Origin of the sequence: Pseudomonas sp. GM79 (genome assembly GCF_000282495.1) — a bacterium.
Taxonomy (GTDB): Bacteria; Pseudomonadota; Gammaproteobacteria; order Pseudomonadales; family Pseudomonadaceae; genus Aquipseudomonas.
The window spans coordinates 1-90,335 of sequence record NZ_AKJE01000066.1; the positions used below are offsets into that span (position 1 = coordinate 1).

Below are 90,335 nucleotides of genomic sequence, written 5' to 3' on the forward strand. Positions count from 1 at the left end.
AGGCTCGGCAGCTGCTACAGCAGGCAATAAAAAGCCCGACATCATCATCGGGCTGAGGTTGGCCAGGCAGGCCGGTAATTCTGTGTGGCTGATCTTACGCTGGGCATTCGTCAAAGCGTTCAAATTTTTTCTTCAGGGTCCCGCCAGCGTAGCTTGTTAAACACAGGCTGCCGGTAATTAGGGCGACTTTTCTAACGATTGATTCTATGAATGGCCTCACATGCATGAGCGTGTTGCAGGGCTTCGTGGTACGGAAGTGACCGGAAAGTCGCGTTTCAACCAGTATTTTGGGCGATTGACAATTGCCGGAAATTCCGTGAAGGTGACATACCCAAATCAAACGGGCGTATGAATTGAGCGTTTGTATTACAGATCGCTCCTACAGAATCCCGACTATCGCGTCGGCGGGTGTGCCGGGTGAATTGGCGTAGCATCGACGATAAACGTCCTTGCCGAGCCAGTCGCCTGCGTCCGACGTGTACTGTTCAGCTTCCATATCGTGGAGATCAGTTGATGATTTACGAAGGTAAAGCCATCACGGTTAAGGCTCTTGAAAGTGGCATCGTCGAATTGAAATTCGACCTCAAGGGTGAGTCCGTCAACAAGTTCAACCGTCTTACCCTGAACGAACTGCGTCAGGCCGTAGACACCATCAAGGCAGATGCTTCGATCAAGGGTGTGATCGTCAGCAGTGGCAAGGACGTATTCATCGTCGGCGCCGACATCACCGAATTCGTCGACAACTTCAAGCTGCCGGATGCAGAGCTTGTCGCTGGTAACCTCGAAGCCAACAAGATTTTCAGCGATTTCGAAGACCTCAACGTCCCGACTGTCGCCGCTATCAATGGCATCGCACTGGGTGGCGGTCTGGAGATGTGCCTGGCGGCAGATTTCCGCGTCATGGCCAATACCGCCAAAATCGGTCTGCCGGAAGTCAAGCTGGGCATCTACCCAGGCTTCGGCGGTACTGTGCGTTTGCCGCGCATCATCGGTGCCGACAACGCTATCGAGTGGATTGCCGCCGGTAAGGAAAACCGCGCTGAAGACGCGTTGAAAGTCGGTGCTGTCGACGCCGTGGTCGCTCCGGAGAAATTGCAGGAAGCGGCTCTGAACCTGCTCAAGGGCGCCATCTCTGGCGAATTTGACTACAAGGCCAAGCGTCAGCCGAAGCTCGAAAAGCTCAAGCTCAACGCCATCGAACAAATGATGTCGTTCGAAACCGCCAAAGGTTTCGTGGCCGGTCAAGCAGGCCCGAACTATCCGGCACCGGTCGAAGCGATCAAGACCATCCAGAAAGCCGCGAACTTCGGTCGCGACAAGGCACTGGAAGTCGAAGCCGCCGGTTTCGTCAAACTGGCCAAGACCTCTGCCGCGCAGAGCTTGATCGGTCTGTTCCTGAACGATCAGGAGCTAAAGAAAAAGGCCAAGGCCTACGACGAAATCGCCAAAGACGTGAAGCAGGCCGCCGTATTGGGCGCCGGCATCATGGGTGGCGGTATCGCTTATCAGTCGGCCTCCAAAGGTACGCCGATCCTGATGAAAGACATCAACGAGCACGGCATCGAGCAAGGTCTGGCCGAAGCCGCCAAGCTGCTGGTGGGCCGCGTTGATAAAGGTCGCATGACGCCGGCGAAAATGGCCGAAGTGCTCAATGGCATTCGTCCGACCCTGTCCTACGGCGATTTCGGTCACGTCGACCTGGTCGTCGAAGCCGTTGTCGAGAACCCGAAGGTCAAGCAAGCCGTTCTGGCCGAAGTTGAAGACAAGGTCAAAGAGGACACTATCCTCGCGTCCAACACTTCGACCATTTCCATCACCTTGCTGGCCAAAGCCCTCAAGCGTCCGGAAAACTTCGTCGGCATGCATTTCTTCAACCCGGTACACATGATGCCGCTGGTTGAAGTGATCCGTGGCGAGAAGTCCAGCGAAGTGGCCGTTGCCACCACCGTTGCCTACGCCAAGAAAATGGGCAAGAACCCGATCGTCGTCAATGACTGCCCGGGCTTCCTGGTCAACCGCGTACTGTTCCCGTACTTCGGCGGTTTCGCCAAACTGGTCAGCGCCGGCGTGGACTTCGTCCGCATCGACAAGGTCATGGAAAAATTCGGCTGGCCGATGGGCCCGGCCTACCTGATGGACGTGGTCGGCATCGACACCGGTCACCACGGTCGTGACGTTATGGCTGAAGGCTTCCCGGATCGCATGAAAGACGATCGCCGTTCGGCCGTCGACGTGCTCTATGAAGCCAAGCGCCTGGGCCAGAAGAATGGCAAAGGCTTCTACGCCTATGAGACCGACAAGCGCGGCAAGCAGAAGAAAGTCGCCGATCCTTCGGTACTGGAAGTGCTCAAGCCAATCGTGTTCGAACAGCGCGAAGTCACTGACGAAGACATCATCAACTGGATGATGATCCCGCTGTGCCTGGAAACCGTGCGTTGCCTGGAAGACGGCATCGTCGAAACCGCCGCCGAAGCCGACATGGGCCTGGTCTACGGTATTGGTTTCCCTCCATTCCGTGGCGGTGCGCTGCGCTACATCGATTCGATCGGTGTTGCAGAGTTCGTTGCCCTGGCTGACCAGTACGCTGATTTGGGCGCGCTGTACCACCCGACCGCGAAGCTGCGTGCAATGGCCAAAAACGGCCAGAGCTTCTTCGGTTAAGCGCCCACACTAGAGCGAGAGTGAAAGTATATGAGCTTGAATCCTAGAGACGTCGTGATTGTCGACTTCGGTCGTACGCCGATGGGCCGCTCCAAGGGCGGCATGCACCGCAACACCCGTGCCGAAGACATGTCGGCGCACCTGATCAGCAAATTGCTGGAACGCAACGTCAAGGTCGACCCGAGCGAAGTCGAAGACGTGATCTGGGGCTGTGTGAACCAGACCCTGGAACAGGGCTGGAACATCGCCCGCATGGCGTCCCTGATGACGCAGATCCCGCACACCGCGGCCGGCCAGACCGTCAGCCGTCTGTGTGGCTCGTCGATGAGTGCTCTGCACACCGCTGCGCAAGCGATCATGACCGGTAACGGTGACGTGTTCGTGGTTGGTGGCGTCGAGCATATGGGTCACGTGAGCATGATGCACGGTGTCGATCCTAACCCGCACATGTCCCTGTATGCGGCGAAAGCCTCGGGCATGATGGGCCTGACCGCGGAAATGCTCGGCAAAATGCACGGCATTACTCGCGAACAACAGGACGCCTTTGGCGTGCGCTCCCACCAGCTCGCCCACAAGGCGACTCTGGAAGGCAAGTTCAAAGACGAAATCATCCCGATGCAGGGCTACGACGAGAACGGTTTCCTGAAACTGTTCGACTACGACGAAACCATTCGTCCGGAAACCACCCTGGAAAGCCTGGCGGCTCTGAAGCCAGCGTTTAACCCGAAGGGCGGCACCGTGACAGCCGGTACTTCGTCGCAGATCACCGACGGTGCTTCGTGCATGATCGTGATGTCGGCGCAGCGTGCCCAAGACCTGGGCATCCAGCCAATGGCGGTGATTCGTTCGATGGCAGTGGCAGGTGTGGACCCGGCGATCATGGGCTATGGTCCAGTACCGGCAACGCAGAAAGCACTGAAGCGCGCGGGTCTTGGTATCAACGATATCGACTTCTTCGAGCTCAACGAAGCTTTCGCCGCACAGGCGTTGCCAGTGCTGAAAGATTTGAAAGTGCTCGACAAGATGAACGAGAAGGTTAACCTGCACGGCGGCGCGATCGCCCTGGGTCACCCGTTCGGTTGCTCCGGTGCCCGTATCTCCGGCACTTTGCTGAACGTGATGAAGCAGAATGGCGGTACCTTCGGGGTAGCCACCATGTGCATTGGTCTTGGCCAAGGCATCTCCACCGTCTTCGAACGCGTTTAAGCGTTTCGCTGATGGAAGCCGGGGCCAAGTGCCCCGGTTTTTGTTTTTCCGGATTTATTTTGTTTTTATTTTGAAAAAATTTCAGTGAGGGCCAAACCATGCCGATACAACCTGGGCTCTACGAACATTACAAAGGTCCGCAGTATCGTGTATTCGCTGTTGCGCGGCATTCGGAAACCGAAGAGGAAGTGGTCTTCTACCAAGCCCTGTATGGCGATTACGGCTTTTGGGTGCGTCCCTTGAGCATGTTCCTGGAGTCGGTCGAGGTTGACGGCGAACAGGTGCCACGCTTTGCTTTGGTGCAAGCCGAACCGAGCGTTTTTCCGCAGCCATAAGGGGAGTGCGCGCAGAACCCTGCGCTTGACCTCACCTTGTAGCCACTATATATAGCGGTGCCGCGTCAGGCGCCAACCGCCTTTCACTTCTAGAATTCAGGAATTTTCTGATCCATGGGCAAATCGCTGGTCATTGTGGAATCCCCGGCTAAGGCCAAGACCATCAACAAGTATCTGGGTAACCAATACGTGGTGAAGTCGAGTATCGGCCATATCCGAGACCTGCCCACCAGCGGTTCGGCTAGCGCCAGCAAAGAGCCTGCCGCCAAGCGCGGCAAGGCCGCCGCAGGTGAAGGTCCGGTGCTCACGCCGAAAGAGAAAGCGCGCAAGCAGCTGGTCTCGCGCATGGGGGTCGATCCCGATCATGGCTGGAAAGCCAAGTACGAGATTCTCCCGGGCAAGGAAAAAGTCATCGAAGAGCTGCGCCGGCTCGCCAAAGATGCTGACACCATCTATCTCGCAACCGACTTGGATCGCGAGGGGGAAGCCATTGCCTGGCACCTGCGCGAAGCCATCGGTGGGGACGACAGCCGCTACAAGCGCGTGGTGTTCAACGAAATCACCAAGAAGGCCATCCAGGAAGCCTTCTCTAAGCCGGGCGAGCTGGACATCGATCGAGTAAACGCCCAGCAAGCGCGTCGCTTCCTCGACCGCGTGGTGGGTTACATGGTTTCGCCGCTGCTGTGGGCCAAGGTCGCCCGTGGCCTGTCCGCCGGTCGCGTGCAATCGGTTGCCGTGAAGCTGGTGGTCGAGCGTGAGCGTGAAATTCGCGCGTTCAACCCGGAAGAGTACTGGGAAGTCCACGCTGACCTCGGCACCGCCAAGGGCGCGACCGTGCGTTTCGACGTAGCCCGCGAGAAAGGCGAAGCCTTCAAGCCGCTCAACGAAGCCCAGGCCATGGCCGCGCTGGAAAAGCTCAAGGCTTCCAGCTACAGCATCGTCAAGCGCGAAGACAAACCGACCAGCAGCAAGCCGTCGGCACCGTTCATCACTTCCACCCTGCAGCAGGCCGCGAGTAACCGCCTGGGCTTTGGTGTGAAGAAAACCATGATGATGGCCCAGCGCTTGTACGAAGCCGGCTACATCACGTATATGCGTACCGACTCCACCAACCTCTCGGCCGATGCCGTGACGATGGCGCGTACTTATATTGAAGGCGAGTTCGGCAAGAAGTACCTGCCGGAAAACCCGAACGTCTACAGCAGCAAGGAAGGCGCACAAGAGGCTCACGAAGCGATTCGTCCGTCTGACGCCAATACCGAGCCAAGCAAGCTATCGGGCATGGAACGTGATGCAGAACGGCTCTACGAGCTGATCTGGCGCCAGTTCCTCGCTTGCCAGATGCTGCCGGCGCAATACCTGTCGACCACGGTCACCGTCGGTGCCGGCGACTTCGAGTTGCGTGCCAAGGGCCGCATCCTGAAGTTTGACGGTTACACCCGCGTCATGCCGCAAATTGCCAAGCCTGGCGATGATGATGTGCTGCCGGACATGGCCCAGGGCGACGCGATGAAGCTGATCAAGCTTGATCCGACCCAGCACTTCACCAAGCCACCAGCGCGTTACTCGGAAGCGAGCCTGGTTAAAGAAATGGAAAAGCGCGGCATCGGTCGTCCTTCGACCTATGCCGCGATCATTTCGACCATCCAGGATCGCGGCTACGTGGCGCTGCACAACCGTCGTTTCTATTCGGAAAAGATGGGCGACATCGTCACCGAGCGTCTGGCCGAGAGCTTCTCCAATCTCATGGACTACGGCTTCACCGCCGGCATGGAAGAGAACCTCGATGACGTGGCCCAGGGCGAACGCGACTGGAAAAACGTGCTCGACGAGTTCTATGGCGACTTCAAGAAGAAACTCGAAGTAGCCGAAAGTCCCGAAGGCGGCATGCGCGCCAACCAGCCGGTGATGACTGATATTCCGTGCGTGTTGTGCGGTCGTCCGATGCAGATCCGTACTGCTTCGACGGGCGTGTTCCTCGGTTGTTCGGGCTACAGCCTGCCACCGAAAGAGCGCTGCAAAGCCACCGTCAACCTGGTACCGGGCGATGAAATCGCCGCGGACGACGAGGGTGAGTCCGAATCGCTGGTCCTGCGTGGCAAGCATCGCTGCCCGATCTGCAGCACGGCCATGGACGCTTACCTGCTCGACGAGAAGCGCAAGCTGCACATCTGCGGTAACAACCCTGATTGCTCTGGCTACGAAATCGAAGAGGGCACCTATCGCATCAAAGGCTATGAAGGTCCGAGCCTGGAGTGCGACAAGTGCGGCAGCGAGATGCAGCTCAAGACCGGTCGTTTCGGTAAGTTCTTCGGTTGCACCAACGCCACCTGCAAGAACACTCGCAAGCTGCTGAAGAGCGGTGACGCGGCGCCGCCGAAGATGGACCCGGTGAAGATGCCTGAGCTCAAATGCGAAAAGGTCAACGACACCTACATCCTTCGCGACGGTGCTTCCGGCCTGTTCCTGGCGGCCAGCCAGTTCCCGAAAAACCGCGAGACCCGTGCTCCATTGGTCATGGAGATCGTGCCGCACAAGGATGAGATCGATCCGAAGTACCATTTCCTCTGCGAAGCGCCGAAGAAAGATCCGGACGGCCTTCCTTCGGTAATTCGTTACAGCCGCAAGACCAAAGAGCAATACGTGCAGACTGAGGTTGACGGTAAACCGACTGGCTGGAAGGCGTATTACGACGGCGGCAAGTGGACGGTTGAAGACAAGCGTCCATCAGCCAAGGCTTAAAAGGCTGTACGCAAAAGGCCGCATGACAACCCACGGGTTTTCATGCGGCCTTTTGTTTTGGGCTTGCGGGAAGCTCAGGTGATCCACGACACTGTCTGACCTGCGTGAAGCAATTATTTCGTTGTGGAGGCTGCCGTCATGGCCCACGAACTCTATACCCGTACCAACCAGAAGATTTATTTCGCCGGCCTGTCGCTGGAAGCGCTTGCCAAAGCCGAAGAGGGGCGGGCGATGAACTCCCTCGCGCTGATTCAGGCCGGGCGTGAATCGGCGTTGTTTCACCTGTACGGTGCGCTGTTGGGACTGTGCCATGAAATCGCCGGTTTCTATCGCCTGCCTCAGGCCAATGCGCCGCGGGCAGAGATGCTGCTGACCCGCGAAGTGCTCGAAACCATCGCTATTCCGGAAATGGCCGAGATGGTCGAGCTGGCCCAAAACCCTGAAACCTGGCTGGCCAAATTGCTGTCGGCTCATGCCGCACTGTTCCAGCCGCCTCGCGCTCCGCACAAGCCCAAGGGTGATGTGACGCAGCCGCTAATCCAGGCTGTTAATCTGGATGAAGAAGAGGCGCCGGAAGAGCTGAGTCGGGAAGAGCTGGAGAGCTGGCGTCAGAACCTTAAAGGTCTGGCGATTCGGTTTCGCGAAGGGTTGAACGAGTGCTGAAAGATTGAGTGTTTAGGGACGGGTCCGCTCAAGGAAGAGTGATGTCAGAAATTTCTCTTCGTGATGGCATTTGGTCAAGATCCCGAGCGAAGCTTGGCTGATGCCTATATAATCCCCGCCTTTCGTGGAGAACAGACCTTTATGCCAACGTCCTTTCTAGAAATTGTCGAGTTACCAGACGGCCGAATCGAGCTGCGCAGGGCTGAGGACGAGGGTTCTCTGGTTACTTTGGATTTCTCCGAGGATGCCAAGGTTTTCCTGCAAGGCCAGCATGTGGAAGTCGCCAAGGCGATGTTGAGTGTCGGTGTTCAGATGGCAGGACGCCTGGTGGAAGGCGAATTTGATAAGGAAGAGGGGCCACGGGTTCTTCATTGATCCCGCCTGTCGGATTCTTCGAATACCTCTACAGATCGGCTTCTCTATCCTTGGAGAAGCCCCGCGCTGTTCAGCGCGCACAGTGTGTGTCAGTTAACCCAGTCGAATATTCAGACTTTGCGCATCCCCGATACGGGCAGCGCTGATCAACTGTTGCCGCGACGTTGTGCTCAGCGGGTTAAGCCAGCTGACGACCGTATGGCTGCGGCCAAGTCGCAAGGCTTCGCAGGTCAACTGCTGAGCGCTCTGCGTACCGCGCGGTTGCAGGAGCAGAATGCGTTCACGGTTCAGGCCGGCGTCCCGTAACCAGGCTTGTGTCAGGCTGGCGGGTGGGGCGATGAGTGTCAGCCAGCGTGCATCCTGATCCTGACTCAGTTCCCTGAGGATCGGTGCCAAAAGGTTCAGGCAGTTCCCGGCCGCGCCGCGCAGTGACAGCTCGCTGAAGACTTCGGGCTCGGCGCTCCAGGGCGATTCGACTACGTCCTTCAGGATCGGCGCCAATGGCTGCGCCATGAACGCCTCGAACAACGGCAATTGGGCTTGCTGTGAAGTATGTGGGAACTGCATAAAGCCTCCTTTAGCGGCGAATCACGCCAACACTCAAGCCTTCGATGACCAGTTCCTGATCTTTCAGGTTGACTTCGATAGGGGCGAATTCAGGGTTTTCGGCAATCAACCAGACCTTGCTGCCGTCGCGCTTGAAGCGCTTGACGGTCACTTCGTCACCGATTCGCGCCACAACGATCTGGCCGTTGCGGGCTTCGCGGGTGGTATGGACGGCCAGCAGGTCACCGTCAAAAATGCCGACGTCCTTCATGCTCATGCCATGGACCCGCAGCAGATAGTCAGCGCGGGGATGGAAGAACGAGGGGTTGATGTTGCAGGATTCCTCGATGTGCTGCTGGGCGAGGATCGGCGCACCGGCAGCCACCCGGCCAATGATCGGCAAGCTGGACTCGTCGGCCTTGGCTTCGAAGCCTGGGATGCGGATGCCGCGGGAGGCGCCCGGGGTCATCTCGATCGCCCCCTTGCGAGCCAGCGCCTTGAGGTGTTCTTCCGCCGCATTGGGCGACTTGAAACCCAGTTCCTGAGCGATTTCCGCGCGGGTCGGCGGGTAGCCGTTGTCTTCAAGGCAACGTTTGATGAAGGCCAGAATCTCTGCTTGGCGTGGCGTCAGCTTTAGCATATTGATCGCTCTGTCTTTTTATACAGTGACTGGGATTATATACAGTGAACCGGTCTTGGCAATGCCCCTTTTTTCGCCGGGCGCTGGACGGTCATTTTGCTCGCTGATTGATGCGCTGCTGTTGTATGGTTAAATAGCTGACCGACCATTCCCAAAACGAACCACCAGGCTTGACAAGGCCAGGGCTGAAACGTATGTTTCAAACAAGTGTTTGTCAGGCGGAGTAGTCATGGCCCAGTCGGAAACCGTTGAACGCATTCTCGATGCTGCCGAGCAGTTGTTCGCGGAAAAAGGTTTTGCTGAAACCTCATTGCGTCTGATCACCAGCAAGGCCGGTGTCAATCTGGCGGCGGTGAATTATCACTTCGGCTCGAAGAAGGCGCTGATCCAGGCGGTCTTCTCGCGTTTTCTCGGGCCATTCTGCCTCAGTCTCGATAAAGAGCTGGAGCGCCGTCAGGCCAAGCCCGAGAACAAGCCGACCCTTGAAGAGTTGCTGGAGATTCTGGTCGAGCAAGCTCTGGTGGTGCAGCCACGCAGCGGCAACGACCTGTCCATCTTCATGCGTTTGCTTGGGCTGGCGTTCAGTCAGAGCCAAGGGCACTTGCGTCGTTATCTGGAAGATATGTACGGCAAGGTGTTCCGCCGCTACATGATGCTGGTCAACGAGGCCGCGCCGCGCATTCCCCCGATCGAACTGTTCTGGCGTGTGCACTTCATGCTGGGTGCCGCGGCGTTCAGCATGTCGGGGATCAAGGCCTTGCGTGCGATTGCCGAGACCGACTTCGGCGTCAACACTTCCATCGAACAAGTGATGCGTCTGATGGTGCCGTTCCTGGCTGCTGGCATGCGGGCCGAAACCGGCGTCACCGACACAGCCATGGCCACCGCGCAGTTGCGTCCGCGCAGCAAATCGGCCCCGGTCGCCGCCAAGGTTTAACCGCACACGGGTGGGCGCGGCAGCTGACATCCGCTAAGCTAGCCGCCCATGCCGACTCTCGTTCTGAACCCGCTCCTCATTGAAATCGCCGACCCGCCGGGCACAGCCCATGGCGGCGAATTCGTGCGAGCCGGGTTTATCGTAATCAAGGAATCTCTATGACTGCTGGCCTGCAAGGCTCGTTGATGGTGGACGTCGCCGGTACCTGGCTGACGGCCGAAGATCGCCAATTGTTGCGCCAGCCCGAAGTGGGCGGCCTGATCATTTTTGCCCGCAACATCGAACATCCGCGTCAGGTGCGCGAATTGAGCGCTTCGATCCGCGCCATTCGTCCCGATCTGCTGCTGGCGGTGGATCAAGAGGGCGGTCGGGTTCAACGGCTTCGTCAGGGCTTCGTGCGGTTGCCAGCCATGCGCGCCATCGCCGATAACCCGAATGCCGAAGACCTGGCCGAGCAGTGTGGCTGGATCATGGCGACCGAAGTGCTCGCGGTCGGTCTCGACCTGAGCTTCGCCCCCGTGCTGGACCTGGATTACCAGCGCAGTGCGGTGGTTGGCACTCGTTCGTTCGAAGGTGATCCCGAGCGTGCAGCCTTGCTCGCCGGTGCATTTATTCGTGGCATGAATAGCGCGGGAATGGCCGCCACCGGCAAGCATTTCCCGGGTCATGGCTGGGCCGAAGCCGATTCCCACGTCGCGATTCCCAACGATGAGCGCAGCCTCGACGAAATCCGCGCCAACGATCTTGTGCCGTTTGCGCGATTGAGCAAACAACTGGCTGCCGTCATGCCAGCCCACGTTATTTATCCACAAGTCGATTCCCAGCCTGCAGGTTTCTCCCGTCGCTGGTTGCAGGACATCCTGCGCGGCGAGCTGCAGTTCGATGGGGTGATCTTCAGTGATGACCTGTCGATGGCCGGTGCTCACGTGGTTGGCGATGCTGCCAGTCGCATCGAAGCGGCATTGACCGCCGGTTGTGACATGGGCCTGGTGTGCAACGATCGCGCAGCTGCCGAGCTGGCCTTGAGCGCCGCCCAGCGTTTGAAGGTCAAACCTTCGGCGCGTATTGCGCGGATGCGCGGGCAGGCGTACGCCAGCACCGAATACCGTCAAGACCCGCGCTGGCTAGCGGCCATCGGCGCGCTCAGAGAAGCTCAGTTGATTGATTAAGGACTTCTCGTCATGACGGTTTACGCGATTATCGGTGGCACCGGCCTGACTCAACTCGAAGGCTTGAGCATTCGTCAGTCATTGGCGGTGGACACGCCTTACGGTACGCCTTCGGCCGAAGTGCAGATCGGTGAGTACGCTGGCAAGGAAGTGCTGTTTCTCGCGCGTCATGGGCACCCACACCGTTTCCCGCCGCATCAGGTGAACTACCGCGCCAACCTTTGGGCCTTGAAGCAGGCCGGCGCCGAAGCGATTCTTGCGGTCAACGCCGTGGGCGGGATTCATGCCGAGATGGGCACCGGACATTTCTGCGTGCCACATCAATTGATCGACTACACCAGCGGCCGCGAACACACCTATTTCGCCGATGATCTGGAGCAGGTTACACACATCGATTTCAGCTATCCCTACAGCGAGCCCCTGCGTCAGCAATTGATCGCGGCGTTGGCGGCTGAAGGCGTTGGCTTCAGCAGCCAAGGCGTGTACGCCTGCACCCAGGGCCCACGTCTGGAAACAGTGGCTGAAGTCGCGAAGCTGGAGCGTGACGGTTGCGACATTGTCGGCATGACCGGAATGCCGGAAGCGGCGTTGGCCCGCGAGTTGGAACTGGATTACGCCTGTCTGGCGCTGGTGGTGAATCCGGCGGCAGGCAAGTCGACAGCGGTGATTACCATGGCCGAGATCGAGCAGGCATTGCGTGACGGGATGGGCAAGGTGAGGTCGACGTTGGCGCGGGTGCTCAAGGGCTGATCGATCGTTAAACCGAACGGACCCCTTCGCGGGCAAGCCTCGCTCCTACGGATTTGGGTCGTTCGCCGACAATGCGAACGACTCAAGTCTGTAGGAGCGAGGCTTGCCCGCGAAAGCGATCTACAGATCGACGCTACTTATCAATTTTCTCCGGCAACGGCGCAAACAACGCCTCGATATCATCGCTCTGCAACTTCCAGTCTCCGGTTTTGCGCCCATCCAGCACGCCTGCGGCAAGATCGGATTTTTCCTTCTGCAGATGCTGAATTTTCTCTTCCACCGTGCCCCTGGCAATCATCTTGTAGACGAATACCGGCTTCTCCTGACCAATGCGATACGCACGATCAGTCGCCTGATTTTCCGTCGCCGGGTTCCACCAGGGATCGTAGTGAATCACCGTATCGGCTTCGGTCAGGTTCAGCCCCACACCGCCGGCCTTCAAGCTGATCAGAAAGATCTGACGTTTGCCGCTCTGGAATTCCTTCACTGGCGTGCGTCGGTCGCGGGTCTGGCCGGTCAGGATCGCATACGCCACGTCACGTTTTTTCAGCTCATCCTCGATCAACGACAGCATTGAAGTGAACTGCGAAAACAGCAGAATCCGCCGACCTTCTTCGAACAACTCTTCAAGCATTTCCATCAGGCTATCAAGCTTGCCGGAGGTACTGCCGCGCGCGGGCAGGGCGGCATCGTTGACCAGGCGTAAATCGCAGCACACCTGACGCAGCTTCAGCAGGGCCTCAAGAATGATGATCTGGCTGCGCGCCACGCCTTTGCGAGTGATCTCGTCGCGGACTTTCTTGTCCATGGCCAGGCGCATGGTTTCGTATACGTCGCGCTGGGCTTCGTTGAGTTCGACCCAATGGATGATCTCGGTTTTCGGCGGCAGTTCGGTGGCCACCTGTTCCTTGGTTCTGCGCAGCAGGAACGGTTTTATCCGACCGTTGAGGTGCTGGAGTCTTACGTCGCTGGCACGCTTTTCTATCGGTACGCGGTAATCGCGGTTGAAGCTTTTCACGTCACCGAGCCAGCCGGGCAGCAGGAAGTGGAACAGCGACCACAGCTCACCGAGGTGATTTTCCAGTGGCGTGCCACTCAGGCACAGGCGCTGGCGAGCATTCAGCTCGCGGGCGGCGTGGGCGGCCTTGCTGTTGGGGTTCTTGATGTACTGTGCTTCATCCAGCACCAATACGTGCAACGGCTGCGCGGCGAGGCGTTCGACGTCCTTGGGCAGCAGCGCATAAGTGGTCAGAATCAGGTCGTAGTCGGCCAGATCGCCGAAGTGCTTCTTGCGACTGGCGCCGTACAGCGCCAGCACTTTGAGCTGAGGCGTGAAATGCGCGGCTTCGTCGAGCCAGTTGGGGATCAGGCTGGTGGGCATGACTACCATGCACGGCCGATCGAGGCGCCCGGCATTCTTCTCGCTGAGAATGTGCGCCAGGGTCTGTAGGGTTTTGCCCAGGCCCATGTCGTCCGCGAGAATCCCGCCGACTTCCAGTTGCCGCAACGACTGCATCCAGCTCAGGCCTTCCAGCTGATACGGGCGCAAGGTGGCATTCAACCCTTCGGGTGCCACCGCGGTGTGGTCTTTGATGTCACGCAGGCGCTGGGCAAAGGTGCGGATCTGCTCGCCACCTTCCCAGAGCAGCGGCAGGCCTTCCAGCGGATTCAGGCGCGTGGCGTCGGCCTTGCTCAGGCGCAGCGTGGTTTCACCGGGCTCTTGCAGGTAAAACTCGCCGAGAGTGGCCAGCACCGGTTTCAAGCGGCCGAAGGGCAGGGCGACCTGCAGCGGGCCTTGGTCGGTGCTGCGGCGCTGCGGGATGTTCACCAGAATCAATTCGTCGTCGCGGCGTCGGGCGAGGCGTTCCGGGTTGAGAAGCTCGGTATGGGAGCGCATCAGGTTTAACAGGATCGGCAACAGGCTCAGCCGTTCGCCGTTGACGATGATCCCCAATTCCAGGTCGAACCAGTCGCGCTCCGGTGCCTGCTCGACGGTGGCGTACCAGTCTTCAACTGCGGTCAGGTCGAAGCCGAAGTCCTCGTCGATCTGCAACTCCCACCCTTGGGTGCGCAGCTTCGGCAGCTCGTTGAGGGTGAAAGTCAGCCAGGCGCTGTCGTTGACCATCTCGTAGAGTTCGCCGGCACTTTCGGGCAAGGCCTTGCTTTGTCGGGTGGCGATCTTGAAACCGAGGATTCGCAGCTGTTCCCTGTAGGCCTGTTCGACTTCCGGGTGACGTTTTATCCGCAGCGTCTGCGTCTCCTGGCGGATCAGGATGTCAGTGTTTTTCTGTCCGCTGACGTATTCATCCAGATAGCTGAAGGACAGCGCCGCGCGATGCTGGATGTAACGCTGCATCTTGCCGTTGCGTGGTTCAAAGGCACTGAACTCGATACTTGCCAGCCACAGGCGCGGCACCGGTTGCACGTTGTCCACCAACACTTGCGGCGGCGCTTTCGGGCTACGGTTTTCCAGTACGGCCTGAAGTTTTTCCAGCAGTTCGGCGTCTTTGGCAGCCGCTGGGTAGGCGAGGGTTTCCTGCACTTGCAGCAACACCGCCGCGCAATGTTTGCAGTTGCTATGAACCGGGCAGGTGCACGTGGCGTCGATCATCAGCAAGGTGCCTTTGGCCGACTCCCGCAGGCGAATGGTCTGACGGTAAACGTTGCCGCCAGAGCCTTCGCAACTGGCGGTGATGGTGGCGTCGCCGACTTCGACGATCCTGACGCGGTTTTCCAGCGCGTAGCGGCGGCCACGCTCCAGGCTTTGTTCCTTGAATCGGCTGACCCAGGATGTTGCCAGGGGTTTGCTCAGGGTCGGGGGCACGTCAATTAGTCCGGAACGACTTCTGGAGCTTCCCGTGGCGCGGGCGCTGTGAGCGAGGTGATCTTGATCAGCAGGCCCAGGTGGCCGTTGTCGAGGAAGTTCAACTGGCCGTTCTTGGTGTGGCTTTCCTGCTTCAGGTGTTCGCTGGCGGTGACCAGGCCGTTGGCGTCAATCTGATTGACCCAGAAGTCGGCGTCGACGTCGGTGAAGCGCCCCAGTTTCAGGCTCAGAGTGCCTTCGATCGGGAACTGGCCAAACTGTTCCTTGCCCTCGCTGATCGCCACTTTGCTGGCTTCTTCACCCAGGTTCTGTTGCCAGGCCTTGTGCAACAGCACCGTGTATTCGTTGCTGGCAGTGAGTTTTTCCACTTCGGGATTAAGGCTCGGTGTGCGAAAGCTGTCGGGGCTGATGCGTTGGGCGCCGGCATCCCAGTCTTCCGGCGCGGCGCGGCTGACGATGGCGGGCACGGCGTTTTGCCGCACCAGAATCATTTCAACCTGATACAGATCATCGGCAAACGCCGTCGAGGCGAACGGCGAAAACAACGATATCAACAAGGTCAGTGAGCGAAACAGGCGCATGCGGCGTCCTTCAAGCAGTGGTCGGAATGAGGCGCTCGAATAGCGCCTCTACAGTATTAAAACGTTCTTCCGGGCGCTCCATCGGTACCTGGAATTTGAACATCGTGGCGCCTTCGAATTTGTAGCGTTTGGGCTGGCTCTGGATCAGTTTGATCAGCGTCAGCGGGTCGACCGGAGTCTGGGTCGCGAACTCGATACGACCGCCTTGGGGGCCACCGTCGACTTTCTTGATGCCCAGCTGTTCGGCCTGCAATTTCAACGCCGTGATTCGCACCAGGTTTTTGGTCGGCTCCGGCAGCAGGCCGAAACGGTCGATCATCTCCACTTGCAGGTCCTTGAGGCCTTCCTCATCGGTGGCCGAGGCAATGCGTTTGTAGAGAATCAGTCGCGCGTGAACATCCGGCAGATAGTCCTCGGGGATCAGCGCCGGTACACGCAGATTGACTTCCGGACCGCCGCCCAGCGGTTGGTCGAGGTTCGGCTGTTCGCCCTTGCGGATCGACTTCACCGCGCGCTCGAGCATTTCCATGTACAGCGTGAAACCGACGGCCTGGATCTGCCCGCTCTGCCCATCGCCCAACAGTTCGCCAGCACCACGGATCTCCAGGTCATTGGTCGCGAGCACGAAGCCCGCGCCGAGGTCTTGGGTGTTGGCAATCGCTTCCAGGCGCTTTTCTGCGTCGGGAGTGATCTGCTGGCGCGGCGGTGTCAGCAGGTAAGCATACGCCTGGTGGTGGCTGCGACCGACCCGGCCGCGCAATTGGTGCAACTGCGCCAGGCCGAACTTGTCGGCACGCTCGATGATGATGGTGTTGGCGCTCGGCACGTCGATGCCGGTCTCGATGATGGTCGAGGCGATCAGCACGTTGAAGCGCTTGTGGTAGAAGTCGCTCATCACTTGTTCGAGATCGCGTTCACGCATCTGCCCGTGGCCGATACCGATCCGTGCTTCCGGCACCAGTTCGGCGAGGTCGGCGGCGCATTTCTCGATGGTCTTCACGTCGTTGTGCAGGTAGTAGACCTGGCCGCCGCGCAGCAACTCGCGGAGCAGGGCTTCCTTGACCGTGCTCTTGTTCTGCTCCATGACGAAGGTACGCACCGACAGGCGACGAGCCGGCGGCGTGGCGATGATTGACAGGTCGCGCATGCCCGATACCGCCATGTTCAACGTGCGCGGAATTGGCGTGGCGGTTAGCGTCAGGATGTCGACTTCACTGCGCAGCGCCTTGAGCTGTTCTTTCTGACGGACACCGAAACGGTGCTCTTCGTCGATGATCACCAGCCCGAGGTTTTTGATCTTCACGTCGTCTTGCAGCAGCTTGTGTGTGCCGATGACGATGTCGATCTTGCCTTCGGCCAGGTCCGCGACCGCGGCGTTGACTTCCTTGGCCGACTTGAAGCGGCTCATCACTTCCACGCTCACCGGCCAGTCGGCGAAGCGGTCGCGGAAGCTGTTGTAGTGTTGCTGGGCGAGCAGGGTGGTCGGCACCAGAATCGCCACCTGACGACCGCCATGTACCGCGATGAACGCCGCGCGCATCGCCACTTCGGTCTTGCCGAAACCGACGTCGCCGCAGACCAGGCGATCCATCGGTTTTGGGGCGAGCATGTCGGCGCGCACCGCTTCGATGGTGGTTTGCTGGTCCGGGGTTTCTTCGAACGGGAAACCGGCGCTGAAGGTCGCGTAATCGGCTTTCGGGTCGGCGAAGGCATAACCTTCGCGAGCGGCGCGGCGGGCATAGATGTCGAGCAACTCGGCGGCCACATCGCGCACCTGTTCGGCGGCTTTGCGCTTGGCTTTCTGCCAGGTCTCGGAGCCGAGGCGGTGCAGCGGCGCCAGGGCATCGTCGCTGCCGGTGTAGCGGGCGATCAAGTGCAGGTTGGCTACCGGGACGTACAGCTTGGCGTTCTCGGCATATTCAAGGGTCAGGAATTCGGCGGCTTGATTGTCGATTTCCAGGATCGTCAGCCCCAGATAGCGGCCGACACCATGATCGATGTGCACCACCGGCGCGCCTTCGCGTAGTTCGGTGAGGTTTTTGATCACTGCATCGTTGTTGGCGTCAGCGCGTTTCTCGCGACGGCGACGCTGCATCACGCGCTGACCGAACAACGGGCTTTCAGCAACCAGGGCCAGGGCTGGATCGTCCAGCAACAGACCTTCGTCGAGCGGTGCGATGGTGATCGCCAAGCGCTCCTTGCTGGCGACAAAGTCTGGCCAGCTGTCGACGGTTTTCGGCCGCAGCTTCAGGCGTTCCAGCAATTCCAGCAGCACTTCACGACGGCCCGCGGACTCGGCGGTAAACAGCACGCGGCCGGGGAATTCGTCGAGGAAACCGGCCAGCGCCGCCAACGGCTGAGTGGCCTTGGCTTCGATGGCCAGGTTCGGCAGTGGCTGAGCCGGGAAGCGTTCGCGACCGACACCGGTTTCCACGTCCTGTTGACTGGCAACCACACGAGGCCAGCTCTTCAGGCGGGCAAAGCAATCTTCCACGGGCAAGAACAGCTCGGCCGGTGGCAACAAAGGACGGGATGGGTCGACGCGGCGCTCTTCGTAACGATTACGCACGTCGTTCCAGAAATTCTCCGCCGCCTGTTCGATGCCCGGCAAAGAGAACACTTGCGTGTCCTGAGGCAGGTAATCGAACAGGGTGGAGGTTTCGTCGAAGAACAACGGCAAGTAGTACTCGATACCTGCCGGTGTAATCCCGCTGCTCAAATCCTGAAAGATCGGGCAGCGACGGAAGTCGACATCGAAGCGCTCGCGAAAGCGCGCCTTGAAACGGGTGACCGCGTCCTTTTGCAGCGGGAACTCCCGCGCCGGCAGCAGGCGAACAGTGTCCACCTTGTCGATTGAGCGCTGGTTTTCCGGATCGAAGGTACGCAGGGTTTCGATTTCGTCGTCGAACAGATCGATGCGGAAGGGCAGTTTGCTGCCCATCGGGAACAGATCGATCAGCGAGCCGCGCACGGTGAATTCGCCGTGCTCATAAACTGTATCGACGTAACGATAGCCGCTGGCTTCAAGCCGGGTGCGCATTTGCTCGACGTCGAGTTTCTGGCCGACGTCCAGCACCAGGCTGCTGCCCAGCAAAAATTTGGTCGGCGCCAGGCGGTGCAGGGCCGTGGTGATCGGCACGACCAGCACGCCATGCTCCAGCTCCGGCAACCGATAAAGGCTGGAGATGCGCTGAGAGATGATGTCCTGATGTGGCGAGAACAGATCGTAGGGCAGGGTTTCCCAGTCGGGGAAATGCAGAACAGGCAAATCCGGGGCGAAGAAACTCAGCTCCTGTTCCAGCCGTTCGGCACTCTGGCTGTCGGCGGTCAGTAGCAGGGTAAAGCGCTTGGCAGCGCTGGCGGCCTCGGCAATGGCCAGGCTCAGGGCGGCACCGGGCAGGTTGCCCCAGTGCTGTTTACCTGCCGCGGCAGGGAGAAGCGGTAGACGCAGAACGGGCACGGAAGGTTGAGCTCCAAGCGTTGCGACAAAGTCGACAATTGTAACGGCCTCAGGTGCCGGCTGTCAGTTGCAGACTGTGTCTATATGCACAAGCTGGGTGAAATGTAGTGGTAATGACAAAAACTGGCGGTTTGACACTGAAAATGTAGTGCCAAAACCGCTCAGTGTTACGGAGGGTTACGGACACGCCAACGTTGTCGTCGGAAAATTGACTGTGCTGAAAGCCCCGGATTTACTGGGCTGGCGCGGGGCGTAATTTTTTTGAACAGGATTTTGTTACCGCTTGTGCGACAGGCGCGCATTGCTACGGGAGGCACTCGGCGGCATAATGTAGCCCCTTTTTTCTGCCCCTACATGTGGAAGGTTACCGTGACTCAGAAGCCCGACCAGTGTCTTGGTGAATGGATCGACCGTGAAGCACTCGCAGAAGCGATGATTCCGCTTATCGGTCAGCTCTACCGCAATAACAACGTGGTGAGCTCGATCTATGGCCGCAGTCTGATCAACCAGTCTGTCATCGCGATTCTCAAAGCTCACCGCTTTGCTCGCCATCGCCAGTCCGATGACAGCGAATTGTCCGTCCACGAAACATTCCCTCTGCTCAAGGCAATGAGCGAGCTCAAGCTCGGCGCTGCTTCGGTAGATCTGGGCAAGCTGGCTGTCAAATTCAAAGCCGAAGGTAATGGCCGTACCGCCGAAGCGTTCGTCCGTGACGAGCTGGCCGATGTGGTCGGCAAGCAGAATGGTTCCGGCCGTACCGGCACCGACGTTGTCCTGTATGGCTTCGGTCGTATCGGTCGTCTGCTGGCGCGCATCCTGATCGAGAAAACCGGTGGTGGCGACGGCCTGCGTCTGCGCGCCATCGTTGTCCGCAAGGGCGCCGAGAACGATCTGGTCAAGCGTGCCAGCCTGCTGCGTCGCGACTCGGTGCATGGTTCGTTCAATGGCACCATCACCATTGATGAAGCCAATAACACCATCACCGCCAACGGCAACCTGATCCAGGTTATCTACGCGAAGAACCCGACTGAAGTGGACTACACCCAGTACGGCATCAAAAACGCGCTGCTGGTGGACAACACCGGTGTATGGCGTGACGCCGACGGCCTGGGCCAGCACCTGTCCTGCCCGGGTATCGACCGCGTTGTTCTGACCGCGCCTGGCAAAGGCAAGCTGAAGAACATCGTTCACGGCATCAACCACGGTGAAATCACCGCTGACGACAAGATCGTGTCCGCCGCTTCCTGCACCACCAACGCCATCGTGCCGGTGCTGAAAGCTGTGAATGACAAGTTCGGCATCATCAACGGTCACGTCGAAACTGTTCACTCGTACACCAACGACCAGAACCTGATCGACAACTTCCACAAGGGTGATCGCCGTGGTCGTAGCGCCGCGCTGAACATGGTTATCACCGAGACTGGTGCTGCCACCGCTGCTGCCAAGGCGCTGCCTGAACTGGCCGGCAAGCTGACCGGTAACGCGATCCGTGTTCCGACGCCGAACGTGTCGATGGCCATTCTCAACCTGAACCTTGAGAAAGCCGCCACCCGTGAAGAGATGAACGAGTACCTGCGCTACATGGCGCTGCACTCCGATCTGCACAAGCAAATCGACTACGTCAATTCGCAGGAAGTGGTTTCCACCGACTTCGTTGGCTCGCGCCACGCAGGTGTTGTGGACGCTGAAGCGACCATCGTTCAGGACAACCGCGTTGTTCTGTACGTCTGGTACGACAACGAGTTCGGTTACAGCTGCCAGGTGGTTCGCGTGATGGAAGACATGGCCGGTGTAAACCCGCCAGCATTCCCGCGCTAAGCCTTAGCCGCACATGAAAACGCCCCGACTTTGGTCGGGGCGTTTTTGTTTGTGGGTGATCCGGTAGGAGCAAGGCTTGCCCGCGAAGGCGATTTGCCTGGCACATTGCTTTCGCGGGCAAGCCTCGCTTCTACAAGGGGTGCATAATGGCCAGTCTTGGCGTGGTTTCAAGGAGGGGCTGGGTTTGTTGACATGGCGATGGTGCAGTGTTGTTGTCCTGATAGGCGCCTTGACCGGCTGCGGCAATAGCGATTCGATGGAGAGTTTCAGCGGCCCGACCATGGGCAGCAGCTATTCGATCAAGTACGTGCGCCGTGCCCATCTTCCCGCTCCGGCAGAAGTCCGCATCCAGGTTGAAAAAATCCTCGCTGAAGTCGATCAGCAACTGTCGACCTATCGCAGCGACTCCGACATTGAACGCTTCAATAATTTGCCCGCTAACCACTGTCAGACAATGCCCGCGCCAATCCTCGAACTGGTCCGCGTCGGCGAGCGACTGTCTTCGCTAAGTGAAGGCTCCTTCGACCTGACGGTGGAGCCGCTGCTCAACCTCTGGGGATTCGGGCCGCAAGCGCGAGAGGAAAAAGTGCCGAGTGCCGAGGCGCTCGCCGAGGTGCAGCAACGCGTCGGCCACAACCATTTGCGCATCGACGGTGATCAGTTGTGCAAGGACGTGGCAATCGAGCTCGACTTCAACAGCATCGCGGCCGGTTACGCGGTCGATACGATTGCCGCGAAACTCGAAGCAATGGGTATCCACAGTTACCTGACTGAAGTCACTGGCGAGCTAAAGGCCGCCGGCAAAAAACTCGATGGCTCGCCTTGGCGCATCGCCCTGGAAGAACCCCGAGACGATCAGCAAGTCGTGCAAAAAATCATCGCCATCGACGGCTATGGTGTGTCCACCTCCGGTGACTACCGTAATTATTTCGAGCAGGGTGGCCAGCGCTATTCCCACACCTTCGATGCCCGTACCGGTGCACCCGTCCTGCACACCCTGGCGTCAGTCACAGTTATTCATCCTTCAGCGTTAATGGCCGATGGTCTATCGACGCTGTTGCTGATTCTCGGTCCTGAACGGGGGTGGGACTATGCCGAAACCCATGACATTGGTGCATTCTTTGTGATTCGTGCCGATACAGGTTTTGTCACCCGCACCAATCAGGCTTTTGAGCGCCTGGTGGGTGAGAAAACCAAGTGATTGCGGCATCAAAAGTGTTTTTGATGGCGTTGTAGTGCAGGCAAAACTAGCCTACGACGCGACCAAGGGTTAATGTGCCCGGCGTTGACGCTTCTATAGACTGTGTCCGGGTTCTGCACTGGCCCCAAATTGTTCCTTCACGCCGCAGATCGGCGTGATTTAGCCGCAGGTGCCGAGGGCGCCGCGGCCTGTTCTGAGGAGTATGCATGGCTGTCTACAACTACGACGTGGTGGTGTTGGGTTCCGGCCCGGCGGGAGAAGGCGCGGCAATGAATGCCGCCAAGGCAGGGCGCAAGGTGGCGATGGTCGATAGTCGTCGCCAGGTCGGCGGCAACTGCACCCACCTGGGCACCATCCCGTCCAAGGCTTTGCGTCACTCGGTCCGGCAGATCATGCAGTTCAACACCAACCCGATGTTCCGGGCGATTGGTGAGCCGCGCTGGTTCTCGTTCCCGGACGTTTTGAAAAGCGCCGAAAAAGTCATCTCCAAACAAGTCGCCTCGCGCACCGGCTACTACGCCCGTAACCGTGTCGACGTGTTCTTCGGCACCGGCAGCTTCGCTGACGAGCAAACCATCGAAGTGGTCTGCGCCAACGGCGTGGTTGAAAAACTGGTGGCCAAGCACATCATCATCGCCACCGGTTCGCGCCCTTATCGCCCGGCGGACATCGATTTCCATCACCCGCGCATCTACGATAGCGACACCATCCTCAGCCTCGGTCACACCCCGCGCAAGCTCATCGTTTACGGCGCTGGCGTGATTGGTTGCGAATACGCATCGATCTTCAGTGGTCTGGGTGTGCTGGTCGAGCTGGTGGACAACCGCGGTCAGTTGCTGAGCTTCCTCGACTCGGAAATTTCCCAGGCCCTGAGCTATCACTTCAGCAACAACAACATCACGGTTCGCCACAACGAAGACTACGACCGCGTCGAAGGCGTGGACAACGGTGTGATCCTGCACCTCAAGTCCGGCAAGAAGATCAAGGCCGATGCCTTGCTCTGGTGTAACGGCCGTACCGGCAACACCGATCAACTGGGTCTGGAAAATATCGGCGTGAAGGTCAACAGCCGTGGCCAGATCGAAGTCGACGAAAACTACCGCACCTGCGTACCGAATATTTATGGTGCCGGTGACGTGATCGGTTGGCCGAGCCTGGCCAGTGCCGCCCACGACCAGGGCCGTTCGGCCGCTGGCAGTATTGTCGACAATGGCAGCTGGCGCTTCGTCAACGACGTGCCAACCGGCATCTACACCATTCCGGAGATCAGCTCGATCGGCAAGAACGAGCAGGAGCTGACTCAGGCCAAGGTGCCGTATGAAGTGGGCAAGGCGTTCTTCAAGGGCATGGCGCGTGCGCAGATCGCTGGCGAGCCGCAAGGCATGCTGAAGATCCTGTTCCACCGCGATACCCTGGAAGTGCTGGGCGTTCACTGCTTCGGTTATCAGGCGTCGGAGATCGTGCACATCGGTCAGGCGATCATGAGCCAGCCGGGCGAACAGAACACCCTGAAGTACTTCGTCAACACGACGTTCAACTACCCGACCATGGCTGAAGCCTATCGGGTAGCGGCGTACGACGGCCTCAACCGGCTTTTTTGAGCGGCTCCGGCCGGTGGCCTGAGCCGGCCGGGGAGACCGATTTCAGCAATTCTCGAGCGTGGCAGTGGCCAAACCGGGAAAGTCTGTAATCAGGCTGTCAACGCCGAAGTCGGCGAGTCTGCGCATCAGCGCGGGCTCGTTGACTGTCCACACCGACACATGCAGCCCTTGACGCTGCGCCTTCTGCAGGCGCTCCGGCGTACACAGGGTCCAGTTCAGTGCCAGAATCTCACAGCCATAGTTTTGCGCGACCTTCAACGGGTCGAGCCAGGCGTACTCGGCCACCAAACCGCGAGACACGTCCGGCACCAGGTCCAGCGCGGCTTTCAACACTTCGCGTGAACTTGACGTAATCGTGATCTTGTCCCGCATACCGAAACGCTGCGCCATTTCGCGAATCGCCAGCACGGTGGTCGCGGCGCGGGTGCGTGAAGCGCTTTTGACTTCCAGTTGCCAGTGATCGAAATCACATTTCTCGAACAATTCTTCCAGCGTTGGAATCGGGCAGGGTTTGATCCAGCCCGGGCCGCCCTTGCGCGCATCGTAGGTCACCAGTTCCGCGGCGGTATGTTCGACTACTTTGCCGCGACGCTCGGTGGTGCGTTTGAGAGTCGGGTCATGGATCACCATCAACTCGCCATCCTTGGACAGGTGCAAGTCCAGTTCGCAACGGCGTACGCCGTGCTTGAGGCATTCCTGAAAGCTGGTCAGGGTGTTTTCCGGTGCTTCGCCCTTGGCGCCGCGATGGCCGTAAATAAGGGTCACGGTTCTTCCTTAAATTAAATGCCTGATTCGTTTTGTTCGCGGGCCAGGCGTCGTTCTTGTGCCTGTCGCTGCAAGATGTAACGGGCCAGCAATTGTCGCTGGGCATCGGACAGGTATTCGAACTCGGTGCCGACATCGTAGCCTTCGCCCTTGCGGTCGCAATGGGTGACGCGGGCTCGCAGCAACAGGCCAAGGGCTTGCGGCATCAGCACCAGTTTCACCGACAGGTGAGCGCCAGTGGCGATGGGCGTCGGATGCTGGAAGTCGATACCTCCTTCGGAGAGGATGACCGGCTGCGGTTCGCCGATCTGTCCGAGCACAGTCAGGGCGACCACCTGGCTTAGCAGGTCGATGCGTTTGTTCTGGGATTTCAGGAACGCGGCGATGGTCCGGTCGCGTTCGCTGATTTGTCGCAACAGGTGTTGCGACTCGAATTCGCTCAGGTGCAGTTCGCTGAGCAGGTTGAATAGAGGGGAAGCATCCTGCAACACTTCCTGGCCTGCGGCTTCGGGAGCAGACAGGGGCCGAATTTCCAGTGCGATCGCGTCCTCGATACGGTAGTATTCGCGGCGATCTTCTTCATCTAATGTCGACATGGCGAACCCATGGTAGCGGCGGTGGTCTGAGTGTAAAGCTGGTTATCGACCCCCGCCACAAGGACGTTCCTTTTCCCTCCGAACAAGCCCCGACATGTTCAGACCTCTCTTCGTATTTATTGGCACGCGTTATACCCGTGCAAAGCGTCGCAATCATTTTGTGTCATTCATTTCCCTGACCTCAATGATCGGACTCGCCCTCGGCGTGGTCGTGATGATCGTTGTGCTGTCGGTCATGAACGGCTTCGATCATGAGATGCGCACCCGCGTGCTGGGCATGGTGCCCCACGCGACCATCGAGTCCGGTGAGCCGATCAGCGACTGGCAAAGCCTGGCCGCCAAGGTCAAGCAGAACCCGCAGGTGGCGGCGGTTGCGCCCTTCGTCCAGATGCAGGGCCTGCTGACCAACAACGGCAAGGTCTCCAAGGTGCTGCTCAATGCCATCGACCCGGTGCAGGAACGGCAGGTGTCGATCATTGATAACTTCATGCAGCAGGGCAAACTCGATGACCTGGCGCCGGGCAGTTTCGGCATCGTCATCGGCGACAAGGCCGCGGCCAAGCTCGGCGTGGCGGTCGGCGACAAACTGACGTTTGTCGCGCCGGAAGTCACCGTGACCCCGGCCGGGATGTTCCCGCGCATGAAACGCTTTACCGTGGTCGGCATCTTTCATGTCGGCGCCGGTGAGATCGACGGCTATCTGGGCATCACCAATTTGCAGGATCTGGCGAAGCTGCACCGCTGGAAGCCGGATCAGGTCCAGGGCTTGCGCTTGAAGTTCGACGATCTGTTCCAGGCACCACGCATGGCGTGGACCATCGCTCAGCAACTCGGCGAAGACACGTATTACGCCCGCGACTGGACCCGCACCCACGGCAATCTGTATCAAGCGATCCGCATGGAAAAAGCCATGATCGGCCTGCTGTTGCTGCTGATCGTCGCCGTGGCGGCGTTCAATATCATTTCCACGCTGGTGATGGTGGTGAACGACAAGAAGGGCGACATCGCGATCCTGCGCACCCTCGGCTCTACGCCAGGGCAGATCATGGCGATCTTCATGGTTCAGGGTACGGTCATTGGCGTGGTCGGTACGCTGATCGGCGCGGTGGTCGGGATCTTCGCCGCGCTGAACGTCAGCGCCGCAATCTCGGCCCTTGAAGGGCTGATCGGCCACAAATTCCTGAACGCCGACGTGTATTTCATTGATTACCTGCCGTCGCAAGTGCAAAGCCAGGACGTGTTGATGGTCTGCGCCGCCGCGTTGGTTCTGAGTTTCCTCGCCACCCTGTATCCAGCCTGGCGTGCCGCGCGCACCCAGCCTGCGGAGGCGCTACGTTATGAGTGAGTCGGGCATGAGTGATAAAGCAATCTTGAGCTGCCGCAACCTGGGCAAATCCTACGTGGAAGGCCCGGAATCGGTAGAGGTTCTGGCCGGTCTGCAACTGGAGTTGCACCCTGGTGAGCGAGTGGCGATCGTCGGTACCTCGGGTTCGGGCAAAAGTACCTTGCTCAACCTGCTGGGCGGCCTCGATACGCCGACCAAGGGCAGCGTCTGGCTGGCCGGTGAAGAGCTCTCGGCGCTGAACGAAAAGGCCCGTGGCCTGCTGCGCAATCGGTCGCTGGGTTTCGTTTACCAGTTCCACCACTTGCTGCCTGAGTTCACCGCGCTGGAAAACGTCTGCATGCCGTTGCTGATCGGTAAAACCGCGATCCCTGAAGCACGTCAGCGTGCGACGGCGTTGCTGGAGCGGGTAGGGCTGGGCCATCGTCTGGAGCACAAACCTGCGGAATTGTCCGGTGGAGAACGCCAGCGTGTGGCCATTGCCCGTGCCCTGGTGAATAAGCCAGGCCTGGTGATGCTCGACGAGCCGACCGGCAACCTCGACTCCCACACCGCCCAGGGCATTCAGGATTTGATGCTGGAACTCAGCACCTCGATGCGCACCGCGTTCCTGGTGGTGACCCACGACATGAACCTGGCCCGCCAGATGGATCGCGTCCTGCATTTGCAGGAAGGTTACCTGACACCCATCTGATTGACCGAAACCCGGCGTACTGAACAGTACGTCGGGTCTTTTATTTTTATACGGTGCCCAGCGAATGTTCAGACCGTTATCGATCTTTATCGGCGCGCGCTATACCCGCGCCAAGCGCCGCAATCGCTTTGTTTCCTTCATCTCGATGACCTCGATGATTGGCCTCGCCCTGGGCGTGTTGGCGATGATCGTGGTGTTGTCGGTAATGAACGGCTTCCAGCGCGAAATGAGCTCGCGCATCCTCGGCATGGTGCCCCACGCGACCATCGTCGGCGTGAACCCGATCGACGATTGGCAGCCGGTGGCCGCCGCGGCGATGAAAAATCCTGAAGTGACGGCGGCGGTGCCGTTCACCGAGATGGAAGGCATGCTGTCCTACAAGGGCACGATGCAGCCGATCCAGGTCAGCGGTGTCGACCCGGCGCTGGAAGGCAAGGTGTCGATCGTTGCCAAGCACATTGTTCAGGGGCGTCTCGACGCCTTGAAGCCGGGCGAGTTTGGCGTGGTGATCGGTGAGATCACCGCAAGACGCTTTCGCTTGAACGTCGGCGACAAGATCACCCTGATCGTGCCGGAAATCAGCACCGCACCGGGCGGGATTACCCCGCGCATGCAACGACTGAACGTGGTGGGCGTGTTCAAGGTTGGCGCCGAGCTGGATGGCTCCATGGCGCTGATCCACGTCGCCGATGCCGCGCAGATGCAACACTGGCAGCCGAATCAGGTGCAAAGCGTGCGCCTTGCGGTGAAGGATCTGTACGCCGCGCCGCAAGTGTCGAGCGACATCGCGACAGGCCTGGGCGCTGCCTACAAGGCTGACGACTGGACCCACACCCAGGGCAGTCTGTTCAGCGCGATGAAGATGGAAAAAACCATGATCGGACTGCTGTTGCTGATGATCGTCGCGGTGGCGGCGTTCAATATCATTGCGACCCTGATCATGGTGGTGAACGACAAGGGCGCGGACATCGCGATCCTGCGCACCATCGGCGCGACACCTCGGCAGATCATGGCGATCTTCATGGTGCAGGGCACGGTGATCGGGGTTGTCGGCACCTTGATTGGCGGCGTACTGGGCGTGATCGCAGCGCTGAACGTCAGTGAACTGGTGGGCTGGATGGAGCGGGTCAGCGGGCAACACATCTTCAGTTCCGACGTGTACTTTGTCAGTAACTTGCCTTCGGAACTGCAGGGCGCGGATGTGTTGTTGATCTGTTCCGCCGGTTTCATCATGAGCTTTTTGGCGACGGTGTATCCGGCTTGGCGGGCGGCGAAAGTGGAGCCGGCCACGGCGTTGCGGTATTCGTAAGTCATTCCATCGTTTTTGCGGGCAAGCCTCGTTCTTACAGGGGCTTGTCGCTAACTCAAGCTGACATCGCGCATTAACAACCCAAAGCGCAAATCCACCGCGTCCGGTATTGGTAAATACACCGTGTGCCCATCCCCCGGCGCCACTTCAATGGCCTCGCCTTTGACGTTCTGCAACTGATGCAAGTCGAAGTGGAAATTACCCTTGGGCGTCATCAGTTCCATGTGATCGCCCAGACCAAAGCGATTCTTTACCCGCACCTCGGCCAGCCGATCCCGGCGTTCGCCAGTTAGCTCGCCCACGAACTGCTGACGCTCTGAAACCGAGCTGCCGTTCTGGTAATTCTGATATTCGTCATGCACATGTCGACGCAGAAAACCTTCGGTATAGCCACGTTGGGCCAGGGATTCCAGGTCGGTCATCAAGCTGCGATCAAACGCTCGGCCAGCCACCGCATCATCGATTGCGCGGCGATACACCTGGGTGGTGCGCGCGCAATAGAAGTGCGATTTGGTCCGGCCTTCGATCTTCAATGAATGCACGCCCATCTGCGTCAGGCGCTCGACATGCTGCACGGCGCGCAGGTCCTTGGCGTTCATGATGTAGGTGCCGTGTTCATCCTCGAATGCCGGCATCAGTTCGTCAGGGCGATTGGCTTCTTGTAGCAGGAACACTTGATCGGTCGGCGCGCCGATGCCCAGGGTCGGTTCGGGACGGAACTGCTGAACGATTTCGCCCAGCTGATTTTCGCTGGCCGGTGTCGCCGAGTATTTCCAGCGACAGGCGTTGGTGCAACTGCCCTGATTGGCGTCGCGCTTGTTCATATAGCCCGACAACAGACAGCGCCCGGAATAGGCCATGCACAACGCGCCGTGGACGAACACTTCCAGCTCCATCGCCGGGACCTGCTGGCGGATTTCTGCGATCTCTTCCAGCGACAGTTCGCGGGACAGGATGATCCGGCTCAAGCCCTGTTGCTGCCAGAACTCGACGCTGGCCCAGTTCACCGTGTTGGCCTGCACTGACAAGTGGATCGGCATCTGCGGGAAGTGCCGGCGCACCAGCATGATCAGGCCCGGGTCGGACATGATCAGCGCGTCCGGCGCCATGGCGATCACCGGTTCCAGGTCTTTCAAGAATGTTTTGAGCTTGGCGTTGTGCGGGGCGATGTTCACCACCACATAGAAACGCTTGCCCTGGGCCTGGGCCTCGGCGATGCCGAGCGCGAGGTTGGCGTGATCGAATTCGTTGTTGCGCACCCGCAGGCTGTAGCGCGGCTGGCCGGCGTACACCGCGTCGGCGCCATAGGCGAAGGCATAACGCATGTTTTTCAGGGTGCCGGCGGGGGCGAGCAGTTCCGGGGGCGTGAGCGTTATGGTGCTGGTCATGGCAGTGTCGATCGCAAAAGCCGGCAAGGGTAAGCGGCTTGCCCGCGGGGTTTATTGATCTGGATCTATGCTTGATGAAAAACGGATGGCACTCGCGCGAGCCGTGGCGGACTAAACATCAAGACGCGCGTTGGCGCCCCTGTGCACTGACATGGATTGGACATGAACGAAACGAAGCTGCAAAACACCTCGCTGATGGTCTTGCTGACGCTGGTGAGCATCGCCTTCATCTGGATTCTGCTGCCGTTTTACGGCGCGGTGTTCTGGGCAGTCATTCTCGGTATTCTGTTTGCGCCGTTGCAGCATCAGCTGCAACGCAAGTTCGGCTGGCCCCGCAATCTCACGGCCCTGTGCACCTTGATTCTCTGTGTGCTGATCGCGATCTTGCCGGTGATCACCATCAGTACCTTGCTGGTTCAAGAAGGCGCGGCGCTCTACAACAGAATCGAAAGCGGTGAATTGGACATTGCCGGGTATGTGTCGCAGTTCAAGCAAAGCCTGCCGCCGTACATTCAGTACTTGCTTGATCGTTTCGGCATGGGCGAGCTGAGCGGGCTACGGGAAAAAATCATCAAGAGCACGATGCAAGGCAGCCAGTTTGTCGCGACCAAGGCGTTCAGTTTTGGGCAGGGGACTTTTCAATTCGTGGTGAGTTTTTTCGTCATGCTGTACTTGCTGTTTTTCTTCCTGCGAGACGGGTCCGAACTGGCGCGCAAAGTACGCGCGGCGATACCCCTGGAAGATACCCAGAAGCGCCGTTTGCAACTCAAGTTCAATCGCGTGGTGCGGGCCACGGTGAAGGGCAACGTGGTGGTGGCGATCACGCAAGGGGCATTGGGTGGTTTTATTTTCTGGTTTCTGGACATCCCGAGCGTGCTGCTCTGGGCGGTGTTGATGGCGTTTCTGTCGCTGTTGCCGGCGGTGGGCGCGGGGATCGTCTGGATACCGGTGGCGGCATATTTCCTGTTCAGCGGAGCGATGTGGCAGGCCACGGTGCTCATCTTGTTCGGCGTGTTCGTGATCGGCCTGGTGGACAACGTTCTGCGACCGATCCTGGTGGGCAAGGACACTAAAATGCCGGACTACCTGATCCTCATCTCGACCCTGGGTGGCCTGGCGCTTTTTGGCCTGAACGGTTTTGTCATCGGGCCGTTGATCGCGGCGTTGTTCGTGTCGAGCTGGGCGATTTTCATCGATTCCAAGCCCAAGGTTCAGCTGCCTTAAGCGCTGAGCTGGCCTGAGTCGATACGTTGCGACAGGGCTTGGGCGGCGGGAAGCGAGGTGAGCGGGCCGCTGATCGGTTCGCCGTCCTGCACCAGATACCAACAGGCAAGCAATCCTCGCGCTCTGAGTTGTGCGGGAACGGCGCTGCCGATAACGGACATGATCTGAATCTGGGCCATAAGTACCTCCATTAATCTATGGAGCTACCTTACGGATCGGACGCTTGAACGGACAATCAACGCTTTCGATAGTCGTCATTGATGCCAATGAGTTCTGCGGTCAATCCACCACTAGATCGAGCATATGCACCACTTCCTGCTCATTGAGCAGGCCTTTGCGCACCAGGTTTTCTGCCAGCAGCGAAAGAAATTTTGCGCTGCGATGGCCTTCCAGGTGTTTGAGTTCGGTCAGTGCGTTGTACACCTTGCCGGAAGTGCACAAGCCGACAATGCGATGCGGGTTTTGTGTGGGCATGAAGGTCGTCCTTGTTTTTATCAACCTGTTGTTTACGGACAGATCCAAGCTTGCGGATCGGACATGACATAAATATGACCAACTTTACCTGCCGGTACTGTCCCGACAGCGACCTTGACGAGATTTATTCAGACTTCGTCCGGCCAGTGGTCACAAAAAAGGCCCCGCTTTTAAAGCGGGGCCTGATGAACGTGTTACCAGCGGTCGCCACGATAATAACCATGGGGAGGGCCGTAATAGCCGCGTGGTGGACCATACCCGCGTGGCGGACCGTAATAGATCGGTGCCGGGCGGTAGTACATCGGTTGTTGAACATAGACCGGCGCCGGTTGGTAATAAACAGGCGGTGGCTGCACGTACACCGGTTGTGGCTGAACGTAGACCGGTTGCTCCACATACACTGGACGGTCGCGGCTGATTATTGCTGAGCCAATGATTGCCGAGCCGACGATCGCACCAAACACAGCCGGACCTTCCCAGCCGCCATGACCATGACCACCTGCTTCTGCCTGCCCTGCGATAGCAAGAGCACCGATCAGCAAGGCTACTGTGGGAATTTTACGGATCATGATAAGTCCTCGTTCTTCGACCCGGCGCTCGCGTCTGCAATAGACACAAGTTGTCGCGGGGATACTTCTAAGACAGCATTTTTTTGAAAATCAGCACAGCCGTTGGGTAAATTTTGTGTAAGGTCTGTACCGGCTTCTTTACGGCTGTGTGCCAAGTGCAGACTGGCTTTTATGATCAATCAGAACCGGTGAAGTGGCTAATCCCGTCCATCCGAAAGTGCTATTGAAGGAGATTCCAATGCAGATGAACCCCAACAGAGACACTCAGCTGTGCATGTCGCTCTCGGGGCGCCCCGGCAATTTCGGCCTGCGGTTTCATAACCATCTGTACGAACAACTGGGCCTGAATTTTTACTACAAAGCCTTCAGCAGCCAGGACTTGCCGGGCGCCGTGGGCGGCATCCGCGCCTTGGGCATCCGGGGGTGCGGGGTGTCGATGCCGTTCAAGGAAGCTTGTATTGCGTTGGTCGATGAGCTGGATGCATCGGCTGAGGCCATCCAATCGATCAACACTATCGTCAACACCAACGGTCACCTCAAGGCCTACAACACCGATTACATTGCCATCGCCCAGTTGCTTGAAACCCATCAGGTGCCCAAGGATTCGACCTTTGCCCTGCGTGGCAGTGGCGGCATGGCCAAGGCTGTGGCCAGTGCCTTGCGCGATGGCGGCTACAAAAACGGCCTGATCGTGGCTCGTAACGAGCGTGCCGGACGTGCCTTGGCTGAATCGTTGGGTTATCACTGGCAGGCGGAGTTGGGCGCTCAACGCCCACAGATGCTGATCAACGTCACGCCCATCGGCATGACCGGCGGGCCGGAGGCCGATCAACTGGCGTTTGAGCCTGACGCTATCGCTGCGGCGGAAACTGTCTTCGATGTGGTGGCGATCCCCTCGGAAACACCGCTGATCGTGCGCGGTCGTGCCGAAGGCAAGCGGGTGATCACCGGGCTGGAAGTGATTGCGATCCAGGCACTGGAACAGTTCGTGTTGTACACCGGCGTGCGGCCGACCGATGAGCAGTTCCAGCAAGCCGTGGCGTTTGCCCGCAGCTGATCATTCCCAAATATTCGTTGGATGTCCCGGCCCTTTCGCGAGCAAGCCCGCTCCCACACTTGACCGCATTAGTCTGAATCAAATTGGTCGCCTGTGGGAGCGGGCTTGCTCGCGAAGGTGGAGTCACATCCTGCCGCAATGCGACTGGCGGATCGCTGCCCGAGGATCAGCGCTGAACCTGTGGGAGCGAGCCTGCTCGCAATTGCCGCGGCCCGGTCTCCTGCCAATCCCCATTCCCTTGCCCGCGAATATCCCCGCCTATACTGGCCACCAGCAAGCGAAGACTTGCTTTCCAGCCACCGTGACCGAGGTTTTCATGCATCCCGCCATTCTCAACCTGGATCAGGCCGAACTTTTACCGCTGCCCGAAGAGTTTGCTCCCACTGGAGACGCTGCCGGCCGCTATCAGCAACGCCTGGCCCGCATCGGCCAGCAACTGGGCGCGCAAAAGCTGGGTTATCGGTTGTATGCCCTTGAGCCAGGCATGCGTGGCAGTCCTTTTCATAACCATCGGGTCAATGAGGAGATGTTCTACATCGTGGCCGGGGAGGGGGAGATTCGCCTGGGTGCCGAACGCTTTCCGATCCGCGCTGGTGATGTGATTGCCTGCCCGGCGGGTGGTCCTGAAGCCGCGCACCAGATCATCAACACCAGCAACGGCGAATTGCGCTATCTGGCGGTCAGCAGTCAGCAATCACCGGACATTTGCGAATACCCGGATTCCGGCAAATACGTGGTGATGGACGACTTCAAGGTCGATGCCCAGGGCAATGCTTCAGGCTTCGTCGCCGTCGCCAGGCAGGCCGATGGCGTGGATTATTGGGATGGGGAGTAGCCTCATCGGTGGGAGCAGCTGTATTAATTACTCTTGTGATCACTGAAGATCCAATGTGGGAGCGGGCTTGCTCGCGAAAGCGGTCTGTCAGTCATATTGATGCAAGATATGCCGCCGCCTTCGCGAGCAAGCCCGCTCCCACATTCAGAATGTCGCGACCAGTCTATTCGAGGCGTGCCAAGCGCTCTTCCAGCGCCGCAATCCGCGCTTCAAGCTCTTCGATTCGCTCAACCGACACACCACCACTGGCGCCACGCTCCACAGGATTTTGCCGGGCAGCCAGGATCACTTCGATATCCGCCGGATCGCCCAGTGCATGCATGTAACGGTCTTCGCGCTGGCCGGCCTGGCGCGGGATCAACAGCGCCAGACCCCTGGCGATCAAGCGCTCCAGTTGATGCACCACCTGCTCGGCATCTTCGAAGTCATGCATGCGGCCGCTGCGGGTCAGCAGTTCGTTGACCGTCTGCGGGCCGCGCAGAAATAACAGCCCCGTCAGAATCACCTGCGCCGGCACCAGTTCCAGCGCCTTGTCGACCCGATGTTCCCAACGGTCAGCACGGCTGCCCATTACCAGTCGGGTGAAACCACGACCTTCCAGAACGCGCAGGCTCTGGCCGACCTGGCCCTGGCTGAGGTTCATTACCGGTTCGCGGCTGGTTTTCTGGTTGCAGGCAATCACCAGCGCATTAAGCGTCAGCGGATAGGTTTCCGGGCTGGTGGCCTGTTTCTCGATCAACGAGCCCAGAATGCGGATTTCCGTGCTGTTGAGCCGCGGTTCGTCGGAGGTCGTTTCTTGCTCAGTGCTCATCGCGCTTTTCCCTATGCAGTCGAAGCATGCAGTCGAAGCCGCCTAGCCTAATCCTTGCAGGATAAAAGACAAGCCGCAGGGCGGTCGGGCATGGCTATAATCGCTCCACGTTTTTACTCCTGTCACCACACGAGACCATCATGACTATTTCCCTGTACGCCGCTTCCGTTCCGGTTTTCCAGCAAATGCTCAATGCCCTGAGCAACAACCTGAGCAAGGCCGAAGCCCACGCTACCGCGAAAAACATCGACCCGAACGCGTTCCTGCAAGCCCGTCTGTACCCGGACATGTTCCCGCTGGTGCGTCAGGTGCAGATCGCTGTTGATTTCGCCAAAGGCGTTTCGGCGCGTCTGGCTGAAGTCGAACTGCCGAAATATGACGACACCGAAACCACCTTCGCCGAACTGCAAGCGTTGATCGCCAAGGTCCTGGCTTTCATCGGCGAGATCAAACCCGAGCAGATCGACGGCAAGGAAGGCATCGAGATCGTTACCCGTCCAGGCACGCCTAAAGAGAAGCGCTTCACTGGCCAGGCTTACCTGCTGAGCTATGGTTTGCCGCAGTTCTTCTTCCACGTGACCACCGCTTACGCACTGCTGCGTCACAACGGCGTGGAAGTGGGCAAGCGCGATTACATGGGCGCGTTCTAAACCGCCCAGATACAAAAAAGCCCGCCAAGGTGTAAGCCTTGGCGGGCTTTTTCATTTTGCCTTCTGTAGGAGCCAGGCTTGCCGCGGAACCTGTGGGAGCGGGCTTGCTCGCGAAGACGGAGTGTTAGCCGACATCATCGTTGCCTGATACACCGCTTTCGCGAGCAAGCCCGCTCCCACATTTCGCCGGCAAGCCTGGCTCCTACAGGTGCGTTTTACGCCAAACGCTGCGCCTTCAGCTCTTCACGCTGGCACGCCGCCGCGGTGAACAGCACGTCGGTGGAGGAGTTCAGCGCGGTTTCCGCCGAGTCCTGCAACACACCGATGATGAAGCCGACTGCCACCACCTGCATGGCGATTTCGCTCGGGATGCCGAACAGGCTGCACGCCAGTGGAATCAGCAACAGCGAACCGCCGGCCACGCCCGAGGCGCCACAGGCGCAGATCGCCGCGACAATGCTGAGCAGGATGGCTGTCGGAATGTCCACGGCGATGCCCAGGGTATGCACGGCGGCCAGGGTCAACACGGTGATGGTGATCGCAGCGCCGGCCATGTTAATGGTGGCGCCGAGCGGGATCGACACCGAGTAAGTGTCTTCGTGCAGGCCCAGGCGCTTGCTCAACTCCAGGTTGACCGGAATATTCGCCGCCGAACTACGGGTGAAGAAGGCGGTGATGCCGCTCTCGCGCAGGCAGGTGAGTACCAGCGGATACGGGTTGCGACGCAGCTTCCAGAACACAATGGCCGGGTTCATCACCAGCGCCACGAACAGCATGCAGCCCAACAACACAGCCAGCAGATGCATGTAACCGATCAAGGCACCGAAACCGGAGGTGGCGAGGGTCGAGGCCACCAGGCCGAAGATCCCCAATGGCGCAAAGCGAATCACCAGACGCACGATCAAGGTCACGCCATTGGAGAGATCGCCCAGTACTTCGCGCGTCGTCTCGCCGGCATGGCGAATCGCAACGCCCATGCCGATCGCCCAAGCCAGAATGCCGATGAAGTTGGCGTTCATCAGCGCACTGACCGGGTTGTCGACCACACTGAGCAACAGACTCTGCAACACTTCGCTGATGCCACCCGGTGCGGTCACTGCTACGTCTTGGGTCGACAGCACCAGGCTCGACGGAAACAGCGTACTGGCGATCACCGCCACCACGGCCGCCGCGAAGGTGCCCAGCAGGTACAGAAACAGAATCGGCCGGATGTGGGTTTCCTGGCCGTGCTTATGGTTGGCAATCGAAGCCATGACCAGCACGAACACCAGAATCGGCGCGACAGCCTTGAGCGCCGAGACGAACACTTTGCCGATGAAGGCGGTGGACTTGGCCAACTCAGGCGCGAACAGCGCCAGGGTAATCCCGGCGATCAGGCCGATGATGATTTGCGTGACCAGGCTGCTGTGTTTCAGGCGTTGCAAGAGAGAAGGGGATGAAGCGGTCATAACGGCATCTCTGATTTTATTAGGGTGCAGGGTTCCTTGGCTCATGCAGCAAAAAGCCGGGCAGGCCACATGGAGGGAACCGAAAGGGTCGCTACATCAATGCCAGTGAATGGCCGATGAGCAAAGTGTAAGTACCGCAGGGGCGCGGACTTTATCACAGCGTAGCCGTGATCCTTCAGACCTGTGACGATCTGCCACCCGATTGCTCAACGCGATTTGCAGGTTCGTGCAACCTCGTCCGGAAACACTCTGTTAAGCTTCGCCATCCTCATTTTCAAGTTCTGCCAGTGAGCCTTCGGGCTGTCGCTGGTGTCGTCGTTTTCCTGGAGTTCTGCATGCTGTTGCCCATTCTTCTGTTGTCCGCCGCCGGTTTTACGGTGCTGACCACGGAATTCATCATCGTCGGGCTGTTGCCGGCAATCGCCCGTGATCTGGACGTCAGCATCCCTCAAGCGGGTTTGCTGGTGACCCTGTTCGCCTTTACCGTGGCCGCTTTCGGGCCGTTCCTGACCGCCTACTTTGCAAGGTTTGAACGGCGCAAACTGTTTATCAGCGTACTGATCATGTTCGGCCTGGCCAACACGCTGGCGGCACTGGCGCCGAACATCGGGGTGATGGCCGTTGCGCGATTGATTCCGGCGTTGGGGCTGCCGGTGTTCTGGGCATTGGCCAGTGAAACTGCAGTGGACATCGTCGGGCCGGACTACGCCGGGCGGGCCATCGCCAAGATCGGTTTCGGCATTGTCTGCGCCACGGTGTTCGGTATTCCGGTGGGTACGCTGATTTCCGATGCGTTCGGCTGGCGCAGTGCTTTCGGCATTCTGGCGGTGATCGCGTTTGCCAAGGCGTTGCTGCTGTTTATCTACCTGCCGAAAACCAACCTGCACCAGCATCAGGTGAGTTTTCGCTCGCAGTTCAAAATTCTGCGCAGCCCGTTGATGCTGGGGCATGTGCTGTTATCGATCCTGGTGTTCAGTGGCATGTTCACCGCGTACACCTACCTGGCGGACATTCTTGAGCGGCTGGCCGGTTTCGACGGCACGGTGGTCGGCTGGTGCCTGATGGGCTTCGGTGCGGTCGGCTTGATCGGCAATTCGCTGGGCGGCCGTGCGGTGGATCGGCATCCGCTTATTGCTTCAGTGACGTTCTGTGCCTTCATGATCGCTGGCATGGTGGCCTTGGTGCCGAACATTCATTCGCCGCTGGGTCTGGCGGCTGCGATGGGGATTTGGGGCGTGACTCAGGCCGCGCTGTTCCTGGTCAGCCACGTGCGCCTGATGAAGGCTGCCCCTGAAGCGCCGGCCTTTGCTGCGTCGTTGAACATTGCCGGGGCCAATCTCGGGATCGGTCTGGGCGCGATGGTCGGTGGGCGAGTGATCGACAGTGTTGGCCTGGGCGGCCTGGGTTTCGCGGCGGCCGGTTTTATCCTGGTCTCGATCCTGTTGGCGATGGCGCTGATGACCTTCAAACCTCGCGAAATCTGCGCCTGACACTCACATCGCGGTGAACAACTCGCGTCGGGCACCTTCGGTAATCGCGACAATGCCCGGGTGCTTGATCTTGCGTTCCACCGAGATGGCGTAGAACGACTCGCTCACCGCATCGGTCTGGCCGATCAGTTCCACGCCACATTGGCGTTTCACTTCGTCGGCAATCACGCTCGGGCCGATGAATATCCCGCTGCCGGATTGGCCGAAGGCCTGCATCAAGGCGCTGTCGTCGAACTCGCCGACGATCTGCGGCTGGATCTGCTGTTCGGCAAACCAGCGTTGCAAGCGACTGCGCACTACGGTTTCCGGCCCTGGAATCAACAGCGGGGCGCCGTGCAGGCTGCGCGGGAAGTCCTGGCCATACCGCGCCGCCAATTCTGCGGTGGCGAAGAAGCTGATGCCGCATTCGCCGAGTTTCTGGCTGTAACCCTTGATGTCCAGATGCGAGGGCATCGGGCTGTCGGAAATCACCAGATCAAGGCGCTGAATCGCCAGGTCGGCAAGCAAGCGTTCCAGTTTGTCTTCGCGACAGGTGATACGCAGGGGCTCGCTCAACTCCATGGTTGGCGCAATCAGGCGATAAACGATGGATTTGGGGACTACGTCGGCGACGCCCACCCGAAACAGAATCTGCTGCTCATTGGGCTGCGCCCGCAGCATCAACTCGAGCTCGCCACCGAGTTGAAACATCTGCTCGGCGTAAGGAAGCGTCTGACGTCCGGCTTCGGTAAGTTCCAGCTGCCGGCCGACCCGGCGAAACAACTCGATGCCATAGGTTTGCTCGAGCAGGGAAATCTGCCCGCTGATGGTCTGTGGCGTCAGGTTCAATTGCTCACAAGCGCGCACGATGCTGCCGGTCTTGGCCACCACCCAGAAATAATGCAGCTGCCGATAATTCAACATGTTGGTGAAATCCCGTTGTTCACATCATCCGTAAGGCATACGCCATACGCTGTCTGGATTCGTTAAAACCGAAGTATAGCCGCTGAAAATACGAATTTTCCTGAAGTATTTGCTTCCTTAGAATGCCTCGCTATCGACGGATCGCCTTTTCGGTTCTGTCTGTTCTATCGAGGAAAGCATCATGAAGCTTAAAACCACGGCACTGCTGATTGCGTCTTTACTGGTGTTGGCCGGTTGCGACCAGGCCGAGAAAAGCGCTCAGCAATTGATGGGCAAGGCCGCCGAAACCGCCAAACAGGCGATTGACGATACCCACAAAGCCGCCGAGCAAGCGTTGAGCGATGCCACTGGCGGCTTGATCAGCAAGAAAGAGCAACCGGCCAAAGAGACGGACAAATCCGAATCTTCGTCCCAGGAAATCTAAACCGTCTACAACGAGTCAGGACTGACCCATGGAATACCTTTTAGAACTTGCTGCAAGCCCCACTGCCTGGGTCGCCCTGGCCACGCTGGTGGTGATGGAAATCGTGCTCGGCATCGATAACCTGATCTTCATCTCGATCCTTACCAACAAGCTGCCCGAACAGCATCGCCAGAAAGCGCGACGTATCGGTATCGGCATGGCGTTGATCCTGCGCCTGGCGCTGTTGAGCACCATCGCGTTCATCGTCCAGTTGACGGAGCCGGTGATCGATATTCTCGGCCATGCGTTCTCCTGGAAGGACATGATCCTGATTGCCGGTGGCCTGTTCCTGTTGTGGAAGGCGACCACCGAGATCCACCACAGCATGGACCCGGCGCCGGATGATCCGACCTCGGCCACCTCGACCGTGACCCTGGGTTTTGCTGCTGCGATCGGTCAGATCCTGATGCTGGACATGGTGTTCTCCATCGACAGCATCATTACCGCCGTCGGCATGACCGAGCATTTGCCGATCATGATCATCGCGGTGGTGGTGTCGGTACTGGTGATGTTGCTGGCCGCTGACCCTCTGGCCAAGTTCATCAACGACAACCCGACGGTGGTGATGCTGGCACTGGGCTTCCTGATCATGATCGGCATGACGCTGATCGCCGAAGGTTTTGGCGCCCACGTACCGAAAGGCTACGTCTACGCGGCCATGGCGTTCTCGGCCACGATCGAAGGCCTGAACATGCTGTCGCGTCGGGCCAGGCAGAAGCGCATCGCCGCTCAAGCGTAACCTGCGTTAAACGAAGCGGCCGCCTGAACTCGAAAGAGTCCAGGCGGCCAATGCCTGTCAGTTAAGGCGCGGAACCTGTGGGAGCGGGCTTGCTCGCGAAAGCGGTGTTTCAGACGGCATCAATATTGACTGTCCCGCCGTCTTCGCGAGCAAGTCGAATCGTCGCACCGCCGCTCCCACCTGGATTGTGCTTGACTCACTCAGTGCGCGGTGGCGGGGTGTGCAGCGGCTTTATCGGTTTTCGCCACAGGTGCCGATTGAACCGGGTGGTGATGGTGCCGGCGGGTAATACGCAAAACGCCCCACAGCATGGCGGTGGCCACGGCCAGCCAGCCGGAGATCAACATTACAATGGTCATTGTCAGGCTCATCAGTGCCTCCTCTTTGCCCTGCATCGGGCGCACACTCGTCCTTGGTAAATGACAGTCTAGCCGCTGCTGTATTTCAGGCTATTGACCAAAGGTCGCCTGTCACCAACCAGTTCGCTCTATCGAATGCAATCAACTGCCGGTTAAGGCTATACCGCTGTCGCGCGGCATCCTATGATCGACGGCCAAGCCGGCTGTGCGATTGCCTGGCGTCTGAACAAGAGAGTGATGATGGTGCGGGTATTTTCTCGAATTCGATCTTTGGTGCTGATCGTTGGCTGCGTTGCCGGCCTGGCTGGCTGTGCGGGGAGCGTGGCGCCTGAGATCAAGCGTCTGCCGGAGCGGGTCGAACTCAGCGGTACGTTCTACCGTGGGCAAAGTTATCAAAGCGGGCCTCAGGTGCTGGCTAGTCTGCTGTCCCAGCAGGGCATCGTGATAACCCCAGGGTTGCTCGACAAACCTCTGCATTTGCCGGGTGCCGAAGATCGGTTGCAGCAGAATATGCAGAACCTTGCCCGTGAGTACGGGATGGTGGTCTACCCCCTCGACAAAAATTTGCCGGCGCTGCTGACCCAGGTCGCCGCCGGTTATCCGGTGATGGTGCGCTTCACGGAAGGCTCGGCGTTCTGGGCGGAGCCGCGATACGCCATTCTCGCCGGTTACAACCGTCAGAAGCAGACCGTGCTGCTGCGCGCCGGGATGGATCGTCGGTTGCTGATGGGGTTCAGCGCCTTTGAATCAGCATTCGAGAATGCCGGCGGTTGGGCCGTATTGATCCAGAAGCCGGACCAGATTCCAGCCAATGTCGATCAGTCGCGCTGGCTGAAAGCGGCGAGCGATCTTGCCCAGTCAGGTCAGGAACAGGCGGCAGCCCGGGCGAAGAAGGCGCTGACCGCGCAGTAAGTTTCCACTCGTCATCAGCATGGCACCGCCACGCTATGCTGAAGTCTCAAGTAGAGGGCCCGGTTTTTTCCGGGACCATGAACAGGAGGCGTCCATGGCACAGTCCAATACCCCCACCGGCCCACACTCGTCTGAGCATTCGTCTGATAATGAGTTGGGGTTCGACCCCGATTCTCCAGACCTCGCCGATCCTCAGGTCGACCCCATCGGGCCCGCCAAGGCGCCCAGGGATATCAAACCGGGTGAGGAGGGCAAGAAGGCACCCGCGAAGCCTTACGACCCACTCGGTAATCTGAAACCCAAGTCTCAGTGAGGTGCGTATGTCTACCGATTCGAGCTTTGACGACAAACGTCCAGACCCTCCAGAAAGTGTTCCGACAACCCCTGAAGCGGACCTGGACCCGGTGATGGATCCGGACAGCCCGTTAAGGGATCCCTTGGCCAGGCCGACAGTGGTGCCGACCAAGCATCCACAGGGCTGGAGAGACCCGAGTGCCGGGGATGGCATTCCGGATGACGATCAGATGCCGTTGCCCAATGATTGATGCTGGACGAAAAAAGCCCCGAATATTCGGGGCTTTCATTTACCGGCTCGACCTTATTTCGATGCTTCAACCACACCGCTCTGGCGATGCTTGAGGTTCTTGTCGGACTTGTATTGCAGGGCGACGGAGGGCACGTTGGCGCTCTTACCGGTTTCGACCCAGCTGCGAATCCGGCTGGCATCGGCAAAGTGCGTGTACTTGCCGAAAGCATCGAGAATCACCAGCGCCATCGGCCGATCTGACATGTGGGTCACCAGCACCAGGCAGTGACCGGCCGCGTTGGTAAAGCCGGTTTTGGTCAGTTTGATGTCCCAGTTAGGCTTGTTGACCAAATGGTCGGTGTTGCGGAAACCCAAGCTGTAGTTGGGTTTGCGGAACGAAACGGTTTTTTCCTTGGTGGTGCTCAATTGAGTCAATAGTGGGTGCTTGTGTGCAGCGATCAGCAGTTTGCTCAAATCGCGGGCGGTGGACACATTGCGAGGAGAGAGGCCCGTCGGTTCGACAAAGTGGGTGCTGGTCATTCCCAGCGCTTTGGCTTTGGCGTTCATGGCGGCAATGAACGCGACATAGCCGCCCGGATAGTGATGGGCCAGACTCGCAGCGGCACGGTTTTCCGACGACATCAGGGCAATCAGCAGCATTTCCCGGCGAGGCAATTCGCTTTTGAGTTTGACTCGGGAAAACACGCCTTTCATTTCCGGGGTGTCGCTGATGTTGACGGAAAGGTATTCGTCCATGTTTTGCCGGGCTTCTACCACCACCAGGCCAGTCATCAGTTTGCTGACGGATGCGATTGGCACTACGACGTCAGGGTTGCTGGCATAGATCACTTTGTTGGTTTGCATATCCATCAGCAAGACACTGCCGGAAGCGATCTTCAGTTGTGAAGTGTCTCGGGGTGCGGCAGTGGTTTCTGCGGCGTTGATCGTTGGCGTGGTGAAAGTCCCTGTGAATGCAAAAAACAGGCTCAGGATTGAAAGACGGATTTTCACGCTGGCGGACTCATAAAGGGTGGATATACCGTTTTGTAACGGGCTGTTTCTTTAAAAAGCGACGCATTTTAGGAGTATGGCTGAAGAACTGTCGATGGTTGTTCGATGTTCAGATGAAATGCCTGGGCACCTGATAAAAACGGGCTTTTCCGGCGGATGGTCGAGCTTTTTTCTGCAGGCAAAAAGAACCCCGCGACTGGCGGGGTTCTTTATGCGGCGTTGCAAGCCAGCGTGAACTCAGCCGTGCAGTGTTTCCGCGGCGTACAGCGTGTTTTCCAGCAGGCAGGCGCGAGTCATCGGGCCAACGCCACCCGGTACCGGTGTGATCCAGCCGGCGCGGGGCAGGGCGGTTTCATAGATCACGTCACCGACCAGCTTGCCATCTTCCTGGCGATTGATGCCGACGTCGATCACGATCGCGCCTTCCTTGATCCACTCACCTTTGACCAGGCCCGGCTTACCGGCGGCAACCACCACCAGGTCGGCGCGACCGACATGGTCCGCCAGATCTTTGGTGAAGCGGTGGGTAACGGTCACGGTGCAACCGGCCAGCAGCAGTTCCATTGCCATCGGACGGCCAACAATGTTGGAAGCCCCGACAATGATCGCATCCATCCCGTTTAGCTTGGCGCCGGTGCTTTCCAGCAGCGCCATGATGCCTTTGGGTGTGCACGGACGCAGCAGCGGGATACGCTGGGCCAGGCGGCCGACGTTATAAGGGTGGAAACCGTCGACATCCTTGTCAGGACGAATGCGCTCCAGCAATTTGGAGGCGTCCAGATGTTTAGGTAAAGGCAGTTGAAGCAGAACGCCGTCAATCGCCGGGTCATCGTTCAGGCGATCGATCAGATCGGTCAGTGCTTCTTGAGTGGTTTCGGCAGGCAGGTCATAGGCTTGCGAAAGGAAGCCGACCTCTTCACAGTCTTTACGCTTGTGCGAGACATAAACCTGAGAGGCAGGATCGCTGCCGACCAGGATCACCGCGAGGCCGGGTGTGCGCAGGCCTTGCTGGCGACGCTCGGCGACTCGTTTGGCGATCTGCTGGCGCAGGCTGGCGGCGATCGATTTGCCGTCGATTAGTTGTGCAGTCATTGCGCGTGATTAACCATCGAGAGGGGAAAAAAAGAGAGCGCATTCTCGCATGTCATGAGGTGAGGGCAAAGGCGCTTGGTCTGCAAATTCCCCTAACTCCTTTAATTAAATGAATTTTTTTTAAAAAGGATTTGACGACCTCTGGGGGGCTCTATACTATTCGTCGCACTTGTCGGGCACAGCCTAGCACTGGTTGAGAAGGTCGAGCGGAGTTACGCTTCCGCAAGGCTGAAAAGCACTTAGTTTGTAGTCCTTCAAGGGTACAGATTAACAAGGCGCCCGTAGCTCAGCTGGATAGAGCATCCGCCTTCTAAGCGGATGGTCGCAGGTTCGAGTCCTGCCGGGTGCGCCATTAGGCAACTTTGGCACAAGTAGCGCGATATGGTGGGCGTAGCTCAGTTGGTAGAGCACGGGATTGTGACTCCCGTTGTCGTGGGTTCGATCCCCATCGTCCACCCCATATTTCGAAAGGCGCCAGATTAACAGTCTGGCGCCTTTGCTTTAACAGCTTCAATCCGCGGATGTGGTGGAATTGGTAGACACACTGGATTTAGGTTCCAGCGCCGCGAGGCGTAAGAGTTCGAGTCTCTTCATCCGCACCAAATAAAGCTTCACTCTTGCCGCTTGGCTTGGTTGGGGCTCAACAAAGAAGTTGTTTGGCTTCTTTGTCACGCAATATGGTGGGCGTAGCTCAGTTGGTAGAGCACGGGATTGTGACTCCCGTTGTCGTGGGTTCGATCCCCATCGTCCACCCCATATTTCGAAAGGCGCCAGATTTAACAGTCTGGCGCCTTTTTTGTTTCAGTTGTTTGAGTGTCGACGACTGCAGGTTGTGGGTCGCAGGGTCAGGTCGTTTCATCGTATTTATGTTTCTCGATGATGCACGATTTGTCCGCCGATCCCTTCGTGGGGTCGGCTGTCAGGGATGGATTGCCGATTCCTTCTATATATAGAAGGATGGGTGCAGAGCCTTGGCATGACTGGCTGTATTTGCTAACAGGGCGAGGCACAACCGTTTGTCCCCGCCTATAAATTGCCTGCTGCTTTTTTACCCGTTTTCAGTAGGGTGACTTCTTGAGTTTGACCCACTAGAATGCATGCCCTTGATTCTGGGGTCGGAAACGGCCGGCTAACGTCTGTGCAACGAGGAATATCCATGCAAGTTTCTGTTGAAAATACTACTGCTCTTGAGCGCCGCATGAGCGTCACCGTGCCGGCTGAGCGTATCGAGAGCCAGGTCAACAAGCGTCTGCAGCAGACCGCCCAAAAGGCCAAGATCGCTGGCTTCCGTCCAGGCAAAGTGCCAATGAGCGAAATCAAGCGCCGTTTCGGTGCTGACGCTCGCCAGGAAGCTGTAGGCGACGTAATCCAGTCTTCTTTCTACGAAGCTGTGGTTGAGCAGAAGCTGAACCCGGCTGGTCAGCCTTCGATCGAGCCTAAATCCCTGGAAGCAGGCAAGGACCTGGAATACGTAGCCGTATTCGAAGTGTTCCCGGAGTTCACCGTTGCCGGTTTCGAAGGTATCGCTGTCGAGCGCCTGAGCGCTGACGTGGCTGATGCCGATCTGGACAAGATGCTGGAAATCCTGCGCAAGCAGAACACTCGTTTCGAAGTCGCCGATCGCGCTGCTCAGAACGAAGATCAACTGAACATCGATTTCGTCGGCAAGGTCGACGGTGAAGTGTTCGCTGGCGGTTCCGCCAAAGGCACCCAGCTGGTACTGGGTTCCGGTCGCATGATCCCTGGCTTCGAAGACGGTCTGGTCGGCGCTAAAGCCGGCGAAGAGCGCGTTCTGAACCTGACCTTCCCTGAGGACTATCAGAACCTCGACCTGGCAGGCAAAGCCGCTGAGTTCACCGTGACCGTGAACACCGTTTCCGAGCCTAAACTGCCAGAACTGACCGAAGAATTCTTCGCTCAATTCGGCATCAAGGAAACCGGTCTGGAAGGCTTCCGCACCGAAGTTCGCAAGAACATGGAGCGTGAACTGCGTCAGGCGATCAAATCCAAGGTCAAGAATCAGGTTATGGACGGTCTGCTGGCCACCAACCCGATCGAAGTACCAAAGGCTCTGCTGTCCAACGAAGTTGACCGTCTGCGCGTGCAGGCTGTTCAGCAGTTTGGTGGCAACATCAAGCCTGACCAGCTGCCGGCCGAGCTGTTCGAAGAGCAAGCCAAGCGCCGCGTTGTGCTGGGTCTGATCGTGGCTGAAGTGGTCAAGCAATTCGACCTCAAGCCTGACGAAGCCCGCGTTCGCGAGATGATTCAGGAGATGGCTTCGGCTTACCAGGAGCCTGAGCAGGTTGTGTCCTGGTACTACAAGAACGACCAGCAACTGAACGAAGTTCGTTCGGTTGTGCTGGAAGAACAAGTTGTGGATACTGTTCTGCAGAAAGCTAGCGTGACCGACAAATCGGTCTCTTACGAAGAAGCTGTCAAGCCGGTAGAAGCTCCACAAGCCGACTGATCGTTTTTGCGGTAAGAAGCACACACCATAAGCCAGCCTTCGTGCTGGCTTATGCGTATTCAAGACATAACTATTTGGGAGTGACTGCAGAGCATGTTCCGTAATTCCTATATTCAGCAGAACTCTGATATCCAGGCCGCAGGCGGCCTGGTCCCGATGGTTGTCGAGCAGTCTGCTCGTGGCGAGCGCGCCTATGACATCTACTCGCGCCTTCTCAAGGAGCGAGTGATTTTTCTGGTTGGTCCGGTAGAGGACTACATGGCCAACCTGATCTGTGCGCAACTGCTGTTCCTTGAAGCGGAAAACCCGGACAAGGACATCCATCTCTATATCAACTCCCCGGGCGGTTCGGTCACGGCGGGCATGTCGATCTATGACACCATGCAGTTCATCAAGCCAAACGTGTCGACCACTTGTATCGGTCAAGCGTGCAGCATGGGCGCGTTTCTTCTGACGGCCGGTGCCCAAGGCAAGCGTTACTGCCTGCCGAACTCGCGTGTGATGATTCACCAGCCACTGGGCGGTTTCCAGGGCCAGGCTTCGGATATCGAAATCCATGCCAAGGAAATCCTCTTCATTCGTGAGCGTCTCAACACGCTGATGGCCAAGCATAGCGGGCGCACTCTTGAAGAAATCGAGCGCGATACCAACCGCGATAATTTCATGAGCGCTGAAGCCGCGCGTGAATACGGGTTGATCGATGAAGTGATCAACCAGCGCCCCGCTTAATAATAAGCAGCTCAAAATAGGGTTGGTCAGCTGGTCTGATCACCGGCGGGCTTGAAAAAGCCCGCAATAGCCTTCATCTTGTGTTGCAAGCCTATCGGATTTGGATCGAACGAATGACTGACACCCGCAACGGCGAGGACAACGGCAAGCTGCTCTATTGCTCCTTCTGTGGCAAAAGCCAGCATGAAGTACGCAAATTGATTGCCGGCCCCTCGGTCTTTATCTGCGACGAGTGCGTCGACCTGTGCAATGACATCATCCGTGAGGAGGTGCAGGAAGCCCAGGCCGAAAGCAGCGCGCATAAATTGCCTTCGCCTAAAGAAATCAGCGGCATCCTTGATCAGTACGTGATTGGTCAGGAACGTGCGAAAAAGGTTCTGGCCGTAGCGGTGTACAACCACTACAAGCGTTTGAACCAGCGTGACAAAAAGAATGACGACGTCGAACTCGGCAAAAGCAACATCTTGCTGATCGGCCCGACAGGCTCGGGTAAAACCCTGCTTGCCGAAACACTGGCCCGCTTGCTGAACGTTCCGTTCACCATCGCCGACGCAACCACCCTCACCGAGGCGGGTTATGTAGGTGAAGATGTCGAGAACATCATTCAGAAGCTGCTGCAGAAGTGCGATTACGATGTAGAAAAAGCCCAGATGGGTATCGTCTACATCGATGAGATCGACAAGATCTCGCGCAAGTCTGACAACCCGTCGATCACCCGGGACGTTTCCGGTGAAGGCGTGCAGCAGGCCCTGCTCAAGTTGATCGAAGGTACGGTCGCTTCCGTTCCGCCTCAAGGTGGTCGCAAGCATCCGCAGCAGGAATTCCTTCAGGTCGACACCCGTAACATCCTGTTCATCTGCGGTGGTGCGTTCTCCGGTCTGGAAAAGGTTATTCAAAACCGTTCCACCAAGGGCGGCATTGGTTTCAACGCGGAAGTGCGCAGCAAGGAAGAAGGCAAGAAAGTCGGTGAATCCCTGCGTGAAGTCGAGCCTGACGATCTGGTCAAGTTCGGTCTGATCCCGGAATTCGTCGGTCGTCTGCCGGTACTTGCCACGCTGGACGAGCTTGATGAGGCTGCGTTGATGCAGATTCTCACCGAGCCGAAAAATGCTCTGACCAAGCAGTATGCCAAGCTGTTCGAGATGGAAGGCGTGGACCTGGAATTCCGGGCTGACGCGCTGAAATCGGTCGCCAAACGTGCCCTGGAACGCAAAACCGGTGCCCGTGGACTGCGCTCGATTCTCGAAGGTGTATTGCTCGACACTATGTATGAAATCCCCTCGCAGTCCGAGGTGAGTAAAGTAGTGATCGATGAAAGCGTTATAGAAGGTAAGTCCAAGCCACTGTATATCTACGAAAACAGTGAGCCGGCTGCCAAGGCAGCGCCAGACGCCTAAGCGTCACACTGCTGAAATAAAGAAGGGGCCTTCGGGCCCCTTTGCTATTGTGGGAGCTGGCTTGTCGGATCGCCGCACCGCTGCGAAGGCAGCATGACATCCGACCTTTTTGGATGTATCCGGACCCATGCAGGCGCTACCGTAAGCGGCGATCTTTAAAGTGGTTTTTTTATCCGCTTGTTTTTTTTGAAAACAGCCCCCATCTTGGTTTCAAGCTTACTTCCATCTGTTTACGGCCTTATGGCCGCCGTAGAGGCGAAATCATGAAGACAACCATCGAATTGCCTCTCCTGCCATTGCGTGATGTCGTGGTTTATCCGCACATGGTTATCCCGCTGTTCGTGGGGCGCGAGAAATCCATCGAAGCCCTCGAGGCAGCGATGACGGGCGACAAGCAGATCCTTCTGCTGGCTCAGCGAAATCCTGCTGACGACGATCCCGGTGAAGAAGCACTTTATCGCGTAGGCACCATCGCTACCGTTCTGCAGCTGCTCAAGCTGCCTGACGGCACGGTCAAGGTTCTTGTCGAAGGCGAGCAGCGGGGCGCCGTGGAGCGCTTCAGCGAAGTCGACGGCCACTGCCGTGCCGAAGTTTCGCTGATCGACGAAGTCGACGCGCCTGAGCGCGAGTCGGAAGTGTTTGTTCGCAGCCTGCTGGCTCAATTCGAACAATATGTGCAGCTGGGCAAGAAAGTCCCCGCTGAAGTCCTGTCGTCGCTTAACAGCATCGACGAGCCAGGCCGCTTGGTCGATACCATGGCCGCGCACATGGCCCTGAAAATCGAGCAGAAGCAGGAAATCCTCGAAATCATCGATTTGTCGGCCCGGGTCGAGCACGTTCTGGCGTTGCTGGATGCCGAGATCGATCTGCTGCAAGTCGAAAAACGCATTCGCGGCCGCGTTAAAAAGCAAATGGAGCGCAGCCAGCGCGAGTACTACCTGAATGAGCAGATGAAGGCCATTCAGAAAGAACTGGGCGACAGCGACGAAGGCCACAACGAAATCGAAGAGCTGAAGAAGCGTATCGACGCCGCCGGTCTGCCGAAAGACGCGTTGGCCAAGGCTCAGGCCGAACTGAACAAGCTCAAGCAAATGTCGCCAATGTCCGCGGAAGCGACGGTGGTGCGTTCGTATATCGACTGGCTGGTTCAAGTGCCGTGGAAGGCCCAGAGCAAGGTGCGTCTGGACCTCGCTCGTGCCGAAGATATTCTCGACGCCGACCACTATGGTCTGGAAGAAGTCAAAGAGCGGATCCTCGAATACCTCGCCGTGCAGAAGCGCGTGAAGAAGATTCGTGGTCCGGTGCTGTGCCTGGTCGGTCCTCCCGGGGTGGGTAAAACCTCTCTGGCGGAGTCGATCGCTCACGCCACCAACCGCAAATTCGTGCGCATGGCCCTCGGTGGTGTGCGCGATGAGGCGGAAATTCGTGGTCATCGCCGGACTTATATCGGTTCGATGCCAGGAAGATTGATTCAAAAAATGACAAAGGTGGGCGTCCGCAACCCGCTGTTCCTGCTCGATGAAATCGACAAAATGGGCAGCGACATGCGTGGCGATCCGGCGTCGGCGTTGCTGGAAGTGCTCGATCCCGAGCAGAACCACAACTTCAACGATCACTATCTGGAAGTCGATTACGACCTGTCCGATGTGATGTTCCTTTGCACCTCCAACTCCATGAACATTCCGCCGGCGCTGCTGGACCGGATGGAAGTGATTCGTCTGCCGGGTTACACCGAAGACGAGAAGATCAACATCGCTGTCAAATATCTTTCGCCGAAGCAGATTACGGCCAACGGACTGAAGAAAGGCGAGCTGGAATTCGACGCCGAAGCGATTCGCGACATCATCCGCTACTACACCCGCGAAGCCGGTGTACGTGGGCTGGAGCGCCAGATTGCCAAGGTTTGCCGCAAGGCGGTCAAAGAGCATGCGATGGAAAAACGCTTCTCGGTGAAGGTCACTGCCGACATGCTCGAGCACTTCCTGGGCGTGCGTAAATTCCGCTACGGTCTGGCTGAGTCGCAGGATCAGATCGGTCAGGTCACAGGCTTGGCGTGGACTCAGGTGGGTGGCGAATTGCTGACCATCGAAGCCGCGGTCGTCCCGGGTAAAGGCCAGTTGATCAAAACCGGTTCTCTGGGTGACGTGATGGTCGAATCGATCACCGCAGCCCTGACCGTTGTCCGCAGCCGTGCGAAGAGCCTGGGGATTCCTCTGGACTTCCACGAGAAGCGCGACACCCACATCCATATGCCGGAAGGGGCAACGCCGAAAGATGGCCCTAGCGCCGGTGTAGGCATGTGCACGGCCCTGGTGTCAGCATTGACTGGCATTCCTGTACGCGCAGATGTTGCCATGACCGGCGAAATCACCTTGCGTGGTCAGGTGTTGGCGATTGGTGGTTTGAAAGAAAAACTGCTGGCTGCTCACCGTGGTGGAATCAAGACGGTGATCATTCCTGAAGAGAACGTACGCGATCTGAAGGAAATTCCTGACAATATCAAGCAAGATCTACAGATTAAACCAGTTAAATGGATTGACGAGGTCCTGCAAATTGCGCTGCAATACGCGCCGGAGCCCTTGCCGGATGTGGTTCCGGAGATCGTTGCAAAGGATGAAAAACGCGAGACTGACTCTAAGGAAAGAATTAGCACGCATTAGTACGCATTTGCCTGGGGGGCTTGTTGACAGTTTTTTAGAGCCCTTGTTATAAAGCGGCTCTTAAGTGTCTGTAGGCCATTCAGCACTCGTTTTTTTGCTTTTACCAAAAAACTTAGAATCAAACTCAAATAGATATAAGGGGACTTAGAGTGAACAAGTCGGAACTGATTGATGCTATCGCTGCATCCGCTGATATCCCGAAAGCTGCTGCTGGCCGTGCGCTGGACGCTGTAATCGAATCCGTCACTGGCGCTCTCAAGGCTGGTGACTCTGTTGTTCTGGTTGGTTTCGGTACCTTCTCCGTAACCGATCGTCCAGCTCGCATCGGTCGTAACCCACAGACCGGTAAGACGCTGGAAATCGCCGCTGCCAAAAAGCCAGGTTTCAAAGCCGGTAAAGCACTGAAAGAAGCTGTCAACTAAGTTCGATTCAGGTTTTTGCCTATCCGGGTCGGGGTCATTCCTGACTTGGCAGCGGAGCGGTAGTTCAGTCGGTTAGAATACCGGCCTGTCACGCCGGGGGTCGCGGGTTCGAGTCCCGTCCGCTCCGCCAGTTACGAGAAGGCGCATCCTCGGATGCGCCTTTCTTCTATCCGGATTCTACCCACGCTCCACGGTTGCCTAATTTTGAAGTTCAACCGTTTCTGGGGGACGCATGCTGCAGAATATCAGGGACAATTCACAAGGCTGGATTGCCAAGACCATTATCGGGATCATCGTTGTACTGATGGCTTTCACCGGTATCGAGGCCATTTTCCAGGCGACGACCAACAGCCAGGATGCGGCCAAGGTCAATGGTGAAGAAATCAGTCAAAACGAGCTGAACCAGGCGGTTGATATGCAACGCCGTCAGCTCATGCAACAGCTTGGCAAGGATTTCGATGCTTCCTTGCTCGACGAAAAAATGCTGCGCGAATCGGCCCTCAAAGGCCTGATCGATCGCAAACTGCTGCTGCAAGGCGCAGAAAAATCGAAATTCGCTTTCTCCGAAGCGGCTTTGGATCAGGTGATCCTGCAAACGCCTGAATTCCAGGTGGAAGGCAAATTCAACCCCGATCGCTTCGATCAGGTGATCCGTCAACTGGGCTATAGCCGTCTGCAATTTCGCCAGATGCTGGCTCAGGAAATGCTGATCGGTCAGCTACGTGCTGGCTTGGCTGGTAGCGGCTTTGTCACCGATGCACAGGTTCTGGCCTTCGCCCGTCTGGAAAAACAGACCCGCGATTTCGCCACCTTGAACGTCAAGGCAGATCCAGCGGCGGTGAAACTGACTGACGACGAAGTCAAAGCCTACTACGACGAACACGCCAAGGAATTCATGACGCCGGATCAGGTGGTCATCGACTACCTCGAATTGAAGAAGGCGTCCTTCTTTGATCAGGTCAGCGTCAAGGACGAAGACTTGCAAGCGGCGTATCAGAAAGAAACCGCGAACCTGTCCGAGCAACGCCGGGCTGCGCATATTCTGGTCGAAGTGAACGATAAGGTGACCGAGGCGCAAGCCAAGGCCAAAATCGAAGAAGTGCAGGCGCGTCTGGCCAAAGGCGAGAAATTCGAGGCTCTGGCCAAGGAGTTCTCCCAGGATCCAGGCTCGGCGAACAACGGCGGTGACCTCGGTTATGCAGGTCCAGGCGTCTACGATCCAGCGTTTGAAAAAGCCCTGTATTCGTTGGCCAAGGATCAGGTTTCTGAGCCGGTTCGCACTGACTTCGGTTTCCACCTGATCAAGCTGCTGGGCGTTGAAGCCCCTGAAGTGCCGACGTTTGCCAGCCTGAAAGACAAGCTGACCCGCGAGCTGAAAACCCAGCAGGTCGAGCAGCGTTTCGTCGAGGCGACCAAGCAATTGGAAGACTCGTCGTTCGAAGCCTCCGATCTGGCCCAGCCAGCACAAGACCTGAAGCTGACTGTCCAGACGTCCGCGCCATTCGGCCGGGAAGGTGGCGAAGGTATTGCGGCCAATCGTGCCGTAGTGACCGCTGCGTTCAGTCCTGAAGTGCTGGATGAGGGTGCCAACAGCACCGCCATCGAGCTGGACCCGGAAACCGTGATCGTGCTGCGCGCCAAGGAACACCGCAAGCCTGAGCAACTGCCGCTGGAAAGCGTGGCTGCCAGCATCCGTGCGCAGCTGACCAAGGAGCATGCCAGTGCTGCCGCCAAGACCAAGGCGGATCAACTGATCGTCAGCCTGCGCGATGGCAAGACTGCACTGGACCAGGCGATCGATGGCCAGAACTGGAAAGTGACTCAAGCTGCGACGCGTGCTCAGGAAGGGGTCGACCCAACCGTGCTGCAAGCACTGTTCCGTATGCCCAAGCCGGTTGCCAAAGACAAGCCGACCTTCAGCAGCGTGACCCTGGCCGATGGTAGCCTGGTGATCGTGCGTCTGAGCGGCGTGAACGAAGCTGCGGCGCCGACCGAAGAAGAGAAGGTTCAGTACCGTCGCTTCCTCGCCTCGCGCATTGGCCAGCAAGACTTCGCGGCTTACCGCAAGCTGTTGGAGAGCGAGGCTGAGATCAAGCGTTTCTGATGCTTGACTGAGCTTTGCGTGACACAAGGACCCCGGCCGAAAGGCTGGGGTTTTTTATGGGTGAAACAAAAATGGCATGAGCTACCCGTCGCCTGCTTATTTACCGCGCGACTTTTTCCTGTCAATGACAGTCAGTAGACTTGTAACTGTTTCAAGACACTAAACGGTGCGACGCTAAGCATCGATCTGTTGCACAATACGCCCCGAACCGTTTTCCTCAGGATGTTCAATGTTTAGATCAATTCCCATGCATGTTGTCGGACTGGCCTTGGTGCTGGTCGCCGCTGCCGGTTGTTCGTCGAAGAAGGCCGCCATCTATGAGCATGAGAACTTCGACGACTCAGGAACGTTTTCGCGCAGCTACCCGGTGACCGATGCGCAGACCTGCGAAGCAGCCCGTCGGGCTTTGCTCAGCCAGGGTTACATCATCACCAGCGCCGATCCGAAGCTGGTCAGTGGTCACAAGAGCTTCCAGCAGACTGGCGAGACCCACATGGAGATCAGCTTCAACGTGGTCTGTGCCGATGACGGCAGCGAAGGGCATCACGCGACCATGTTCGCCAATGCGCTGCAGGACCGTTATGCGCTGAAGAAGACCAATAACTCCGCCAGCCTCGGTGTTGGTGTGTTGGGCTCGGTATCGATGCCAATCGGCTCGTCCGACGACTCGATGGTCAAGGTCGCCAGTGAAACCGTGTCCTCGGCCAAGTTCTACGAGCGTTTCTTTGCCCTGGTCGAGTTGTTCCTTCCGCCGGAAGCGAAGAAGGCGGCACACATTACCGAGAAGCCGAAGACTGATCTGGGTGTGCCCGAAGCCAAGGCTGCGCCGGCTCAGTTGGCGCCGACTTCGACCCCGGCGGCAGAACCTGCGCCTGCTCCAGCGCCGGTAGCTGCACCAACCGAAACCGCTCCTGCTGCTTCAGAGCCTGTTGTGCCACCTGCCGAAACAGCGCCGATTACCCCGGCGCAGAGCAGCGAGCCGAGTTCGTCCACCGAAACAGTATCTCCACCGGCGGATTCAAGCACCATGCCGGCACCGACCGAGCCAATTACGGCCATGCCTGTCTCCGGCCAGTAATTGGCCAATGTCATGGGATCGGGTCAGACGACTCCGATCCCGTAACACCTTCCAAGATTGATCCACATCAAATCGAGCTGTATTCCTACAGCTCGTATCGAAAAAAACCTGTGATAAATTCCTGACCACCTGCTACGTTTTATTCAGTAGCGATGGAGTGTAATGCCCGCGTCATTTTTCTTTCATGCGGGCACTTTATGCTCAGGGTGCTGGTCATTTATTCAGACGATTTTTTCAACAAGCGATGGGGGTTTAATAATGGACGATTATCAAGAAGAACTGCTCGAGTATCAGGCGTTTGAACTGGACCCGCTGGAACCGGCCGAAGACGCTACCGAGCTTTAGGGGGGCGCCGCGGGGAAACTTATTGAGAGCGCCCCCTAACCTTACGCGGATTGGCGATGACTGCGGCGAAACTCGCCGGGGGTCTGGCCGTTCCAGCGTTTGAACGCCCGTTGAAAGGCTTCGGCTGAGGCAAAACCCAGCAGGTAGGCGATTTCCCCAAACGCCAGTTCAGTGTCGCGGATGTAGGTCATGGCGAGGTCGCGGCGTGTGTCGTTGAGAATTGCACGAAACTGCGTGCCTTCCTCGGCGAGTTTGCGACGCAAGGTCCAGGTTGGCAGCTTCAGGCGTGCCGCCACTTCTTCCAGGTCGGGTTCCCGACCACCATTGAGCAACGGCCCCAGTAACTGAGTGATGCGTTCACGCAGGCTGCGGGTGCGTGTCAGTTGCTCCAGTTCCCGTTCACACAGTTGCAGCAGGAGCCGCCAGGTGCTCGGGCAGTGTTGCGGGTTGCGCTGGGCGAGGCTCTCCAGGCTCAGGCGCAGTTGATTCTGTTCGGCGCCAAACTGAATCGGACAATCCCCCAGCACGGCGTAGGCCTCACGGTAATCCGGCGCCTGGAATTCGATCTCGATCCGTTCGGCGCGTAGCGGGGCAGGGCTTACGCTGGACAATTGCTGCAACCAGCCGGCGATGATGGAATCCACCACGAAGCGGTTGTAGGCATTGTAGGGACTGATCGAATAGAACCGCAGCCAAGCGCCTTGGGCGTCTTCATGAAAGCTCGATTGGCCGCGATAGTTGGAGCCATACAGCGCTTCAAAGCGAATCAGGCAGCGCGCCGCTTCCCGCACGGTGGGGGCCTGGGCGGCGGTGACTCCGGCCAGGCCTGCCTGGCTCAGACGGCTGAGCTGGCCCATGCGCAAACCCAGTGCCGGGTCGTCAGTCAGTTGAATGGCCCCGTGACCCAGGCGCATGTAGCGCGGGATCGAGAGGCGGGCGCCGGCCTCGGCCAGTCGCGCGGCGTCGAGGCCGTACTGTTCGAGCAGCGGTTGTGGGTCCAGGCCATGGCTGCGCACGGCGTCGGCCAGGCTATGGACGAAGCCCACCGACAAATCCCCGAGGCGCATCGGCTGCGGTTTCATCGGCTTACAGCCAGAGGTTCAGCAAACGCGCGCCCCGGGCATCGCCGTCGGCGAATTGTTGCCCGTTGCTGCTGAGGAAGCTTTGACCGGCGCTGCTCTTGTCCCAGAACTGACCGCGCAGGAACACGCTCATGCCGGCGATGGCCTGGCTGCCGGACGGTTGGGCAATCAGCGTCAACCGATGCCAAGCCTGACCTTCACTGAGTTCGCCAGCCTTGAGACTAACAGAGCTCGGCGTGGACTGGCCTTTGTAGCCGCGCCACGGTTGATCCCAAGACCCACGCCCGACGACGAACGCCGGGACCGCCACCAGTTGCGCGCCTTGATCGTCGAGTTTGCGATAGTTTTCCGGATACCAACTGTCGCTGCCGATCAACACGCCCAAGCGTCCGGCCGGTGTGTCGACGACGTTGACCGTGTGTTCGGAATTGGCATCGACGGTGTCGTGACCAGCGAAAGTCGGGTGCATTTGCCGCTGCGGCTGGCCGATCGGCAAACCGTCGCGACCGAACACTACGCTGCTGTTGTACAGGGCACCGCGGCCAATCTTCAGGGTGCCATCGCTGACACTCGGCTCGGGCAACACGATGGAACCCGCCACCAGAGTGATGTGGAATTCTTTCGCCAAGCCGCCGAACAGCGCCTGGTAACTCTTGGCCATTTTCTTGGCTTTCATCCGCAAGTGCGCGTCGTCGAGACGATTGCCGCCCTCGGCGCTGATCAGGGCGCGGATGAACTGCAACGGGTTGCTCACCGCCAGCCAGTTCATAGCCTCCTTGAGGGTGGTGGCCTGGTACAACTCGTCTTTCTCGCCGCTGACCATCAGCCAGGTGCCGATATGTTCAGGCAGTACGACGATGGTCTTTTCATTCAGCAGGCCTTGGTCCTGAGCCTTCTGCAAATAAGCCGCGAGCTTGCGGTGCAGGCGTTCGGGGCTTTGATAGTCGGTGGGGAACAGCTCGGGCTGGATACCCAGCAGATTGCCGCGATCGGCGGGAGTGCCCTGATCGACCGCGAGACTGATGCGCAAGTCCGACAGGTAATGACCCACCGGACGGTCCGCGGCCCACATGGCGTAGGTCGTGAGGGCGGCGATCAACGCCATGGAGAAAGTCAGGTACAAAAGTTTGCGCATGGGGAAACAGTCAGCGACCGTGTGCAGGGTTCGCGACTAGGGTAGGGCGCATGCCCGCGCTTGCCAAGGGGCGCTGCACATTTGGATCAATAAGTTGTCAGTTACGGTCATTGAGTGACAGCGGTGCGACTCTTAGTCTGTCGAACATGACTGATGGGGCCGAAGAGCTCCTGCATTTTTTCCGTGATCGCTCGTTGTGGAGTTACCGATGGCCGCCGCTCATTACCCGCACCTGTTGGCCCCGCTGGACCTGGGTTTTACCACGTTGCGCAACCGCACCCTGATGGGCTCGATGCACACGGGTCTTGAGGAAAAGCCCGGCGGTTTCGAGCGCATGGCCGCGTACTTCGCAGAGCGTGCCCGTGGTGGCGTTGGCCTGATGGTCACCGGTGGTATCGGCCCGAATGATGAGGGCGGGGTTTACTCCGGCGCGGCCAAGCTGACCACCGAGGAAGAAGCACTCAAGCACCTGATCGTCACCCGGGCAGTGCACGAGGCGGGCGGCAAGATCTGCATGCAGATTCTTCATGCCGGGCGTTATGCCTACAGCCCAAAACAAGTGGCGCCGAGCGCGATTCAGGCGCCGATCAACCCGTTCAAGCCTAAAGAGCTGGACGAGGAGGGCATCGAGAAGCAGATCAGCGACTTCGTCACCTGCTCGACCCTGGCGCAAAAAGCCGAGTACGACGGCGTCGAAATCATGGGCTCCGAAGGTTATTTCATTAACCAGTTCCTCGCGGCCCACACCAACCATCGCACCGACCGTTGGGGCGGCGCTTACGAAAACCGCATGCGCCTGCCGGTAGAAATCGTCCGCCGGGTACGCGAAGCGGTCGGTCCGAACTTCATCATTATCTTCCGCCTGTCGATGCTCGACCTGGTGGAAGGCGGCAGCAGCTGGGAAGAGATCGTGCAATTGGCCAAGGCCATCGAGCAGGCCGGTGCGACGATCATCAACACCGGCATCGGCTGGCACGAAGCGCGGATTCCGACCATCGCCACCAAGGTGCCGCGTGCGGCGTTCAGCAAGGTCACGGCCAAGCTGCGTGGCACGGTGAACATTCCGCTGATCACCACTAACCGCATCAACACCCCGGAAGTCGCCGAGCAGATCCTGGCCGACGGCGATGCCGACATGGTGTCCATGGCGCGCCCGTTCCTCGCCGACCCGGATTTCGTCAACAAGGCTGCGGCCGGTCGTGGCGATGAAATCAACACCTGCATCGGTTGCAACCAGGCATGCCTGGATCACACCTTTGGCGGCAAGTTGACCAGTTGCCTGGTGAACCCACGGGCCTGCCATGAAACCGAACTCAACTACCTGCCGGTGCAGCAGATCAAGAAAATCGCCGTGGTCGGTGCCGGCCCTGCGGGGCTGTCTGCCGCGACCGTGGCTGCTGAACGTGGTCATCAGGTGACTTTGTTCGATTCGGCCAGCGAAATCGGCGGCCAGTTCAACATCGCCAAGCGCGTGCCGGGCAAAGAAGAGTTCTTCGAAACCCTGCGCTACTTCAACCGCAAATTGCAGACCACCCACGTCGAACTGTGCCTGAACACCCGTGTGGATGTGGCGCAGTTGGTCGAGGGCGGTTACGACGAGATCATCCTGGCCACCGGTATTGCGCCACGGGTGCCGGCGATTCCGGGCGTCGAACACGCCAAGGTGCTGAGCTACCTGGACGTGATCCTCGAGCGTAAACCGGTGGGCAAGCGCGTTGCGGTGATCGGTGCCGGCGGTATCGGTTTCGACGTGTCGGAATTCCTCGTTCACGAGGGTGTGGCCACCAGTCAGGACCGCGAAGCCTTCTGGAAAGAATGGGGCATCGATACACACCTGGAAGCGCGCGGCGGCGTTGCGGGCATCAAGGCTGAGCCGCATGCGCCGGCCCGTGAGGTGTTCCTGCTGCAACGCAAGAAATCCAAGGTCGGCGACGGCCTGGGCAAGACCACTGGCTGGATTCACCGTACCGGCCTGAAGAACAAGCAGGTACAGATGCTCAATAGCGTCGAGTACCTGAAGATCGACGACGAAGGCCTGCACATCCGCATCGGCGAAAGCGGCGAACCGCAGGTGCTGCCGGTGGACAACATCGTGATTTGCGCCGGACAGGATCCGTTGCGTGAGTTGCAGGACGGCCTGGTCGCGGCGGGGCAGAACGTGCATTTGATCGGCGGCGCGGACGTGGCGGCGGAGCTGGATGCCAAGCGCGCGATCAACCAGGGTTCGCGGTTGGCGGCTGAGTTGTAATACGCATAACTCTGTGGCGAGGGAGCTTGCTCCCGCTGGAGGCCGAAGGACTCCCTCTATCAGCGATGATGTAGTGTCAGGTTAATCAACGTCGCTGATTCTGTGGCTGCTGCGCAGCCAAGCGGGAGCAAGCTCCCTCGCCACAAGTCTGCTGCTAAGATACCGGCTCTTTACCCCGAGCCGGCATCAATGCTTTCCCCTCCAACAGACTGGCTACCCCAAGCCCCCCTCGAACCCCTTCACCTCGACTGGCTCACCACTGCCGGCATCGACGTCGCGATCCTGCGTCTGGACCAGATCGACCCGCTGATCAGCGGCAACAAGTGGTTCAAACTCATCGAACACCTCAAAGCCGCAGACCAGAGCGGCGCCCAAGGCATCATCAGTCTGGGTGGTGCCCATTCCAACCATCTCCATGCGCTGGCGGCGGCGGGCAAACGCTTCGGTTTCACCACCGTCGGCCTGCTGCGCGGGCATCCGCAAGACACCCCGACGGTAAAGGACTTGCAGGCGTTCGGCATGCACTTGCATTGGTTGGGTTATGGCGGTTATCGAGCGCGGCACGAGCCAGGCTTCTGGGTGTCATGGCGGGAGCAATACCCCGAGCTACATCCTGTACCGGAAGGTGGTGGCGGCTTGCCTGGGGCGAAGGGCTGCGGGCAATTGGTGACTCTGGCCTGCGAGCAATTGAGCGGTCTGGGCTGGAGCCACTACGACGGCTGGTGGCTGGCCTGCGGAACAGGTACCACTCTGGCCGGCCTGGTTCTGGCCGAGGCGGGCGAACATCCGGTGTATGGCGCGCTGGCGGTGCCTGACGATCATGGCGTGGCGCAGCAGGTCGAGATGATTGTGCAGGAAGCCGGACTGATCGATCCCGCCTATGAACTGCTGGACGCCAGCCGTGGCGGTTTTGCCAAAGTCGATCCGCCGTTGCTTGCGTTCATCGAGCAGACCGAACAGGCCAGTGGCATTCCTCTCGAGCCGCTGTACACCGGCAAAGCGCTGCTGGCGCTCAAGCAACAAATCGAGGCGGGTAAGTTTGCCCGGGGCACGAGGCTGATCTTCATCCATACCGGTGGCTTGCAGGGGCGTCGGGGTTTCAGTTCACAAACCTGAAGGGGCACATTGTACTTTTGTGGAGAGGGGCCAAGAAATTTGAGCGACGATAATCCTGTGGGAGCGTGGCTTGCCCGCGAAGAATGCACCGCGGTTTTCAGGTATTACGCGTCATCGTTCTTCGCGGGCAAGCCACGCTCCCACAGGTTCTGCGTCTTGACTTACCGAACTCAACCGCGCTTGGGCATCATCCGCAGCAGGGTGTTATCGCGCACCACATAGTGATGATAAAGCCCGGCCACGGCGTGCAGTCCGATCAGCCAATAGCCGATCGTCCCGCCGAGCACATGCCAGCCCTCAAGCTGCTTGGCCAGCGGTTTGTTCTCTTCGATCAGCAACGGCAGATCGAAGCCATAGAACATCACCTGATGCCCCTCGGCGCTGGTAATCAGCCAGCCCAGAATCGGCATGGTGATCATGAAAATATACAACGCCCAATGCATCAGTTTGGCGAGCAGGGTTTGCCAGCGAGGCGAGGCGGGAAAGATCTGCGGCGCCGGCCCCAGGCTGCGGGCGAACAGCCGCAGCCAGACCAGCACGAACACCGTCAAGCCGAGCATAAAGTGCGCCTCCTTGATCAGCGTCCGGCCGCCACTGCCTTTGGGGAATATCCCGCGCAATTCGATGCAGGCGTAAACCACGATTAGCAGTACCAGCATCAACCAGTGCAGCGCGATTGATACGGTGCTGTAGCGTGATTCGGAATTCTTCCAGGGCATATGGTGTTTCCTCACAGGTCTGGTCTGAAGTCACCGTTCTTGTTCGACGGCGTGGGTTAACTGTAATCCTGTTTGGTGGGTTTGCCTGAGGCGAAGGGGCTGTTCAATGCTCTGAATCAAGTAATCGACCACAAAAAAGCGCCAGTTCCGTTAAAGGAGCTGGCGCTTTTTTATGAAACGAGAAGCGCAATCAGTTGGTTTGCGGCATCTCGCCCTTGGCCAGGCGCTTGTTGATGTCGGCGATCACCTCGGGCAAGTCGGTGATGGTGTCGATCATGTAGTGCGGCCGCGAGCCTTCGAACATGGCGTGAATGCGCTTGCGTTCGCTGGCCAGTTTATCGCTGCTCAGGGCGCGATAGCCTTCGTAGTCCAGACCCAGCGCGTTGCCGGAGCAGATCAACGCCACGGTCCACATGCCGGCGCGGCGACCTTCGAGAATGCCCGGCACCGTGTCGTCGATCTTCACGCAGGCCGCGACGTCGTCGATGCCCAGGGCAATCACGTTGGCCAGTGCCTGAGCCGGCCATGGGCGGCCGTTGGGCACTTCGTCGGTGGCGACCACGTGGTCGGCGACGTAACCGTTTGTGGCGGCCAGTTCGACGACTTTGTCCATGACCTGTTTCGGGTAGCCGGAGCACGAACCGATCTTGATCCCTTGCTGGCGCAGGTTGGCGATGGTGTCCAGGGCGCCGGGAATCAGGGCCGAGTGTTCGGCGATTTTTTCGATCTGCAGCGGCATGAAGCGTTTGTAAATGGCGGTGACGTCATCGTCGGTCGGGGTGCGACCGAACACGTTGCGGTAACGCTCGGCGACTTGCGGCTGATCGCACAGGGTACGAATGTGGTCCCACTTGCCCATGCCCATCGGCCCGCGGGCTTCTTCGATGGACACCTGGACGTCGAACTCGGCGAAGGCTTCGACAAAAATCTGCGTCGGGGCGAAGGAACCGAAGTCGACGACAGTGCCGGCCCAGTCGAGGATGGCGGCTTGGAGTTTGGTTGGGTTGGTGTAGTTCATGGTGAGCAAATTCCTGTGGCAACTGGCTAAGAGGGGAGCTGCTTTTGGTGGGAGCGGGCTTGCTCGCGAAGGCGGTGTGTCAGTCGACATCAATGTTGAATGTCAGTCCGCTTTCGCGAGCAAGCCCGCTCCCACAGGGGATTGAGGTGAATCAGATGTCGAGTACTTCCATCTCGCGCAGCACCTCGGCCACTGCCGCCACCGCCGCGTGCATTTCGGCCTGGTTGACGTGGCCGATGCAGCCGACGCGGAAGGTTTCGACCTGGGTCAGTTTGCCGGGGTAGAGGATGAATCCCTTGGCCTTGACCCGTTCATAGAATTCCTTGAACTGATAGCGCGGGTCTTTCGGCGCGTGGAAGGTGACGATGATCGGCGCCTGGATCGCGGCCGGAAGGAAGCTGCGCAGCCCCAGTTTGGCCATGTCATCGAGCAGCACCTGGCAGTTATTGGCGTAGCGCTGATGCCGTGCGGGCAAGCCGCCTTCTTCGTTGTATTGCAGCAGCGCTTCGTGCAGCGCCGCGACCACGTGGGTCGGCGGGGTGAAGCGCCATTGCCCGGTCTTGGCCATGTAGGTGTGCTGGTCGAACAAGTCCATCGCCAGTGAGTGCGAGTTACCGGCGGCATTGGCCAGCGCTTCCTTGCGTGCGAAGACGAAGCCCATCCCCGGCACACCTTCCAGGCATTTGCCCGAGGCGGCGATCAGCGCATCGAACGGCACATCCTGGGCGTCGATAGGCAGGGCGCCAAACGAGCTCATGGCGTCGATGATCAGGCGTTTGCCGTGTTGCTCGATAACGTGGGCGATGTCCGCCAGCGGGTTGAGGATGCCGGTGCTGGTTTCGCAGTGAATCAACGCGACGTGGGTGATGCTGGCATCGGCCCGTAGCAGGCGGTCGACGTCGTCGGCGGTAGTTGGTTCGTCTTCGGCGGTTTCGAAGGTGCTGAATGAACGGCCGAGCACTTCGCAGATTTTCGCCAGGCGTTTGCCGTAGGCGCCGTTGATCAGCACCAGCACTTTACCGTTCCGAGGCACCAGTGTGCCGATGGCCGCCTCGACCGCGAACGTGCCGCTGCCTTGTAACGGCACGCAGTGATGGCTGTCGCCGCCGTTGATGATCGTTAGCAGTTGTTCGCAGAGGCTGGCGGTCAGTTGGTTGAAGCGGTCATCCCATGAGCCCCAGTCGACCATCATTGCCTGACGGGTGCGGCTCGATGTGGTCAGTGGGCCAGGGGTGAGCAGGATGGGCTCGGCAGTACTCATTCTTGTGTCCTCGCAAAAGCTCAGTGGGATGAAGCTACGGGACATAAATTGCAATTCGGTGAGCTATCAATCAAATTGTTTGTTGTTATGCTAGCCATCAGTGAGGGTTATTCATGAATCTGTTCCAGCTACGCGCCTTCGACGCCGTGGCCCGCGAGGGCAGCTTCACCCGTGCCGCCGAGCGGCTGTTCATCAGTCAACCGGCCGTCACCGGGCACATCAAGGCGCTGGAGGAGCACTACCAGATCACTTTGTTGCGACGTACCGCGCGGCGCGTCGAGCTGACGGAAGAGGGCACCAAACTCGCGGCAATCACCCGGGCGATGTTCGGCCTGGCTGAAGAGGCGCAGGTGATGCTGGAGGCCAACCGGCAGCTGCTGACCGGGCGCCTGGAAGTGGCGGCGGACGGGCCGCATATGGTCATGCCGATGCTCGCCAGTTTGCGTGCGCGTTATCCGGGGATCACCGTGAACCTGCGGTTGGGCAATGCCCAAGAAACATTAGCGGCGTTGTTGTCGGAGCATGCCGACGTGGCGGTGCTGACCGAGGTCGAGCCGCGCAAGGGGCTACACCTGCAAGCGTTGAGCGAGTCGAGGATTTGCGCGTTGGTGCCCGCGGGTCATCCGTGGGCGCAGCAGTCGAAAGGGGTGCAGCTCAAGGAGCTGGACCAGGTGATCATGGTCTTGCGTGAGCCGAGTTCGATTACCCGACGCACGTTCGACGAAGCATGCGCACAGGCCAGGGTCAATCCACGGGTGTTGCTGGAACTGGACAGTCGCGAGGCGGTGACCGAGGCGGTGGCCGCAGAACTGGGCGTGGGTGTGGTGTCGTCGGTAGAAGTCAGCCACGACCCGCGAGTGGCGGCGGTGCCGATTATTGGCGAGGGGTTGGTCAATCGGCACATGATCGGGTGCATGGAGCGGCGGCGGGATTTGCGGTTGATACAGGCGTTTTTTGGGTTGGCGCCCGTCAGGTAGACCGAGGCGCGGCCTTCGCGAGCAAGCCCGCTCCCACATTTGATCTTCAGCAGACACAAATTGTGTGTACGACAGAGATCCACTGTGGGAGCGGGCTTGCTCGCGAAGAGGCCGGGCCTGCCTACACAAGACTCTCGCGAACCATCTCCAGAAACGTCGCCACCACTCGCCGCGAACTCTGTTCGCGCAAGCACACCAGCGTCTCCGTCAGCCGTCGTGTGCAATCGGTAATCGGTAACGCGCATACCCGCGAATCCGCACCAAATTCAGCGGCCGACACCACCCCCACGCCAATCCCGACCACCACCGCCTCGCGCGCCGCTTCCCGGCCTTCGACTTCAATCGCCGGGCGGATGCGAAACCCGGCGCGGGCCATTTCTTCTTCCAGGGTCTGGCGGGTCACCGAACCGATTTCCCGCAGCACCAGCGGCGTGTCGTCCAGGTCCGCCAGGCAGATGGACTCGCGATCGGCCCACGGATGATGACGCGAAACGAACGCCACCATCGGGTCATTGCGCAGCGGCAACGAGAGCAAACGATCGTCGCTGACATCGCGTCCCAACAGGGCCAGATCGGCCTGATAGTTGAATAGCCGAAACAGTGATTCGTCGGTGTTGCCGGTTTCAATCTTCACGCTGATGCCGGGGTAGCGCTCGCAGAACCGCGCGATTTGCGGCAGCACATGCACCGGCGCATCCACCGCCAGAATCAGGCTGCCGGTTTGCAACGCCTGAGACGCGTGAAGCAACTCCTGCGCCTCGGCTTCGATGACGAACAGTCGCTGGGTGATGCTCAACAGACGTTCGCCCAGATCGGTCAGGCGCACCGAGCGTTTATTGCGGTGGAACAGCAACACACCAAAACGCTCTTCGAGTTTGCGCACTTGGTCGGAAATCGCCGGTTGCGTCAGAAACAGCCTCTCGGCGGCTTTGGTAAAGCTTCCGTGGACCGCGACGGCGTGAAAGGCTTTGAGCTGGGCGTGGGACACCGACATCGAACTCTCCAGTAACGAGCTTGGCCAGTAACAAGCTGAGCTTATATTTGAAATACGATAAATCGATTTCACTTATTAGTCAGTTATTGTTTTTATCGCCTCAACCCCGGTGACTGCTCAGTCGAACAGCATCGGCGGCCATGAGCCTGTGCGTGCAATCAGCAGGACTCATCTGACCGGTATCGCCTCAGGGAACAGGCGATACCGCAGTGCTCAACAATAAAAAACACAGGCGTTTTCTTCCAATTCTGCCGGCACACTCACACCCTGAGGTCAGAACCACAATGAACAATCCCATCGGTACCATCAAGCGTTGGCGCGTGCAGATTTTCGCCATCACCTGGCTCGCGTATGCCGCGTTCTACTTCACCCGCAAAGCGTTTTCCGTGGCCAAACTGGGGATCGCCGAAGACCCCACCTTCACCCTCGATAAAATGGCCATGGCCAACCTCGATGCCATCTACCTGGCGGCTTACGCCATCGGGCAATTCACTTGGGGCATCCTGGCCGACCGCTTCGGGCCACGGGTCGTGGTGCTCGGCGGATTGCTGATTTCCGCGGTGGCCGCCTTGGTGATGGGCAGCTTTGCCACGTTGCCGATTTTCGCCACTTGCATGCTGATTCAAGGGCTGGCGCAGTCCACCGGATGGTCGGGGCTGTGCAAGAACATTGGCAGTTTCTTTCCCGCCGAGCAGCGTGGGCGGGTATTGGGTTTATGGAGCTCCTGCTACGCCTTTGGCGGGCTGGTGGCCTCGCCGTTTGCGGGTTGGTGGGCGTATACGCTGATCGGCACCTGGCACGCGGCGTTCATTTCCAGTGCGGCGGTGGTTGGGCTGGTCGCCGTGCTGTTTTTTATTTTTCAACGTAACAAACCCGAAGACGTTGGCTTGCCGGCGGTGGAGCCGGAACCGGAATTAACCGCCGAAGAGGCGCACGCTCAAAGCAAGATCAGCGTTCTGGAGCCGCTGCGGGAAATCCTGCGCAACCGCACGGTGTTGGTGCTGGGGCTGGCGTATTTTCTGTTGAAACCGGCGCGCTACGCGATTCTGCTGTGGGGGCCGGTGATCGTCTTCGAGCAAATGCCGACGGTGGGCAAGGTCGGCGCGGCGATCATTCCTACTGCGTTCGAACTGGCTGGGCTGCTCGGGCCGATTCTGCTGGGGCTGGCCTCGGACAAACTGTTCGGTGCCCGCCGCATGCCGGCCTGTGTGCTGAGCTTGTTGGCGCTCACGGTTTCCCTGGCGCTGTTCATGGGCGCTTTGCATACCGGCAGTGTCTTGCTGGTGGTGGCACTGCTGTTCGTCATGGGCCTGACCCTGTACGGGCCGGACTCGATGATCAGCGGCGCGGCGGCGATCGATTTCGGCACCGCCAAGGCCGGTGCCACGGCGGCGGGCTTCGTCAACGGTTGCGGCTCGGTCGGGGCGATTCTCGGCGGGCTGCTGCCGGGTTACTTCGACTCGGTCACGGTGTTCATCGTCTTTGCCGGCTGCGCGTTGTTCTCGTCGCTGGTGCTGATTCCTCACTGGAACAGTCGCCCGGTTGGTCTGCGTCCCGAAAATGCATGTGTGCCCAACCAGCCGATGACCGTAGAACCCCTGCGTACATAAGGATTACCCCATGAGACCTTTCTGGCTGGAACAGGCGCTGGCGGCCGAGTCCTGCGCGCCGTGCGAACCTTTATCCGGTGATACCCGCGCCGACGTCTGCATTGTCGGTGGCGGCTATACCGGGCTATGGACCGCAATCATGCTCAAGCAGCAGAGTCCCGAACTGGACGTGCTGCTGATCGAAGCGGACATCTGCGGTGCCGGTGCCAGTGGTCGCAACGGCGGTTGTGCGCTGTCGTGGTCGGCCAAGTATTTCACCCTGGAACGGCTGTTCGGTGTCGAGGAGGCGGTGCGGCTGGTCAAGGAATCTGAACGCAGCATCCACGCCATTGGTGCCTTCTGCGAACAGTACGCGGTGGACGCCGATTACCGCCTCGATGGCACGCTCTACACCGCCACCAATCGCGCCCAATGCGGCTCGACCGACGCGGTGATTGCGGCGCTGGAGCGCAACGGCATCAATTCTTTCACCCAGCGACCACTGGCGGATGTACAGCGTATGGCCGGTTCCAGCAAACACCTGGAGGGCTGGTTTTCCCCGGCTGCTGCGAGTGTTCAGCCGGGCAAATTGGTGCGCGGCTTGCGTCGGGTAGCCTTGCAGCTGGGGGTGAGGATTCATGAAAACACTGCGATGACTGGCTTGGTAGAGGGCAAGCCTGCGGGAGTTAAAACCCCTGACGGCACGATCCGCGCCGACCGGGTGGTGCTGGCGATGAATGCCTGGATGGCCCGGGCATTTCCACAGTTCGAACGTAGCGTGGCGATTGTTTCCAGCGACATGCTGATCACCGAACCGCGGCCGGATTTGCTCAGCGAGATCGGTTTGACCAGCGGCGTGACAGTGCTCGATTCGCGGATTTTCGTGCACTACTACCACAACACCCCGGATGGTCGAATCATGCTCGGCAAGGGTGGCAATACCTTCGCCTACGGTGGGCGAATGCTACCGGTGTTCGATCAGCCGTCGCCCTATGCCGGCGTGTTGCAGCACAGCCTGAGCGAATTCTTCCCGGTGTTCGCCAAGGTCAAGGTCGAGGCTACCTGGAACGGGCCGTCGGATCGTTCCGTCACCGGTTTACCGTTCTTCGGCCAGATGAGCGCCAGCGGCAATGTGTTCTACGGTTTCGGTTACTCCGGCAGCGGGGTCGGGCCTTGCCATATGGGCGGGCAGATTCTCACCTCGATGGTGCTGGGGCTGGACAACGCCTGGACCCGTTCGCCCTTGGTGAATGGCCCGCTGGGCTTTTTTCCGCCGGAGCCGATCCGTTATTTAGGCTCATTGATGGTGCGCAACGCCATCCGCCGCAAGGAGCGCGCCGAGGATCACGGGCGCCGGCCACGGCACCTCGACGTGCGCCTGGCCAAGTTTGCCGCGGCGGCGGGCAAGGCCGACAAGGGATGACACTCAAGGGGCGAGATCCGAGCGGTTGACCAGCCAATCGAGCAGTAGACGGCCATCGCGGCGTGGCTCGGGAGCAGGCCGGGAAGGCTGGGGATGGCCCATGCCGGCACACAGCACCGGCCGGTCCGGGTCGCTGTCGAGAAAACTGATCAGCACGTCGGTGCCGGCCGTGGGCAGCCTGGCTGGATCGATCCGACTGTCTGGTGCTGCGAGGGCGATCGGTAGCCAGAAACCGACGGACTCATCCGCCTCGAACGCCGGCGTCGGCCATAGCCTGACCTGTATCCGGCCTTGATCATCGAGTGCCGCCGGTTGCCCGGCGGGGCCGAGTACCCGGGCGATCTGATAGCCCGGGATGCTCGGCTTGATCTGTTTAAGCGCCGGCCTGAAGACCGTTGACCAGGGAATGGCCGTGAACTGATTGCTATAGCGCCGGGCACTGCCGGGCTGATCCTCGGCGAGAATCGAGGGCTGCTGCCCCTGGTGCCGGATATCGGTGAGCAACCACTGATCGTTGAAACTCGAGAGCGGATGCTGCGCCACTTGCAGGATCCGTCCACTGCGCAGTTCGCTCTGGTTGCTTTGGCCGTGGATCTGCCGTTGCGGGCAACGCAGGCGTTCCAGCCGTCGGCGGCTGAGCTGGTCGTGATGAAGCTGTGCAGGTGCAGGGCGTGCCGTGACCGGGCCCGTTCTGGCGAGCATGTGATTGGCCGCGCCATCGCCGACCACCGGCGCGCCGCGGTTTCTGGCTTCCCATCGTGCCGGGGCGGGGACCGGCTCATGGCGCTGGAACAGTTCGCTGATTACCGGCAAGACGGAGTCGTTCAATGCGTCGTCCTGGAACGGCATCAGCAGTGGCTCCTGGGGGAAACTCAAGCTGTCATCGGCCAGCACCAGTACGTGTCCATCGGGCTGATGTTCGAAGTGATAGTGGATGCCTTCTTCCTCACACAGCCGCTGCAGGAAGGCCAGATCGCTCTCATCGTACTGAATGCAAAAAGGCCGGGGCGGGTAGCAGCCGTTTGCCAGTTCGAAACGATAACTGTGCTCGGGCAACTGATGCTCCTCCAGCAACTGGCGCACGATCGCGGGGACGCTGAGACGATGAAACACCCGACGCAAACTGTGTCGATCCAAGTGTTGCAGATGGGGCGTCAGCACCAGGGAATAGCCGACCCGGTGCGGGCCGCGATGTTCGCGACTGACGCTGTGGATCACGCCGTGAATGCCTTGGTCATCCGCCAGCCGCAAAAACGCCGGTTGTTTCAGCCATTGGTCGAGGTGCATCGCCGGTGCGAGGCCGATCACGTCGATGTCGAATCGATAGGGCTGGTTGAGACCTTCACGGCCGCTGAACTGCAACACCTGCAGACTCAAACCGCCGTCGAGCAGTGTCAGGGTGAAGGGGCTTTCCTTGTCGTTGTGCATCGAACGCGCTTCTGCCAGGGAGGATGGGCGCAGAGGGTACGAAACCACAGCCCTGAAGCGTCACCGCAAATCGACTTTTCAGAAACGCCCTACAAACACTGGTGAAGATGTCGATTCGTCACAGGGTGAAGATCTTGGAATTTTTGGTCGATTGGCGTCTTTAGGCCGTATAAACTTGCGCAACGCGTCGGCCAATAGATGTCTCGGCGCCACAGATCAAGAGAGTGAGTAATGGGCGCACAGTGGAAGGTTAAACACAAAGAAGCGGCAGCCAACGCCAAAGGCAAGATCTTCGGCAAACTGGTGAAAGAAATCACCATCGCTGCCCGCAACGGTGCCGATACCACCACCAACGCACACCTGCGTCTGGTGGTCGAACAGGCGAAAAAAGCCTCGATGCCCCGCGAAACCCTGGAACGCGCGATCAAGAAAGGCTCCGGCCAGCTCGGCGAAACCGTGCAATACCATCGCGTGACGTATGAAGGGTTCGCACCGCATCAAGTGCCGCTGATCGTTGAATGCGTGACTGACAACATCAACCGCACCGTCGCTGAAATCCGCGTCGCGTTCCGTAAGGGCCAGTTGGGCGCTTCCGGTTCGGTGGCCTGGGACTTCAACCACGTCGGCATGATCGAGGCGTCCCCGGACAGCCCTGACGCCGACCCGGAAATGGCTGCGATCGAAGCCGGTGCCCAGGATTTCGAACCGGGTGAAGACGGCGCGACGCTGTTCCTGACCGAACCTGCGGACCTGGATGCGGTACAGAAAGCGCTGCCAGAGCAGGGTTTCACCGTGTTGTCGGCCAAGTTGGGCTACCAGCCGAAGAACCCGGTCAGTGGCCTGAGCGATGAGCAGATGGCTGAAGTCGAAGCGTTCCTCGAAGGCCTCGATAACCACGATGACGTGCAGGATATGTTTGTCGGGTTGGCGGGTTAAGTCTGTGTGTCATTGACGGCTTTTGTTGCCTGGCAGGCCGTCTTCGCGAGCAAGCCCGCTCCCACATTCGATCTGTGGCGTTCACAAATCCTATGTGGGAGCGGGCTTGCTCGCGAATGACCGCGCAGCGGTCACCGTCCCTTCAATTCCCGCACAACCTCGCTGAACCCCGGCCGCGCCAGCACGTCTGGCTGACAGCAGCGCTGCTGCAAATCCTCTAACGCGCCCCGCTGTTCATCACTCAACCCCGAGTTGATGCGCTCCAGCAATTCCCCCAGCAGCACCCCGAACGCCCGCACTTCGATCCGTTGCAGCGCGCGGCTTTCAAGGCTGTCCGAGGTGGCATGGAAAGACGCCGCGCCAAAGTCGCCCAACAGGCAATCACCGTGCTCGTTCCACATGATGTTGTGACCGTAGAGGTCGCCGTGGGTGATGCCTTGGCGGTGCAAATGTTCAGCCACTGAAGCAATGCCATTGGCGATGCGCAGCGCCACGCTGGCGCTGAACCGGGTGTCGTCGGCGTAGACGTCGCGGGTGCAGGACGCCAGGCTCGGCAGCCCGGCCAGGTTGCGGTAACTCGGATCGATCAGTTGCATCACCAGTCCGGCCGTTTGCTGGGGGTGATCGACAATTCGGCCCTCGACCCGGATCAGGTTGGGGTGGATGCCGGCGGTGATGCACGCATTCATTTCGTGCAACGGCGAGCCATCGCTGGTCATTTCGCCTTTGTAGAGCTTCACCGCGACCTGTTTCGTCTGCTCCCACAACGCCTGATGAATAACCCCCGACGCGCCTTCGCCGAGTTTCTTCTCAAGGTTCAACCCCGACCAGGGAATGCTTGCCGTGGCTTCAAGCGCAGCCGCGTCGGCTTCGGTTTCCAGCGGGTTACCGGCGTACGCCAGCCAGGTCAGGCTCGGCAGGGTCAGCAGCCATTCGGGAAGCTCGGTGAGCTGATTGGCGGCGATGCGGATCAGTTCGAGTTGATGACAGTGCCGCAGGCTTTCGGGCAAATACTGTAACCGGTTGCCGGCGAGCATGAGTTTTTGCAGGTGCGGGCATTCACCCAGTTCGGTCGGCAGCTCCGTGATGCAGTTATCGGTGAGGATCAGCCAGCGCGACAGCGGCGGCAGGGCGGCGCCCGGCACGCTTTCGATGGCGTTGGCCTTGAAGCCGATCATCGTCAGCGCGGTGCACTGGCCAAGGCAAGCGGGCAGTTCGGTGAACTGATTGTCCGAGCAGAACAGCACGCGTAAACGGGTCAGGCGATGCAGGTCGTCCGGCAGGCTGCGCAAGGCGTTGCCGCTGAGGTTGAGCACTTCCAGGGAGTCCGCCAGGTCGAAGATTTCCTGGGGGAACTCGGTCAGGCCGCAGGACAGATCCAGACGGGTGATGCCCGACAGTTGGCCGGCGCGCAGTTGGGCGAGGGTATCCATGGGCAGGTTCGCTATTGATCAGGAGGAGGGCGTGGGGGCCTGGAAATGGGCGACATGATAGCGGGAAAGTTGGGGTGGCTGTCAGGCCGCCTTCGCGAGCAAGCCCGCTCCCACATTTGATCTCCACTGGCTACAAAATCCGCGAACAATGGAGATCCAATGTGGGAGCGGGCTTGCTCGCGAAGGGGCCGGCAGCCCAAACCCAATCTCCTCGGTCAAGCCAGATCCCTCACCTCCACCAACTGCCCCAACCGGCTGCGCGTGCGCGCCAGGTCGATAGCATCGCCACCCAGGCTTTCGCGCAATGACTGGTGACCGAGCAGAATCAGGTGCTTGTCCTGGTCGTACAAGACGTCGATCAGGTTGATGAAACGCTGCTGGGCGGCGATTGAACGGTCGGCGAGGCTGGGCAGTTTGTCGATGATCCAGCGATCGAAATGCCGGCACAGTTCGAGGTAGTCCATGACCGCGGTGGGGTGTTCGCACAGGTCGGCGAAGGTGAAGCCGACGCTTCGCCCTTCACAGTATCGGGCTTGAAGGTGCCGTGTCCCGACGGGCAGCTGGATGGCCGGTGCGTCGTGTTCGAGCAGCTGCAACACCTGACGCTGCGCCACCGTGGCCGGCCAGACGTACCGGCCCTGGGTGAACAGCTGCTGTGCGTGGGTGCGCGCCTGACTGCGGTAATCATGCGGCCCGCCGACTTCCATCACCTGCATGCGCGCGTTGACCAGATCGATCACCGGTTTGAAACGGGCGTGGTAAAGCGGGTTGGGCAGCAAACCTTCCGGCGGGTAGTTGGAGGTCACCAGCAGCACAATCCCCCGGCGAAACAGCGCCTTGAACAGCCGCGTGATGAGCATCGCATCGCCGATGTCATGCACGTGGAACTCATCGAAACATAGCACCCGGCAACCTTGCAGCAGTTCGTCGAGGGTGGTCGTCAGCGGGTCGGGCTGATTGCGATGGCTGAACATGCCCTGGTGCAGTTGCGCAAAAAACTCATGGAAGTGCAGGCGCTGTTTTTCCGCGATGGGGATGGCCTGGAAAAAACCATCGAGCAACCAGCTCTTGCCGCGCCCGACTGCACCATAGAGGTAAAGACCGGGGAGTGTCGGCGCTGATGTGCCCAGCAGCGCCGAAGCGTGCTGCGCCATGCAGTCGATCACTCGTTGCTGGCTATGGCTGAGGGTGTAGCCCTGGGTATGGGCCTTGCGGTGGAAGTAGTCGTGGATCACCTGGCCCTGCGTACTGCCACTGGCCGGCGTCGCAGATGCCTTGCCGAAGAAACGGCGTAGCGCGGGCCAGCGTGGTGTAAGTCGCGGACGGTTGGGTGGTCGAACGGTCACTGTGAAGTCATCCCGTAGTCTTCAGGCCGGCTCCCCCTGAGCCGCGGCGGCGTAGTTTAACCAATTGGGGAATTTGCCTTCCACTGGTGTTGGTGAAGCTACTGTGGTGGGAGGGCTTTTGTGGCGAGGGAGCTTGCTCCCGTTGAACTGCGCAGCAGTTCCTTTTTTGGGGCCGCTTCGCAGCCCAACGGGAGCAAGCTCCCTCGCCACATGGATCTTTTGATCTTCGAGGTTAGCGCTCGATACTGCGATTCCACCGGGCATTCCACGCTGGGCGCTGTTCGTTGACCTGATCCCAGTCGATGGCGATCGCGGTCGTCAGATACTGCTTCATCGCCTCGACCTGACCGCGGGTCTTGTCGGTGGTGGGCGTATTCGGGTTGGACGGAATCTGATCGCCGTCTTCAAGCGCGGCGGCTTGCGCTTCGGGCGTCAGCAGGAAGGCGGCGAGTTTCTGCGCCAGTTCCGGTTGGGTGTTGTTGGCGATGGCGCATTCGGCGACGTTGAGCACCACGGAGCCTTCCTTCGGCTGTGCATATTCCACCGGCATGCCCTTGAGTTTCAGCGCGGTGACCTGGGTCGGGGTCAGCGGAAACAGCGCCGCTTCGTCGGTCTGGAGCATTTCGGAGATCTTCGCCGAACTCGGAATGTACTCCAGCACGTTACGCCCAACGGTGTTCGGCCACGCCTTGAACCCCGGTTCGACGTCGGTTTCGCTGCCGCCCTGAATCCGGTTGAACATCAGAAAACCATGCAGGCCAAAGGTCGACGAGGCCATCGACTGAAACACCAGTTTGTCCTTGAAGCGCGGGTCGGCCATGTCCATCCAGGAGGTCGGTGCGTTCCAGCCTTTTTCCTTGAACAGCCGCGTGTTGTACGCCAGCCCGGTGACCCCAAGGCTGACCGCCACTGCTTGATCCTTGATGCGGCCCTTGGCCGGAATCTGCGCCAGGGGCGTGCTGTCTTCGAGTTTGTCGCACAAGCCCATGGCGATGGCGCGGTACATGATGCCGTCGTCGAGGAACATCACGTGCATCTGCGGGTTGCCTTTGCTGGCCTGGACCTTGGCCAGAATATCGGCGGAGGTTCCCGGCACGATCACCACTTTGACGTTATTGGCTTTCTCGAAAGCCGGCAGCACCTTGTCGGCGTAGAGCCGCTCCATGGTTCCGCCGTTCATGCCCAGGTAAAGCGTCGGTTCGGCCTGGGCCTGGCTGGAGAGCATGACGCCAAAGCAAGAGAAACCGAGCAGTGCACTGCGTTTGAAATGATTCATGGCGCGACCTTCCTCTATCAAGCAACGGAGATGGAGTGAAACCGGGTGATGGAAAACGCATCCAGCGACGTCTTTGACGCGCCGCTACAGATGATTTCGGTGAGCGCCTGGCCCACCGCAGGCCCGATCTGAAAGCCCGCGCCGGCAAAGCCGAACGCGTGCAACAGACCGGGTTGAGTGCTGCTGTGGCCGATCACCGGTTGGCGATCGGGCAGATAACCTTCGGTGCCGCTCCAGGTGCGAATCGCCTGGGCGCCTTCAAGAAACGGGTACAGCTCGACGGCCTGGCGCAGGATTTCGATGACTGCGTTCTGACCAGGCCGGGCGCGGGCGTCATCGAGGGCAAAGCCCTGGCCGCCGCCCAACACACAATTGCCGCGAGCGACCTGACGGGCATAAATGCCGCCGCCCTCGACGCCGGTGCTGGCATTCATCACCAGCGGCAACGGTTCGGTGACCAGCATCGCCGGGTGCCCGGCGTGCATCGGCACTGCTTCGCCGAATTGTGCGGCGAGGCTGCCGGCCCAGGCGCCGGCGCAATTCAGCAGCCAGGGGGCTTGCAGCTCGAGGCCGGATTGAGTGCTGACATGAAAGCGCTGACCGTCATGCTCCACCGCCGTCACTGCGCATTGTTCATGGATTTGCGCACCGTGCCGACGCGCCGCCTGCGCGAAGGCGGGGGACACCAGTCGCGGGTTGGCGTGGCCGTCGTCCGGGCACAACGAGGCACCGACCGCGACCTCTCCGACCCACGGAAAACGTGCGCGCAATTCGTTGCGCTCGAGTACCTGCAAATCGAGGCCGAAGCCCTGGCTGCTGGCGGCGTAATCCTGCAAGGCGTGCAGGTCATTGAGACTGCGGGCCAGTTTCAGGTGACCGCTGCGCTGGTACTCGCCGTTGATGCCGATCAACTGCGGCAGTTGCCCCCAGATCTCGTGAGCCCGTTGTGACAGCGGCAATTGCGACAGCGGCCGACCCTGACGGCGCACGCCGCCGTAGTTCACGCCGCTGGAGTGCGAACCGCAAAAGTCCCGCTCCAGCAGCGCAACGCGACGGCCGGCCTTGCTCAAGAACAGGGCGGCGGAGGAGCCGACAATGCCGCCGCCAATGATGACTGCATCGACCTCGATCATGGCTCGACCTCCAGACCGAACGGCAGGGGTTTGATCGGTGCCTGAGCCCGCAACCGGCCGATGTCGGACAGGTTGCGCTGGCTTTCGCAGGCGATGATTTCCGCTGCGGCGGCGCCACACATCCGTCCCTGGCAGCGACCCATGCCGACCCGGCAATGGGCCTTGACCCGATTGATCTCCCAATGGCCTTCGCGCACCACCTGGCGGATGTCGCCGGCGCGCACTTCTTCGCAGCGGCAAATCATCAGGTCATCCGCGGCGTCGGTGGCCCAGTTTTCGGGAAAGATAAAGGCTCGCTCAAGGCCTTGGCGGAATCTGCCGATAGTGTTCAGCGACTGTTCCAGCCGTGTGGCACGTTGCGGCGGGATCAGGTAACCGATGTCTTCGAGCAGCGCCAGGGCTGCCCGTTCACCGGCCATTTCCGCGGCGTCGGCACCCATGATGTCGGCGCCGTCACCGGCCAGGTACACCTCGGCGACACTACTGCGACCGGCGCTGTCGCGCTGCGGCAGCCAGGCGCGGTTGAGCGGGTTCCAGGTGAATTCACAGCCCAGCAAGTCGGCGACTTGGGTTTCGCTGCGCAGACCGTGGGCGAAGGCTATGGCGTCGCAATCCAGCTGATGCTCGCTTTTCGAGTTGGACCAATTCAGCGATTGCACGCGGTGTTCGCCATCGATGCGTTTCAAGGTAGCGCCCTGATGTACCGGGATGCCGTGGGCGGTCAGCCAGGTGCGGTAAAAAATGCCTTTGGCCAGCGTGGCTGGTTGCGACAGCAGGCCGGGCAGGGCACGGGCCTGCGCACTGAAGGGCGAGCTGTCGAGCACGGCGATCACGTTGGCGCCGGCCTTGGCGTATTGGTACGCCACCAGATACAGCAACGGTCCGCTGCCGGCGAACACCACCCGTTCACCGATGGCACAGCCTTGAAACTTCAAGGCAATTTGCGCCGCACCGAGGCTGTATGTCCCCGGCAACGTCCAGCCTGGCACCGGCAGAATCCGGTCGGTGGCGCCCGTGGCGACTATCACCCGGGAGAACTCCAGCCGTGCGGCGCGGCCCTCATGCAAGGTGTCGAGCGCCCCAGCTTCGGCGTTCCACACCAGTGTGTCGGGGCGATAATCGAGTTGTTCGCGCAGTGTGTCGAGGGTCTGATGCAGTGCCTTGGCCTTGCGTGCTTCGAAGCCATACAACTTGACCGCCGAACGCTTGAAATTCGCCGGCTGACGCCGATAAATCTGCCCGCCACCGCGCGCGGCTTCGTCCAGCAGAACCGGACGCACGCCATGGGCGACGAGGGTTTGCGCCGCACGGATTCCAGCGGGGCCTGCGCCGATGATGACTACAGGTTTCATGCCCACCTCATAAGTGATCGACACTGCAATCCTGTGGGAGCGGGCTTGCTCGCGAAGGGGGCGGCACATTCAATAGGTGTGGTGGCTGACACGACGCTTTCGCGAGCAAGCCCGCTCCCACAGGGGATTGGGTCTCTGCAGGGGAAGTTGGTGTTCATAGGGAGCGCCCCGGTTCGCGGTTGATGTGCTGTCCGGCTTCAAGCAGCGTCGAGCAAGCCCGCACCCGGCGACCATCGCCCAGGCGTACCCAGCAGTCCTGGCAGGCGCCCATCAGGCAGAAACCGGCACGGGGCTCGGCGCTGAAATCGCTGCCGCGCAGGTGTTCGCTGCAGGTCAGCACGGCGGTCAGCAGGGTGTCGCCGAGCAATCCACGGGCAGGCTTGCCGTCGAGGGTAAAGTCCAGGGCCGGGCGGTCGCCTTCGGCCAGTCGTTTCAGCAGAGCCATCGGCGCCCTCATTGTTTACCCACCAGAACCCGATCCAGGCCATACACCCGATCGAGCAGAATCATGGTCAGCGCGGTCAGCGCAATCACCAGGGCCGACACCGCCGCCATCATCGGATCGATGGACTCAGTGGCGTACACGTACATGCGCACCGGCAGGGTTTGCGTGGCCGGCGAGGTGACGAAGATCGACAACGTGACCTCATCGAAGCTGTTGATGAACGCCAGCAGCCAGCCACCGGCGACGCCCGGCAAAATCATTGGCAAGGTGATTTGCCGGAACAACGTGAAGCGTCCGGCGCCCAGGGATTGCGCGGCATGTTCGGCGCTGCGGTCCAGACCAATGGCCGAGGCCAACACCAGGCGCAGCACGTACGGTGTGATCACCAGCACATGGGCGAAGATCAGCCAGGCGAAGCTGCCGTTGACACCCATCAGCGCAAACAAGCGCAGCAACGCGACGCCCAGTACCAGGTGCGGAATGATGATCGGCGACAGGAACAGACCGTTGAAAAAGTCCCGTCCGGGGAATTCGAAGCGCGTGATTGCCAAGGCTGCCGGCACCGCGATCAGCGTCGCCAGCGTGGCGGCGCAGAACGCCAGGATCAGGCTGTTGTAGAACGCATCGACAAAGTCCGCGCGCTCGAACACTGCGCGGAACCAGCGCAGGGAAAACTCCGTGGTCGGCAGGCTCAGGGTGTTTTCCGGGGTGAAGGCGACGAGGCACACCACCACCAGCGGCGCGAGCATGAACAGCACCACCAGGGTATGGAACAGCAGGGCGAAAGGACCGTTTCTGGACATGACGAATTATCCCAATGACTTCTTGTAGCGGCCTTCGATCATCCGGTTCCACGACAGCATGATCAGCAGGTTGAGCAACAGCAGCGCGACGGCGATGGCAGCGCCCATCGGCCAGTTCAGTTCCGACAGGTACTGGTCGTAGATCAGCGTGGCGACCATTTTTATCCGGCGTCCGCCGAGCAATCCGGGAATGGCAAATGAACTGGCCGCGAGGCCGAACACGATCAAGGTGCCGGAGAGCACGCCGGGCATGATTTGCGGCAGCACCACTTTGCGCATCACCGTGAGGTGGCTGGCGCCCAGTGACAGTGCAGCCTGTTCGGCGGCAGGGTCGAGTTTTTGCAGCGAGGTCCAGACCGGAATGATCATGAACGGCAGCATCACGTGAACCAGCGCGATCACCACGGCGAACGGCGTATAAAGCAGCTTCATCGGCGAGCCACCGAAGGCTTGCAGGGTCTGGTTGACCAGGCCGTCGGCGCCGAGCAACAGGCTCCAGCCGAAGGCGCGCACCACCACCGAAATCAGCAACGGCGTGAGGATCAGAATCAGGAAGATCGAGCGCCACGGCGCGCCCATGCGGCTGAGGATGTAGGCCTCGGGCACACCGATCACCACGCAGAGCAGGGTGGTCAGGGCGCTGATCCAGAACGTCCTCAGAAAGATCTCGTAGAAGTACGGATCGCCCAGCAGGCTGCCGTAGTGATCGAGGGTGTAGGCATCGCTGTTGATCCCCGAGCTGTAGTCGAAGACGTTGAACGACAAGACCAGTGTCAGCAGCAGCGGGATCACCAGCAGACCGAAGTACAACGCCAGGGCCGGTGCCGATAACCAATACCCCTGACGTCCCTGACGAATGACGACAAGCGTACTCATGCCGACACCTCGTCGACACTCAGCACCCGCAGCAGCGCTGCGTCCCAGTCGAGGCCGACCGCCGTGCCTTCGATCAAGGGGGCCGAACCGTCGTTGCGGCGCACCACGCTGAGTTCGCCCAACGATGTCGATACGCCGTACAGCCATTGGCTACCGAGGAAGAAGCGGCTGACGATCTTGCCTTGCAGACGGCCCAGGCCAACATCACGCAGATCGATTTTTTCCGGGCGCAGGCTCAGGGTCAGCTCGCCGTTGTCACGATTGCAGACCTGCACGACGCCAGCGCTGTCCCGCTCGCCGGGCAGCAGATTGGCCTTGCCGACAAAACCGGAAATGAACTCGGTGCGCGGGTGTTCGTAGAGGGTGTAGGGCGCGTCGATCTGGGTGATGCGCCCGGCCTGCATGACCACCACCCGGTCGCTGATCGACAGCGCTTCGGACTGATCATGGGTGACCATCAGCGTGGTGATGCCGACCTCACGCTGGATGCGGCGGATTTCAAACTGCATCTCCTCGCGCAAATTGGCGTCGAGGTTGGACAGCGGTTCGTCGAGCAGCAGCACCGGCGGCTCGATCACCAACGCCCGGGCCAGCGCAACACGCTGGCGCTGACCGCCGGAAAGCTCCCGTGGATAACGCTCGGCGTGTTGGTTCAGACGCACCAGTTTCAGCACCCGATCGACCCGTTGCTGTAGTTCGTCGTTGGGCACTTTACGCATGCGCAGGCCGAAGGCGACGTTGTCTCGCACGGTCATGTGCGGGAACAACGCGTAACTCTGGAACACCACGCCCAGACCACGACTGGCGGGTTTGGCGTGGGTGATGTCGCGACCGTCCAGCACAATGCGCCCGCTGCTGACTTCGACGAAGCCGGCGATCATTTGCAGGGTGGTGGTTTTGCCGCAGCCGGAGGGGCCGAGCAAGGAGACGAACTCGCCTTTTTCCACCGACAGATTGGTGGCGACGACCGCGTCGATTTCGCCGTAACGTTTGCCGAGGTTTTCAAGTTGCACGAAGGCCATGACTGCGCTCCACCTGAGATTGTTATGCGTCGCCAAAGGCGCGCTTTTTTGTATGGGCAGATACGAAAAGGATGTTGCCGGGGTGCGTTGGCGCTCGACTTCTGTCGGCTGCCGCTGTTGTTCGAATCGCCCCTGATGGACGCAGAGTAGGACGAAGAATAGGATGGGCTCAATGGCCTATTTCACTGAAGTGATGACTATTTTCAGTTTCATTCAGTGAGTAAATTTATCGTCGAGAAATCACATGCCTGATTCCATTGAACGGAATGAAAACAAAAATGAAGTCGGTGTTGGTGCAGTCTCAAGACTGTTTGCAGTGCTGAGCAGTCTGGGGGACACCGTCGAAGGTGGAGAGCGCGTGACCCAGCTGGCGCAGCGCATCGGTTTGTCGCAACCCACGACGCACCGCTTGCTGCGCAGCCTGATGGACGAGGGCATGGTCGAGCAGGACGCGCGCAGCAAACGCTATCGCCTGAGCCTGGAGTTTTTTGCCTTGGCGGCCCGCGCCGGCAACACCGGCAATTTGCGCGAGCTGGCGCGGCCGGCATTGCTGCGGCTGTCGGCGTCGTTGGGGGACTCGTTGTTTTTGCTGGCGCGCAGCGGTTTTGATGCGATCTGTCTGGATCGTAGTGAAGGGCCGTTTCCGATCCGCACGTTTACCGGTGACATCGGCGGGCGGGTGGCGCTCGGCGTAGGGCAAGGCAGTCTGGCGATTCTGGCGTTTCTGCCGGAAGAGGAACGGGACACGGTGATTCATTACAACTTGCCGCGGCTCAAGGACTTCCACCTGTACGACGAAGTGTTCCTGCGTTCGGAAGTCGAGAATGTGCGCACCCTCGGTTACGCCGGGCGCAACACCGGCGTATTGCAAGGCATGGCCGGGGTGGCCGTGCCGATCCTCGACCGCGAAGGCCGGGCGGTGGCGGCACTGAGTGTGGCCACTGTCAGCGATCGCCTGGGGCCGGATCGCTTGCCGACGGTGGTGGAGATGCTCAAGCGTGAAGCCGCGCTGATCGGGCCGCGGATCAATCCGTTCGATCCGCTGTTGCGAAGGCCTTCGCAGGTGTTTGGGCAGGGGTGAGCACAATCTCAGGCCTCCACCGACACCCTGTGGGAGCGGGCTTGCTCGCGAAAGCGGTGTGTCAGTCGACATAAACGTTGAATGTTAAATCGCCTTCGCGAGCAAGCCCGCTCCCACAGGGATTGGCGGCGGTGATCAGAACTGCGCAGTTTGCTTGAGCATCTGCGCCGCCGGCGTGTCACTTGGGCTGACCATCGCATAGTTGTACCCGGCCCCAGACCAGTACTCGGCCTGCAACTCACCATCGCTGCGGCTACCCCGAGGGAGGAGGAAGTTTTTAGGTCCTGGCGGGCGGACGTAGAAGCTGACTTTGTGGCCGGCCTGATCCTCATACACCACCATCGCCGCCGGCCCCTGTTCAGTGCTGAGTAGCCGTCCGCTGACGGGTGTGTATCCAGAAGCGGTCAGGTTCGGCAAACGTTGGGCCTGGCTGAAATACCGATCGAGCCAGCCCTGCATATCGCCGTCATCGCTGACCTTGTAATCCGCCGGCAGGATGCCTTGCTGGGCAATCAGCCGGTAGGCTTGCATGGCGTCGGTCATCGGTAGCGGGGCGCTGACCAGGGTCATTTGTCGCGCCTGCCAACCGCCCAGTCCGCCGACGCTGACTGCGATCAGCAGCATCGCGGCGCTGGCCAGATGACGGCGCGACTGGCGTGTGACTCGCTGGCGAATCATTGCCGGGTCGAGTTGCGGGTTGGCCGGTTGCTGCAAGGCGCCGCTCAGGGCTGCGCGCAATTGTTGGGCATCGTGCTGCCAGGCGCGCACTTGCGCGGCGACTTCGGCGTTGCCGGCCAGATAAGTCTCCACCAGATCCCGCTCGGCATCGCTGAGTTGGTGATCGACGTAGGCGTGCAGGTCGCGCTCACTGGGAGGCATGCTGATCATTTGAGTCTCCGCAGAGAAGGACGGGTGATTTCGCCGTCGCTGAGCTGGCGCAAGGCCTGGCGCGCGCGGGACAGGCGCGACATCACGGTGCCGGTGGGGACGTCGAGAATCTCGGCGACCTCCTTGTAACTCAAGCCTTCCACCGATACCCAGAGCAGCAGCGCACGCTGTTCGGTGCTGAGCTGATCGAAGGCTTGCAGGGTCGATTGGGCGATCACGGTGCGCTCTGCCGAAGGCTGCGCATCGTCACGGCCGGTAAAAAATTCGAGCATCCGCGCATAACGCCGGGAGCGGCGATGAGCGTCGAGAAACTGCCGATAAAGGATCGAAAACAGCCAGGCACGCAAATCGCCTTCGGGGCGTTTTGCGCCCCAACTCGACAGCGCGCGCTCAAGGCAGGCCTGCACCAGATCGTCGGCGCTGCTGGGGTTGCGCGTCAGCGAAGCGGCGAAACGTCGTAGCCTGGGAATGACTTCCCTGAGTTGCTCGTCGATATCGTTCATGAAGTTCTGACTGGTCACTAGTGTTCAGGAAGACGTCCGGCATTCGAGGTTATTCCACGCCTGGAAAAATAAACACCGGGCGATGGAATAAACCCTGGCGCGGTTCGTCTGCCTGATTCTTCTCACTTGTGGCCGATGGCCCTGGAGTCATTCATGGTAGATCGCTCATCACCGCCAACGGGGCCAGGCCGGCCACCGCTGAGTGCCGCGAGCCTGACGTTGCGCCTGACCGGCATTGCCGTGGTGGTCGCGGCGCTGGCCGGGGCTTTTGCCTACGTCAACGGCACACTCGACCCACAGCGCCTGACGCCGAAAGCCTTGGTCAATGTGCTGGAGAAAAACAACGGCGTGCCCCCAGGGTTTCGTCGCAATCACGCCAAAGGCGTGTGCGTGATCGGGCATTTCGAGAGCAGCAGCCAGGCGCGCGAGTATTCCACTGCCCAAGTGTTCAGCGAAGCGCGGACCCCGGTGGTCGGGCGTTTCGCGCTGCCTGCCGGTAACCCTTACGCGCCGGACAACAGCGTGCCGATCCGTAGTCTGGCGTTGCGTTTTACTCAGGCTAACGGTCAACAGTGGCGCACCGGGATGAACAGCATGCCGGTGTTCCCGGTGGGCACGCCCGAGGCGTTCTATCAGTTGCAACAAGCACAGTCACCGGATCCGGCTACCGGCAAACCAAACCCGGCGGCGGTGTCAGCATTCTTTGGTTCTCACCCGGAAGCCGCGCCGTTTCTGGCCTGGATCAAAACCGCCAAACCTTCGGCCAGTTACGCGACGCAAACCTATAACAGCGTCAACGCGTTTTACCTGGTGAACGCGGCCGGTCAGCGGCAAGCAGTGCGTTGGAGCATGATGCCAGTGGCTCAGGATGCGGCAGGTGCAACAGTCCCCGAGGGCGGTGATTTCCTTGAGAAAGACTTGGTGCAGCGTTTGTCCGCCGGACCGCTGCGTTGGCAGTTGAACATCACCCTGGCGAACCCTGGGGACCCGACCAACGACGCGAGCAAAGCCTGGCCCGACGGCCGAAAAGTACTGAACGCGGGCACTCTGGTGCTCGAAAGTACTCAGCCGCAACTCAGTGGTGAGTGCCGTGACATCAACTACGACCCACTGGTATTGCCCAGCGGTATCGAAGGCTCCGACGACCCGCTGCTCGCTGCTCGTTCAGCGGGTTACGCCCGTTCCTACCTGCGCCGCACCAGCGAAGTGACGCAGTTGCCCAACGCCAAACAGGAGTCTCGACAATGAGCACTCAACCGAATCATTTCGCGCCATTGGCGCGGCTGCTGCACTGGCTGATGGCGCTGATGATCATCTCGATGCTGTTTATTGGCGCGGGCATGGCGGCCTCGGTGTCCGAGCGCCATCAGTGGCTGATCCATCTGCACAAACCTTTGGGCGTTGCGATTCTGTTGCTGGTGGTCGTGCGTCTGGCCGTGCGTTTTTCGACCCGGCAACCACCGCTGCCAGCGGACCTGCCGGGCTGGCAAGCGTTCGCAGCCAAGGCTTCGCATATCTTGTTGTACGCCTTGATGTTGATTTTGCCATTGCTGGGTTGGGCGATGATTTCGGCGGCTGGCGATCCGGTGATGCTTAGTAGTTCACTGCAATTGCCGTCGATCCTGCCGGCGAATGCGCAGGTGTTTGCGTTCCTGCGCAAGGCGCATGGGTATCTGGCGTATCTGCTGTTCCTGACCGTGCTGCTGCATTTGGCGGCGGCGTTGTTTCACGGTTGGGTGCGTCGGGATGATGTGCTGAACAGCATGCTGCGGGGCAAAGATCGCGGGTGATCCCAACAGCTGCAGCCAAATTCTGCGGATGTACACGGTCAATGTAGGAGCTGCCGCAGGCTGCGATCTTTTGATCTTGAAAATCGAAGGTGTCCCCAAGATCAAAAGGTCGCAGCCTGCGGCAGCGCCTACGCGTCAGCGTGAAGCTGCTTCTACAGGTTGAGTCTTCGTGGCCAACGTCAGCCACCAATAAATCAGCGCCACCGCATTGATGCCCGCACCCAGCCAACACACCCCGATCCATCCCGCCCAGGCGTACATCGCCGTCGAACCGATGGAACCCAAGGCGCTGCCGATCGAATAGAACAGCATGTAGCCGGCGGTGAGTCGGCTTTGCGCTTCGGGGCGCACGCTGTAGATCATGCTCTGGCTGGTGACATGAACGGCCTGCAAACCCAGATCCAGGGTAATCACCCCAAGCAGCAGCGCCCATAACGAGGATTGGGTGAGGGCGATGGGCAGCCACGAGGCGAGCATCAGCAGCAACGACAGCCCACTGGTCCATTGACCCAGACCGCGATCGGCCAGATGCCCGGCGCGAGCGGCGGCCAGCGCACCGGCGGCTCCGGCCAGGCCAAACAGTCCGATTTCGGTGTGGGAAAGTGAAAGCGGCGGGGCACTCAGTGGCAACACCAAGGGTGTCCACAACACCATGGCGCTGGCGAAGGTCAGCAGGGCGAGCATGGCTCGTTGACGCAATACCGGTTCTTCCTTGAACAACGTGAATACCGAGCCGATCAACGCACTGTAAGCGCTATCCAGTCGCGCATCTTCGTGCCTGGGCAGCACACGAAACAACAGCAGCGCCATCACCAGGGTCAACCCGGCGGACAGCAGATAAATCGAACGCCAACCGGCCAGATCGGCCATGCCGCCCGCCACCGTTCGTGCCAACAGAATGCCGACGACAATGCCGCTGGTAATCACGCCCACCACGCGTCCACGTTGTGCCGGGATGGCCAGCGTCGCGGCGTAGGCCACCAGGACCTGCGTCACGACTGCCAGTAACCCGGTCAGCGCCATTCCGAGCAATAGCCAGGCGCTGTTCGAGGCTAACGCGATCATCAACAAGGCCAGTGCTGAAAACAGGGTTTGCGTCACGATCAGCCGGCGACGGTTCAACAGATCCCCTAGCGGAACCAGCAACAACAGACCCACGCCATAACCGATCTGGGTAAGGGTGACGACGATTCCGATAGTTGCCGGTTCCATGGCGAATGCGTCGGCCATGGCATCGAGCAGCGGTTGTGCGTAATACACATTGCCGACGGCCAGGCCGCAGGCGACAGCAAACAGCAGCACGACTGCGCGGCTCAAGGTGTGGTCAGGTTTCATCACAGGCTTCCTTTTGTGGTTTCAAAATAAAACCAGTTGTACGGTAGGGAGTCTGGTTTTATATTGCAACCACATTGGTTGCCAGCGGACGTGGTCATGGTTAAACGTACAAGCATGGAAGGCGCCGAATGTCCGGTCGCCCGTTCACTGGACGCGATTGGTGATTGGTGGTCGTTATTGATCGTGCGCGATGCGTTTGATGGCCTGCGGCGATTCGGTGAGTTCCAGCGCAATCTGGGCATGGCCAAAAACATTCTCTCGGCACGCCTGCGCACGTTGGTGGCTCACGGGATTTTCGATCTGGTGCCAGCGTCAGACGGCAGCGCGTATCAGGAATACGTGCTGACGGAGAAGGGCAAGGGCCTGTTCCCGTTAATCATCGGATTGCGGCAGTGGGGCGAGGCGTTTTTCTTTGAGGCGGGGGAGGCGCATTCGCGGGTTGTCGATCGTGAGAACGGTCGACCGGTGCGGGCGCTGGAGTTGCGTGCCGAGGATGGGCGTTTGTTGGGACCGCAGGATTGTGTGCGGATCGCTGCCCAGTGAAAACGTCAAAAGATCGCAGCCTTCGACGCAAGCCAGCGATCTTTTGACGTTAAAGGACAATCAGCGCAGGGTATCGACCATGTCGGCGATGGTCGTCAGCACGTCCTTGCCCAATTGCTTGGAGCGTTTGCCGCACCAGCCGGTCAGCGGGTTCGGTGCGTCGTTGTGGTCTTTGAAGGGCATTTCCAGGGTCAGCGACAGGCAGTCGAACTTCTGACCGACGCTGTTGCAGGCCAGGGTCATGTTGGCTTTGCCAGGCTCGTCGCGGGTATAGCCGTGTTTGGTCTGGAAGTCTTTGGTCTGATGTTTCAGATGACTGCGGAAATGCTCTTCGAGTTTTTCGATCCGCGGCGTATACCCCGGGTTGCCTTCGCAACCGGCGGTGAACACGTGGGGGATTTCTTCATCGCCATGGATGTCGAGGAACAGGTCGACGCCATACTTTTCCATCTGTTGCTGAACGAACAGCACTTCCGGGCTGACTTCCTGGCTGGCGCTCTGCCAGGCGCGGTTCAGGTCCTGGCCCATGGCGTTGGTGCGCAAATGACCGTGGAAAGCGCCGTCCGGGTTCATGTTCGGCACCAGGTACAGGTCGGCGCTGGCCAGGAGTTTTTTCAGCACCGGGTCGTCGTGTTTTTCCAGGCGCTCGATCACGCCTTCCATGAACCATTCGGCCATGTGTTCGCCGGGGTGTTGCTGAGCGATGATCCAGACCTTGCGCTGGCCTTCGGCGCCAGTACCTTTGCGTAACAGCTGGATGTCACGACCTTCAACGCTCTTGCCGGTAGCCAGCAGTTCGGTGCCGGCCTTGGTGAGTGCCTGTTCGATCAGCCAGTCATGGCGGCCACGGCTGTAAGGTTCGAAGTAGGCGAACCAGGCATGGGTCGCAGTGGCTTCGAGACTGAAACGCAGGCAGTCGCCTTCGAAGATGGTCGGTACCCGGAACCAGTTGACGTGGTCATAGGACGCCACCGCCTGATAGCCATCCCAAGCTTTGTTGTACGAGGATTTACTGGCGTTGTTCAGACGAAACCAATGCTCTTGACCGACGTGCAGACCGCTGGCCTTGAAGTGGAACCACTGGAAATGCTGGCTGCGAGTGTCTGGCTTGATCGCCAGCAGTGCTTGCAAAGGATTGCTGATGTCCAGCACTTCGATGTTGCCACTGTCGAAGTTCGCGTTGATGTCGAAAGAAGATCTAGCCACGGCCATAATCAATTCCTGAATACGTTTTTTTATGGCTGCTACTTTACACGCAAGAGAGGGAGAAACCGGGGGAAATTGCGAGGGTGAAAAGGGGGGGCGTCCTCCTTGACGCCGATGCAGCTTAGAGACTGTGCAAGTGATTCTCAAGTGCTATTTTGCGTTAGTTTGGCCCAATGCTACCGGGCCTCTCTTGCCAACAGATATTCTTTTGATATCATCCGCGCCAATCGGATTTCGCAGCACCCACAGACTTCATTAGCCTGAAGCCAAAGCCAGAATAACTGGCAAAAAAAGACCCGGCAAAAAGCCGGGTCAAAAACCGTGATTAGCCTGATGAGGAGATAGTCCAGGAGACCGACCTAAGGTCCCTGGTCCATCGACTGATCTCGCGACCAGCTGCTTGCAATAATAATCATTATCATTTGCAAGTCAAATGTTTTTATCTGCGTGATTGGAAAATTCTTTCCTTTCTACTCCTGCGTATTCGCCTCAGCCCTGCTGTGCCCCTTCCAGGGATCGATCGACCATCGCCTTGGCCATGTCGATCATGTGCACCGTCGAAAACGCCAGATCCCGGCTTGCGCCCTGCAGCTGGTTGGCTGATTCATGCGCGGTGGCGGCGGCACATCGCAATAGATCCGAAGCATGGACCAATGCCTCTTCGCTGCTGATGTTACGGTTCACATCGAAGAAACGTTCTTCGCCGGCCTCTTCTGACACAGCTGGTTTCAAGTAATAGTCCAGTGCCCGCTGCGCGGCAGCCGAGCCTTTTGGCGAGTTGAGTGTGGTGTCGAATTGCATGTCGGGCAGGGTAATGCTGGGGATGGTCATGACGATGGCAAGCTCCGTGAGATAGATTCAAATCCGTGAGCCCAGCTTAGTACGTACTGTATTTGTGTCTTGAATTTAAATACTACAATTTGTGTTTTGTTGGTCGGAGTACCCCACGTATCGTGCCGCACATGGATAAATGGATTGAATTGGTGAAGGCCAAAATGAGTGAACTCAAAGTCACTCAAGAGATACTCGCCGAGCGCATCGGAATGTCCCAGGGCGGCGTCGGCCATTGGCTGAATAAACGTCGTCAGCCCCGCATCCAAGAGATGAACCGTGTCTTGCAGGCGCTGGGGATGGACTATCTGGAAGTCGCGATGGTGATCAGGGAACCGCAGATCTCACAGGATGAGGAGATCTCTCTGACGCAAAAGTACAACCCGTACTTTCGCTACCCGGTCAGTGACTGGCGGGAAACCGCAGAGGTGCGCGATGGAGAACTATCGGCTTACGGCGCCTCATCGACTGTCAGCAAGCCGCGCTTCGAGCTGTCCGATTACCACGCCCAGGGCGCAGCGTTCTGGCTGGTGGTGGTTGGCGATGCGATGACCGCACCCACGGGGCTGAGCATTGCCGCGGACATGTTGATTCTGGTGGACCCGGCCATCGTGCCCGAACCTGGCAAACTGGTGATCGCCCAATGGCCCGGTAGCGCCGAGGCGGTTTTTCGCAAACTGATCGAAGAGGGCGGGCAGCGTTACCTGGTCCCGCTCAATCCGACCTATCCGAAAGCCCTTTTCACCGAGGAATGCCGAATTATCGGCGTAGTGGTTCAGGCGACTGCCAAATTCTAATCAGATCGGTCCTCGCAACGCGTAGGACCGATCTTCATTTCACGCGTGTTCCAACTCCACCAACGCACTGCCTTCGCTGACCATCTCGCCTTCCTGGCAATACAACGCCTTGATAATCCCAGCGTGGGGCGCGCGAATGCTGTGCTCCATTTTCATCGCTTCCAGCACCACCAATTGCGCCCCGGCTTCGACCGTTTGCCCGGCCTCCACCAGCACTCGCACGATGCTGCCGTTCATAGGCGCAGTGAGCCCGCCCTGATGGCTGTGACTGGCTTCGACGGCACTGATCGGGTCATACGACTCGATGCGGCGCAGCTCACCATCCCATTGCAGATACAGCGTATCGCCCCGGCGGATTGCCCGATGCTGGCGGCGCAAGCC

At 59.3% G+C, this 90,335-nt stretch carries 83 protein-coding genes and 5 tRNA genes; 49 read left to right on the forward strand and 39 right to left on the reverse strand.

The features are described from left to right. Positions 1-513: 513 nt before the first annotated feature. The 6 genes from fadB (at position 514) to PMI36_RS0129710 (ending at position 7,982) form a co-directional block, all read left to right on the forward strand. Positions 514-2,661, forward strand: a complete 2,148-nt coding sequence (gene fadB, locus PMI36_RS11565) for a fatty acid oxidation complex subunit alpha FadB (RefSeq protein WP_008073062.1) — start codon at positions 514-516, stop codon at positions 2,659-2,661. Between the two features lie 30 nt (positions 2,662-2,691). After that, the gene (gene fadA, locus PMI36_RS11560; protein WP_008007076.1) at positions 2,692-3,867 is read left to right on the forward strand and encodes an acetyl-CoA C-acyltransferase FadA; all 1,176 of its coding nucleotides are present in this window, start codon (positions 2,692-2,694) and stop codon (positions 3,865-3,867) included. A gap of 98 nt (positions 3,868-3,965) precedes the next feature. Next, on the forward strand, positions 3,966-4,202 hold the full coding sequence (locus PMI36_RS11555) for a DUF1653 domain-containing protein (RefSeq protein WP_007907781.1): 237 nt from the start codon (positions 3,966-3,968) through the stop codon (positions 4,200-4,202). 114 nt (positions 4,203-4,316) lie between these two features. Further along, on the forward strand, positions 4,317-6,944 hold the full coding sequence (gene topA, locus PMI36_RS11550) for a type I DNA topoisomerase (RefSeq protein ID WP_008073063.1): 2,628 nt from the start codon (positions 4,317-4,319) through the stop codon (positions 6,942-6,944). Between the two features lie 138 nt (positions 6,945-7,082). Further along, positions 7,083-7,607, forward strand: a complete 525-nt coding sequence (locus tag PMI36_RS11545) for a DUF6586 family protein (protein ID WP_008073064.1) — start codon at positions 7,083-7,085, stop codon at positions 7,605-7,607. Positions 7,608-7,748: 141 nt separating this feature from the next. After that, the gene (locus PMI36_RS0129710; protein WP_007907774.1) at positions 7,749-7,982 is read left to right on the forward strand and encodes a hypothetical protein; all 234 of its coding nucleotides are present in this window, start codon (positions 7,749-7,751) and stop codon (positions 7,980-7,982) included. A gap of 93 nt (positions 7,983-8,075) precedes the next feature. On the opposite strand, the gene sulA is transcribed toward PMI36_RS0129710, so the two are convergent. Both sulA and lexA read right to left on the reverse strand, forming a co-directional pair. Then, on the reverse strand, positions 8,076-8,549 hold the full coding sequence (sulA, locus tag PMI36_RS11540; RefSeq protein ID WP_008073066.1) for an SOS-induced cell division inhibitor SulA: 474 nt from the start codon (positions 8,547-8,549) through the stop codon (positions 8,076-8,078). A 10-nt stretch (positions 8,550-8,559) separates the two neighbouring features. Then, positions 8,560-9,168 carry a transcriptional repressor LexA gene (gene lexA / locus PMI36_RS11535; protein WP_007907770.1) on the reverse strand — a complete coding sequence of 203 codons (609 nt, stop codon included), beginning with the start codon at positions 9,166-9,168 and terminating at the stop codon, positions 8,560-8,562. Between the two features lie 229 nt (positions 9,169-9,397). Here lexA and PMI36_RS11530 point away from each other — a divergent pair, with 229 nt between their 5' ends. The 3 genes from PMI36_RS11530 to PMI36_RS11520 all read left to right on the forward strand — a co-directional run bounded on the left by PMI36_RS11530 (position 9,398) and on the right by PMI36_RS11520 (position 12,024). After that, on the forward strand, positions 9,398-10,105 hold the full coding sequence (locus PMI36_RS11530; RefSeq protein ID WP_007907768.1) for a TetR/AcrR family transcriptional regulator: 708 nt from the start codon (positions 9,398-9,400) through the stop codon (positions 10,103-10,105). A gap of 170 nt (positions 10,106-10,275) precedes the next feature. Further along, entirely contained in the window at positions 10,276-11,274 is a 999-nt protein-coding gene (nagZ, locus tag PMI36_RS11525) for a beta-N-acetylhexosaminidase (RefSeq protein WP_177319494.1), read from the forward strand. A 12-nt stretch (positions 11,275-11,286) separates the two neighbouring features. Continuing rightward, positions 11,287-12,024, forward strand: coding sequence for an S-methyl-5'-thioinosine phosphorylase (locus PMI36_RS11520; protein WP_008073068.1), 738 nt, complete (start codon positions 11,287-11,289; stop codon positions 12,022-12,024). Between the two features lie 133 nt (positions 12,025-12,157). Here the strand turns inward: PMI36_RS11520 and PMI36_RS11515 are convergent, their stop codons facing one another. Genes PMI36_RS11515 through mfd form a run of 3 tightly spaced genes read right to left on the reverse strand, consistent with a single transcriptional unit; the run spans position 12,158 to position 18,889 of the window. Beyond that, positions 12,158-14,848 carry a DEAD/DEAH box helicase gene (locus tag PMI36_RS11515; RefSeq protein WP_008073069.1) on the reverse strand — a complete coding sequence of 897 codons (2,691 nt, stop codon included), beginning with the start codon at positions 14,846-14,848 and terminating at the stop codon, positions 12,158-12,160. 5 nt (positions 14,849-14,853) lie between these two features. Next, positions 14,854-15,429 (reverse strand): CsiV family protein, encoded by a 576-nt coding sequence (locus PMI36_RS11510; RefSeq protein WP_008073070.1) that lies wholly within the window; start codon positions 15,427-15,429, stop codon positions 14,854-14,856. A gap of 10 nt (positions 15,430-15,439) precedes the next feature. Continuing rightward, positions 15,440-18,889, reverse strand: coding sequence for a transcription-repair coupling factor (gene mfd / locus PMI36_RS11505; protein ID WP_008073071.1), 3,450 nt, complete (start codon positions 18,887-18,889; stop codon positions 15,440-15,442). Positions 18,890-19,243: 354 nt separating this feature from the next. Here mfd and PMI36_RS11500 point away from each other — a divergent pair, with 354 nt between their 5' ends. From PMI36_RS11500 to sthA, 3 genes are all read left to right on the forward strand, one after another. Beyond that, complete coding sequence (locus PMI36_RS11500) at positions 19,244-20,707, forward strand: glyceraldehyde-3-phosphate dehydrogenase (RefSeq protein WP_008073072.1); 1,464 nt, start codon at positions 19,244-19,246, stop codon at positions 20,705-20,707. A gap of 256 nt (positions 20,708-20,963) precedes the next feature. Next, on the forward strand, positions 20,964-21,908 hold the full coding sequence (locus PMI36_RS11495) for an FAD:protein FMN transferase (protein ID WP_238543581.1): 945 nt from the start codon (positions 20,964-20,966) through the stop codon (positions 21,906-21,908). A gap of 206 nt (positions 21,909-22,114) precedes the next feature. Beyond that, positions 22,115-23,509: a Si-specific NAD(P)(+) transhydrogenase gene (sthA, locus tag PMI36_RS11490; protein WP_008073074.1), complete on the forward strand. Its 1,395-nt coding sequence runs from the start codon at positions 22,115-22,117 to the stop codon at positions 23,507-23,509. 42 nt (positions 23,510-23,551) lie between these two features. On the opposite strand, the gene PMI36_RS11485 is transcribed toward sthA, so the two are convergent. Then, positions 23,552-24,274 (reverse strand): glycerophosphodiester phosphodiesterase, encoded by a 723-nt coding sequence (locus PMI36_RS11485; RefSeq protein WP_008073075.1) that lies wholly within the window; start codon positions 24,272-24,274, stop codon positions 23,552-23,554. Between the two features lie 14 nt (positions 24,275-24,288). After that, positions 24,289-24,870: a PilZ domain-containing protein gene (locus PMI36_RS11480; RefSeq protein WP_008073076.1), complete on the reverse strand. Its 582-nt coding sequence runs from the start codon at positions 24,868-24,870 to the stop codon at positions 24,289-24,291. A 94-nt stretch (positions 24,871-24,964) separates the two neighbouring features. Between PMI36_RS11480 and PMI36_RS11475 the strand changes: the two genes are divergently transcribed. The 3 genes from PMI36_RS11475 (at position 24,965) to PMI36_RS11465 (ending at position 28,215) form a co-directional block, all read left to right on the forward strand. After that, positions 24,965-26,215 carry a lipoprotein-releasing ABC transporter permease subunit gene (locus tag PMI36_RS11475; RefSeq protein ID WP_008073077.1) on the forward strand — a complete coding sequence of 417 codons (1,251 nt, stop codon included), beginning with the start codon at positions 24,965-24,967 and terminating at the stop codon, positions 26,213-26,215. Positions 26,216-26,222: 7 nt separating this feature from the next. Then, a complete protein-coding gene (lolD, locus tag PMI36_RS11470; protein ID WP_020700644.1) occupies positions 26,223-26,906 on the forward strand; it encodes a lipoprotein-releasing ABC transporter ATP-binding protein LolD in 684 nt (227 codons plus the stop codon). Positions 26,907-26,970: 64 nt separating this feature from the next. Beyond that, positions 26,971-28,215 (forward strand): lipoprotein-releasing ABC transporter permease subunit, encoded by a 1,245-nt coding sequence (locus PMI36_RS11465; protein WP_007907744.1) that lies wholly within the window; start codon positions 26,971-26,973, stop codon positions 28,213-28,215. 50 nt (positions 28,216-28,265) lie between these two features. Here the strand turns inward: PMI36_RS11465 and trhP are convergent, their stop codons facing one another. Further along, positions 28,266-29,603: a prephenate-dependent tRNA uridine(34) hydroxylase TrhP gene (trhP, locus tag PMI36_RS11460; RefSeq protein WP_008073078.1), complete on the reverse strand. Its 1,338-nt coding sequence runs from the start codon at positions 29,601-29,603 to the stop codon at positions 28,266-28,268. Positions 29,604-29,765: 162 nt separating this feature from the next. Between trhP and PMI36_RS11455 the strand changes: the two genes are divergently transcribed. After that, positions 29,766-30,827: an AI-2E family transporter gene (locus PMI36_RS11455; protein WP_008073079.1), complete on the forward strand. Its 1,062-nt coding sequence runs from the start codon at positions 29,766-29,768 to the stop codon at positions 30,825-30,827. On the opposite strand, the gene PMI36_RS11450 is transcribed toward PMI36_RS11455, so the two are convergent. The 3 genes from PMI36_RS11450 to PMI36_RS11440 form a co-directional block, all read right to left on the reverse strand. Beyond that, positions 30,824-31,006 (reverse strand): hypothetical protein, encoded by a 183-nt coding sequence (locus PMI36_RS11450; protein ID WP_008073080.1) that lies wholly within the window; start codon positions 31,004-31,006, stop codon positions 30,824-30,826. The genes PMI36_RS11455 and PMI36_RS11450 overlap by 4 nt on opposite strands. A 100-nt stretch (positions 31,007-31,106) precedes the next feature. Beyond that, positions 31,107-31,301: a hypothetical protein gene (locus PMI36_RS11445; protein ID WP_007901759.1), complete on the reverse strand. Its 195-nt coding sequence runs from the start codon at positions 31,299-31,301 to the stop codon at positions 31,107-31,109. A gap of 194 nt (positions 31,302-31,495) precedes the next feature. After that, complete coding sequence (locus tag PMI36_RS11440) at positions 31,496-31,870, reverse strand: hypothetical protein (protein WP_008073081.1); 375 nt, start codon at positions 31,868-31,870, stop codon at positions 31,496-31,498. 238 nt (positions 31,871-32,108) lie between these two features. Here PMI36_RS11440 and PMI36_RS11435 point away from each other — a divergent pair, with 238 nt between their 5' ends. Together PMI36_RS11435 and PMI36_RS11430 are read left to right on the forward strand one after the other, a co-directional pair. Then, complete coding sequence (locus PMI36_RS11435) at positions 32,109-32,927, forward strand: shikimate 5-dehydrogenase (protein WP_008073082.1); 819 nt, start codon at positions 32,109-32,111, stop codon at positions 32,925-32,927. A 316-nt stretch (positions 32,928-33,243) separates the two neighbouring features. Then, the gene (locus PMI36_RS11430; protein WP_007901772.1) at positions 33,244-33,762 is read left to right on the forward strand and encodes a cupin domain-containing protein; all 519 of its coding nucleotides are present in this window, start codon (positions 33,244-33,246) and stop codon (positions 33,760-33,762) included. A gap of 163 nt (positions 33,763-33,925) precedes the next feature. On the opposite strand, the gene PMI36_RS11425 is transcribed toward PMI36_RS11430, so the two are convergent. Continuing rightward, positions 33,926-34,573: a YceH family protein gene (locus PMI36_RS11425; protein WP_008073083.1), complete on the reverse strand. Its 648-nt coding sequence runs from the start codon at positions 34,571-34,573 to the stop codon at positions 33,926-33,928. A 140-nt stretch (positions 34,574-34,713) separates the two neighbouring features. Between PMI36_RS11425 and PMI36_RS11420 the strand changes: the two genes are divergently transcribed. After that, a complete protein-coding gene (locus PMI36_RS11420) occupies positions 34,714-35,223 on the forward strand; it encodes a DUF1993 domain-containing protein (RefSeq protein ID WP_007901777.1) in 510 nt (169 codons plus the stop codon). A gap of 215 nt (positions 35,224-35,438) precedes the next feature. Here the strand turns inward: PMI36_RS11420 and sstT are convergent, their stop codons facing one another. Then, a complete protein-coding gene (sstT, locus tag PMI36_RS11415) occupies positions 35,439-36,671 on the reverse strand; it encodes a serine/threonine transporter SstT (RefSeq protein ID WP_007901778.1) in 1,233 nt (410 codons plus the stop codon). Positions 36,672-37,006: 335 nt separating this feature from the next. On the opposite strand from sstT, the gene PMI36_RS11410 reads away from it, so the two are divergent. After that, complete coding sequence (locus PMI36_RS11410) at positions 37,007-38,161, forward strand: MFS transporter (protein ID WP_008073084.1); 1,155 nt, start codon at positions 37,007-37,009, stop codon at positions 38,159-38,161. Positions 38,162-38,164: 3 nt separating this feature from the next. Here PMI36_RS11410 and nhaR read toward each other — a convergent pair whose 3' ends face one another. Further along, the gene (gene nhaR, locus PMI36_RS11405; RefSeq protein WP_008073085.1) at positions 38,165-39,064 is read right to left on the reverse strand and encodes a transcriptional activator NhaR; all 900 of its coding nucleotides are present in this window, start codon (positions 39,062-39,064) and stop codon (positions 38,165-38,167) included. A 181-nt stretch (positions 39,065-39,245) separates the two neighbouring features. Between nhaR and PMI36_RS11400 the strand changes: the two genes are divergently transcribed. Together PMI36_RS11400 and PMI36_RS11395 are read left to right on the forward strand one after the other, a co-directional pair. Beyond that, complete coding sequence (locus tag PMI36_RS11400) at positions 39,246-39,488, forward strand: hypothetical protein (protein WP_008073086.1); 243 nt, start codon at positions 39,246-39,248, stop codon at positions 39,486-39,488. A gap of 28 nt (positions 39,489-39,516) precedes the next feature. After that, complete coding sequence (locus PMI36_RS11395) at positions 39,517-40,266, forward strand: TerC family protein (RefSeq protein WP_008073087.1); 750 nt, start codon at positions 39,517-39,519, stop codon at positions 40,264-40,266. 200 nt (positions 40,267-40,466) lie between these two features. On the opposite strand, the gene PMI36_RS11390 is transcribed toward PMI36_RS11395, so the two are convergent. Continuing rightward, on the reverse strand, positions 40,467-40,637 hold the full coding sequence (locus PMI36_RS11390; RefSeq protein ID WP_177319493.1) for a hypothetical protein: 171 nt from the start codon (positions 40,635-40,637) through the stop codon (positions 40,467-40,469). A 171-nt stretch (positions 40,638-40,808) separates the two neighbouring features. Between PMI36_RS11390 and PMI36_RS11385 the strand changes: the two genes are divergently transcribed. The 3 genes from PMI36_RS11385 (at position 40,809) to PMI36_RS30765 (ending at position 42,082) form a co-directional block, all read left to right on the forward strand. Further along, on the forward strand, positions 40,809-41,537 hold the full coding sequence (locus PMI36_RS11385) for a hypothetical protein (protein WP_008073089.1): 729 nt from the start codon (positions 40,809-40,811) through the stop codon (positions 41,535-41,537). A 94-nt stretch (positions 41,538-41,631) separates the two neighbouring features. Then, complete coding sequence (locus PMI36_RS11380; RefSeq protein ID WP_007901788.1) at positions 41,632-41,850, forward strand: DUF6021 family protein; 219 nt, start codon at positions 41,632-41,634, stop codon at positions 41,848-41,850. A 7-nt stretch (positions 41,851-41,857) separates the two neighbouring features. Next, on the forward strand, positions 41,858-42,082 hold the full coding sequence (locus PMI36_RS30765; RefSeq protein ID WP_008073090.1) for a hypothetical protein: 225 nt from the start codon (positions 41,858-41,860) through the stop codon (positions 42,080-42,082). 53 nt (positions 42,083-42,135) lie between these two features. Here PMI36_RS30765 and pbpG read toward each other — a convergent pair whose 3' ends face one another. Together pbpG and folD are read right to left on the reverse strand one after the other, a co-directional pair. Then, a complete protein-coding gene (gene pbpG, locus PMI36_RS11375) occupies positions 42,136-43,074 on the reverse strand; it encodes a D-alanyl-D-alanine endopeptidase (RefSeq protein ID WP_008073091.1) in 939 nt (312 codons plus the stop codon). Between the two features lie 237 nt (positions 43,075-43,311). After that, positions 43,312-44,166 carry a bifunctional methylenetetrahydrofolate dehydrogenase/methenyltetrahydrofolate cyclohydrolase FolD gene (gene folD / locus PMI36_RS11370; protein ID WP_008073092.1) on the reverse strand — a complete coding sequence of 285 codons (855 nt, stop codon included), beginning with the start codon at positions 44,164-44,166 and terminating at the stop codon, positions 43,312-43,314. Between the two features lie 275 nt (positions 44,167-44,441). Here folD and PMI36_RS11365 point away from each other — a divergent pair. From PMI36_RS11365 to PMI36_RS31485, 13 genes are all read left to right on the forward strand, one after another. Continuing rightward, positions 44,442-44,518: transfer RNA gene (locus PMI36_RS11365), tRNA-Arg, on the forward strand. A 32-nt stretch (positions 44,519-44,550) separates the two neighbouring features. Continuing rightward, positions 44,551-44,626: transfer RNA gene (locus tag PMI36_RS11360), tRNA-His, on the forward strand. 57 nt (positions 44,627-44,683) lie between these two features. Next, a tRNA-Leu gene (locus PMI36_RS11355) sits at positions 44,684-44,768 on the forward strand. A gap of 78 nt (positions 44,769-44,846) precedes the next feature. Next, positions 44,847-44,922: transfer RNA gene (locus tag PMI36_RS11350), tRNA-His, on the forward strand. 400 nt (positions 44,923-45,322) lie between these two features. Then, positions 45,323-46,633, forward strand: a complete 1,311-nt coding sequence (gene tig / locus PMI36_RS11345) for a trigger factor (protein ID WP_008073093.1) — start codon at positions 45,323-45,325, stop codon at positions 46,631-46,633. Between the two features lie 93 nt (positions 46,634-46,726). Continuing rightward, positions 46,727-47,362, forward strand: a complete 636-nt coding sequence (gene clpP / locus PMI36_RS11340; protein ID WP_007901795.1) for an ATP-dependent Clp endopeptidase proteolytic subunit ClpP — start codon at positions 46,727-46,729, stop codon at positions 47,360-47,362. A gap of 113 nt (positions 47,363-47,475) precedes the next feature. Beyond that, positions 47,476-48,759, forward strand: a complete 1,284-nt coding sequence (clpX, locus tag PMI36_RS11335; protein ID WP_007946893.1) for an ATP-dependent Clp protease ATP-binding subunit ClpX — start codon at positions 47,476-47,478, stop codon at positions 48,757-48,759. Positions 48,760-49,022: 263 nt separating this feature from the next. Continuing rightward, positions 49,023-51,419 (forward strand): endopeptidase La, encoded by a 2,397-nt coding sequence (gene lon / locus PMI36_RS11330; protein ID WP_008073094.1) that lies wholly within the window; start codon positions 49,023-49,025, stop codon positions 51,417-51,419. 149 nt (positions 51,420-51,568) lie between these two features. Continuing rightward, positions 51,569-51,841, forward strand: a complete 273-nt coding sequence (locus PMI36_RS11325; protein ID WP_002552737.1) for an HU family DNA-binding protein — start codon at positions 51,569-51,571, stop codon at positions 51,839-51,841. 53 nt (positions 51,842-51,894) lie between these two features. Next, positions 51,895-51,971: transfer RNA gene (locus PMI36_RS11320), tRNA-Asp, on the forward strand. A gap of 102 nt (positions 51,972-52,073) precedes the next feature. After that, positions 52,074-53,945 (forward strand): SurA N-terminal domain-containing protein, encoded by a 1,872-nt coding sequence (locus PMI36_RS11315; RefSeq protein WP_008073095.1) that lies wholly within the window; start codon positions 52,074-52,076, stop codon positions 53,943-53,945. Between the two features lie 229 nt (positions 53,946-54,174). Continuing rightward, positions 54,175-55,023 (forward strand): DUF2242 domain-containing protein, encoded by an 849-nt coding sequence (locus PMI36_RS11310; protein WP_008073096.1) that lies wholly within the window; start codon positions 54,175-54,177, stop codon positions 55,021-55,023. Between the two features lie 162 nt (positions 55,024-55,185). Next, positions 55,186-55,368, forward strand: coding sequence for a hypothetical protein (locus PMI36_RS31485; protein WP_008073097.1), 183 nt, complete (start codon positions 55,186-55,188; stop codon positions 55,366-55,368). Between the two features lie 41 nt (positions 55,369-55,409). Here the strand turns inward: PMI36_RS31485 and PMI36_RS11305 are convergent, their stop codons facing one another. Both PMI36_RS11305 and PMI36_RS11300 read right to left on the reverse strand, forming a co-directional pair. Further along, positions 55,410-56,450, reverse strand: a complete 1,041-nt coding sequence (locus PMI36_RS11305; RefSeq protein WP_008073098.1) for an AraC family transcriptional regulator — start codon at positions 56,448-56,450, stop codon at positions 55,410-55,412. Between the two features lie 4 nt (positions 56,451-56,454). Further along, complete coding sequence (locus PMI36_RS11300; RefSeq protein WP_008073099.1) at positions 56,455-57,585, reverse strand: nitrilase-related carbon-nitrogen hydrolase; 1,131 nt, start codon at positions 57,583-57,585, stop codon at positions 56,455-56,457. 208 nt (positions 57,586-57,793) lie between these two features. On the opposite strand from PMI36_RS11300, the gene PMI36_RS11295 reads away from it, so the two are divergent. Further along, a complete protein-coding gene (locus tag PMI36_RS11295; protein WP_008073100.1) occupies positions 57,794-59,833 on the forward strand; it encodes an NADPH-dependent 2,4-dienoyl-CoA reductase in 2,040 nt (679 codons plus the stop codon). Positions 59,834-60,022: 189 nt separating this feature from the next. Next, positions 60,023-60,949 (forward strand): 1-aminocyclopropane-1-carboxylate deaminase/D-cysteine desulfhydrase, encoded by a 927-nt coding sequence (locus tag PMI36_RS11290; protein WP_008073101.1) that lies wholly within the window; start codon positions 60,023-60,025, stop codon positions 60,947-60,949. A 170-nt stretch (positions 60,950-61,119) separates the two neighbouring features. On the opposite strand, the gene PMI36_RS11285 is transcribed toward PMI36_RS11290, so the two are convergent. The 3 genes from PMI36_RS11285 to PMI36_RS11275 all read right to left on the reverse strand — a co-directional run bounded on the left by PMI36_RS11285 (position 61,120) and on the right by PMI36_RS11275 (position 63,947). Next, positions 61,120-61,668, reverse strand: a complete 549-nt coding sequence (locus PMI36_RS11285) for a cytochrome b (protein ID WP_008073102.1) — start codon at positions 61,666-61,668, stop codon at positions 61,120-61,122. Positions 61,669-61,858: 190 nt separating this feature from the next. Further along, positions 61,859-62,686, reverse strand: coding sequence for a phosphonoacetaldehyde hydrolase (gene phnX, locus PMI36_RS11280; RefSeq protein ID WP_008073103.1), 828 nt, complete (start codon positions 62,684-62,686; stop codon positions 61,859-61,861). A gap of 151 nt (positions 62,687-62,837) precedes the next feature. Next, complete coding sequence (locus PMI36_RS11275) at positions 62,838-63,947, reverse strand: 2-aminoethylphosphonate--pyruvate transaminase (RefSeq protein ID WP_008073104.1); 1,110 nt, start codon at positions 63,945-63,947, stop codon at positions 62,838-62,840. 113 nt (positions 63,948-64,060) lie between these two features. Here PMI36_RS11275 and PMI36_RS11270 point away from each other — a divergent pair, with 113 nt between their 5' ends. After that, complete coding sequence (locus PMI36_RS11270; RefSeq protein WP_008073105.1) at positions 64,061-64,924, forward strand: LysR substrate-binding domain-containing protein; 864 nt, start codon at positions 64,061-64,063, stop codon at positions 64,922-64,924. A 121-nt stretch (positions 64,925-65,045) separates the two neighbouring features. Here PMI36_RS11270 and PMI36_RS11265 read toward each other — a convergent pair whose 3' ends face one another. Then, on the reverse strand, positions 65,046-65,918 hold the full coding sequence (locus PMI36_RS11265; RefSeq protein WP_007903388.1) for a LysR family transcriptional regulator: 873 nt from the start codon (positions 65,916-65,918) through the stop codon (positions 65,046-65,048). A 284-nt stretch (positions 65,919-66,202) separates the two neighbouring features. Between PMI36_RS11265 and PMI36_RS11260 the strand changes: the two genes are divergently transcribed. After that, positions 66,203-67,528, forward strand: a complete 1,326-nt coding sequence (locus PMI36_RS11260) for an MFS transporter (RefSeq protein ID WP_008073106.1) — start codon at positions 66,203-66,205, stop codon at positions 67,526-67,528. Between the two features lie 10 nt (positions 67,529-67,538). Further along, a complete protein-coding gene (locus PMI36_RS11255; protein ID WP_008073107.1) occupies positions 67,539-68,930 on the forward strand; it encodes an FAD-dependent oxidoreductase in 1,392 nt (463 codons plus the stop codon). 3 nt (positions 68,931-68,933) lie between these two features. Here PMI36_RS11255 and PMI36_RS11250 read toward each other — a convergent pair whose 3' ends face one another. Further along, positions 68,934-70,358 carry a type VI secretion system Vgr family protein gene (locus PMI36_RS11250; protein ID WP_008073108.1) on the reverse strand — a complete coding sequence of 475 codons (1,425 nt, stop codon included), beginning with the start codon at positions 70,356-70,358 and terminating at the stop codon, positions 68,934-68,936. A gap of 231 nt (positions 70,359-70,589) precedes the next feature. Here PMI36_RS11250 and PMI36_RS11245 point away from each other — a divergent pair, with 231 nt between their 5' ends. Beyond that, positions 70,590-71,294: a YebC/PmpR family DNA-binding transcriptional regulator gene (locus tag PMI36_RS11245; RefSeq protein WP_007903391.1), complete on the forward strand. Its 705-nt coding sequence runs from the start codon at positions 70,590-70,592 to the stop codon at positions 71,292-71,294. Positions 71,295-71,425: 131 nt separating this feature from the next. On the opposite strand, the gene PMI36_RS11240 is transcribed toward PMI36_RS11245, so the two are convergent. From PMI36_RS11240 to PMI36_RS11200, 9 genes are all read right to left on the reverse strand, one after another. Further along, complete coding sequence (locus tag PMI36_RS11240; protein ID WP_008073109.1) at positions 71,426-72,727, reverse strand: leucine-rich repeat-containing protein kinase family protein; 1,302 nt, start codon at positions 72,725-72,727, stop codon at positions 71,426-71,428. Positions 72,728-72,942: 215 nt separating this feature from the next. Next, entirely contained in the window at positions 72,943-74,073 is a 1,131-nt protein-coding gene (zapE, locus tag PMI36_RS11235) for a cell division protein ZapE (protein ID WP_032830516.1), read from the reverse strand. A gap of 232 nt (positions 74,074-74,305) precedes the next feature. Continuing rightward, positions 74,306-75,349 (reverse strand): ABC transporter substrate-binding protein, encoded by a 1,044-nt coding sequence (locus PMI36_RS11230; RefSeq protein WP_008073111.1) that lies wholly within the window; start codon positions 75,347-75,349, stop codon positions 74,306-74,308. Positions 75,350-75,366: 17 nt separating this feature from the next. Then, a complete protein-coding gene (locus tag PMI36_RS11225; RefSeq protein WP_008073112.1) occupies positions 75,367-76,482 on the reverse strand; it encodes an NAD(P)/FAD-dependent oxidoreductase in 1,116 nt (371 codons plus the stop codon). Further along, a complete protein-coding gene (locus PMI36_RS11220) occupies positions 76,479-77,834 on the reverse strand; it encodes an FAD/NAD(P)-dependent oxidoreductase (RefSeq protein ID WP_032830517.1) in 1,356 nt (451 codons plus the stop codon). The genes PMI36_RS11225 and PMI36_RS11220 overlap by 4 nt, the downstream gene beginning before the upstream one ends. Positions 77,835-77,988: 154 nt before the next feature. Then, positions 77,989-78,279 carry a (2Fe-2S)-binding protein gene (locus PMI36_RS11215; protein ID WP_007896924.1) on the reverse strand — a complete coding sequence of 97 codons (291 nt, stop codon included), beginning with the start codon at positions 78,277-78,279 and terminating at the stop codon, positions 77,989-77,991. 8 nt (positions 78,280-78,287) lie between these two features. After that, on the reverse strand, positions 78,288-79,082 hold the full coding sequence (locus tag PMI36_RS11210) for an ABC transporter permease (RefSeq protein WP_007896923.1): 795 nt from the start codon (positions 79,080-79,082) through the stop codon (positions 78,288-78,290). Between the two features lie 6 nt (positions 79,083-79,088). Beyond that, positions 79,089-79,958, reverse strand: a complete 870-nt coding sequence (locus tag PMI36_RS11205) for an ABC transporter permease (protein WP_008073114.1) — start codon at positions 79,956-79,958, stop codon at positions 79,089-79,091. After that, the gene (locus PMI36_RS11200) at positions 79,955-80,980 is read right to left on the reverse strand and encodes an ABC transporter ATP-binding protein (RefSeq protein ID WP_008073115.1); all 1,026 of its coding nucleotides are present in this window, start codon (positions 80,978-80,980) and stop codon (positions 79,955-79,957) included. The genes PMI36_RS11205 and PMI36_RS11200 overlap by 4 nt, the downstream gene beginning before the upstream one ends. Positions 80,981-81,224: 244 nt before the next feature. Here PMI36_RS11200 and PMI36_RS11195 point away from each other — a divergent pair, with 244 nt between their 5' ends. Next, a complete protein-coding gene (locus PMI36_RS11195) occupies positions 81,225-82,061 on the forward strand; it encodes an IclR family transcriptional regulator (protein WP_008073116.1) in 837 nt (278 codons plus the stop codon). A gap of 135 nt (positions 82,062-82,196) precedes the next feature. On the opposite strand, the gene PMI36_RS11190 is transcribed toward PMI36_RS11195, so the two are convergent. Further along, positions 82,197-82,949 carry an anti-sigma factor family protein gene (locus tag PMI36_RS11190; RefSeq protein ID WP_008073117.1) on the reverse strand — a complete coding sequence of 251 codons (753 nt, stop codon included), beginning with the start codon at positions 82,947-82,949 and terminating at the stop codon, positions 82,197-82,199. Next, the gene (locus PMI36_RS11185; protein ID WP_008073118.1) at positions 82,946-83,452 is read right to left on the reverse strand and encodes an RNA polymerase sigma factor; all 507 of its coding nucleotides are present in this window, start codon (positions 83,450-83,452) and stop codon (positions 82,946-82,948) included. The genes PMI36_RS11190 and PMI36_RS11185 overlap by 4 nt, the downstream gene beginning before the upstream one ends. Before the next feature lie 153 nt (positions 83,453-83,605). Here PMI36_RS11185 and PMI36_RS11180 point away from each other — a divergent pair, with 153 nt between their 5' ends. Both PMI36_RS11180 and PMI36_RS11175 read left to right on the forward strand, forming a co-directional pair. Then, on the forward strand, positions 83,606-84,700 hold the full coding sequence (locus PMI36_RS11180; RefSeq protein ID WP_008073119.1) for a catalase family peroxidase: 1,095 nt from the start codon (positions 83,606-83,608) through the stop codon (positions 84,698-84,700). Continuing rightward, a complete protein-coding gene (locus tag PMI36_RS11175; protein WP_007896912.1) occupies positions 84,697-85,242 on the forward strand; it encodes a cytochrome b in 546 nt (181 codons plus the stop codon). Before PMI36_RS11180 ends, PMI36_RS11175 begins: the two co-directional genes overlap by 4 nt. A 135-nt stretch (positions 85,243-85,377) precedes the next feature. On the opposite strand, the gene PMI36_RS11170 is transcribed toward PMI36_RS11175, so the two are convergent. Further along, a complete protein-coding gene (locus PMI36_RS11170; protein WP_008073120.1) occupies positions 85,378-86,577 on the reverse strand; it encodes an MFS transporter in 1,200 nt (399 codons plus the stop codon). A gap of 96 nt (positions 86,578-86,673) precedes the next feature. Here PMI36_RS11170 and PMI36_RS11165 point away from each other — a divergent pair, with 96 nt between their 5' ends. Beyond that, positions 86,674-87,120 carry a winged helix-turn-helix transcriptional regulator gene (locus tag PMI36_RS11165; protein ID WP_008073121.1) on the forward strand — a complete coding sequence of 149 codons (447 nt, stop codon included), beginning with the start codon at positions 86,674-86,676 and terminating at the stop codon, positions 87,118-87,120. A gap of 60 nt (positions 87,121-87,180) precedes the next feature. Here PMI36_RS11165 and PMI36_RS11160 read toward each other — a convergent pair whose 3' ends face one another. Beyond that, complete coding sequence (locus PMI36_RS11160; protein WP_008073122.1) at positions 87,181-88,332, reverse strand: M14 family metallopeptidase; 1,152 nt, start codon at positions 88,330-88,332, stop codon at positions 87,181-87,183. A 483-nt stretch (positions 88,333-88,815) separates the two neighbouring features. Next, positions 88,816-89,157 carry a DUF6124 family protein gene (locus tag PMI36_RS11155; RefSeq protein ID WP_007896908.1) on the reverse strand — a complete coding sequence of 114 codons (342 nt, stop codon included), beginning with the start codon at positions 89,155-89,157 and terminating at the stop codon, positions 88,816-88,818. A 131-nt stretch (positions 89,158-89,288) separates the two neighbouring features. Between PMI36_RS11155 and PMI36_RS11150 the strand changes: the two genes are divergently transcribed. Further along, a complete protein-coding gene (locus PMI36_RS11150; protein WP_008073123.1) occupies positions 89,289-89,954 on the forward strand; it encodes a LexA family protein in 666 nt (221 codons plus the stop codon). A 39-nt stretch (positions 89,955-89,993) separates the two neighbouring features. Here the strand turns inward: PMI36_RS11150 and PMI36_RS11145 are convergent. Further along, the coding region (locus PMI36_RS11145) for an acetyl-CoA carboxylase biotin carboxyl carrier protein subunit (protein WP_007896906.1) at positions 89,994-90,335 on the reverse strand (342 nt) is incomplete at its 5' end.

Excerpts from the sequence above, each read along its gene's own strand:
- fadB (WP_008073062.1), top strand. The coding sequence starts at position 514 with ATGATTTACGAAGGTAAAGCCATCACGGTTAAGGCTCTTGAAAGTGGC.
- fadA (WP_008007076.1), top strand. The coding sequence starts at position 2,692 with ATGAGCTTGAATCCTAGAGACGTCGTGATTGTCGACTTCGGTCGTACG.
- PMI36_RS11555 (WP_007907781.1), top strand. The coding sequence starts at position 3,966 with ATGCCGATACAACCTGGGCTCTACGAACATTACAAAGGTCCGCAGTAT.
- topA (WP_008073063.1), top strand. The coding sequence starts at position 4,317 with ATGGGCAAATCGCTGGTCATTGTGGAATCCCCGGCTAAGGCCAAGACC.
- PMI36_RS11545 (WP_008073064.1), top strand. The coding sequence starts at position 7,083 with ATGGCCCACGAACTCTATACCCGTACCAACCAGAAGATTTATTTCGCC.
- PMI36_RS0129710 (WP_007907774.1), top strand. The coding sequence starts at position 7,749 with ATGCCAACGTCCTTTCTAGAAATTGTCGAGTTACCAGACGGCCGAATC.
- sulA (WP_008073066.1), bottom strand. The coding sequence starts at position 8,549 with ATGCAGTTCCCACATACTTCACAGCAAGCCCAATTGCCGTTGTTCGAG.
- lexA (WP_007907770.1), bottom strand. The coding sequence starts at position 9,168 with ATGCTAAAGCTGACGCCACGCCAAGCAGAGATTCTGGCCTTCATCAAA.
- PMI36_RS11530 (WP_007907768.1), top strand. The coding sequence starts at position 9,398 with ATGGCCCAGTCGGAAACCGTTGAACGCATTCTCGATGCTGCCGAGCAG.
- PMI36_RS11520 (WP_008073068.1), top strand. The coding sequence starts at position 11,287 with ATGACGGTTTACGCGATTATCGGTGGCACCGGCCTGACTCAACTCGAA.
- PMI36_RS11510 (WP_008073070.1), bottom strand. The coding sequence starts at position 15,429 with ATGCGCCTGTTTCGCTCACTGACCTTGTTGATATCGTTGTTTTCGCCG.
- PMI36_RS11500 (WP_008073072.1), top strand. The coding sequence starts at position 19,244 with ATGTGGAAGGTTACCGTGACTCAGAAGCCCGACCAGTGTCTTGGTGAA.
- PMI36_RS11495 (WP_238543581.1), top strand. The coding sequence starts at position 20,964 with ATGGAGAGTTTCAGCGGCCCGACCATGGGCAGCAGCTATTCGATCAAG.
- sthA (WP_008073074.1), top strand. The coding sequence starts at position 22,115 with ATGGCTGTCTACAACTACGACGTGGTGGTGTTGGGTTCCGGCCCGGCG.
- PMI36_RS11480 (WP_008073076.1), bottom strand. The coding sequence starts at position 24,870 with ATGTCGACATTAGATGAAGAAGATCGCCGCGAATACTACCGTATCGAG.
- PMI36_RS11475 (WP_008073077.1), top strand. The coding sequence starts at position 24,965 with ATGTTCAGACCTCTCTTCGTATTTATTGGCACGCGTTATACCCGTGCA.
- lolD (WP_020700644.1), top strand. The coding sequence starts at position 26,223 with ATGAGTGATAAAGCAATCTTGAGCTGCCGCAACCTGGGCAAATCCTAC.
- PMI36_RS11465 (WP_007907744.1), top strand. The coding sequence starts at position 26,971 with ATGTTCAGACCGTTATCGATCTTTATCGGCGCGCGCTATACCCGCGCC.
- trhP (WP_008073078.1), bottom strand. The coding sequence starts at position 29,603 with ATGACCAGCACCATAACGCTCACGCCCCCGGAACTGCTCGCCCCCGCC.
- PMI36_RS11455 (WP_008073079.1), top strand. The coding sequence starts at position 29,766 with ATGAACGAAACGAAGCTGCAAAACACCTCGCTGATGGTCTTGCTGACG.
- PMI36_RS11450 (WP_008073080.1), bottom strand. The coding sequence starts at position 31,006 with ATGGCCCAGATTCAGATCATGTCCGTTATCGGCAGCGCCGTTCCCGCA.
- PMI36_RS11445 (WP_007901759.1), bottom strand. The coding sequence starts at position 31,301 with ATGCCCACACAAAACCCGCATCGCATTGTCGGCTTGTGCACTTCCGGC.
- PMI36_RS11440 (WP_008073081.1), bottom strand. The coding sequence starts at position 31,870 with ATGATCCGTAAAATTCCCACAGTAGCCTTGCTGATCGGTGCTCTTGCT.
- PMI36_RS11435 (WP_008073082.1), top strand. The coding sequence starts at position 32,109 with ATGCAGATGAACCCCAACAGAGACACTCAGCTGTGCATGTCGCTCTCG.
- PMI36_RS11430 (WP_007901772.1), top strand. The coding sequence starts at position 33,244 with ATGCATCCCGCCATTCTCAACCTGGATCAGGCCGAACTTTTACCGCTG.
- PMI36_RS11425 (WP_008073083.1), bottom strand. The coding sequence starts at position 34,573 with ATGAGCACTGAGCAAGAAACGACCTCCGACGAACCGCGGCTCAACAGC.
- PMI36_RS11420 (WP_007901777.1), top strand. The coding sequence starts at position 34,714 with ATGACTATTTCCCTGTACGCCGCTTCCGTTCCGGTTTTCCAGCAAATG.
- sstT (WP_007901778.1), bottom strand. The coding sequence starts at position 36,671 with ATGACCGCTTCATCCCCTTCTCTCTTGCAACGCCTGAAACACAGCAGC.
- PMI36_RS11410 (WP_008073084.1), top strand. The coding sequence starts at position 37,007 with ATGCTGTTGCCCATTCTTCTGTTGTCCGCCGCCGGTTTTACGGTGCTG.
- nhaR (WP_008073085.1), bottom strand. The coding sequence starts at position 39,064 with ATGTTGAATTATCGGCAGCTGCATTATTTCTGGGTGGTGGCCAAGACC.
- PMI36_RS11400 (WP_008073086.1), top strand. The coding sequence starts at position 39,246 with ATGAAGCTTAAAACCACGGCACTGCTGATTGCGTCTTTACTGGTGTTG.
- PMI36_RS11395 (WP_008073087.1), top strand. The coding sequence starts at position 39,517 with ATGGAATACCTTTTAGAACTTGCTGCAAGCCCCACTGCCTGGGTCGCC.
- PMI36_RS11390 (WP_177319493.1), bottom strand. The coding sequence starts at position 40,637 with ATGAGCCTGACAATGACCATTGTAATGTTGATCTCCGGCTGGCTGGCC.
- PMI36_RS11385 (WP_008073089.1), top strand. The coding sequence starts at position 40,809 with ATGATCGACGGCCAAGCCGGCTGTGCGATTGCCTGGCGTCTGAACAAG.
- PMI36_RS11380 (WP_007901788.1), top strand. The coding sequence starts at position 41,632 with ATGGCACAGTCCAATACCCCCACCGGCCCACACTCGTCTGAGCATTCG.
- PMI36_RS30765 (WP_008073090.1), top strand. The coding sequence starts at position 41,858 with ATGTCTACCGATTCGAGCTTTGACGACAAACGTCCAGACCCTCCAGAA.
- folD (WP_008073092.1), bottom strand. The coding sequence starts at position 44,166 with ATGACTGCACAACTAATCGACGGCAAATCGATCGCCGCCAGCCTGCGC.
- tig (WP_008073093.1), top strand. The coding sequence starts at position 45,323 with ATGCAAGTTTCTGTTGAAAATACTACTGCTCTTGAGCGCCGCATGAGC.
- clpP (WP_007901795.1), top strand. The coding sequence starts at position 46,727 with ATGTTCCGTAATTCCTATATTCAGCAGAACTCTGATATCCAGGCCGCA.
- clpX (WP_007946893.1), top strand. The coding sequence starts at position 47,476 with ATGACTGACACCCGCAACGGCGAGGACAACGGCAAGCTGCTCTATTGC.
- lon (WP_008073094.1), top strand. The coding sequence starts at position 49,023 with ATGAAGACAACCATCGAATTGCCTCTCCTGCCATTGCGTGATGTCGTG.
- PMI36_RS11315 (WP_008073095.1), top strand. The coding sequence starts at position 52,074 with ATGCTGCAGAATATCAGGGACAATTCACAAGGCTGGATTGCCAAGACC.
- PMI36_RS11310 (WP_008073096.1), top strand. The coding sequence starts at position 54,175 with ATGTTTAGATCAATTCCCATGCATGTTGTCGGACTGGCCTTGGTGCTG.
- PMI36_RS31485 (WP_008073097.1), top strand. The coding sequence starts at position 55,186 with ATGCCCGCGTCATTTTTCTTTCATGCGGGCACTTTATGCTCAGGGTGC.
- PMI36_RS11305 (WP_008073098.1), bottom strand. The coding sequence starts at position 56,450 with ATGAAACCGCAGCCGATGCGCCTCGGGGATTTGTCGGTGGGCTTCGTC.
- PMI36_RS11300 (WP_008073099.1), bottom strand. The coding sequence starts at position 57,585 with ATGCGCAAACTTTTGTACCTGACTTTCTCCATGGCGTTGATCGCCGCC.
- PMI36_RS11295 (WP_008073100.1), top strand. The coding sequence starts at position 57,794 with ATGGCCGCCGCTCATTACCCGCACCTGTTGGCCCCGCTGGACCTGGGT.
- PMI36_RS11290 (WP_008073101.1), top strand. The coding sequence starts at position 60,023 with ATGCTTTCCCCTCCAACAGACTGGCTACCCCAAGCCCCCCTCGAACCC.
- PMI36_RS11285 (WP_008073102.1), bottom strand. The coding sequence starts at position 61,668 with ATGCCCTGGAAGAATTCCGAATCACGCTACAGCACCGTATCAATCGCG.
- phnX (WP_008073103.1), bottom strand. The coding sequence starts at position 62,686 with ATGAACTACACCAACCCAACCAAACTCCAAGCCGCCATCCTCGACTGG.
- PMI36_RS11275 (WP_008073104.1), bottom strand. The coding sequence starts at position 63,947 with ATGAGTACTGCCGAGCCCATCCTGCTCACCCCTGGCCCACTGACCACA.
- PMI36_RS11270 (WP_008073105.1), top strand. The coding sequence starts at position 64,061 with ATGAATCTGTTCCAGCTACGCGCCTTCGACGCCGTGGCCCGCGAGGGC.
- PMI36_RS11265 (WP_007903388.1), bottom strand. The coding sequence starts at position 65,918 with ATGTCGGTGTCCCACGCCCAGCTCAAAGCCTTTCACGCCGTCGCGGTC.
- PMI36_RS11260 (WP_008073106.1), top strand. The coding sequence starts at position 66,203 with ATGAACAATCCCATCGGTACCATCAAGCGTTGGCGCGTGCAGATTTTC.
- PMI36_RS11255 (WP_008073107.1), top strand. The coding sequence starts at position 67,539 with ATGAGACCTTTCTGGCTGGAACAGGCGCTGGCGGCCGAGTCCTGCGCG.
- PMI36_RS11250 (WP_008073108.1), bottom strand. The coding sequence starts at position 70,358 with ATGCACAACGACAAGGAAAGCCCCTTCACCCTGACACTGCTCGACGGC.
- PMI36_RS11245 (WP_007903391.1), top strand. The coding sequence starts at position 70,590 with ATGGGCGCACAGTGGAAGGTTAAACACAAAGAAGCGGCAGCCAACGCC.
- PMI36_RS11240 (WP_008073109.1), bottom strand. The coding sequence starts at position 72,727 with ATGGATACCCTCGCCCAACTGCGCGCCGGCCAACTGTCGGGCATCACC.
- PMI36_RS11230 (WP_008073111.1), bottom strand. The coding sequence starts at position 75,349 with ATGAATCATTTCAAACGCAGTGCACTGCTCGGTTTCTCTTGCTTTGGC.
- PMI36_RS11225 (WP_008073112.1), bottom strand. The coding sequence starts at position 76,482 with ATGATCGAGGTCGATGCAGTCATCATTGGCGGCGGCATTGTCGGCTCC.
- PMI36_RS11220 (WP_032830517.1), bottom strand. The coding sequence starts at position 77,834 with ATGAAACCTGTAGTCATCATCGGCGCAGGCCCCGCTGGAATCCGTGCG.
- PMI36_RS11215 (WP_007896924.1), bottom strand. The coding sequence starts at position 78,279 with ATGGCTCTGCTGAAACGACTGGCCGAAGGCGACCGCCCGGCCCTGGAC.
- PMI36_RS11210 (WP_007896923.1), bottom strand. The coding sequence starts at position 79,082 with ATGTCCAGAAACGGTCCTTTCGCCCTGCTGTTCCATACCCTGGTGGTG.
- PMI36_RS11205 (WP_008073114.1), bottom strand. The coding sequence starts at position 79,958 with ATGAGTACGCTTGTCGTCATTCGTCAGGGACGTCAGGGGTATTGGTTA.
- PMI36_RS11200 (WP_008073115.1), bottom strand. The coding sequence starts at position 80,980 with ATGGCCTTCGTGCAACTTGAAAACCTCGGCAAACGTTACGGCGAAATC.
- PMI36_RS11195 (WP_008073116.1), top strand. The coding sequence starts at position 81,225 with ATGCCTGATTCCATTGAACGGAATGAAAACAAAAATGAAGTCGGTGTT.
- PMI36_RS11190 (WP_008073117.1), bottom strand. The coding sequence starts at position 82,949 with ATGATCAGCATGCCTCCCAGTGAGCGCGACCTGCACGCCTACGTCGAT.
- PMI36_RS11185 (WP_008073118.1), bottom strand. The coding sequence starts at position 83,452 with ATGAACGATATCGACGAGCAACTCAGGGAAGTCATTCCCAGGCTACGA.
- PMI36_RS11180 (WP_008073119.1), top strand. The coding sequence starts at position 83,606 with ATGGTAGATCGCTCATCACCGCCAACGGGGCCAGGCCGGCCACCGCTG.
- PMI36_RS11175 (WP_007896912.1), top strand. The coding sequence starts at position 84,697 with ATGAGCACTCAACCGAATCATTTCGCGCCATTGGCGCGGCTGCTGCAC.
- PMI36_RS11170 (WP_008073120.1), bottom strand. The coding sequence starts at position 86,577 with ATGAAACCTGACCACACCTTGAGCCGCGCAGTCGTGCTGCTGTTTGCT.
- PMI36_RS11165 (WP_008073121.1), top strand. The coding sequence starts at position 86,674 with ATGGTTAAACGTACAAGCATGGAAGGCGCCGAATGTCCGGTCGCCCGT.
- PMI36_RS11160 (WP_008073122.1), bottom strand. The coding sequence starts at position 88,332 with ATGGCCGTGGCTAGATCTTCTTTCGACATCAACGCGAACTTCGACAGT.
- PMI36_RS11155 (WP_007896908.1), bottom strand. The coding sequence starts at position 89,157 with ATGACCATCCCCAGCATTACCCTGCCCGACATGCAATTCGACACCACA.
- PMI36_RS11150 (WP_008073123.1), top strand. The coding sequence starts at position 89,289 with ATGGATAAATGGATTGAATTGGTGAAGGCCAAAATGAGTGAACTCAAA.